This window comes from Rhodococcus sp. 320_ES, from assembly GCF_059691855.1.
The window spans coordinates 519,043-630,617 of sequence record NZ_JCAWAG010000003.1; the positions used below are offsets into that span (position 1 = coordinate 519,043).

At 66.1% G+C, this 111,575-nt stretch carries 116 protein-coding genes, 1 tRNA gene and 1 pseudogene (2 of these 118 only partly in view); 64 read left to right on the plus strand and 54 right to left on the minus strand.

Going from position 1 to position 111,575, the window contains the following annotated elements:
* Both AC59JP_RS13010 and AC59JP_RS13015 read left to right on the plus strand, forming a co-directional pair.
* Positions 1-133: the final stretch of an HTD2 family dehydratase gene (locus AC59JP_RS13010; protein ID WP_497326185.1), read on the plus strand. 704 nt of this gene lie to the left of the window's left edge; 133 of the gene's 837 nt are visible here — the last part of the coding sequence; its start codon lies off the left edge, out of view; its stop codon occupies positions 131-133.
* Positions 130-1,335, plus strand: coding sequence for an NAD(P)/FAD-dependent oxidoreductase (locus AC59JP_RS13015; protein ID WP_497326186.1), 1,206 nt, complete (start codon positions 130-132; stop codon positions 1,333-1,335). Before AC59JP_RS13010 ends, AC59JP_RS13015 begins: the two co-directional genes overlap by 4 nt.
* 5 nt (positions 1,336-1,340) lie before the next feature.
* Here AC59JP_RS13015 and AC59JP_RS13020 read toward each other — a convergent pair whose 3' ends face one another.
* Positions 1,341-2,273, minus strand: a complete 933-nt coding sequence (locus tag AC59JP_RS13020; RefSeq protein WP_497326187.1) for a LysR family transcriptional regulator — start codon at positions 2,271-2,273, stop codon at positions 1,341-1,343.
* Between the two features lie 93 nt (positions 2,274-2,366).
* On the opposite strand from AC59JP_RS13020, the gene AC59JP_RS13025 reads away from it, so the two are divergent.
* The 11 genes from AC59JP_RS13025 (at position 2,367) to AC59JP_RS13075 (ending at position 13,362) form a co-directional block, all read left to right on the plus strand.
* On the plus strand, positions 2,367-3,572 hold the full coding sequence (locus AC59JP_RS13025; protein ID WP_497326188.1) for an FAD-dependent oxidoreductase: 1,206 nt from the start codon (positions 2,367-2,369) through the stop codon (positions 3,570-3,572).
* Positions 3,573-3,611: 39 nt separating this feature from the next.
* The gene (locus AC59JP_RS13030; RefSeq protein WP_497326189.1) at positions 3,612-4,778 is read left to right on the plus strand and encodes a CaiB/BaiF CoA transferase family protein; all 1,167 of its coding nucleotides are present in this window, start codon (positions 3,612-3,614) and stop codon (positions 4,776-4,778) included.
* 1 nt (position 4,779) lies between these two features.
* Positions 4,780-5,616 carry an HpcH/HpaI aldolase/citrate lyase family protein gene (locus tag AC59JP_RS13035; protein ID WP_497326190.1) on the plus strand — a complete coding sequence of 279 codons (837 nt, stop codon included), beginning with the start codon at positions 4,780-4,782 and terminating at the stop codon, positions 5,614-5,616.
* 163 nt (positions 5,617-5,779) lie between these two features.
* Positions 5,780-7,258 carry an aldehyde dehydrogenase gene (locus AC59JP_RS13040; RefSeq protein ID WP_497326191.1) on the plus strand — a complete coding sequence of 493 codons (1,479 nt, stop codon included), beginning with the start codon at positions 5,780-5,782 and terminating at the stop codon, positions 7,256-7,258.
* The gene (locus AC59JP_RS13045; protein ID WP_497326192.1) at positions 7,255-7,647 is read left to right on the plus strand and encodes a nuclear transport factor 2 family protein; all 393 of its coding nucleotides are present in this window, start codon (positions 7,255-7,257) and stop codon (positions 7,645-7,647) included. Before AC59JP_RS13040 ends, AC59JP_RS13045 begins: the two co-directional genes overlap by 4 nt.
* Before the next feature lie 25 nt (positions 7,648-7,672).
* Entirely contained in the window at positions 7,673-8,689 is a 1,017-nt protein-coding gene (locus AC59JP_RS13050; RefSeq protein WP_497326193.1) for a fumarylacetoacetate hydrolase family protein, read from the plus strand.
* 2 nt (positions 8,690-8,691) lie between these two features.
* The gene (locus AC59JP_RS13055; RefSeq protein WP_497326194.1) at positions 8,692-9,897 is read left to right on the plus strand and encodes a VOC family protein; all 1,206 of its coding nucleotides are present in this window, start codon (positions 8,692-8,694) and stop codon (positions 9,895-9,897) included.
* Positions 9,894-10,703, plus strand: coding sequence for an SDR family NAD(P)-dependent oxidoreductase (locus tag AC59JP_RS13060; protein WP_497326195.1), 810 nt, complete (start codon positions 9,894-9,896; stop codon positions 10,701-10,703). The genes AC59JP_RS13055 and AC59JP_RS13060 overlap by 4 nt, the downstream gene beginning before the upstream one ends.
* On the plus strand, positions 10,700-11,407 hold the full coding sequence (locus tag AC59JP_RS13065; RefSeq protein WP_497326196.1) for an alpha/beta fold hydrolase: 708 nt from the start codon (positions 10,700-10,702) through the stop codon (positions 11,405-11,407). The genes AC59JP_RS13060 and AC59JP_RS13065 overlap by 4 nt, the downstream gene beginning before the upstream one ends.
* On the plus strand, positions 11,404-12,474 hold the full coding sequence (locus AC59JP_RS13070) for a maleylacetate reductase (RefSeq protein ID WP_497326197.1): 1,071 nt from the start codon (positions 11,404-11,406) through the stop codon (positions 12,472-12,474). Before AC59JP_RS13065 ends, AC59JP_RS13070 begins: the two co-directional genes overlap by 4 nt.
* Positions 12,475-12,483: 9 nt before the next feature.
* Complete coding sequence (locus AC59JP_RS13075; protein ID WP_497326198.1) at positions 12,484-13,362, plus strand: dioxygenase family protein; 879 nt, start codon at positions 12,484-12,486, stop codon at positions 13,360-13,362.
* A gap of 4 nt (positions 13,363-13,366) precedes the next feature.
* On the opposite strand, the gene AC59JP_RS13080 is transcribed toward AC59JP_RS13075, so the two are convergent.
* From AC59JP_RS13080 to AC59JP_RS13110, 7 genes are all read right to left on the minus strand, one after another.
* Entirely contained in the window at positions 13,367-14,290 is a 924-nt protein-coding gene (locus tag AC59JP_RS13080; RefSeq protein ID WP_497326199.1) for a LysR family transcriptional regulator, read from the minus strand.
* Positions 14,277-14,777: a hypothetical protein gene (locus AC59JP_RS13085; RefSeq protein ID WP_497326200.1), complete on the minus strand. Its 501-nt coding sequence runs from the start codon at positions 14,775-14,777 to the stop codon at positions 14,277-14,279. Before AC59JP_RS13085 ends, AC59JP_RS13080 begins: the two co-directional genes overlap by 14 nt.
* Before the next feature lie 78 nt (positions 14,778-14,855).
* Positions 14,856-15,476 (minus strand): isochorismatase family protein, encoded by a 621-nt coding sequence (locus tag AC59JP_RS13090; RefSeq protein WP_497326201.1) that lies wholly within the window; start codon positions 15,474-15,476, stop codon positions 14,856-14,858.
* On the minus strand, positions 15,473-17,362 hold the full coding sequence (locus AC59JP_RS13095) for a hydantoinase B/oxoprolinase family protein (protein ID WP_497326202.1): 1,890 nt from the start codon (positions 17,360-17,362) through the stop codon (positions 15,473-15,475). The genes AC59JP_RS13090 and AC59JP_RS13095 overlap by 4 nt, the downstream gene beginning before the upstream one ends.
* Positions 17,362-19,440: a hydantoinase/oxoprolinase family protein gene (locus tag AC59JP_RS13100; protein ID WP_497326203.1), complete on the minus strand. Its 2,079-nt coding sequence runs from the start codon at positions 19,438-19,440 to the stop codon at positions 17,362-17,364. The genes AC59JP_RS13095 and AC59JP_RS13100 overlap by 1 nt, the downstream gene beginning before the upstream one ends.
* Before the next feature lie 41 nt (positions 19,441-19,481).
* The gene (locus tag AC59JP_RS13105) at positions 19,482-20,684 is read right to left on the minus strand and encodes a CaiB/BaiF CoA transferase family protein (RefSeq protein WP_497326204.1); all 1,203 of its coding nucleotides are present in this window, start codon (positions 20,682-20,684) and stop codon (positions 19,482-19,484) included.
* Positions 20,681-21,346 carry a GntR family transcriptional regulator gene (locus AC59JP_RS13110; protein ID WP_497326205.1) on the minus strand — a complete coding sequence of 222 codons (666 nt, stop codon included), beginning with the start codon at positions 21,344-21,346 and terminating at the stop codon, positions 20,681-20,683. Before AC59JP_RS13110 ends, AC59JP_RS13105 begins: the two co-directional genes overlap by 4 nt.
* Before the next feature lie 132 nt (positions 21,347-21,478).
* Here AC59JP_RS13110 and AC59JP_RS13115 point away from each other — a divergent pair, with 132 nt between their 5' ends.
* Both AC59JP_RS13115 and AC59JP_RS13120 read left to right on the plus strand, forming a co-directional pair.
* Positions 21,479-22,375 (plus strand): hydroxymethylglutaryl-CoA lyase, encoded by an 897-nt coding sequence (locus AC59JP_RS13115; RefSeq protein ID WP_497326206.1) that lies wholly within the window; start codon positions 21,479-21,481, stop codon positions 22,373-22,375.
* Between the two features lie 60 nt (positions 22,376-22,435).
* Positions 22,436-22,978 carry a mycothiol transferase gene (locus AC59JP_RS13120; RefSeq protein WP_497326207.1) on the plus strand — a complete coding sequence of 181 codons (543 nt, stop codon included), beginning with the start codon at positions 22,436-22,438 and terminating at the stop codon, positions 22,976-22,978.
* A 76-nt stretch (positions 22,979-23,054) separates the two neighbouring features.
* On the opposite strand, the gene AC59JP_RS13125 is transcribed toward AC59JP_RS13120, so the two are convergent.
* Positions 23,055-23,915, minus strand: coding sequence for a hypothetical protein (locus AC59JP_RS13125; RefSeq protein WP_497326208.1), 861 nt, complete (start codon positions 23,913-23,915; stop codon positions 23,055-23,057).
* 205 nt (positions 23,916-24,120) lie between these two features.
* Between AC59JP_RS13125 and AC59JP_RS13130 the strand changes: the two genes are divergently transcribed.
* The 3 genes from AC59JP_RS13130 (at position 24,121) to AC59JP_RS13140 (ending at position 26,396) form a co-directional block, all read left to right on the plus strand.
* A complete protein-coding gene (locus AC59JP_RS13130) occupies positions 24,121-25,065 on the plus strand; it encodes a DUF808 domain-containing protein (protein ID WP_497326209.1) in 945 nt (314 codons plus the stop codon).
* A gap of 10 nt (positions 25,066-25,075) precedes the next feature.
* Positions 25,076-26,260, plus strand: coding sequence for a DNA polymerase III subunit delta' (locus AC59JP_RS13135; RefSeq protein WP_497326210.1), 1,185 nt, complete (start codon positions 25,076-25,078; stop codon positions 26,258-26,260).
* A 60-nt stretch (positions 26,261-26,320) separates the two neighbouring features.
* Positions 26,321-26,396: transfer RNA gene (locus AC59JP_RS13140), tRNA-Thr, on the plus strand.
* 58 nt (positions 26,397-26,454) lie between these two features.
* Here the strand turns inward: AC59JP_RS13140 and AC59JP_RS13145 are convergent.
* Positions 26,455-27,060 (minus strand): TetR/AcrR family transcriptional regulator, encoded by a 606-nt coding sequence (locus AC59JP_RS13145; RefSeq protein WP_497326211.1) that lies wholly within the window; start codon positions 27,058-27,060, stop codon positions 26,455-26,457.
* A gap of 54 nt (positions 27,061-27,114) precedes the next feature.
* Here AC59JP_RS13145 and AC59JP_RS13150 point away from each other — a divergent pair, with 54 nt between their 5' ends.
* Complete coding sequence (locus AC59JP_RS13150; RefSeq protein WP_497326212.1) at positions 27,115-27,756, plus strand: GNAT family N-acetyltransferase; 642 nt, start codon at positions 27,115-27,117, stop codon at positions 27,754-27,756.
* A 10-nt stretch (positions 27,757-27,766) separates the two neighbouring features.
* Positions 27,767-28,087: a hypothetical protein gene (locus tag AC59JP_RS13155; RefSeq protein WP_497326213.1), complete on the plus strand. Its 321-nt coding sequence runs from the start codon at positions 27,767-27,769 to the stop codon at positions 28,085-28,087.
* 43 nt (positions 28,088-28,130) lie between these two features.
* On the opposite strand, the gene AC59JP_RS13160 is transcribed toward AC59JP_RS13155, so the two are convergent.
* Together AC59JP_RS13160 and AC59JP_RS13165 are read right to left on the minus strand one after the other, a co-directional pair.
* A complete protein-coding gene (locus AC59JP_RS13160) occupies positions 28,131-29,489 on the minus strand; it encodes a lipase family protein (RefSeq protein ID WP_497326496.1) in 1,359 nt (452 codons plus the stop codon).
* Positions 29,490-29,704: 215 nt separating this feature from the next.
* Positions 29,705-30,349, minus strand: a complete 645-nt coding sequence (locus AC59JP_RS13165) for a TetR/AcrR family transcriptional regulator (protein WP_497326214.1) — start codon at positions 30,347-30,349, stop codon at positions 29,705-29,707.
* Positions 30,350-30,401: 52 nt separating this feature from the next.
* Here AC59JP_RS13165 and AC59JP_RS13170 point away from each other — a divergent pair, with 52 nt between their 5' ends.
* Positions 30,402-31,205 carry an esterase/lipase family protein gene (locus AC59JP_RS13170; protein WP_497326215.1) on the plus strand — a complete coding sequence of 268 codons (804 nt, stop codon included), beginning with the start codon at positions 30,402-30,404 and terminating at the stop codon, positions 31,203-31,205.
* Here AC59JP_RS13170 and AC59JP_RS13175 read toward each other — a convergent pair.
* The 3 genes from AC59JP_RS13175 to AC59JP_RS13185 are packed head-to-tail and all read right to left on the minus strand — an operon-like array spanning position 31,195 to position 34,018.
* Complete coding sequence (locus AC59JP_RS13175; protein WP_497326216.1) at positions 31,195-32,010, minus strand: ABC transporter permease; 816 nt, start codon at positions 32,008-32,010, stop codon at positions 31,195-31,197. The genes AC59JP_RS13170 and AC59JP_RS13175 overlap by 11 nt on opposite strands.
* Complete coding sequence (locus tag AC59JP_RS13180; protein WP_497326217.1) at positions 32,007-32,933, minus strand: ABC transporter ATP-binding protein; 927 nt, start codon at positions 32,931-32,933, stop codon at positions 32,007-32,009. Before AC59JP_RS13180 ends, AC59JP_RS13175 begins: the two co-directional genes overlap by 4 nt.
* Complete coding sequence (locus AC59JP_RS13185) at positions 32,930-34,018, minus strand: sigma-E factor regulatory protein RseB domain-containing protein (protein ID WP_497326218.1); 1,089 nt, start codon at positions 34,016-34,018, stop codon at positions 32,930-32,932. Before AC59JP_RS13185 ends, AC59JP_RS13180 begins: the two co-directional genes overlap by 4 nt.
* A gap of 89 nt (positions 34,019-34,107) precedes the next feature.
* On the opposite strand from AC59JP_RS13185, the gene AC59JP_RS13190 reads away from it, so the two are divergent.
* On the plus strand, positions 34,108-35,130 hold the full coding sequence (locus AC59JP_RS13190) for a hypothetical protein (RefSeq protein WP_497326219.1): 1,023 nt from the start codon (positions 34,108-34,110) through the stop codon (positions 35,128-35,130).
* Here the strand turns inward: AC59JP_RS13190 and AC59JP_RS13195 are convergent.
* On the minus strand, positions 35,057-35,644 hold the full coding sequence (locus AC59JP_RS13195; RefSeq protein ID WP_497326220.1) for a dihydrofolate reductase family protein: 588 nt from the start codon (positions 35,642-35,644) through the stop codon (positions 35,057-35,059). The two genes, AC59JP_RS13190 and AC59JP_RS13195, sit on opposite strands and share 74 nt — an antisense overlap.
* Before the next feature lie 521 nt (positions 35,645-36,165).
* Between AC59JP_RS13195 and AC59JP_RS13200 the strand changes: the two genes are divergently transcribed.
* From AC59JP_RS13200 to AC59JP_RS13220, 5 genes are read left to right on the plus strand one after another with little or no spacing between them, the layout of a single operon-like run.
* Positions 36,166-37,320 (plus strand): lipase family protein, encoded by a 1,155-nt coding sequence (locus AC59JP_RS13200; protein ID WP_497326221.1) that lies wholly within the window; start codon positions 36,166-36,168, stop codon positions 37,318-37,320.
* Between the two features lie 45 nt (positions 37,321-37,365).
* A complete protein-coding gene (locus AC59JP_RS13205; RefSeq protein ID WP_497326222.1) occupies positions 37,366-39,249 on the plus strand; it encodes a hypothetical protein in 1,884 nt (627 codons plus the stop codon).
* A complete protein-coding gene (locus tag AC59JP_RS13210; RefSeq protein ID WP_497326223.1) occupies positions 39,246-39,434 on the plus strand; it encodes a hypothetical protein in 189 nt (62 codons plus the stop codon). The genes AC59JP_RS13205 and AC59JP_RS13210 overlap by 4 nt, the downstream gene beginning before the upstream one ends.
* Complete coding sequence (locus tag AC59JP_RS13215; RefSeq protein WP_497326224.1) at positions 39,431-39,784, plus strand: hypothetical protein; 354 nt, start codon at positions 39,431-39,433, stop codon at positions 39,782-39,784. Before AC59JP_RS13210 ends, AC59JP_RS13215 begins: the two co-directional genes overlap by 4 nt.
* Positions 39,781-41,097: a hypothetical protein gene (locus tag AC59JP_RS13220; RefSeq protein WP_497326225.1), complete on the plus strand. Its 1,317-nt coding sequence runs from the start codon at positions 39,781-39,783 to the stop codon at positions 41,095-41,097. Before AC59JP_RS13215 ends, AC59JP_RS13220 begins: the two co-directional genes overlap by 4 nt.
* A gap of 22 nt (positions 41,098-41,119) precedes the next feature.
* On the opposite strand, the gene AC59JP_RS13225 is transcribed toward AC59JP_RS13220, so the two are convergent.
* Both AC59JP_RS13225 and AC59JP_RS13230 read right to left on the minus strand, forming a co-directional pair.
* Positions 41,120-42,136, minus strand: coding sequence for a hemolysin family protein (locus AC59JP_RS13225; protein ID WP_497326226.1), 1,017 nt, complete (start codon positions 42,134-42,136; stop codon positions 41,120-41,122).
* Positions 42,133-43,530: a hemolysin family protein gene (locus AC59JP_RS13230; protein ID WP_497326497.1), complete on the minus strand. Its 1,398-nt coding sequence runs from the start codon at positions 43,528-43,530 to the stop codon at positions 42,133-42,135. The genes AC59JP_RS13225 and AC59JP_RS13230 overlap by 4 nt, the downstream gene beginning before the upstream one ends.
* Positions 43,531-43,703: 173 nt before the next feature.
* Here AC59JP_RS13230 and AC59JP_RS13235 point away from each other — a divergent pair, with 173 nt between their 5' ends.
* Positions 43,704-44,813: an alpha/beta hydrolase family protein gene (locus tag AC59JP_RS13235; RefSeq protein WP_497326498.1), complete on the plus strand. Its 1,110-nt coding sequence runs from the start codon at positions 43,704-43,706 to the stop codon at positions 44,811-44,813.
* A pseudogene (locus AC59JP_RS13240) lies at positions 44,810-45,963 on the plus strand (AGE family epimerase/isomerase). Before AC59JP_RS13235 ends, AC59JP_RS13240 begins: the two are co-directional and overlap by 4 nt.
* A 3-nt stretch (positions 45,964-45,966) precedes the next feature.
* Here AC59JP_RS13240 and AC59JP_RS13245 read toward each other — a convergent pair.
* Together AC59JP_RS13245 and AC59JP_RS13250 are read right to left on the minus strand one after the other, a co-directional pair.
* A complete protein-coding gene (locus AC59JP_RS13245) occupies positions 45,967-47,211 on the minus strand; it encodes a PP2C family protein-serine/threonine phosphatase (RefSeq protein ID WP_497326227.1) in 1,245 nt (414 codons plus the stop codon).
* 65 nt (positions 47,212-47,276) lie between these two features.
* Entirely contained in the window at positions 47,277-47,690 is a 414-nt protein-coding gene (locus AC59JP_RS13250; RefSeq protein ID WP_497326228.1) for an ATP-binding protein, read from the minus strand.
* A 101-nt stretch (positions 47,691-47,791) separates the two neighbouring features.
* Between AC59JP_RS13250 and AC59JP_RS13255 the strand changes: the two genes are divergently transcribed.
* Positions 47,792-48,169, plus strand: coding sequence for an STAS domain-containing protein (locus AC59JP_RS13255; RefSeq protein WP_497326229.1), 378 nt, complete (start codon positions 47,792-47,794; stop codon positions 48,167-48,169).
* An 18-nt stretch (positions 48,170-48,187) separates the two neighbouring features.
* Here AC59JP_RS13255 and AC59JP_RS13260 read toward each other — a convergent pair whose 3' ends face one another.
* From AC59JP_RS13260 to AC59JP_RS13270, 3 genes are all read right to left on the minus strand, one after another.
* The gene (locus AC59JP_RS13260; RefSeq protein WP_497326230.1) at positions 48,188-48,547 is read right to left on the minus strand and encodes an STAS domain-containing protein; all 360 of its coding nucleotides are present in this window, start codon (positions 48,545-48,547) and stop codon (positions 48,188-48,190) included.
* A 103-nt stretch (positions 48,548-48,650) separates the two neighbouring features.
* Entirely contained in the window at positions 48,651-49,166 is a 516-nt protein-coding gene (locus tag AC59JP_RS13265; RefSeq protein WP_497326231.1) for a PaaI family thioesterase, read from the minus strand.
* Between the two features lie 38 nt (positions 49,167-49,204).
* Entirely contained in the window at positions 49,205-50,101 is an 897-nt protein-coding gene (locus AC59JP_RS13270) for an SDR family oxidoreductase (RefSeq protein ID WP_497326232.1), read from the minus strand.
* A gap of 115 nt (positions 50,102-50,216) precedes the next feature.
* On the opposite strand from AC59JP_RS13270, the gene AC59JP_RS13275 reads away from it, so the two are divergent.
* Complete coding sequence (locus AC59JP_RS13275) at positions 50,217-51,746, plus strand: HNH endonuclease signature motif containing protein (protein WP_497326233.1); 1,530 nt, start codon at positions 50,217-50,219, stop codon at positions 51,744-51,746.
* Here the strand turns inward: AC59JP_RS13275 and AC59JP_RS13280 are convergent.
* Positions 51,655-51,957: a putative quinol monooxygenase gene (locus AC59JP_RS13280; protein WP_497326234.1), complete on the minus strand. Its 303-nt coding sequence runs from the start codon at positions 51,955-51,957 to the stop codon at positions 51,655-51,657. The two genes, AC59JP_RS13275 and AC59JP_RS13280, sit on opposite strands and share 92 nt — an antisense overlap.
* A 69-nt stretch (positions 51,958-52,026) precedes the next feature.
* Between AC59JP_RS13280 and AC59JP_RS13285 the strand changes: the two genes are divergently transcribed.
* A complete protein-coding gene (locus AC59JP_RS13285; RefSeq protein ID WP_497326235.1) occupies positions 52,027-53,235 on the plus strand; it encodes an MFS transporter in 1,209 nt (402 codons plus the stop codon).
* On the opposite strand, the gene AC59JP_RS13290 is transcribed toward AC59JP_RS13285, so the two are convergent.
* Complete coding sequence (locus AC59JP_RS13290; RefSeq protein WP_497326236.1) at positions 53,201-53,905, minus strand: SDR family NAD(P)-dependent oxidoreductase; 705 nt, start codon at positions 53,903-53,905, stop codon at positions 53,201-53,203. The two genes, AC59JP_RS13285 and AC59JP_RS13290, sit on opposite strands and share 35 nt — an antisense overlap.
* Positions 53,906-53,943: 38 nt before the next feature.
* Here AC59JP_RS13290 and AC59JP_RS13295 point away from each other — a divergent pair, with 38 nt between their 5' ends.
* Positions 53,944-55,167, plus strand: a complete 1,224-nt coding sequence (locus AC59JP_RS13295; protein WP_497326237.1) for a kynureninase — start codon at positions 53,944-53,946, stop codon at positions 55,165-55,167.
* Here the strand turns inward: AC59JP_RS13295 and AC59JP_RS13300 are convergent.
* Positions 55,164-55,715 (minus strand): TetR/AcrR family transcriptional regulator, encoded by a 552-nt coding sequence (locus tag AC59JP_RS13300; protein WP_497326238.1) that lies wholly within the window; start codon positions 55,713-55,715, stop codon positions 55,164-55,166. The two genes, AC59JP_RS13295 and AC59JP_RS13300, sit on opposite strands and share 4 nt — an antisense overlap.
* Positions 55,716-55,796: 81 nt before the next feature.
* Between AC59JP_RS13300 and AC59JP_RS13305 the strand changes: the two genes are divergently transcribed.
* Both AC59JP_RS13305 and AC59JP_RS13310 read left to right on the plus strand, forming a co-directional pair.
* Positions 55,797-56,939, plus strand: a complete 1,143-nt coding sequence (locus AC59JP_RS13305; protein ID WP_497326239.1) for an acyl-CoA dehydrogenase family protein — start codon at positions 55,797-55,799, stop codon at positions 56,937-56,939.
* 65 nt (positions 56,940-57,004) lie between these two features.
* Positions 57,005-57,733: a GAF and ANTAR domain-containing protein gene (locus AC59JP_RS13310; RefSeq protein WP_497326240.1), complete on the plus strand. Its 729-nt coding sequence runs from the start codon at positions 57,005-57,007 to the stop codon at positions 57,731-57,733.
* 8 nt (positions 57,734-57,741) lie between these two features.
* On the opposite strand, the gene AC59JP_RS13315 is transcribed toward AC59JP_RS13310, so the two are convergent.
* Positions 57,742-58,182: a hypothetical protein gene (locus AC59JP_RS13315; RefSeq protein WP_497326241.1), complete on the minus strand. Its 441-nt coding sequence runs from the start codon at positions 58,180-58,182 to the stop codon at positions 57,742-57,744.
* 145 nt (positions 58,183-58,327) lie between these two features.
* Here AC59JP_RS13315 and AC59JP_RS13320 point away from each other — a divergent pair, with 145 nt between their 5' ends.
* Positions 58,328-59,575, plus strand: a complete 1,248-nt coding sequence (locus tag AC59JP_RS13320) for an alpha/beta fold hydrolase (protein ID WP_497326242.1) — start codon at positions 58,328-58,330, stop codon at positions 59,573-59,575.
* Positions 59,576-59,642: 67 nt separating this feature from the next.
* On the opposite strand, the gene AC59JP_RS13325 is transcribed toward AC59JP_RS13320, so the two are convergent.
* Positions 59,643-60,089: a hypothetical protein gene (locus AC59JP_RS13325; RefSeq protein WP_497326243.1), complete on the minus strand. Its 447-nt coding sequence runs from the start codon at positions 60,087-60,089 to the stop codon at positions 59,643-59,645.
* A 474-nt stretch (positions 60,090-60,563) separates the two neighbouring features.
* Here AC59JP_RS13325 and AC59JP_RS13330 point away from each other — a divergent pair, with 474 nt between their 5' ends.
* Entirely contained in the window at positions 60,564-60,827 is a 264-nt protein-coding gene (locus tag AC59JP_RS13330; protein WP_497326244.1) for a hypothetical protein, read from the plus strand.
* Positions 60,828-60,879: 52 nt separating this feature from the next.
* Positions 60,880-62,391, plus strand: a complete 1,512-nt coding sequence (locus AC59JP_RS13335) for an amidase (protein WP_497326245.1) — start codon at positions 60,880-60,882, stop codon at positions 62,389-62,391.
* On the opposite strand, the gene AC59JP_RS13340 is transcribed toward AC59JP_RS13335, so the two are convergent.
* Positions 62,357-63,166 carry an Fpg/Nei family DNA glycosylase gene (locus AC59JP_RS13340; RefSeq protein ID WP_497326246.1) on the minus strand — a complete coding sequence of 270 codons (810 nt, stop codon included), beginning with the start codon at positions 63,164-63,166 and terminating at the stop codon, positions 62,357-62,359. The genes AC59JP_RS13335 and AC59JP_RS13340 overlap by 35 nt on opposite strands.
* A 12-nt stretch (positions 63,167-63,178) precedes the next feature.
* Entirely contained in the window at positions 63,179-64,657 is a 1,479-nt protein-coding gene (locus AC59JP_RS13345) for an MFS transporter (RefSeq protein WP_497326247.1), read from the minus strand.
* Positions 64,658-64,750: 93 nt separating this feature from the next.
* On the opposite strand from AC59JP_RS13345, the gene AC59JP_RS13350 reads away from it, so the two are divergent.
* Both AC59JP_RS13350 and AC59JP_RS13355 read left to right on the plus strand, forming a co-directional pair.
* The gene (locus tag AC59JP_RS13350) at positions 64,751-65,374 is read left to right on the plus strand and encodes a TetR/AcrR family transcriptional regulator (RefSeq protein WP_497326248.1); all 624 of its coding nucleotides are present in this window, start codon (positions 64,751-64,753) and stop codon (positions 65,372-65,374) included.
* Between the two features lie 22 nt (positions 65,375-65,396).
* On the plus strand, positions 65,397-66,494 hold the full coding sequence (locus AC59JP_RS13355; protein WP_497326249.1) for a serine hydrolase domain-containing protein: 1,098 nt from the start codon (positions 65,397-65,399) through the stop codon (positions 66,492-66,494).
* A gap of 45 nt (positions 66,495-66,539) precedes the next feature.
* Here the strand turns inward: AC59JP_RS13355 and AC59JP_RS13360 are convergent, their stop codons facing one another.
* Complete coding sequence (locus tag AC59JP_RS13360; protein ID WP_497326250.1) at positions 66,540-67,451, minus strand: alpha/beta hydrolase; 912 nt, start codon at positions 67,449-67,451, stop codon at positions 66,540-66,542.
* Positions 67,452-67,522: 71 nt separating this feature from the next.
* Here AC59JP_RS13360 and AC59JP_RS13365 point away from each other — a divergent pair, with 71 nt between their 5' ends.
* Positions 67,523-68,059 carry a TetR/AcrR family transcriptional regulator gene (locus AC59JP_RS13365; RefSeq protein ID WP_497326251.1) on the plus strand — a complete coding sequence of 179 codons (537 nt, stop codon included), beginning with the start codon at positions 67,523-67,525 and terminating at the stop codon, positions 68,057-68,059.
* A 21-nt stretch (positions 68,060-68,080) separates the two neighbouring features.
* Here the strand turns inward: AC59JP_RS13365 and AC59JP_RS13370 are convergent, their stop codons facing one another.
* The 3 genes from AC59JP_RS13370 to mihF form a co-directional block, all read right to left on the minus strand.
* On the minus strand, positions 68,081-68,467 hold the full coding sequence (locus AC59JP_RS13370) for a DUF5313 family protein (RefSeq protein WP_497326252.1): 387 nt from the start codon (positions 68,465-68,467) through the stop codon (positions 68,081-68,083).
* A complete protein-coding gene (locus tag AC59JP_RS13375) occupies positions 68,464-68,901 on the minus strand; it encodes a MarR family winged helix-turn-helix transcriptional regulator (RefSeq protein ID WP_497326253.1) in 438 nt (145 codons plus the stop codon). Before AC59JP_RS13375 ends, AC59JP_RS13370 begins: the two co-directional genes overlap by 4 nt.
* Before the next feature lie 113 nt (positions 68,902-69,014).
* Positions 69,015-69,326 carry an integration host factor, actinobacterial type gene (gene mihF, locus AC59JP_RS13380; RefSeq protein ID WP_188546405.1) on the minus strand — a complete coding sequence of 104 codons (312 nt, stop codon included), beginning with the start codon at positions 69,324-69,326 and terminating at the stop codon, positions 69,015-69,017.
* 323 nt (positions 69,327-69,649) lie between these two features.
* Between mihF and AC59JP_RS13385 the strand changes: the two genes are divergently transcribed.
* Positions 69,650-70,699, plus strand: a complete 1,050-nt coding sequence (locus AC59JP_RS13385; RefSeq protein WP_497326254.1) for an NAD(P)H-binding protein — start codon at positions 69,650-69,652, stop codon at positions 70,697-70,699.
* A gap of 69 nt (positions 70,700-70,768) precedes the next feature.
* Here AC59JP_RS13385 and AC59JP_RS13390 read toward each other — a convergent pair whose 3' ends face one another.
* The 5 genes from AC59JP_RS13390 to AC59JP_RS13410 form a co-directional block, all read right to left on the minus strand.
* Positions 70,769-70,972, minus strand: coding sequence for a hypothetical protein (locus tag AC59JP_RS13390; RefSeq protein WP_497326255.1), 204 nt, complete (start codon positions 70,970-70,972; stop codon positions 70,769-70,771).
* Positions 70,972-71,226, minus strand: a complete 255-nt coding sequence (locus AC59JP_RS13395; protein WP_497326256.1) for a lipopolysaccharide assembly protein LapA domain-containing protein — start codon at positions 71,224-71,226, stop codon at positions 70,972-70,974. The genes AC59JP_RS13390 and AC59JP_RS13395 overlap by 1 nt, the downstream gene beginning before the upstream one ends.
* Before the next feature lie 49 nt (positions 71,227-71,275).
* Positions 71,276-72,013 carry an aquaporin gene (locus tag AC59JP_RS13400; RefSeq protein ID WP_497326257.1) on the minus strand — a complete coding sequence of 246 codons (738 nt, stop codon included), beginning with the start codon at positions 72,011-72,013 and terminating at the stop codon, positions 71,276-71,278.
* 342 nt (positions 72,014-72,355) lie between these two features.
* Positions 72,356-72,526 (minus strand): CsbD family protein, encoded by a 171-nt coding sequence (locus AC59JP_RS13405; protein ID WP_188546410.1) that lies wholly within the window; start codon positions 72,524-72,526, stop codon positions 72,356-72,358.
* A gap of 92 nt (positions 72,527-72,618) precedes the next feature.
* The gene (locus tag AC59JP_RS13410; protein ID WP_497326258.1) at positions 72,619-72,942 is read right to left on the minus strand and encodes an Asp23/Gls24 family envelope stress response protein; all 324 of its coding nucleotides are present in this window, start codon (positions 72,940-72,942) and stop codon (positions 72,619-72,621) included.
* Between the two features lie 191 nt (positions 72,943-73,133).
* Here AC59JP_RS13410 and AC59JP_RS13415 point away from each other — a divergent pair, with 191 nt between their 5' ends.
* The 4 genes from AC59JP_RS13415 (at position 73,134) to AC59JP_RS13430 (ending at position 75,099) form a co-directional block, all read left to right on the plus strand.
* Positions 73,134-73,697: an RNA polymerase sigma factor gene (locus AC59JP_RS13415; RefSeq protein ID WP_497326259.1), complete on the plus strand. Its 564-nt coding sequence runs from the start codon at positions 73,134-73,136 to the stop codon at positions 73,695-73,697.
* Positions 73,694-74,164, plus strand: coding sequence for a hypothetical protein (locus tag AC59JP_RS13420; protein ID WP_497326260.1), 471 nt, complete (start codon positions 73,694-73,696; stop codon positions 74,162-74,164). The genes AC59JP_RS13415 and AC59JP_RS13420 overlap by 4 nt, the downstream gene beginning before the upstream one ends.
* Positions 74,165-74,299: 135 nt before the next feature.
* Positions 74,300-74,704: an STAS domain-containing protein gene (locus tag AC59JP_RS13425; RefSeq protein WP_497326261.1), complete on the plus strand. Its 405-nt coding sequence runs from the start codon at positions 74,300-74,302 to the stop codon at positions 74,702-74,704.
* Between the two features lie 71 nt (positions 74,705-74,775).
* Complete coding sequence (locus tag AC59JP_RS13430) at positions 74,776-75,099, plus strand: hypothetical protein (protein WP_497326262.1); 324 nt, start codon at positions 74,776-74,778, stop codon at positions 75,097-75,099.
* 9 nt (positions 75,100-75,108) lie between these two features.
* Here the strand turns inward: AC59JP_RS13430 and AC59JP_RS13435 are convergent, their stop codons facing one another.
* The 4 genes from AC59JP_RS13435 to AC59JP_RS13450 are packed head-to-tail and all read right to left on the minus strand — an operon-like array spanning position 75,109 to position 79,092.
* Complete coding sequence (locus tag AC59JP_RS13435) at positions 75,109-75,912, minus strand: glycosyltransferase family 2 protein (RefSeq protein ID WP_497326263.1); 804 nt, start codon at positions 75,910-75,912, stop codon at positions 75,109-75,111.
* Complete coding sequence (locus tag AC59JP_RS13440; protein ID WP_497326264.1) at positions 75,909-76,901, minus strand: glycosyltransferase; 993 nt, start codon at positions 76,899-76,901, stop codon at positions 75,909-75,911. Before AC59JP_RS13440 ends, AC59JP_RS13435 begins: the two co-directional genes overlap by 4 nt.
* Positions 76,898-78,037: a glycosyltransferase gene (locus AC59JP_RS13445; RefSeq protein WP_497326265.1), complete on the minus strand. Its 1,140-nt coding sequence runs from the start codon at positions 78,035-78,037 to the stop codon at positions 76,898-76,900. Before AC59JP_RS13445 ends, AC59JP_RS13440 begins: the two co-directional genes overlap by 4 nt.
* Positions 78,037-79,092 (minus strand): glycosyltransferase family protein, encoded by a 1,056-nt coding sequence (locus AC59JP_RS13450; protein ID WP_497326266.1) that lies wholly within the window; start codon positions 79,090-79,092, stop codon positions 78,037-78,039. Before AC59JP_RS13450 ends, AC59JP_RS13445 begins: the two co-directional genes overlap by 1 nt.
* A gap of 162 nt (positions 79,093-79,254) precedes the next feature.
* On the opposite strand from AC59JP_RS13450, the gene AC59JP_RS13455 reads away from it, so the two are divergent.
* Genes AC59JP_RS13455 through AC59JP_RS13490 form a run of 8 tightly spaced genes read left to right on the plus strand, consistent with a single transcriptional unit; the run spans position 79,255 to position 85,929 of the window.
* Positions 79,255-80,199, plus strand: a complete 945-nt coding sequence (locus AC59JP_RS13455; protein WP_497326267.1) for a WcbI family polysaccharide biosynthesis putative acetyltransferase — start codon at positions 79,255-79,257, stop codon at positions 80,197-80,199.
* 35 nt (positions 80,200-80,234) lie between these two features.
* A complete protein-coding gene (locus AC59JP_RS13460; protein WP_497326268.1) occupies positions 80,235-81,215 on the plus strand; it encodes a glycosyltransferase family protein in 981 nt (326 codons plus the stop codon).
* Entirely contained in the window at positions 81,212-82,492 is a 1,281-nt protein-coding gene (locus AC59JP_RS13465) for a glycosyltransferase family 2 protein (RefSeq protein WP_497326269.1), read from the plus strand. Before AC59JP_RS13460 ends, AC59JP_RS13465 begins: the two co-directional genes overlap by 4 nt.
* Positions 82,493-82,552: 60 nt before the next feature.
* A complete protein-coding gene (locus tag AC59JP_RS13470; RefSeq protein ID WP_497326270.1) occupies positions 82,553-82,990 on the plus strand; it encodes an SRPBCC family protein in 438 nt (145 codons plus the stop codon).
* A 2-nt stretch (positions 82,991-82,992) separates the two neighbouring features.
* Positions 82,993-83,676 carry a glycosyltransferase family 2 protein gene (locus AC59JP_RS13475; protein ID WP_497326271.1) on the plus strand — a complete coding sequence of 228 codons (684 nt, stop codon included), beginning with the start codon at positions 82,993-82,995 and terminating at the stop codon, positions 83,674-83,676.
* Positions 83,673-84,605 (plus strand): acyl-CoA dehydrogenase family protein, encoded by a 933-nt coding sequence (locus AC59JP_RS13480; RefSeq protein ID WP_497326272.1) that lies wholly within the window; start codon positions 83,673-83,675, stop codon positions 84,603-84,605. The genes AC59JP_RS13475 and AC59JP_RS13480 overlap by 4 nt, the downstream gene beginning before the upstream one ends.
* Positions 84,590-85,366: a PIG-L deacetylase family protein gene (locus tag AC59JP_RS13485; protein ID WP_497326273.1), complete on the plus strand. Its 777-nt coding sequence runs from the start codon at positions 84,590-84,592 to the stop codon at positions 85,364-85,366. Before AC59JP_RS13480 ends, AC59JP_RS13485 begins: the two co-directional genes overlap by 16 nt.
* Positions 85,363-85,929, plus strand: coding sequence for a class I SAM-dependent methyltransferase (locus tag AC59JP_RS13490; RefSeq protein WP_497326274.1), 567 nt, complete (start codon positions 85,363-85,365; stop codon positions 85,927-85,929). The genes AC59JP_RS13485 and AC59JP_RS13490 overlap by 4 nt, the downstream gene beginning before the upstream one ends.
* A 70-nt stretch (positions 85,930-85,999) precedes the next feature.
* Here the strand turns inward: AC59JP_RS13490 and AC59JP_RS13495 are convergent, their stop codons facing one another.
* The 4 genes from AC59JP_RS13495 to AC59JP_RS13510 all read right to left on the minus strand — a co-directional run bounded on the left by AC59JP_RS13495 (position 86,000) and on the right by AC59JP_RS13510 (position 91,029).
* Positions 86,000-87,397: a fatty acid desaturase family protein gene (locus tag AC59JP_RS13495; RefSeq protein WP_497326275.1), complete on the minus strand. Its 1,398-nt coding sequence runs from the start codon at positions 87,395-87,397 to the stop codon at positions 86,000-86,002.
* A 19-nt stretch (positions 87,398-87,416) separates the two neighbouring features.
* The gene (locus AC59JP_RS13500; protein WP_497326276.1) at positions 87,417-88,511 is read right to left on the minus strand and encodes a ferredoxin reductase; all 1,095 of its coding nucleotides are present in this window, start codon (positions 88,509-88,511) and stop codon (positions 87,417-87,419) included.
* Positions 88,512-88,720: 209 nt separating this feature from the next.
* A complete protein-coding gene (msrA, locus tag AC59JP_RS13505) occupies positions 88,721-89,242 on the minus strand; it encodes a peptide-methionine (S)-S-oxide reductase MsrA (protein WP_497326277.1) in 522 nt (173 codons plus the stop codon).
* A gap of 233 nt (positions 89,243-89,475) precedes the next feature.
* Positions 89,476-91,029 carry an acetolactate synthase large subunit gene (locus AC59JP_RS13510; protein WP_497326278.1) on the minus strand — a complete coding sequence of 518 codons (1,554 nt, stop codon included), beginning with the start codon at positions 91,027-91,029 and terminating at the stop codon, positions 89,476-89,478.
* A gap of 37 nt (positions 91,030-91,066) precedes the next feature.
* On the opposite strand from AC59JP_RS13510, the gene AC59JP_RS13515 reads away from it, so the two are divergent.
* Complete coding sequence (locus AC59JP_RS13515) at positions 91,067-92,263, plus strand: DNA cytosine methyltransferase (RefSeq protein ID WP_497326279.1); 1,197 nt, start codon at positions 91,067-91,069, stop codon at positions 92,261-92,263.
* On the opposite strand, the gene AC59JP_RS13520 is transcribed toward AC59JP_RS13515, so the two are convergent.
* Positions 92,219-93,067, minus strand: coding sequence for an ANTAR domain-containing protein (locus tag AC59JP_RS13520; protein ID WP_497326280.1), 849 nt, complete (start codon positions 93,065-93,067; stop codon positions 92,219-92,221). The two genes, AC59JP_RS13515 and AC59JP_RS13520, sit on opposite strands and share 45 nt — an antisense overlap.
* Positions 93,068-93,297: 230 nt before the next feature.
* Here AC59JP_RS13520 and AC59JP_RS13525 point away from each other — a divergent pair, with 230 nt between their 5' ends.
* Positions 93,298-93,918 (plus strand): DedA family protein, encoded by a 621-nt coding sequence (locus AC59JP_RS13525; protein WP_497326281.1) that lies wholly within the window; start codon positions 93,298-93,300, stop codon positions 93,916-93,918.
* Here AC59JP_RS13525 and speB read toward each other — a convergent pair.
* Positions 93,915-94,853, minus strand: a complete 939-nt coding sequence (speB, locus tag AC59JP_RS13530; protein ID WP_497326282.1) for an agmatinase — start codon at positions 94,851-94,853, stop codon at positions 93,915-93,917. The two genes, AC59JP_RS13525 and speB, sit on opposite strands and share 4 nt — an antisense overlap.
* Positions 94,854-94,950: 97 nt before the next feature.
* On the opposite strand from speB, the gene AC59JP_RS13535 reads away from it, so the two are divergent.
* Together AC59JP_RS13535 and AC59JP_RS13540 are read left to right on the plus strand one after the other, a co-directional pair.
* The gene (locus tag AC59JP_RS13535) at positions 94,951-95,736 is read left to right on the plus strand and encodes a carbon-nitrogen hydrolase family protein (protein ID WP_497326499.1); all 786 of its coding nucleotides are present in this window, start codon (positions 94,951-94,953) and stop codon (positions 95,734-95,736) included.
* On the plus strand, positions 95,733-97,424 hold the full coding sequence (locus tag AC59JP_RS13540) for a flavin monoamine oxidase family protein (protein WP_497326283.1): 1,692 nt from the start codon (positions 95,733-95,735) through the stop codon (positions 97,422-97,424). The genes AC59JP_RS13535 and AC59JP_RS13540 overlap by 4 nt, the downstream gene beginning before the upstream one ends.
* Before the next feature lie 175 nt (positions 97,425-97,599).
* Here the strand turns inward: AC59JP_RS13540 and AC59JP_RS13545 are convergent, their stop codons facing one another.
* Complete coding sequence (locus AC59JP_RS13545) at positions 97,600-99,102, minus strand: PucR family transcriptional regulator (RefSeq protein WP_497326284.1); 1,503 nt, start codon at positions 99,100-99,102, stop codon at positions 97,600-97,602.
* 156 nt (positions 99,103-99,258) lie between these two features.
* On the opposite strand from AC59JP_RS13545, the gene gabT reads away from it, so the two are divergent.
* The 3 genes from gabT to AC59JP_RS13560 all read left to right on the plus strand — a co-directional run bounded on the left by gabT (position 99,259) and on the right by AC59JP_RS13560 (position 103,100).
* Complete coding sequence (gene gabT / locus AC59JP_RS13550; RefSeq protein ID WP_497326285.1) at positions 99,259-100,647, plus strand: 4-aminobutyrate--2-oxoglutarate transaminase; 1,389 nt, start codon at positions 99,259-99,261, stop codon at positions 100,645-100,647.
* A complete protein-coding gene (locus AC59JP_RS13555) occupies positions 100,644-102,086 on the plus strand; it encodes an NAD-dependent succinate-semialdehyde dehydrogenase (RefSeq protein WP_497326286.1) in 1,443 nt (480 codons plus the stop codon). Before gabT ends, AC59JP_RS13555 begins: the two co-directional genes overlap by 4 nt.
* 81 nt (positions 102,087-102,167) lie before the next feature.
* A complete protein-coding gene (locus AC59JP_RS13560; protein WP_497326287.1) occupies positions 102,168-103,100 on the plus strand; it encodes an esterase/lipase family protein in 933 nt (310 codons plus the stop codon).
* On the opposite strand, the gene AC59JP_RS13565 is transcribed toward AC59JP_RS13560, so the two are convergent.
* Positions 103,097-103,939, minus strand: coding sequence for a pentapeptide repeat-containing protein (locus AC59JP_RS13565; RefSeq protein ID WP_497326288.1), 843 nt, complete (start codon positions 103,937-103,939; stop codon positions 103,097-103,099). The genes AC59JP_RS13560 and AC59JP_RS13565 overlap by 4 nt on opposite strands.
* A 264-nt stretch (positions 103,940-104,203) precedes the next feature.
* Here AC59JP_RS13565 and AC59JP_RS13570 point away from each other — a divergent pair, with 264 nt between their 5' ends.
* The gene (locus tag AC59JP_RS13570) at positions 104,204-105,970 is read left to right on the plus strand and encodes an acyl-CoA dehydrogenase (protein ID WP_497326289.1); all 1,767 of its coding nucleotides are present in this window, start codon (positions 104,204-104,206) and stop codon (positions 105,968-105,970) included.
* Between the two features lie 74 nt (positions 105,971-106,044).
* Here AC59JP_RS13570 and AC59JP_RS13575 read toward each other — a convergent pair whose 3' ends face one another.
* Together AC59JP_RS13575 and AC59JP_RS13580 are read right to left on the minus strand one after the other, a co-directional pair.
* Positions 106,045-107,106, minus strand: a complete 1,062-nt coding sequence (locus tag AC59JP_RS13575; RefSeq protein ID WP_497326290.1) for an NHL repeat-containing protein — start codon at positions 107,104-107,106, stop codon at positions 106,045-106,047.
* 36 nt (positions 107,107-107,142) lie between these two features.
* Positions 107,143-109,353, minus strand: a complete 2,211-nt coding sequence (locus tag AC59JP_RS13580; RefSeq protein ID WP_497326291.1) for an MMPL family transporter — start codon at positions 109,351-109,353, stop codon at positions 107,143-107,145.
* 106 nt (positions 109,354-109,459) lie between these two features.
* Here AC59JP_RS13580 and AC59JP_RS13585 point away from each other — a divergent pair, with 106 nt between their 5' ends.
* The gene (locus AC59JP_RS13585) at positions 109,460-110,107 is read left to right on the plus strand and encodes a GntR family transcriptional regulator (RefSeq protein WP_497326292.1); all 648 of its coding nucleotides are present in this window, start codon (positions 109,460-109,462) and stop codon (positions 110,105-110,107) included.
* Complete coding sequence (locus tag AC59JP_RS13590; RefSeq protein WP_497326293.1) at positions 110,104-111,309, plus strand: MFS transporter; 1,206 nt, start codon at positions 110,104-110,106, stop codon at positions 111,307-111,309. Before AC59JP_RS13585 ends, AC59JP_RS13590 begins: the two co-directional genes overlap by 4 nt.
* Positions 111,310-111,319: 10 nt before the next feature.
* Here AC59JP_RS13590 and AC59JP_RS13595 read toward each other — a convergent pair whose 3' ends face one another.
* On the minus strand, positions 111,320-111,575 hold the end of the coding sequence (locus AC59JP_RS13595; RefSeq protein ID WP_497326294.1) for an HD domain-containing protein. Its footprint extends 359 nt past the window's final position; 256 of the gene's 615 nt are visible here — the last part of the coding sequence; its start codon lies off the right edge, out of view; the stop codon is at positions 111,320-111,322.

A 111,575-nucleotide genomic window follows, 5' to 3' on the forward strand; every position in this document is an offset into this window, starting at 1 on the left:
ACCGCAGACTGTGACGGTGACCCCGAGCGCCGACGGCCTCGAGGTGGGCGCCGAGGCGCGCAGTGCAGACGGTGTCGTGTGCGCGGTGGGCACTCTGTCCGAGCCGGTCACCACCGACGGACCGCAGCGATGACCGCCGCGACAGACGTCCTGATCGTGGGCGGCTCGGTGGCCGCGGTCCGAGCGGCCGAGGCGATCTCACGGCATGCGCCGCAGGTGCAGGTGACCATGGTCAGCGACGAGCCGCATCTGCCCTACGAGCGTCCGCCGCTGTCGAAGATCGCCCTCGGCGAGAGTCTCGATCTCGACGCTCTGACCTATCCTTCCGTAGCGACCCTGCGCGATCACGGCGTCGAATTTCGTCTGAACACCCGGGTCACCGCGCTCGACGTCGGCGGACGCAAGGTCACCACGACGGACGGAGACATCGCCTACGGCGCAGCCGTTCTGGCGACCGGCTGCGAGCCGATCTTCCCGCCGATGTTTCGGGATCTTCCGGACGTCTTCGTGCTGAGGCGGTTTCAGGACGCCGCCGACCTCCGCAGTGCCGTGGCGGACCGTAGCAAGTCGGTGGCGGTCATCGGGGCAGGATTCATCGGCGGGGAGTTCGCCGCGACACTGGCGAAGGACGGGCGGCCGGTCACCATAGTCGATCTCGATCCCAAACCACTCGGGAGGTTCGGCGATCCGGTCGCGTCGAAATACGCAGCACTGCACCGTGATTGCGGGGTGACCCTTGTGCTCGGCGACGCGGTGACCGGTGTCGAGGATGCCGCGGGCGGGCGGGTGTTGCGCCTGGCAAGCGGCGCCACGATCTCGGCCGACGTCATCCTCCTCGGGATCGGAGTGCGACCGTCCACCGGGTGGATGGAGAACTCGGGTCTGACTCTCGACAACGGAATCGTGTGCGACTCGACGCTGCGCGCAGCGGATCGGACGTACGCCGCCGGCGACGTCGTCACCTGGCCCAACGGTCGGTTCGGCGCGACCATGCGCATCGAGCACTGGACCAATGCGGCCGAACACGGCCGGACAGCGGGAATCAACGCCGCCAACGCCGTCACGGGTCAGGCCCCACTCGACTGTGTCACCGTGCCGTACTTCTGGTCGGATCAACACGGTGTCCGGATCCAGTTCTCCGGATTTGTCACCGGCGCTGAGGAAATAGTGGAATGCCCGGGGCCTGGCGGTTCGCTGTACCTCTACACCCGAGGTGACACGGTGAGTGGTGTGTTGGCGTTCGAGCGACGTGCCGAGTTCGTCAAGCTACGGGCGATGCTGCGACGCGAGACGGCGGTGTCGGCGGCACTCGAGGTTGTCTCCGTGGGGGCCTGACGGCGTCAGGTGGCCGATGTGCGCGCCGAGTCGCTTGCACTGCGAGTGCGCAACATCTCGATGAATCGGGCGGCGACGGGGGTGACCACGCCCCCGCGTCGCGTCACCACGCCGAGCGGTAGGTCGGGCCATCCGCCCTCGACCTCGAGCGTCACCATTCCCGGATGGTGTTGCGCCAGTTCGGCACTGACTACGGATACCCCGACGCCGGCCGCTACCAGGCCGGCTGCGGTCTCCACGGTGGGTACCGACACGATCGAGCTGGGGCTGCCACCGACAGCTGCGAATCTGTCGTCGATCAAGCGGGACAGGCTACGCGCACCCGGGACTCGCGACGGAAGGATCCACCGCTCGTGTCGCAGATCGGCGAGGGAGACGGACCGTCGGGTCGACAGGTGCGATCCCTGCGAGACGACGAGTGTGAGCGGCGAGTGCGCGATGACGGTGGTGTCGAAAGCGACTTCGTTCACCACCGGCAGCGGCTCTTCGACCAGCACAGGTACTACAGCCAGGTCGAGGTACCCGTTGGCCAAATTCTCCAGTAGTACAAGGGGATTGGCATCGGCGAGCTCGAAGGTGATCCGCGGGTACTCCGACAGGAAGTCGGCGACGGCGGAATTGACCAGATGCCACAGACCGATCGGTTCCGCGCCGATGCGTAGTTCGCCGTCGAAGCCCTGCCCCATGGATCTGAGTGCGGACGTGATGCGTTGTTCCTCGGCTACGAGTCGCCGCCCCGCGTTCTGCAGGTATCGACCGGCATCGGTGAGCGTGATGCCGCGGGGGTGCCGGTCGAACAGCCGAACGGCGAGTTCGGACTCGAGCTTGGTCATCGCCGAGCTCAGAGGGGGTTGAGACAGATGCAGGATGCGGGCTGCCTCGGTGATGGAACCGGCCTCGGCGACAGCAAGGAAATAGTTGACGCTCCGGATGTCCATGCGCCGAGTGTATTGCTAGGGCATCGCAATGGTATTGGCCTTTCGGTCACAACTGCAGGATCGTGAAGAACCACGGCAAGTGATGGAGGAAAAGTGTCCGAAGATCAGCAGGTGACAGTGATCGGCGCAGGTCCGACCGGGCTTCTGACGGCGCTCGGTCTGGCGCAACAGGGCGTAAAGGTCACCGTCGTCGAGCGCTCGCCCGGATTGCAGGACACCCCGCGTGCCATCGTCTATCACTGGTCCACCCTCGACGGGTTGGCCCGCCTGGGCTTGCTCGACGAGGCCGGTCGAGTGGGTTTCTTCAAGCAGGACTACGCGTATCGGGTGCGCGACACCGGCGAGATCATCTCCTACGGTTTGGCCGCCCTCGACGGGAAGGTGAGCCGTCCTTTCAATCTGCACCTCGGACAGAACGCATTGGCTGCTGTGGTCCTGGAGGCGCTGGTCGAATTCGACAACGTGCGTGTGTTGTGGAGTCACGAGGTCACCGGGCTGAGCCAGGATGCTACGGGCGTCGACGTGTCGGTTCGCGGCCCGAACGACGAGCGTGTGCTGCGCTCGCAGTGGGTGGTCGGCGCCGACGGTGCGAGCTCGGTTGTGCGGCGTCTGTCCGGGCTGGACTTCGACGGCATGACCTGGCCCGAGCGATTCGTCGCCACGAACATTCGATTTCCCGACGACCGTGAGGGTTGGGCTCAGTCGACGTTCTATCTTCACGACGTCTACGGAGCGATTTTCGCGAAGATCGACGAATCCGGAGACCACGGCCTTTGGCGATACACGTACATGGAAGATGCCGATCTGCCGGCAGATTCGATCGACGAGCGGATGCCCCGGTATCTGCGCGCAGTGTTCGGAGACGACGTTGCCGAGCATATCGAGGTCGTCGCTTCCTCTCCGTACCGCATGCATCAGCGGGCCGCGTCGACGTTCCGGCGCGGTCGGGTGCTCCTGGCCGGCGACGCCGCACACGCCACGAACCCGACCGGCGGCCTCGGTCTGACCATGGGCCTGTTCGACGCGTACTCGTTGATCGAGGGGCTCGGGGCCGTGGCAACCGGCCACGCGAGCGACGACATTCTCACCGAGTACGCCCGACAGCGACGCTCTGCTTTCGTGGACAAGGCAAGTCCGAGGGCATCGTCGAACAAATTGCTGTTGTTCCACTCCTCCGATCCAGTGAAGCGTGACCGCGACCTCGACGTCTTCCGGCGCATGTCTCGGGACCGCGACCTTGCCGCAGAGGTCCTCTACTTCACCAAGACCCTGGAGAGTCCTTCGCTGTTGTCCGTCTGACGGCAGGCGATCATCCACCGAAAACGGAAGTGTCAGAACATGAACCCTCTCGACGGACTTACTGTCGTGTCGCTGGAACAGGCGGTCGCAGCGCCCTTTGCCACGCGTCAGCTCGCAGACCTCGGTGCCCGCGTCATCAAGATCGAACGCCCGGGGGTCGGTGATTTCGCACGGGGATACGACGAGACGGTTCACGGCCTCGCCAGTCACTTCGTGTGGCTGAACCGATCGAAAGAATCCGTGGCGCTCGACCTGAAGTCGGACGAGGGTCGGGCCGCACTGCATGCTCTTGTGGACGAGGCAGATGTCTTCGTGCAGAACCTCGCACCTGGTGCGGCCGAGCGGCTCGGACTCGGCGCGGAGCAGTTGCGCGAACGCAACCCCCGATTGATCCACGTGTCCATCTCCGGCTACGGGGACGGCGGACCGTACTCGACCAAGAAGGCATACGACCTCCTGGTGCAGTGCGAGGCCGGTCTGGTCTCCATAACCGGGACCGAGGACGAGCCGTCGAAGGTGGGAATTTCCATCGCGGACATCGCATCCGGGATGTACGCCTATACCGGCGTCCTGACCGCGGTGATCCGGCGGGAACGTACGGGTGAGGGTGCCACGATCGAAGTGGCCATGCTCGAGGCGCTCGCCGAATGGATGGGCTTTCCGCTCAACTATGCGATGTACGGCGGGACGTCGCCGTCGCGAACCGGTGCGCGACACGCGGCCATCGCGCCGTACGGTCCGTTCACGTGTGGCGACGGGAGCGAGGTCTTCCTCGGAATACAGAACGAGCGGGAGTGGGCGATCTTCTGCGACCGGATCCTCCATACCCCGGATCTGGCGATCGATCCGAGATTCGTTCGAAACTCCGCGCGTGTGGAACACAATGCCGAGTTGCGCAGCGCGATCGAGGCGGTCTTCGCCTCGCACACCGCCGAGGCCGTGGCCGAGCAGTTGGAGAACGCATCGATCGCGAATGCATTGCTTCGAACGATGGATGGCCTTGCAGCACATCCACAACTCGCAGCACGTGATCGATGGAGAACGTACGGATCCCCGGCCGGCGAACTACGAGCGCTCATACCCCCGGTCACGATGTCGGACAACACGGCGGTCATGGGTCCGATCCCTGAGGTCGGTGAACATACCGATGCAGTGCTCGCCGAGTTCGGAATCGCGGCGCCTGTCGCCGTCGCCAGCGGGGCGTGAGGTGAGGTCGATCCCTGCGCCCGTCTCGCACGCGTCCACTTTTCTCTTCGTCCCCGGAGACCGCCCCGACCGGTTCGACAAAGCCGCCCGTGCAGGCGCCGACGTGGTGATCCTCGACCTCGAGGACGCGGTGCCGGACGAGTCCAAGGCATCGGCTCGCGCACACGTCGCGGCGTGGCTCGCACACGGTGGGGTTGGGTGTGTTCGAGTCAATTCGTCTGCGAGCCAACATCACTGGGATGACATCGAGGCACTGTCGGAGGTGTCCGGCCTGTGCGGCGTGATCGTTCCCAAGGCAGACCTCGGCGTGGACTGGGCCGGCATCGCAGGGACGGTCGACAGGCCGGTCGTTGCTCTTGTCGAGACTGCTGCCGGTATCCACGTCTCCAACTCGCTTGCTCGCGATCCGGACGTGGCGCGGTTGGCCTTCGGCCACCTCGACTACGCCGTGGACATCGGCGCCGAGCCGACCAGGACTGCGATGCTGCATGCCCGGTCCCAGCTGGTGCTGGCCTCACGCCTCGGTGAGAAGCCTCCGCCGATCGACGGCGTCACCACCGCCGTCGACGATGTCGAGGCGCTGACCGCCGACATCTCCCACTCCCGAGACCTGGGGATGGGGGGCAAGCTTCTGATTCATCCGTCGCAGGTCGTTCCTGCGCGGGTCGCCTTCACGCCCTCGGACGAGGAGGTCCGGACCGCGTCGCGGATCATGGCCGCCGCACTCACGGGCGCGGCGACGAAAGTGGACGGGTTCATGGTCGATGCACCGGTCATCTCCCGCGCGCGACGCATTTTGCGCGCCGCCGGTGTTCCCGAGCAACCGACCCCGGTCTGACGTTTTTCAGCCTTCTCACCAGCAACGATACGCCGCGGGTATGCCGATGGATAAGTTCCTGGCGTTGCGCTGACCGATCCGAAACACCAAGCTCGAACGTGACCGGAGTCTCAGTCTCCCGGCCGAAGAAGAGTTCGTCCCATCGCACCGAGGAGAAACCCGCATGTCCGTCACCGTCGACAGGCCGAGCAGTCTTGACCGCACCCGCTTCTTCATCGGCGGCGAGTGGGTGGACCCTGTGCGAACCGAACTCCGCGATCAGATCGAAGCAGCGACGGGTGAGCGACTCGGCGTCGCTGCGCTCGCAGGTGAAGCCGACATCGACCGCGCCGTACGAGCCGCTCGCGTCGCGCTCGACGAGGGCCCGTGGGGCCGCACCACGGCCGCCGAACGCGCCGTGATGCTTCGTGCGTTCGCCGATGCGCTCGATGCGCGGGCCTCGGACACCGCCACCTTGGTCAGCCGCGAGAACGGCATGATCCTGGGGTTGTCGCAGGCACTCAACGGAGGTGCGCCCGGCGCGTTGCTGCGCATGTACGCCGACATAGTCGAAGCCCTTCCCCTGGAATCGGTTCGGCCGAGCCAGGCAGGATCGACGATCGTGCGTCGCGTACCGGTCGGCGTGGTCGGAGCCATCGCTCCGTGGAACTTCCCGCAAGCACTCGCGATGTTCAAGATCGCGCCCGCGCTGGCTGCGGGATGCACAGTCGTTCTCAAGCCGTCGCCCGAAACCGCTCTCGACTCCTACGTGTTCGCCGATGCGGCGCTCGAGGCCGGCCTTCCGGCGGGAGTGCTGAACATCGTGCTCGGCGACCGCGATGCCGGCGCCGCTCTCGTGTCCCACCCGTTGGTGGACAAGATCGCCTTCACCGGATCCACCGAGGCGGGCCGCATCATCGGTCAGGAATGTGGACGCCTGCTGCGTCGGTCGACGCTCGAACTCGGCGGCAAGTCCGCTGCCATCGTTCTCGACGACGCCGAAATCGACACGGTCCTGGCCGGTCTCGACAACGCCTCGTTCCTGAACAACAGCCAGACCTGCACCACCCAGTCACGCATCCTGATCGCTCGCTCGCGCTACGACGAGGTGGTCGAGGCGATCGGAAACTTCGCCGCTTCCTATGTGCTCGGCGATCCTCTGGACTCGGCCACGACGATGGGGCCAATGGCGACCAGCGGCCATCGGGACAAGGTGTTGGGCTACATCGATATCGCGAAGAACTCGAACGCGCGCCTGATCACCGGCGGCGGCGCTCCGGCCGATCTCGAACGCGGCTGGTTCGTGCAGCCCACTGTCTTCGCCGATGTCGACAACTCCGATCGGCTTGCACGCGAGGAGGTGTTCGGCCCGGTGATGGCGCTCATCCCGTTCGACGACGACGACGACGCCGTCCGGATCGCCAACGACAGCAACTACGGACTAGGTGGTTCGGTGTGGAGCGCCGACGAGGATCGCGCCTTGGCCGTTGCGCGCCGCGTCCGCACCGGAACCATCGGATTGAACTACTACACACTGGATCTGGGTGCGCCGTTCGGCGGATTCAAGGATTCGGGACTCGGACGCGAACTCGGACCCGAGGGACTCGACGCGTACCTCGAGTATCAGTCGGTGTACGCCTCGACTCGATACCTCGAGGCATGAGCGCACTATCGCCGGCCGACGTCGTCACCGCGTACTTCGCTGGTGTCACGGCTGGTGACGCTGCCGCGGTGACGGCGCTTTTCGCACCGGATGCGGTGCTGCGCAATGCGGCCGGAACGCTGACGGGCTCCGAGGCGATCGGACGGATGTACCACGGCGGGCTCAACGCGGGCACCACGATGCGTCCGTCGCCGCGCCGCCTCCTGGTCGACGGAGACGACGTGGCTGTCGAGATCGATCTCGAGGTCAACGGCAACGTCGTCGTTCTCGGCGACTTCTTCACCGTGCGCGACGGCCTGATCTCGAGCCTGTCCATCTACAGCCTGACGCCGGCCGGTGGCCGACTGCTCGACGACGTCGGTGTCGATCCGGCCTCGCCGAAGAACTGACATCATCACCACCACAGGGAGACTCATGAAGATCGCAGTATTCGGACCGCAGCGGCGTGTCGGCGTCGTCGTCGACGACACGGTCGTCGACGTGAACGGCGCCTACGCCCTTTACCTGACCGAGAAGGACGACGTCGCACGCGCCGCCGCGAGGGCGGCTTACGAGGTCCCCGCAGACCTCAACTCGTTCATCGAACAGGGCGCCGACGCGTTGGCTGCCGCACGCGCGGCGCTCGACCACCTTGCCACGCGCACGACGTCGACGGGTATCGACGGCGAACAACTGGTACACCCCCTCACCGAAGTCACTCTGCACGCGCCGATCGAGGGCAAGTCGCGCATCTTCGCCGCGCTGGCGAACTTTGCCGACCACATGCAGGCCGCCTCGGACAACACCTCGAGCGGCGCCGACAAGGCGCAGCTGGACAAGCTCGTGGCCGGCGGGCCCAAGTACTTCATCAAGGATCCGCGTGTCGTCTCCGCGGACGGAGACGACCTGAACTTCCCCGCCCGGACGAATTTGCTCGACTACGAAGCTGAGGTCGCCGTCGTCCTGGGCCGTCGTGGCAAGGACATCGCAGCCGGGGACTTCGCGCAGTACATCTACGGATACACGCTGGTCAACGACTGGTCGATTCGTGACAACGTCTCGTTCGGCCCGGATTTCCAGTACTCGAAGAACTTCGACGGTGCCGCCACAGTCGGCCCGTGGATCGTCGTCGACGAAGGACTCGACGCACAGGACATTCCCGTCGAGGCTCGGGTCAACGGTGAGGTCCGCCAGAGCGGCAACACGAAGTCCATGATCCACACGTTTGCCTCTCTCGGTGAGTATCTGTCCCGCGACTCCACCCTCTTCCCCGGAGATCTGATCAGCGGCGGCACTCCGAAGGGCACGGCCGTGGACTCGAGCACCCGCGACTCCGAGGGCAAGTTCGCCGACGATTCGGCGTTCCTGAAACCGGGCGATGTGGTCGAGATCAGCTCGAGCGCACTGGGTTCGGTCACCAACACGATCACCGGAACGCGCGGAGGCAAGTAGTCATGGGCGCGAAGAAGTACTCCGTCGGCGGGGTGATGTTCGACCGCCCCTTCAGGATTCGTCGTCTCAACCATTTCGGCATCAGTGTCGCCGACACCGGTGAGTCGGTGGCGTTCTACCGCGACGTCCTCGGATTCGTCGTAGCGGACGCTCTCGACCTGAACAAGTACGATCCCGGCCCCTGGCTGGACGGACTCCCCGACACCCGTATCTACTTCCTCCGGCACAACAGCGATCACCACACGTTCGTGGTCATGCCGCGGGCATGGGTGGACAAGAACGACAGCCCGGCCCGCGGGGACATCACCGTCAACCAGATCACCTGGCAGGTCGGTTCCCTCCGCGAGGTTGTCGAGGCTCGGCTCTGGCTCGAGGAGAAAGGACAGAAGGTCGATCGGTACGGCCGCGACCCGGGTTCGAACTGGCACACCTATTTTCCCGATCCGACCGGTCACACCAACGAACTCGAGTACGGCATCGAGCAGGTGGGATGGGACGGGGTCAGCAAGCCGGAAGTCATGTGGCCCTGGGCGAACGAGCATCCGTCTCTGCCCACGAGGTCGGAGGGCACCGAGCTCGACGACGCGGAGAAGGAGGGAATCGATCTCACCTCCGGTCACCGATGGGTCGACACCCTCCCCAAGACGCACGACGTCGGCGGCGTTCTGTTGTCCCGTCCGTTCAAACCGGTTCGGATCGGTCCGGTGAGCATCTTCGTCGAGGACATCGAGTCGTCCGTGCGCTTCTACACCGAGACACTGGGTCTCGTTGTCTCGGAAGAGACCACGGTGCTCGGTCATCGTGCGGTGTTCCTGCGTGCCAACACCGAACATCACAGCATTGCGCTGTTCCCGTTGCAGGCGCGGGCGGATCTCGGGCTCGGCGACGACAGCACCCTCCTCGCGTTCGGTATTCAGGTGGGTTCATACGATCAGCTTCGCGCGGCGAAGACATTCCTCGAGAACGCCGGCGCCAAGCTGGTGGAGCTACCGCCTGAGGTACACCCCGGAATCGACTACGCTCTGCACGCGGTCGCGCCGGATGGACATGTCATGCAGTTGTACTACTACATGGAACAGGTCGGGTGGGACGGAGCGGTGCGCCCGCAGTCGAGTCGCCGCGTGGTGGAGGCCGGGGTCTGGCCCGAGACCCTCGAGTCGATGTCCGATACGTACGGCGGAGAAACGTTCTGGGGTCCACTCGGATGACGAATGCAGTGTCCGATCAGACCACCGTCACCCGCGTCGCCGCCGTCACGGGTGCCGCCCAGGGACTCGGCGCCGAGATCGCCGAACGGCTTGCGGCAGCAGGTTTTTCGCTTGCCCTACTCGACGTTCAGGACGTCGGACTGAAGGCAACCAAAGCCGGCATCGAGTCGAACCATCCCGGAATCGAGGTGGAGACGCTCGTCGCTGATCTCGCGGACGAAGCTGCTGTGGTGGCGGCGTTCGGCCGGATCGACGAGCGTTTCGGACGGCTCGACGCTCTGGTCAACACGGCCGGCGGTAGTGGCACGGACCCGGTTCGTTCTCTCGCCGACCTCGGCGCCGACGTGTGGCGACGAGTTCTCGACAACAACCTCACCAGCGCCTTCCTGTGCAGTCGCGAGGCGGTGGAGCTGATGCGCCGCAACGATTACGGCCGCATCGTGAACTTCTCGTCGGCAGTGGCCAAGGGTCTGTCCGGACCGTCGGGAACAGTGGGTGCGCGTCTTCCGTATGCGGCGTCCAAGGCGGCCGTCAACGGGTTCACCAAGCAGCTCGCGAAGGATCTCGGAACGACGGGAATCACGGTCAATGCCGTGTCGCCGGGTCTGATCCTTCCCGATGCCGGTCGAGTCAGGGACACCTTCGAGGCACTGCCCCCCGACGCGCAATCTGCGACACGCGCGGCGATCCCGTTGGGACGCACAGGGACCGGGACCGAGATCGCCGAAGCAGTTGCCTACCTGGTGTCCGAGCACGCCGGTTTCACCTCGGGATCCATCCTCGCTGTCGACGGAGCGGCGACGTGAGCGCACTTCCTCTCGTCTTCGTCCCGGCTCTGGGTTCGGACGAGCGATCGTGGCGGCCGGTCGCCGAGGAGCTCGGTGACACGATCGAGACGTTCGTCGTTCGAGGGGTCGGCGACTCGCTCTCGGGGATGGCCGACGACATTCTCGCCAGAAGTCCGGAGCGGTTCGCGCTCGCGGGAAATTCGATGGGCGGCTATGTCGCGCTGGAGATTGCGCTCCGACGATCACAGCGGGTCGAAGGTCTCGCGTTGCTGAACAGCTCCGCTGTCGAGGCCGACCCGCAGCGCCGAGAGAACTCGCGACGCATCATCGCAGCGGTCGGGGAGGGTCGTTTCGAGGAAGCCGTGACGGCCATGTCGAGGGCGGTGGCTCCGCGCCGCGACGACGTGGCCGAACTCGCCGCCGCGATGGCGCGCGACCTCGGCGAGGACGTGCTCGTCGCACAACAGACAGCGGTGATGAACAGGCCGGACCGCCGTGCGGAGTTGCCGATGCTCGACATACCGACTTTGGTGATCGCCGGCTCGGAGGACCTGATCACGCCCGCCGATCTCGCCCGTCAGGTCGAGAACCTCGCGCCCGACGTGGAACTGGTGATCCTTCCCGGCGTAGGGCACCTGTCGACGCTCGAAGCGCCGCGGGACGTGGCGACACATCTGGCTCGGTGGCACGCGTCCCTGTCCGGATCGGTGGTTCGATCGTGACGTCGTTCGATCACACCACGAGTCCGCAGCGTGTGCTGTTCGAGCGCGGATGCGCCGCGGACAACGTCGTCGAAGCGATCACCGATCTGTCGGGCGGGCGTGTGTTGCTCGTGGCGGACGCGTCTGCTGCGGCTGTCTCCGATTCAGTCGCGGCGCGAGTTCCGGTGGTGGCCCGCATCGACGAGATCGTTCAGCACGTACCGGTGGAGAAGGGTGACGCGGCGGTCGAGCTGGCCCGACGCGAGCGCGCGGACATCGTCGTGTCCATCGGCGGGGGGTCGGCAACCGGGCTCGCGAAATACGTCGCGCGCGATACCGGGATCCCGATCGTCGCGGTTCCGACGACCTTCGCGGGTTCCGAGGCAACCGACGTGTGGGGCCAGACCAGTGGTGATCGCAAGACGACCGGCTCACATCCCGGCGTGCTGCCGCGCACGGTCGTCTACGACGCCGACCTTTTCGCGACGCTGCCGGCGTCGCTCGCCGTGGCGTCGGGACTCAACGCCATCGCGCATGCGGTGGACGGGTTCTGGGCGCCGCGAGCGGATCCGATCAACGCAGCCCTCGGCGCCGAGGGGCTTCGCGCTCTGGTTCCCGGGCTCCGCGGAATCTCCGCCGACGGCGACGACGTCGACTCACTCGAACGCAGTCTCTACGGCGCCTACCTCGCAGCCGTCGCGTTCGCATCTGCGGGAAGCGGTCTGCACCACAAGATCTGCCACGTCCTCGGTGGAGCGTTCGCGCTCTCCCACGCAGAGACTCACGCGGTTGTGTTGCCCTACGTAGTGCAGTTCAACGCGCCGGCGGCGCCGGGCGCTGCGCGCCGTGTCTCCGAGGCGCTCGGAGGAAGTGCGGCCGCAGCGGGCCTGTGGTCCCTGCGCGGCGAACTCGGGGTGGTCGATTCCCTCCGTGAGCTCGGTATGCCCGAGGACGGAATCGACCTGGCAGCAAAGAGAGTGGCGGACCTGGTTCCGACGTCCAACCCGCGACCGGCCGATGTGGCCGGTCTGCGAGAGCTGATCGCGTCTGCCTGGGCGGGCGAGCCCATCGGTCAGCCCGAGAACTGAGGAGGATCGATGTCAGAGAATCTCGACGACGTCCAGGCCGAGCGCGAGCAGGCTTTGGTGGACACTGTGGTGCGGTCGTTCGACGGTGCCTCGGACGCCCGGCTGCGAGAGATCATGCAGACCGTCGCTCGGCACGTTCACAGCGCTGCCCGCGAGCTCCGACTGTCCGAGGCCGAGTGGAACACGATGGTCGACTTCCTGACCAGGACGGGTCAGACGTGCACCGACACCCGGCAGGAATTCATTCTGCTGTCGGACGTGCTCGGATTGTCCATGCAGGTGATCGGGATGAACAACCCACCGTACGGCGATGCAACCGAAGCCACGGTCTTCGGTCCGTTCTTCGTCGAAGGGGCGCCCGCCATCGAACTCGGCGGGGACATGTCCTTCGGTGCGACTGGAGAACCGTGCTGGGTGACGGGCACGGTGAGGCGTACGGACGGTACGGCCGTCCCCGGCGCGCGCATCGAGGTGTGGGAAGCGGACGAGGACGGTCGCTACGACGTTCAGTACGGCGACGACCGCATGGCGGCGCGTGCGCACCTGTACTCCGACGAGGACGGCTCGTTCCGGTTCTGGGGGCTCACCCCCACCCCCTATCCGATTCCGCACGACGGGCCCGTGGGCGCCATGCTCGCCGCAGTGGGCCGCTCGCCGATGCGAGCAAGTCACCTCCACTTCATGGTCACCGCGCCAGAATGCCGCCGACTGGTTACGCACATTTTCGTCGACGGTGACGAGATCGGTTGGGATGATGCAGTTTTCGGCGTCAAAGAATCGTTGATCAAGAAGTTCGTGCGCCATGACGGCGATCCGACTCCCGATGGGCGTTCGGTCTCGACGTGGAGTGAAGTGTCCTTCGACATCGTCCTCGCGCCCGCCTCGTAAGAGGTCAGGACGTGGGGAGTGTCGAGAACTCGATCTCGTCGTCGAGGCTCGCCTCGTCGTAGGAGTCGGTCACGAAATCCAGGAACGCGCTCGCTGCGCTGCCGGTCGGTCCGTCGCTGCGTGTGATCACGCCGTAGAACCTGAACGCGTCCGCGTCGCTGATCGGGATGGTCACGGTGGTCGACCTCTGATCGGAACGAGGGCGCGGAACGATGGCGATACCGCTTCCATGTCGCACCAACGCGCGCAGGGTGGACAGCTCGGTGGCCTCGATGCTGATCGACGGGGTGCAGCCGACATCGTCGAACAATTTGTCGACCACGTGTCGCAGACCGTAACTCGGACCCAGGGCGATCATGGGACGGCGGGATATCTCCGCTATGGATATCTCGGTCCGATCGGCGAACTCGTCGTCGGAAGGAACCTCGAGGCACAACAATTCTCGACCCAGTGGGACCCACGCGAGGTCCTCGGCGACAGGTCGGGGAGCGACGAACCCGACGTCGATACGGCCCGACCGCACTGCCTCGACGATGGAGTCCGCGGCCCCACCCTCCAACTCGAAGGATGTGAGGGGTGCTTCCACGTGGTACCGATCCAGTAGCGAGGGGATGAGCCAGCCGCCGAAGGAATGCAGGAAGCCCAGCGAGACAACGCCACGCTGTGGGTCGACGAGAGTTCGAATCCGTTCCTCGCCTTGCGACAGCTCCTTCATCGCACGCTCGGCGTGCACCCGGTAGATCGCACCGTACTTGTTGAGCCGTAACCGATTCTGATTACGGTCGAACAGCTTCACGCCCAGCTGGCGTTCGATTCGTGCCAGCGCCCTCGACAAGGTCGGCTGGCTGACATGGAGTTGCGTCGCCGCGTTGGTTACGTTTTCGGTCCGCGCGAGCACGACGAACCACTCCAGCTCACGAACCTCCATGTGACACGCTCTTTCTCGCAGTGGCGCCGGCCGCAGCGCGTAGGGTCGCCACAGTGTCGGCGTCCACGATACCGTCCAGAAGAAGCCGAGGAAGCGTTGTGGACGACAGCAATTCGGTGGACTTTCCGTCGTCCAGTCCGGTCAGCACCACGCCGTCGGCCACGCCCGCTGCACCGATGTCGGCAATGAGGCCTGCCAGGCCCTGAGGGGTGCCGACGTATTGAACCGTGGTCGCACTGTCTGCATCGAGTCCGCGTCTGCGGTACTCCGCGCGAGCGTCCCGAGCCGACAGCGCGATGAGGAACTCGATGTCCAGTACCGCACGCACCGCATCGGTCGGTTCGCTCATTTGGTCGTGCATCGCCGTTGCACGGCGCAGATCGGTTGCGCGGATACGGTGCACCCCGGGCTCCGCCGCTTGATCGTGGAGCGCGACGTGGAAGCGTCTCGCGGGTCGGGGCGTCGTGGCGAGCGATGAAATGGTCATGCATTCAGTGTTGCAGCGATCACATCGCCTGACCTCGTCGAACTCGAGGCAACGACGATGCGCCGAGCGCATGAGGTATCAGCCGGCGAACCTTCCCCGAACCTCCTCGAGGGTGAGCACGTCCGCGTACTTCGCCTGCAGGTCGAGCAGGTTCTGCCGGTGCATCCCCGGCTCCCGATCGCCGCACGCGTCGGACACCACCATCGGCCGGAAACCGTGCTGCAGAGCGTCGGTGGCGCTCGCACGGATGCAGCCACTGGTGGTCAACCCGCAGATGTACAGGGTGTCGATTCCGCGCGCGGTCAGGGTCGCGGCGAGGGACGTGCCGAAGAACGCGCTCGCGTACTGCTTCGTCACGACGATCTCTCCGGGCTCCGGTCGCGGCGCCGATGGAAAATCGCCCAGCGCGGACCCCTCCTCGAACACCGCGAGCGCCGGAATCTTCGACGTGAACAGTCCGCCGTCCGCGCCGCCCGGTTGGTAGCTGACGCGGGTGAAGACCACCGGTACCCCCGCGTCCCGAGCCGCGGCGACCAGAGTCGCCGCGGCAGCCACGGCGTCCTCGACCGGGGCACGCAACGGCGAGCCGTCGACGAGGTACGCCTGCACCACGTCGACGACCAGCACCGCGGGGCTGCGTCCCGGTCCGAGGTCGCCCGCGAACCCCGAGTCGCGGTAGGAGCTCAGCGTGTCACTCACGCGCGCAGTGCTTTTCGCACGTCCACCGGTGGGCGTGGTGCGGGCAGTCCCGTCTCCTCCTCGCAGCGTTCGAGGATGACCTCGAGCGACGGTCCCTTGTCGAACACCGCGATCTCGCCCCGATGGGCTGCCATGGTCTTGCGCCGTTCGTAGGACGCGTCGGAATCGACCGAGCCGTCCGCGCCGAGAACCACTCCGTATCCGCTCGATGCCGCCTCCGCGCTCACCAGGCCGCGTCGGACTTCGAGGGCGACGAGCTCGGGGTCGCGGGCCAGAGGATCGCCCCAGCCGCCCCCGCCCCAGGTGACGAAGTGCAGAACGTCGCCGCGAGCAACCTCGACGTCGTGAATCTTGCTGGGCAGAATTTCGACGTCGCCGGATGCGCGGACGATCCACTTGCGCCCGCGCGCACCGGGTTTGCCGCCGTTCACACCCCACGGGTAGGTCAACCACCGGTCGTCGTGGATGGCGATGGTGCCGGGTTCTTCGAAGTAGTAGGCCACGTCGACACCGTTCCCGCCGCGGTGCAGGCCGGCGCCCCCGGTGTCGGTGATCGTCTCCCACCGTTCGATTCGCAAGGGGTAGTAGGACTCGAGGTATTCGCACGGGATGTTCACGAACGACGGCCACAGTGAATGGCCGTCCGGACCGTCGCCCATGGGCCGGCCGGGGATGCCGCCGAAACCGATGGAGTACAACTGGAACCATTCGCCGTCGCGCGGTCCGCCGTCGTAGTAGCCCGAATACATGAAGTGCGGCGACGACGAAAAACCTGCGGCATTGAGGATTTCGGGGTTGTTCTTGCCCAGCAGCCCACCGAACAGGTCGAAGACACGGCCGATCCCGTGGTTGCGTCCGTTCAGTGCGGCGGGATATCGCGGTTTCCAGAACGAGTCCTCGGGAATGGTCACGTCGATCAGTGGGTAGAACCCGTCGTTCCACAAGATCTGCGGATCGGCCACGGTGATGACGTAGATGCCGAAGAACATCCGCACGAGATTCTCGTTGATGAAATAGTTGATCGGGCCGACGGCCTGCGGAGCCGCCTTGCTGAAGTCGAGATGCACCTTCTCGCCGTGACGAGTGAGTGTGATCGCGAGTTCGTATGGGCCGTAACCGCATCCGTCGTCGCAGATGAAGTCGTTGAACTCGATCGTCTCGCCGTCCACGAACAACGTGGCGAGCAGGACCTTCATGGCCTGGTAGTTGCGCTCGAGGAGAGCGTCGAGTGCCGACAGGTAGACGTCGACTCCGAAGCGGTCGCACAGTTCGACGATGCGGCGCGACGCCGTGGTACACGCGGCGACGAGCCCGTTCAGGTCCGCGCGATTCCAGTCCGGCTTGCGGACCTGATTGAGGATGATGCCCAGCGCGGTCTCGTTCAGCTCACCCTTGCTGTAGAGCTTGAACGGCGGAATGATCACGCCCTCTTCGAAAATGGTGTGTGCGTCGGTGGGCATGGACGACGGAGTCTTGCCGCCCACGTCCGACATGTGGCCGAACATCGACGACCACCCGACGACGCGGCCCTCGTAGAAGATCGGCAGCACGATGAGCCAGTCGTTGGCGTGGCTGATGGCGGCGCCGCACGCGTACGGGTCCGACGTCAGCAGAATGTCGCCCTCACCGACGGTTCCGTTGAAGTTGTCGAGAAAGTCCGGAACCGAGAGGCCGAACTGGCCGACGACCATCTTCCCGCTGGGGTCGGCGATCAGCGGGAATTCGTCGTGCTGCTCCCGAATTCCGGGGGACAGCGCGGTGCGGAACAGCACCTCGTCCATCTCGTAGCGCGCATTGCGCAGGGCGTTCTCGATGATGTCGAGCGTGATCGGATCGACCGGGACGGTAGTGAAGGGGGTGGTCGACGTCTCGATGATGGTGGCCATCAGTTCTCCTGAGTCGAGGTGTGCCCGAGGGGGGCGATGAGCAGGCTGGCGCTCGGATGGACCGTCGCGGCGTGGCCCGAGAGCACCAGCGTCGTCGAGTCCATCTCCGTGATCACGGCGGGGCCGGTGACGACGTTGCCCGCCAACAACTTCGCGCGGTCGTAGATGCCGGCTTTCGCGTACGCGCCGTCCATCCACACGTCATTGGTCGAGACAAGTGCGGCCGAGGGATCTTCGCTGCCGGTCTCCAACGGCTGGAACGCGACGTCCGGGCGCGGTCCGCTGACCGTGACGCGCAGGTTGATCACCTCGCGCTCGTTCTCGAGCAGGAACGAGAACAGGCGCTGGTGTTCCTCGTCGAACGCTGTGCCGAGTGTTCCGAGCAGATCTCCCGAGTCCAGAGCGGATGCGTCCAGGTCGACGGGAATTTCGAACCCCTGTCCCTGATACCGGAGGTCCACTTGGTACTTCGCCGATTGCTGCTCTGAAGGAACACCTTCCGCCGACAGCCGTTCGGCGGCAGACTCCGCTAGTTCGGTCAGCGCGGTACGGAGCTCACCGCCGTCGGTCGCGGAGAAGGCGCGAATCATGGTGCGCGCGCTTTCGTCTCGGACACACGTGGTGGCGTCGCCGTAGGCGCACAGGACGCCCGGTGAGGGCGGCACGATCACGGGCCACGCACCGGTGAGTCGGCCGAGTGCGTTGGCGTGCAACGGTCCCGCGCCGCCGAACGACACGAGCGCGAAGTCGCGGGGGTCGTACCCCTGCTGCACGCTCACCAGTCGCAGTGCGCCGAACATGTTCTCGTTGACGATGTCGACGATTCCCGACGCCGCTTCCTCCACGCTGCCCAGTTCGATCGCGTCGGAGATCGTGCTGACTGCGGTTCGGCTGGCCTCCACGTCGAGTGCGACCTCACCGCCGGCCAGCGCTGCCGGCAGGTACCCCAGCACCACGTTGGCGTCGGTCACCGTCGGTTCGGAACCGCCCTGTCCGTACGCGGCCGGGCCGGGATCGGCACCGGCGGACTGCGGGCCGACGCGTAGCGCCTTCGTCAGTTCCGGCACGTGTGCGATGGAACCGCCTCCTGCGCCGACAGTCCGGACGTCGACGCTCGTGGCGCGCACGGCGAGGTCGCCGACTTTCGTTTCCCTGCCGATACGCGGCTCTCCGCCCAGGACGAGCGCCACGTCGGTGGAGGTACCGCCCATGTCGAAGGTCAGGAAGTCGGTGTACCCGGCCTGTTCGGCGAACCACACGGCACCGGTGACGCCGCCCGCCGGGCCGGACAGGAGCAGCGAGACAGGTGATTCGGCCGCTTTCGCCGACTGGACGAGTCCGCCGTCGCTGCGCAGGATGGACAGCGGTGCGCTGATTCCCTTGTCCTGCAACGAGCGATCGAGATTGCGAACGTAGCGCGACACCTCGGGCTGGACGTAGCTGTTCGCCACGGTGGTGAGAGTGCGTTCGTATTCACGCATCTCGGGCAGAACGTTGCTCGAGATCGAGATCGGAATCCCGGGCAGCTCGCTTGCCGCCCACTCCGCGATCTGCCTCTCGTGAGCGTCGTTTGCGTAGGCATTGATGAGCGAGACGGTCAGTGCTTCGATACCCGCACCGGCGAGCCGGCGAAGCTGTGACCGCGCCTGCTCCTCGTCCAGTGGGGTGATCTCGCTTCCGTCGGCTGCGAGACGCCCCACCACCTCCACCGTGTTCTCGAGCGCAGCAAGCGGTTCGGGCTTGGGCCAGATGATCCATCCGGCCAGACCGCCGGGGACGAACGACCGGGCGATCTGCAGGACCTGCCTGAACCCGTCCGTGGTCACCAGGCCGACCCGGGCACCTTTGCCCTGCAGAATCGCGTTGGTCGCGACGGTGGTGCCGTGCAACACCTGACCGATCTCCGACGGTTCGATCCCGGCCTCGGTGCAGACCTTCGCAATTCCGTTCAGGACGCCGATCGACTGGTCTGCCGGAGTCGACGGTGTCTTGGCTCTGAAGGTGGTTCCGGTCGTCTCCTCGAGAAGCAGGACGTCGGTGAAAGTCCCGCCGACGTCGACGCCGAGTCGGTAACGCATGGTGTTCTCCCGTGGGGTATGGGTGGGTCGGGCAGAGATGGTCAGATGACGCCGCGTGCCGCGAGGGCTTCCTGGTCGGACTCCGTGACGCCGAGGAGGCGCCCGTAGATCTCGGAGTTGTGTTCTCCCAGATCGGGTCCGGGGTGCCGGACCGATCCGGGACTGTCGCTGAGCTTCGGTGCGACGTTCGCCATGGGAATCTCACCGAAGTCCGGGTGCGCCAACCGCACGATCGCCTCCCGCGCCGCGAAGTGCGGATCGTCGAACATGTCTCGTGCGGTGTAGATCCGGCCCGCGGGAACGCCTGCCTCGTGCAGAACGTCGAGAACCTGGTCCGTCTCGCGGGTGGAGGTCCACTCGGCGACCAGATCGTCGAGTTCGGTCATGTTCTTGCCCCGCGATTCGTGATCCCGGTAGCGGGGATCGGTGATCAGGTCCGCGCGGTCCATCGCGGTGGCGAGCCGACCGAAGACCGAGTCCTGGTTCGCTGCAACCAGAATCATCTCCCCACCCAGGGTGGGATAGACGTTGCTCGGAGCGATGTTGGGTAGAACCGATCCCGTACGTTCTCGCTGATACTTGCCGATGTCCCATTCGGGGAGAAGCGACTCCATCATCGCGAGCACCGCCTCGTAGATCGCGGAGTCGACCAGTTGCCCTCGGCCGGTGTTCTGTCTGTGATGGACGGCGGTGAGCACTCCGATGGTGGCGAAGACGGCCGCGAGCGAATCGCCGAGCGAAATTCCCGCTCGCGACGGTGGAAGGTCGGGATTGCCGGTCACGTATCGGATTCCGCCCATCGCCTCGCCGATGGAGCCGAATCCTGCACGCGGAGAGTACGGTCCGCTCTGCCCGTACCCGGTGACTCTGGCCATGATGAGCCGGGGGTTGGTCTCCCGGAGATCGTCGAAACCGAGCCCCCACCGTTCCAGGGTGCCGGGCCGGAAGTTCTCCACGACGATGTCGGCGTCGGCAATGATTCTGCGCGCCAACGCCTGCCCCTCGTCGCTGCGAAGGTTGCACGTCACCGACTTCTTGTTTCTCGCGACCACGGGCCACCACAGAGACTTCCCGTGCGCCTTCTCCCGGCCCCACTGGCGCATCGGATCACCGACGCCCGGAGGCTCGAGCTTGATCACCTCGGCTCCGAAGTCGGCGAGGAGCTGGCCGCAGAACGGGCCGGCCAGTAGCTGACCCATCTCCACCACCCGGAGGTCGGAGAGTGGGCCGGTGGGTTCCGTCATGAAGACTCCTGTGTCTCGTCGGACGTAAGCGATTGCAATAGAACGTGTTTGGCGGCTCTCACATGGGTACGCATCACAGCGTCGGCCCAGGTCTCGTCCCTGGCGCGCAGGGCAGCGACCAGATCGCGGTGATGGGCGTGACTGCGCGCGAGATCCACCGGCGCGTAGCGGTGAAAGGTGCGCATGACCAGGGGAAGCTGAATGACGGCGCCGAGCATCGACATCAAGCGAGGGCTGGCCGCCGCGGTACGCACGATGGCGTGGAATTCGTCGTTCAACTGAGCCATGAGGTCGAGTCGCTGCTCCGCGCCGTCCGCGGCGGCCTTCTCCATCTCGTCGCACAGCTCGGCCATCCGGTCGGTGTCCTTCTCGGCGATGCGGGTCGCCGCCCGCGACGCGGCCATGGATTCGAGCGTCATCCGCAGGTCGTAGATCTCATCGAGGTCGTCAGCGGTCCACCGATAGACCCGGGCGCCCCGGTGGGGCAGCACCTCGACGAGCCCTTCCATCTCGAGCTGACGCAATGCTTCGCGCACGGGGGTACGGCTCGTCTCGGTCAGTTCTGCGATCTCGACCTCACCGAGTCGCGCGCCCGGCGCATACGTTCCGGCCACGATGGCGTCGCGAATGTGCGAGTACACGCGGTCGACGGCTCTCGGCATGTTCTCCCTGCCCTGTCGATTGATTGTTCACAATCTAGGGCGGAACGCGTCTCTTGTCCTGGGTTCAGTGGTTAATTTTCTGTTTCGCACTCACCTATTGCATACAAAAGACGCAGGGCGGAAGATGTGGGCATGACTGCGGTACAGCTCGTCGAGGTAGGCCCACGTGACGGATTGCAGAACGAGGACGCCGTTCTGACCGTCGACCAGAAGATCGAACTGATCGCACGGAGCGTGGCGTCGGGAGCCCGGCGAATCGAGGCCGTCAGCTTCGTCAATCCGAAGCGGGTGCCACAGATGGCCGGTGCCGAGGAGGTCATGGCCGGCGTCGAGCGCAGCGATTCCGTGTCCTATATCGGGCTGGTCCTGAACCGACGAGGCCTCGAACGCGCGCTGGCGGCCCGGGTCGACGAAGTGAACGTCGTCGTCGTGGCCACCGAGGAGTTCAGCCAGCGCAATCAGGGGTGCTCCGTGGACGAGGCGGTGTCCGCCGCCCACGACATCATTCGTGACGCACGGGCAGCGGGGGTTCCCGGAACCGTCACCGTCGCAGCGTCATTCGGGTGCCCCTTCTCCGGTGAGGTCGATCCCGACACGGTGGGAGCCCTGGTGGCTCGCATCGCCGAGTGCGAGCCGGACGAGATCGCGCTGGCCGACACCATCGGCGTCGGCGTACCGGCGCAGGTGCGAAAACTGGCCGATGTCTTCTCGCGTAACGCGCCGAACATCCCGCAGCGCTGGCACTTCCACAACACCCGGAACACCGGCTATGCGAATGCGCTCACTGCTCTCGACACGGGCGCGAGTGCGCTCGATGCCAGCATCGGCGGTTTCGGTGGGTGCCCGTTCGCTCCCGCCGCGACCGGGAACGTCGCGTCGGAGGATCTGATCTACGCGCTCGATCGCTCGGGTGTCGAGACCGGCGTCAGTATGGACGTACTCGTGGAGGCAGCGACGTGGCTCGGTCCGGCTCTGGGTAAAGCCGTCCCGGCGCAGCTCGGGCGGGCAGGCGGATTCCCCGCGAATTGAGGACCGCGCCTGACCTGATTACCGCCTAACGTCGTCACCACCACGACGAAGGGACATCCGATGGCCGGCACCTACACATCCGTTTCGCTGAGCGTCGACGTGACGGGGGAGAAGCTCGATCTGATCACCATCCTCACCGACCAGGTGCAGATGCTCGAGATCACGGCGAAGGGGCTCACCGACGATCAGGCGCGTGAGCGGACGACGGCGAGCGAGCTCACGCTGGGCTCGTTGATCAAACACGTCGCGACGGTCATCCGCGGGAACATCGCGATGTTGGAGGAGCGTGACGAGAACTCCGCCATCGACATGTCCGGTCTCGACGAGGCCTTCTCGTTCGGGCCCGATCAGTCCATCGAACACTGGGTAGGCGAACTCCACGCTGCGGGAGAGGCTTTGGCGCAGTACGTCGCGACGGTCGAACTGGACGACATGATCCCCCAGCCCACCGCACCCTGGGCGCCGGAACGCGTCTGGATGTCGGCACGGCAGGTGCTGCTGCACCTTCTACGCGAAATCGCCCACCACAGTGGGCATGCCGACATCATTCGCGAGGCGCTGGACGGGCAGACGACGATGGGGGCGCTGTGGTCGCCTGAGTAGTTTCGGCTCGACTGGTCACTTTCCCGCACGACTCACACGTTGCAGCATGTGAACATTGCTGGAAGGTGCGCAGTCGTCACGACCGCCTCGTCGTCCGCGGTGCCGGCAGCGTCTTCGCCAACGCAATCGCCCGGCGCAGCCTGTGGGCCGGCGCATCCGTCGTCAGCTCCGCCCACGTCCAGCGCACGACTTGCCAACCTAGGGAACGCAACCGGTCCTCGCGCAGCTTCTCCGCGATCACGACGTCCGACCCGTCGGGGCCGCGGTACTTCATCAGTCCGTCGAATTCGCCGATGACCCCGTCGACCTCGAAGTCGGTCCGGGCGAGGAAGTGGCCGTGTTCGTCGAACAACTCGGATTGCAGTGCCGGTGCAGGGAAACCCCAGCGCTGCAGCTGAACTCGGCTACGCGATTCGCCGACTGTCTCCGACCGGCCGTTCATGAACGCAACTGCCCGTCGTGCTCGGGCAATGCCTCGCCGACCGGAACTCCTCTCGACAGTGGTCCGCAGATCGAGGTGCGGCATGGACCTCAGCGCCGAGTCGCCCGTACACACGGCCGACTCGAACGACAACGAACACGCGAGGTCCACGATGGTCCGCGCCGCCGACGTGACCAGTAGGCCGTCGACCTCCCCGACATCGTCGGAGTGCAGTACCGACGCATGAACCACGCGCTGCGGTGTCGACCTGCTCCCGGTGGATCGGTCCGCTGTCAGGTGCACGCGTCGGTCGCGATCCGGCCAGACCTCGAAGCCGTGCAGCGCAGCGGCGGACTGGTGGCTGATCACAAATCCGGAGGTGGAGGCGAGGGACGTGGCGCGAACGGTGCACAGATAGTGCTCGCGGTCGTCGGGGATGCTGTCGACGTAGAAGCCGCGCCGGACAGTGTGGATTGCACCGGACCTTTTCGCGGCGCGGATTTCGCCGTCGGTCACGCCGCGGTCGCTCAGTTCACGTCTCAATATAAGTGCCATCAACCCAACCTGGACTGCGAGCGTCCGAGTGCGCTGATCCCTATCCACAGGCCGGACTGCTCACGTTCCAGCAGCCCTCACAGGCCGCAACTGGTGCGGATTGCGGAAACAGGTCCAGTCCTCACCCGAGCGGTATCGTTCCCTTTACCAACACAAGGGAGATCACATGGCTGGCGGACTCGTCGCTCTGCTCGACGACGTCGCGGCGCTCTCGCGTCTGGCGGCGGCATCTTTGGACGACATCGGTGCCGCGACCGGCAAGGCGACGGCAAAGGCGGCGGGTGTCGTGATCGACGATGCAGCTGTGACGCCGCAATACGTGCGCGGGCTTGCCGCAGAGCGGGAGCTGCCGATCGTCAAGAAGATCGCCATCGGCTCGCTGCGCAACAAGATCCTGATCATTCTGCCGATTGCGTTGCTGCTCAGCCAGTTCCTGCCCGGTCTGCTCACTCCTATCCTGATGCTGGGCGGCGCATACCTGTCCTACGAAGCAGCGCACAAGATTTGGGGTGCGCTCACCGGTCACGGTGCACATGCCGCAGCCGACGAGGGACCACGGGACGAGAAGACGGTGGTCGCCGGCGCAGTACGCACCGACCTGATTCTGTCGGCCGAGATCATGGTGATCGCACTCGATACTGTTGCCAGCGAGGGCTTTTGGAACCGGCTCATCATTTTGCTGGTCGTGGCTGTCGTGATAACCGTGGTGGTCTACGGCGCCGTCGGGCTGATCGTGAAGATGGACGACATCGGGCTGCGGCTCGCCGAGAACTCGTCGGGCTTCACCGAGAAGTTCGGCCGCGGTCTGGTCACGGCGATGCCGAAGGTCATGTCCGTGCTGTCGGTCGTCGGTACGGCGGCGATGCTCTGGGTCGGTGGCCACATCCTGCTGGTCGGCATCGACGAGTTGGGGTTCCACCCGATCTACGAACTCGTGCACCATGCCGAGGACGCAGTACACGGTGTCGCCGGCATCGGTGGGGTTCTCGCGTGGATCGTCAATACGATCTGTTCCGCCATTCTGGGTTTCATCGTCGGTTCGCTGATCGTCGCGATCATGTCGGGCGTGGGCAAGCTGCGGGGCAAGAAGGATGTCGCAGCCTCGCACTAGGGTTTCGGGCATGAGTGTGTTCGATCGGCTGGTGGGCCAGCACGACGTGGTCGCCGAGCTCACCGACGCCGCCACCGCGGCACGCGACGGCATCATCGGATCGCGAATGACGCACTCGTGGCTGTTCACGGGCCCGCCGGGATCGGGTCGATCGATTGCAGCGCTGTGCTTCGCAGCGGCCTTGCAGTGCGTCACCCCCGGCGAGGTCGGGTGCGGCCACTGCCATGCCTGCACCACGACGATGGCGGGCACCCACGGCGACGTTCGCCGCATCATCCCGCAGGGCCTCAGCATCTCGGTCAAGGAGATGCGCGGCATCGTGCAGACCGCCGCCCGCAAGCCGACGACGGGCAAGTGGCAGATCGTCGTGATCGAGGACGCCGACCGCCTCGGCGAGCGCGCCTACAACGCGCTGCTCAAGGCCGTGGAGGAGCCGCCCGAGCGCACGATCTTTTTGCTGTGTGCTCCGTCCGTGGATCCCGAGGACATTGCCGTCACCATCAGGTCGCGCTGCCGCCACGTCGCGCTGGTCACGCCGACGGCCGACGCCATCGCTCGAGTGCTGCAGGACACCGACAAGCTCGACGAGCGAACTGCGCACTGGGCAGCGTCGGTCAGCGGTGGGCACGTCGGACGTGCACGTCGACTCGCGACGGACAGCGATGCCCGCGATCGACGTCAACGCGCACTGGGCATCGCCCGCGCTGCGTCTCGGCCCGCAACGCAGTACGCCGTCGTCGAAGAGTTGGTGAAGGCCGCGGAGACCGACGCCGTCGAAATGAACGCCGACCGTGACGAGCGCGAGACCGAGGAACTGCGCACCTCGCTCGGTGCGGGCGGTACCGGTAAAGGTGCCGCGGGGGCGCTGCGCGGTTCCGCCGGTGTCCTGAAGGAGCTCGAGGCGCGGCAGAAGTCGCGTCGGACGCGAACCGGTCGCGACTCGTTGGATCGCGCGCTCATCGACCTCGCGGGCCTGTATCGGGACGCGTTGTCGCGGTCGTACGGGTCGACGGTGACCCTCACGCACCCCGATATGGCCGACGAGGCAGACGGTCTGGCCAAGGCGGCGACCCCGGACAAGCTGCTGCGGTGCATCGAGGCCATCCTGGAATGCCGGGAGGCGCTGTCGCTGAACGTCAAGCCCAAGTTCGCGGTCGACGCCATGATCGCGACGTTGGGTGCGGCGACCCGGTGACCACCCGTTTTCGTGCATCCGCGAGGCTCCGTTAGACTTGTGGAGGTTCTTCGGGACCGCGCCGCCTTAGCTCAGTCGGTAGAGCATTTCACTCGTAATGAAAAGGTCAAGAGTTCGATTCTCTTAGGCGGCTCCAGCACTTCCTCGATCAGCGGTCATGCGCAGCGCATGGCCGCTTTGTGGTTGGCAACGAGCTAACTCTCCAGCAATGCGGTCACCGCACGAGCCGCCAGCTCGATGGATGCGTCGGCCGCGTCGTCGTCACGGTCGGCGAGCCACGAGTTCGCAATTCCGTCGGCGAGGGCGATGAGAAGAGCTGCGACTTCCGAGCTGGGCGCCGACCAGCGAAGTCCCGACGATGCCGTCCACTCGTCCAGGTTGCGGGTCACTTCCCGTCGGTACTCGGACTGTTCCCACCGCGACAGGTGACTCAGTGCGGGGTCGCGGTGCGACATGGCGGTCAATTCCATGAGGCCCAGCGCGCGATCGGGATGGGCCGCAACCAATGCCAGTCGCGCACGCAGGCCCGCGGCGATGCGTTCTACAGGCGACACCGGTTCGGGCGGCGGATCGAATGCGACCACGAGAGACGTGCGCAGTTCCCGCTCGAGGATGGCCGTGAACAGTTCCGCCTTGGAGCCGAAGCAGTAGTGGAACGAGCCGTGGGGGAGTCCGGCGCGAGTGGTCACGGCTCGGGTGGTCACCGCGGCCACCCCTTCTTCGGACATGACCGATGTGGCAGCGTCGACGAGTTGACGTCGACGTTCGTCCTGCGGACGGTGTTCGCGAGGGGGCGCCATCGGCTGATCCTAATGATTTGGCCAAGTGGCCAATTCTTTCGGTACGCTCGCAACATGACCTCTCCACGCTTCACCATCCGCCCAGCTCGACCAGGCGAGCGCGCCGCCGCCGCGCCTCTGGCCGAAGCCTTCGAGCACGATCCGGTTCTGGCGTCGTTCGTCCCTGAAGGCCCTCGTCGACGCCAGCGGCTCGAAATGCTCTTCTGGGCAATGATGTCGAGCGGCCCGCTTCAGGCCGGGACGGTCGACGTCGCGATCGACGCCGACGGATCCATCGCCGGAACCGCGGTGTGGGAATCGGCTCAGCCTCATCGAGAGTCCACGCGGCAATTCCTGGCCCAGATCCCGAACTACGTGCGTGCACTCGGACTGAAAGGCGCGATGGCGGCCGCCCTGCAGCGATCGGTGCTCCAGCGGCCGCGGCCCAAGCTTCCGCACTGGTATCTCGCCGAGATCGGTGTCTCGTCTCGTGCGCGCGGATCGGGTGTAGGCACAGCGCTGCTCGAACACCGCCTCGAGTTGATCGATCGCGCGAACGAGGCGGCATACCTGGAGTCGTCGACGGAGCGCAATCGGGGTCTGTACCTGCGTCACGGGTTCGTCCCCCTCGGGGCCATCACGGGTCTGCCGTCGGGAATGCCGGAGGCGATGTGGCGACCGCGCGCCTCGCTTGCGACCAACCGCTCAGCCGTGTGACGCTCGCACCATGCAGCTGGAAGGCGAGGAACGGAGCGACGCCGGCCGGACGCCGACCGGCTCCGAACGAATCGAGCTCACCGTCAACGGCGAGGTGTTCATCGTGACGGCGCGACCGGACGATCCCGCGACCGCCGACTACGAGTGGGTGACGGGCCCGAATCCCGGCTACGGATTCTCCAGCACGCAGCTCGTCTCCTACGGCAGCGTCGTCGATCGGGCGGGTTCGCCGACCCCGGACTTCGGCTTCGAGTCGGTCGAGCGCCACCGCGAGGCCATCCGAAACTTCCTCGGCCAGATCGATCCGGAAACCGGTTATCTCGCAGACTGATTCAGTCGGCTTCGTCAGACGGGACCTCAGGGCGTGAACACCGTCAGGCGCCTAGAGGCTTGCCGAACAGGCCGGCGACGATCTCTCCCACTGCATCTACCCAGACGGGGTAGGTGCGTGCGTCCAGTGCCATCGACCCGACATCTTTTGTTCGGCAGCCGGTTTCGATCGGGACACCCGCAAACCGGTCACGCATCCACAGCACGGCGCTCGGGAAGGCGATCACCTCGAGCGTCGCATGTTCGCTGAAATGGTCACGGGTGTAGGTCACGTTGGCGCCCGGACGGCTGCAGTAGGAGTCCACCATGGAGTTGACCGGTCCAACAGGAACCAGCCAGTCCGGGTTCGAGTGGTAGACGTAGATCGGCATGTCCGGTGTGGTGCTTCCAAGGTTCAGTGCGCTCAGGGCCTTCTTGACCACGGGCTGTTCGAGTGGATCGCCCTCGGTTCGCAAGAAACCCTTGATGTTGAGGAACGGCAGGAGTGCAGAGTTGTACCCGACGCACAGGTTGTCCTTGGCCGCGAACAGCGCGCGGCCTGCTGGATCGATGTGCTCGTCGATGAATCGTGCCAGGTCCGGATCCTCGCGACTGGCCCCGATGACGCCCGCGGCGACGATGCCGGACCCGAGTGCGTTGTTCGAATTGTTCACCAGCGCTGCGAGTTCCGCGGGAGTACCTCCCTCGGTCGCGCCGACGATGTCGAGCTCCGGTGCATAGCTTCGAGCGAGCTCGGCCGCGTGGCCTGTGGCGATTGCACCGCCCGAATAGCCGCTCATACCGACCTTGGTCGAGGACCCGGACAACTGCATGGGGGCAAAACTCTCCGCCGCCCGGATGCCGTCCAGGGTGATGCGTCCGGCGACCGGACCGGCTGCGAACGCGTTGTTCGGACCTTGATGGTCCGGTACGGACACCGCCCAGCCCTGGGCGAGCGCTGCCTGTACCTCGAGAAACTGCACTCCGGACGTAACGGCGCCGGTCAACGGCCAAGGAATTGCTCCTTGCCTCATGACGTACGACGGTGCGCAGTACGCAGCAAGGGAGTCCTCGGCCATCTGAACCGACAGCAACGGACGCGCCTCCCGCTCGCCACGTGGCTTGATGACAGTGGTGACCGCCGGGATCGGTTCGCCCCGTCCGTTGTTCGATCGATAGGAGAGCTGCCAGGCGTCCACCTGCGTAGGAACGACGTTCAAGGTTGCCAGGTCCACCGGTCGGGCGGCGATGATCTCGCCCGGTGCGGTTGCTGCGACGACATCCGCAGGCGGAAGGTAGAAATCGGTGTCGAATTCGGGGATCGCGGGGAAGGTGAACGGCGGCAACGGCGGCTGCACCGATGTGGTGGACGACGTACCTGCCGGCGGCAGGTCGGCGGGGTCGGCTGACGCCGGTGCGGGCATCACCGTGGACACCACCGCAACGGACAATGCAGCGAGGGTCACGTGTTTGACCCGAGACGTGATCGATGACACCGAGGACTCGATTCCGCGCCGGGAAGAGACGAGGGAGAACGGGGTGCTCCCGGCGACGCGTGCACACCGTACGAAATGTTGGACACTGATGTCCATGATGGTTCACAGGACTGTAGAGCGTTGTGGTCTGGATTACAACGCCTTCAGTCGTCGAGGTACGGGACGAATGCGCCGAGCACGGCGATCATCGCCTCGACGATGCCATCCACCGGGTCCCGCGGTGGCGCGGAGCGTGACCACTCGGAGACGAGTTCGGTCAACGCGCCGAGAAACGCCGACGCCGCGAGTTGATGTCCACCGGGAGGGACGAAATCGTCACCGAGTTCGGCACGTATCGTGGTCTCGATGTAGTTCGCCCATGTCGCGCGGCGTCGACGACGGTGGAGTTCAACCGAATCGCTGACCCCGAGCATCTCCAGGTAGCAGATCCGCGCTCGCCGCGGGTCGTGCCCCAGGGACTCGATGAGAGCGGTCATCGCCGCAGCCACGAGAGAGCGGCGGTCGCGGTCCACAACGTTCTCCAGAGCGGCGACGACTGCGGCTAGGGCCTCGTCCTGAACGAGATCGTAGACCGCGGTCAGAAGAGCCTCGCGGTTCGCGAACTCGCTGTAGAACTGGCTGCGGGCGAGTCCTGCAGCCGCGCAGACATCGGCCACCGACGTCGCCGTGTAGCCCTTCGTTCCCATGACGTCGAGCCCCGCATTCAGGAACTGCCGCCGCCGATCCGCCCGGCGATCGACGATGGGTCGTCCCCCGTAGACACGTCCGGATTCACCGTCGGCAGTCACCGAAGAATCTTATGGGACGTCGCTCTCGAAGGCGACGGGCACACTGGACGAAGTGTTCCCCTCCCTCTCCCCAGCACGCCGCCGCCTCGTCGTCGCAGTGCTCGTCGCCGCCCTGCTGCTTGTCGTCGGCGTGATCGTCGCGCTGACGCGTGGCTCCGACAGCCCGGCCGTGAGCGTGGACCAGGCCGTTCCCGGTCCGGTGCTGCTGGTCCCCGGATACGGCGGTTCCACCGACGCCTTGCAGGTGCTGGCGAGCGAACTGACGGCAAACGGTCGTGACGCCACCATGGTCGCTCTTCCCGGCGACGGCACGGGTGACCTCACCGAGCAGGCCACCACCCTGAAGCAGGCTGCCGACGCGGCGCTGACCAGGACCGGCGCGTCGTCCGTCGACGTCGTCGGGTACTCGGCGGGCGGTGTGGTGGCCCGAATATGGGCCAAGGACATGGGCGGCGCCGATCAGGCTCGACGGATCGTGACCCTCGGCTCGCCCCATCACGGCACTCAGGTGGCGGGGCTCGCGACGCAGTTCCTGCCCGGCCAATGCCCGACCGCGTGCCAGCAACTCGTCCCGAACAACCCCTTGCTTACCGCTCTCAACGCCGACGACGAGACGCCGGCGGGGCCCGAGTGGGTGTCGATCTGGACGCAGGTGGACCAGGTGGTGACCCCGCCGAATTCGGCCGAACTCGATGGCGCGGTGAACCTTTCGGTGCAGAGCGTCTGCGCGGACTCGACGGTCGATCACGGCAATCTGCCTCGCGATCCATTGGTAGGCGCCATGGTGTCCGCAGAAATCGACGGTGATTCCACTGTCCAGCTCGGCGCGGGTGACTGCGCCAGGCTCAGCTCGTGACGTCCTTCGTCGTGAAGTTCGCCCACGCGGCACCCACGAGCACAACGACGTAAACAAGCTGCAATCCGACGCCGCGCAACAGATCTCGCGTCGGCACGGGGTCTCGGAACAGGTCTACGAAGGCCAGCCAGTACCTCGTCGGCAAGTAAGGCGCGATCGCGTCGGCCGCGTCCAGGGTCAACAGGAGCGAACTGGCGATGAGAAACGCGAGCGCACCCAGGGTTGCGGCCAGTGGTGAGTCGGTGAGCGTCGACAGAAACAGCCCCATGGCGGCGACACCGAGCATGGACAGCGTCACGTAGAGAACGGCAATGACGGTGCGCACCGCAATCTGCTTCTCCGTCAACGGTGTTCCGGAAACACCGGCGACGACGCCGCCCAGCGTCGAGGTCTCGAACAGCGCTGTACCGACGAAATAGGCCGTCACCGCGACGACGACTACGGCCAGCAGCACGAACGCGGCGACCGAGATCAGCTTCGCCACCAGCAGTCGCGTACGACCCACCGGGCGCGCGAGGAGGTAGCGCAGCGTGCCGGACTGCGCCTCTCCCGCAACGGAATCGCCCGCGATCACGGCCACGGCCACCGGCAGGAAGAGCGGCAACACGATGGCAAGCGCGGCAAGTGGGAAGAGCTGGCCATTGTTCAGCACCGCCGAAAGAAAGGCGGGTCCCTCCCCCGGACGCGGACCGATATCGGTCAACGCCAGGAGGCCGGCGACGATGGTGGGCAACAGGTCGAGAAGGAAGATCACGACCCACGTTCGGGGGCGGCGCAGCATCGCGCCCAGCTCGACGCCGATCATGCGGTCACCTCGGTCTTTGCCGGAACGCGATCTGCGCTCTCCCCGGTAGCGGCCAGCACCGACTGCTCCAGACTCATCCGCTGCGGGCTCAGCTCGCTGACCCGCACTCCGCCCTCGACCAGCAGCCGGTTCAACGCGGCCGGGTCCGGATGCGCGACGACGAGCTCCTCGCCCTCTCGTTCGACGATGTCGACTCCCGTCAGCAGGGCGACGGCTTCAGCCGGGTCCGGAGTGCGAATCAGCACCCGTCCCGTGGATTGCTGCAGCGCGGACAGCTGATCTTGCAGAACGAGTCGACCCCGATCCAGCACCCCGACCCGGTCGCACAGTTGCTCTACCTCGGCCAACAGATGGCTCGACAGGAATACGGTGGTGCCGCGAGAGTGCAGATCGAGCAGCAGCTGCCGAATCTCCAGGATTCCCTGCGGGTCCAGACCGTTGGTCGGCTCGTCGAGAATCAGCAGTTCCGGGGTGCGCATGAGTGCCGCGGCCAAGCCCAACCGCTGCCGCATTCCGAGCGAGTACTGCTTCACCGGTCTCCGTCCGACTCCGGCCAGTCCGACCTGCTCGAGGGCCTCGTCGACGCGCGCGCGACGGGTACGTCGCGACCCGCCGGGGCCGGCCGCGTCGAGCAGGGTGAGGTTGCGTCGTCCGGAGACGTTCGGGTACGCGGCGGGATTTTCGATCAGAGCGCCGACCCGCGGCAGCACACTCGTGCGTCGGCGCGGCATGTCCTCACCGAGTACCTGCATCTCTCCGGACGTTGCCAACACCAGGCCGAGCAGCATCCGGACCGTCGTCGTCTTGCCGGAACCGTTGGCGCCGACGAAGCCGTAGATGTCGCCGGCGCGCACGTCGAGGTCGATGCCGTCGACGGCCCGCACCGATCCGTAGCGCTTGGTGAGGCCGGTCGTGCGAATCATGTGGCTGCTCCTCCGAGCTGCTGGGCGGCGGTGGCGAGGGTCTGTGCGGTCACGGTGCCGGACAACAGGTATCGGCGCCCGTCGCTCAGAGGGTCGGTGACGAGGGCGTTGAGCGGACCGATCGAAAGGGCCACGCTGTTGCCGGTGACCACAGCGCCGGGGGCGGCGCGCAGCTGGTCGACGAGGGTGCGTCCGGCGCGTCGGGGCAGGGGCGCGGCCACCAGCTCGGTCACGCCGCGGCCGTAGATTCCGACCGAGCCCTGCCCGTCACGGCTCTGCAGGTCCAGGCCGGACAGGGTGGTGGGAAGTCCCGCGGTGTCGATCCGGTCGGCGAACGACGCGATGTCCGTGCCACCTTCCTCGCTCACCTGTGCGCCGGGCGGGGGGACGAAGCGCACGACGTCGGCATCTGGACGGTCCCCCGAGAAGTCGAGAAATGCCGTGCTCACGATCGGGCGCCCGGCGCCGGCGAGCACGTCGACCCGCAGCGGGAGTTCGCTGTCGGGGTCGGCCCACACGTCGACCTCGGTGACGGTACTCTGCGGCTGATTCGGAACGAGCCGCAGGCCGGGGGCATCCCGACCGGCGATCCGGCGGGACGGCAGCCGAGTCACCTCGTCCGCGGTCGCTTCGCTGAGCAGTCGTTGACCGAGCGCCGGGGGCAGCAGATCGGCCTCGCGCGGCAGCCGCAAACTTGGCTCGGGTACCGGCGTGACCACGGCGGTGTTCTGCTCGTAGTCCCACCTCCACAGCTGCGTCGGGCTTCGGAACAGATCACGTTCGCCGCCGAGGCGAACATTGTCGACTCGCCAGCTGTCCGGACCGCGGAACCACGCGCGCAGGTTCGTGGTGTCACCGAGCAGGTCCGGCAATCCGCCGAGCCCGTCGGTCACCGGTATGACGATGCCGCCGACCGACTGGGCGTAGCCGGAGTACGGGGTCTCGGTGGACGACTGGACGCGGGCCAAGAGATCGGTCGCACTGATGTCCGACTCGTCGACGGGCAGTCGCGCGATCACCGACGGGGCGGCCACGAGCACGGCGAGGCCCAGGACCACCGCCAGCCACCGCCACTTGTTACGCACACCTTCAACCGTACGGACGGTGTGGGTGGGTGGACCGTGACCAGGCTTACCGTCCGAATCCGACGCCAGTACACGTAGGGTCCGCATTCATGAACGAGCAGCGGGGATTCGTCCGAACCGTCGTCGGCGACGGTGTCCCGCTCGTGATCGCGACGGCGGCAGTTCTCACTCTTGCCGGCGGTTTCGCAATGTTTCTTGCCCTCACGGGTGAATTCCTGCCGCAGGATCTGGGTTATCTGGGAATGACTGCGGATGAGCTGTGCACCATCGCCGACTGCCGCGTCGTGGGTTTCATGCTGCACGATCGAATGGCGTTCGGCGGAGCCGTCTTCGGGATCGGTGTGCTGTACGCATACCTGGGCTTGTTTCCACTTCGACGCCGGGAGCCGTGGGCCTGGTGGCTCCTCGCATTCTCCGGCGCGCTGGGGTTCTCGAGCTTTCTCGGGTATCTCGGTTTCGGTTACCTCGACACCTGGCATGGGGCGATCACGCTGTTTCTGTTGCCCGTGTTCGTCGGCGGCCTCGTCATCACCTGGCGCACACTCGACGGCTCACGTTCGCTCGCCGGGCTCGTGAAACCGGCGTCTCGCCCCAACCTCCGGACGCGTGCCGGGGCCGGGCGGGTCTGTTTGCTGATCGGCACGGCGGGAACGTTCTTCGCCGGGTTCGAGATCTTCCGCATCGGGCTGATGGAGACCTTCGTGCCTGCCGACCTGACATTCATCGGGGTCTCGGCGCAGCAACTGGAACTGGTCAACGAACGCCTGATACCCCTCGTTGCACACGACCGAGCAGGGTTCGGCGCAGCCGTCGTCATTCAGGCTCTGCTCGCATTCGGGTGTCTCTGGTTCAGCTCGACAGGCGTCGAGGTCTCGAAGGCGCTGTGGCAGGTAATTTTCATCGCCGGTGTCGTGTCGCTCGGTGCGGCCATCGGCACCCACTTCATCGTCGGGTACATCGACCTTCTGCACTTGGCGCCGCCTGCGGCGGCCGCGTTCTCGCTCGCCGTCGGTTTGGCACTGTCGTATCCGCTGAAAGCTAAGAAGCAGCCACCGCGTACCGCAGAACCACTGCCGGCGAATCGGGATGCCGCGTCACGTCCACCAGGGTGAGCCCGGTCGCGGGCACACCGCTGAACGCCGGGACGTCGCCCGCAACCAGTTTGGGTCCGACCATCAGGACGAGCTGGTCGACCAGACCGTCGGCCAGCAATCCACTCCACAGCGTCCTGCTGCCGAAAATGACGGTGTCGCCGTCCGCTTCACGGAGCGCTGCGAACGCGTCGCGCGTGTCCGCCCGGCGAACGATGGTGGTCTGGTCCTTCCACGGACCTGTGTCCTTGGCGGTGAGGGAGTCGGAGACGGCGGTGATCGGCAATCCCTCCGCCATCCGACCGGCGATCTCCTGCTCCGCATCCGACGCGTCAGCGTTGCCGGGTACCTGCGGCCAATACCCGACCATCTGCCGGTAGGTGGTGCCGCCGTACGCGAGTCGAGCGGCGTCCCGCACGAGGGCCGCGTTGTGCACGTTGAAACTTTCGTCGAGCGGCATGACGCTGATGTCGCCTCCGGGACCTTCGGTGAAACCGTCCACACTGAGCGCGACCGACACGATGACTTGTCCCATCAGCCGAAACTAGTTCGTGGGTGTGCCCATTTCAAGCGGTCTCGACGACGGGTTCGAGGCTGCGTACGAATCCGGCCCGCTCCGTTTACCCGCCTTCCACTTCGTGCTGCAAGTTTCGATGCTCGAATTCTTGTATGGCTTGCCCAAATGCGTTGCAATCAGGCACATTTCCGGGCCTGTCTCAATTCGACAGCCCATCGTGAATCGCAGGTAAAGACGTTCCAAATGCGTAATGTCACTCTTCCGGCGCACGGCAAGGGGATGACGACATGTTGCGTTCATGGAAATTCAAATCTCGTTCGCTTGTGGTCGCAGCGTGTTCTTTCCTGTCGATTCTCTGTGCGCCCTGTGGGGCTGCTGCACAACCACTTCCGCCGATACCGTCCGTCGGTGAACTTCTGAATCAGGTCATTCCTCGTCCGAGTCCACCGCCTTTCCAGCAACCTCCGCCCGCAATAGTTCGTAATCCCACCGCGAACAGTGCGGAACCGACGATTTCGGACGAGCTGTACGCCCAATTGTTGCCGTCGCCGGTCGGTGACGCATTCTTCGACGAGTGGCCGGACAACTTGTCGTCGCCTCGTAACGGCGACATCATCGGCTCGCCGGACGACGTGACTGCGGTGAGCGGGTGGTTCTTTCCTGCGCCCGGCGGCGTGCGGGTTCGGCAGCTCAAATTCAAGACCACCGATTCGGCGGGCGCGGACTCGTTCGGCACCGCGACACTGGTCGTTCCCAACAATGCGTGGACCGGCACCGGAACCCGCCCGCTGCTGGTCGACGAAAAACCCATCGACGCTCTCGGGCGGGCGTGCACACCGGGCTACACCCTGAGGAAGGGGCTGAGTTTCGCGACCAGTCAGACCGACTTTCTCCCGCCGGCGTCGCAAGCTGCCGTGCTGCGCAACTACGCCGTTCTGATCCCCGACCACGAGGGGCCGCGGATGAGCTACGCCGAACCGGTGGTGGCCGGGCGCATCACGCTCGATGCGATTCGCGCGACGCAGCAACTCGACCCGACGTTCCGCGACAGCCCGATGGCCGTCAACGGGTACAGCGGCGGCGCCATCGCCACTCGGGGCACGGCGCTGGAGGTCGGAACGTATGCACCAGAGTTGGTGGGCAACATCGAACTTGCGGTGATGGGCGGGAACCCGATCGATTACGAGGTGCTCGGATGGAGCATGGACAGCCCCGTCAATCTTGCCTCCGGGGTGTTCCACGGAGCGACGGTCGGATTCCTGCGGTCACATCGGGAGGGTTTTCTCGAGGCGAACTACTTCGCCCTGCAGATTGCGACGTCGCCGTACAAGGACTTCTGCATCGTCGGCGAAGGCCTTGTCGGCACACTGATTCCCACGTCTGCACTGTCGAACGACGGTCAGCCGATGAACTCCGATTTCGCTCGAAAGGTGTTCGCCGACCTGAAGGAACTGTCGGCGCGTCCGTCCTCGGTTCCGCTGTACGTCTTCAACGGTGCCCAGGAATTCTGGATCCCGTCCGAGCCTGCTCGCCGCTTCGCACGCATTCAGTGCGAGCAGGGTGTGCCCGTCCAGTACAGCGAACCGTTCGGCGAACATATCGTCGGCGCGATCACCGCGATGCCCGATCAGTTCGTCTCGATCGATCGGGCGTTGCAGGGCTCCCCGCCGCAGAGCAATTGCGGCACATTCTGAACGGAAACGTTTGGTGAAATGCGGTGTTTACCGCATACTCAGCTCATGGTAGAAGTAGCTGTTATTTCAAGTAACATCTTGGCTGCTACCCAGGGGGGTGGTGCTGCGCTCGATCAGGTGTTCGGCATGTCGGCGGCTGCCGGTGTCGTGTCCCTGTTCCTGCTGTACCTGGCCGTGATGCACCGATCGCGCCGCATCACGTGGTTGAAGACGTTGGCCGACTGGGTCGGTGAGAAAACGGACCGGCCGGGCTGGGCCGCGTTGCCGCTCATGCTCTTCGTCTCGACAATTCTGACGGCCTTCTTCGGCTTCATCTGGGACGTCAGCCTGCACATCGGCCGCGGCCGAGACGAGGGACCGCTGGCGAACCCCGCCCACTACTTCATTCTGGTCGGCTTGTTCTTCCTGTTCATCGCCGGCGCGCTCGCAATCATTCTGCCGCTGGACGAGAAGCCCGGTCGCGCGGCCGTGAAGATCACGCGTACCTGGTACGCGCCCACCGGCGGACTGATCATCGCCGGCGCGGGGCTGTACGCGCTCATCGGATTTCCCCTCGACGACATCTGGCACCGCATCTTCGGCCAGGACGTCACGCTGTGGGGACCGACGCATCTCATGCTCATCGGCGGCGCAGGCCTGTCCCTGATCGGAGTGGTGCTTCTCGAGCACGAGGGTCGAGTCGCCATGGATTCCCGCGACGTCGACACCCCGGAAGCGGTGGCGTCGCCTCGCCGCCAGATCAGTCCCCAGCGGACGTGGATCCTGCGTTCCATGAGCTTCGGCGGCTTGGTCATCGGACTGTCCGTCTACCAGATCGAATTCGACTTCGGAGTCGAGCAGTTCCGACTCGTGTTCCAGCCCTTGCTCATCGCCGCGGGTGGCGCATTCGCGCTGACGGCTGCACGGTTGATGGTGGGCCGCGGCTCGGCGTTGTTCGCGGTCGTGTTCGCCGCGATCGTCCGCGAGATCACGGCGTTCGTCGTCGGCCCCGTGCTGGGTGAGCCGAACAGTGTGTTCGCGTTGTACCTCGGCATCGCGGTCGTCGTCGAGATCCTGGGTCTGACCCCGTTGGTCAAGCGCCGCTTGCTGTTCGGCGCCGTGGCGGGCCTCGCCGCATCGACGGTGGGCCTGTGGCTGGAATCCTTCTGGGTCGACGGGGTGTTCCAGTACCCGTGGCCCACGAGCATGTGGCCGGAAGCGCTCGCTATGGCAGTGCCGGCGGGCATCGTGACCGGACTGTGCGCGGGCCTGTTCGCTCAGGCGTTGAGCGGCGACGGTGTTCCCGGAGTCGCCGTGCGCCGCGGAGTCGTGGTCGGCATGGTCCTCGTTCTCGGCGGCGCGGTCGCGAACGGGTTGATGATCGACGTGCCGCGCGACGCCACCGCATCGGTCACCCTCGCCGAGGCACCGTCGGTCGACGGAGAACGCATGGTGACGGCGACTGTCCGAGTGGATCCGTCGAACCTGGTGTCGGACAACCCCGAATGGGTCGCGATACTCGCCTGGCAGGGCAGCGGCGAGACCTTGCGTGGTCTGGTCGTGGACCGGCTCGACCGCACCGGCCCCGGCACGTACGTGTCGACCAAGGCGGTACCGGTGTCGGGTACGTGGAAGACCTTCCTGCGCATCCAGGACGGCCGAACCATGACTGCCGCACCGATTTTCATGGCCGCAGACCCGGGCATCGACGCCCCCGAAGTATCGGCCGACGCGCAGTTCACCCGTCCGTTGTCGCAGGAAACCGCACTGCTGCAGCGTGAGCGCAACTTCGATCACCCGACGTGGCTGTTCGGTGTCGCGTCCCTCGGCGTGCTCGTGTGCACCCTGTTGCTCATCTGGGCGCTGTCCTGGGGAACGATCCGGATCAGCCTCGCCACGCAGACACCGACGTCCGACGACACCGACGTCCGACCTCGGGACCGCGTATGACCTCGGCCTCCGACGTCGTCTATCTCGCGGACCACTCGATCGTCCTCGCCATTCCCGCTGTGGCTCCGGCGTTCATCATCGTGGGCGTGGTGTTGTTCATCGTCCTGCGCGATCGCCGGGCCGAGAAGGCGGAGGCGGGGTCCGAGAAGGACACCCCGGATATCGAGAGGATCGACAGGGAATGAGAGCCGCAGTCGTCCTCGGACTGACCTTGGCCTCGGTGCTGGTAGCCGGTTGCAGCTCCACCGACAGCGAGTCGACCACGGCAGGCACGGACATCGCGGTCTCGATTGCGAACGGCACCGTCACCCCGACCAACGAACAGATCGATGCGGTTGTGGGGCAACCGATCACGGTCACCGTCGACAGTGACGCGGCGGACGAACTGCACGTTCACTCGACGCCGGATCAATCGTTCGACATCGAACCCGGCCCGAACCAGGTCTTCGAGTTCACCGTCGAGATCCCCGGACGTGTCGCTCTGGAGCTCCACGATCTGGACAGGACGATCGCGACCCTCGACGTTCGTCCGTGATCCTCGCGCACGGTCTCGGTGGGTCCACCGATCTGCCGATCCCCGTGACCTACGCGCTGATCGGCGGCGCGTGGGCGCTGGCGGCGTCGTTCGTCGTGCTGCTCTTCGCCTGGCGCACACCGCGACTCGACCCGGACTCCTTCTGGTACCGCCTGCCGGTACCGGTCGGCCGGGTCGCGGACCATCCGATCACCAGGAACCTGATCGGACTGGTGTCCGTCCTGTTCACCGTCGTGGTCGCGGTCGCCGCGTTCGCCGGTTCCCCCACGGAGTCGAATCCGACACCGGGCGTGGTGTACGTGCTGCTGTGGGTCGGGCTGGTGCCGCTGTCGTTGATCTTCGGCCCGGTGTGGCGCGTGATGTCACCGATTCGCGCTGTGCAGCGGTGGATCTACGCTGCCGCGCGCCGCGCTCCCGACAACGGTCTGCTGGCGCTCCCGTCCCGACTCGGCGTGCTTCCCGCTGCGTTCGGGTTGTTCGCCTTCGTGTGGCTGGAGTTGGCGTCGCCCGATCCAGGATCCATTGTGGCCGTGCGGACCTGGTGCCTGGTGTACGTGGTGGTGATTCTGTTGGGCTCGTTGATATTCGGGTCCGACTTCGCGGCGCGGTGCGACCCGTTCGAGGTGTACAGCGACGCCGTCTCGCGATTGTCCGTGCTCGCGCGGGAACCCGGCGCCCGCGCACTGGTGCTACGGAGTCCGCTCGACGGCGTCGGGTCGTGGCCCCGTGTGACCGGTGCGGTGGCCGTGCCGGCGGTGCTCCTCGGCTCGACTGCGTACGACTCGTTCTCGCAGATTCCCTTCTGGCGCAACATCGTCGACTCGGCGCCGACGCCCACCCTCACCCGCACGCTCGGCCTGCTCGCGTTCGTGGTGGTCGTGGCCGTCACCTTCTGGTGCGCCGCGCGGGCCACCGGAGGCGTGACGGCCGAGCAGCGCAGACGGCTGCCCGGCGCGCTGGCTCACTCGCTCATCCCGATCGTGGTCGGCTACATCTTCGCGCACTATCTGACCTACCTCGTGGAGAAGGGTCAGCAGACGCTCGTCCTGCTCGCCGATCCGTTGGGCCGCGGCCAGAACATCCTGGGCCTGGGCGACTACGAGGTCTCGTACCTTCTATCGCAACACCCTTCGGTGGTCGCGACCATCAAGGTCCTGTGCGTGCTGATCGGGCACGTCGTGGGCGTCACCGTTGCCCACGACGCGTCGTTGCGCCTGCTGCCCGTCAAACATCGGGCCTCGGGACAGCTCGCGTTGATGGTCACGATGGTGATCTACACCTTCGGCGGCCTCTACCTTCTGTTCGGAGCCTGAGGGTTTCAGGCAGGCATGGGGATCAAGCCGGTAGGGGATCCGCGCTGGGCAGCAACCGCACGAGCACGTCCGACATCGTGACCACACCCAGCACTCGATGACCGTCACGCACCACTGCGAGGTGGTTGCGTGAGGCCCGCATATCGGCCAGCGCCACGTACACCGGTGTGGTGGACTGCAATTCGAATGCGGGACGGATGAACTGATCGATCCGTCGACTCGGGTCCGATTCGAGCGTGTCTCGGACGTGCACGACGCCGACGACGTCGGACCCGTCCTGAACCAGGATGCGAAGGTGACCGCTCCGCAGCGAAGCGTCACGCACGTCCGCCACGGTTGCCGAGACCGGCACGGACGTCGGCGTCGAGTCGGTACGCACCAGATCGGTCACCGTCAGCTTCTGCAGTTCCAACGCGCTGCTGATCTGATCCGAGTAGCCACGATCCAGCGATCCCACACTGACCGAGTGCGCGACGAGTTGCTCGAGGTCGTCCGGATTCTGTCCGGACATCACCTGATCGGCCGGTTCGACTCCCGCCTTGCGGAGCAGCGCGTTGGCCATCCCGTTGAGCGAGATCAGGATCGGGCGGGTGAAGAACATGAACACGCGCATGGGGATCGCCAACATGGTGGCCGACTTCTCGGGGTGCGCGATGGCCCAGGACTTCGGTGCCATCTCTCCCACCACGAGGTGCAGGAACGTCACGATGATCAGAGCCAGCACGAAGCCGAGCACGTCCGACGCCCAGTACGGCAGCCCGATCGTCTCGAACAGCGGCAGCAGCCAGTAGTGCACGGCGGGCTTGGAGAACGCACCGAGCGCCAACGCGCACAACGTGATTCCGAGCTGCGAGCCGGCGAGGAGAACCGTCAGTTCGGTGGAGCTGCGCAGCGCGGCACGGGCCGATCGGCTGGTGGCTGCGGCGTCTTCGAGCCGGTGCCGTTTGGCGGCGAGCAGCGCGAACTCCACGGCCACGAAGAATGCGCTCAGCGCGATCAGTCCGGTGGTGACGACAAGGAAGACCCAGGGGTTGCTCATCGGCTCGGCTCCGTGTTCCGTTGTGCGAGTGCGGAGTCGGCCGAATCACGCTCGCCGATTTCCAGTGTGACGACCGACGGCACGTGATTCTCAATCTCACGAACGATGATGGTGAGGTACCGCTGGACGGGCTCGTCGTGAATGGCGAAGTGACCGTGATCGATCGGCAGATCCACCTCGAGGGCGTCGCCCGGATCGGGAAGTGCGCCGTGCACGCTGATTGCCAGTCCGGCGATGGTTTCGTAGTCACCCGCGGGGAGGTCGTGGCCGATGGCCCGCTCGACCTCGTCGAGGTGCACGTCGCCGGCCACCGTCCAGACACCGTGCTCGTCCTGTGCGGGTTCGGTGACACCGCTCTCGTCGTGCTCGTCCGTGATCTCGCCGACGAGTTCCTCGGCAAGATCCTCGATGGTGACGACGCCGGTGAAGGAGCCGTACTCGTCGATGACACAAGCCAATTGGTTCTTCGAGGTTCGCAACTCGCCCATCGCGTCCGGGAGCATCTGCGATTCGGGGACCACCAGAGCTGCGCGCGACAGAGCGGATACCGGAGCGTCGTCGGGAAGATCGGTCGCCAACACGTCGCGTAGGTGCACGACACCCACGATGGAGTCGTCGGCGTCGAGCACGGGGTAGCGAGAATGCTCCACGCTCATCAGTGCCCGCACGTCGCCGACGCTCGAATCGGCACGCACGGTGGCGACCTTGGACCGCGGAATCATCGCGTGACCCGCTGTGCGAGTGGGGAAGTCCAGGATGCGGTCCAGCAAAGTGGACAGCTCCTCAGGCAGATCACCGGTGTCGCGGCTCTCGGCGACGATGTGTTCGAGGTCGCGCTGGGTGGCGGAGTGCTCAACGTCGTGTACCGGCTCGATCTTCAGGGCCTTCAGTAGCGCGTTCGACGACGCGTCGAAAATGCGGATGAGCCAACCGAAGAGCTTCAGATAGATGGTGGTGGACAGCGACAACCAGCGCGCCACCGGCTCGGGACGGGCGATGGCGAAGTTCTTCGGAAACAGCTCACCGAACAACATCTGGACGAACGTCGACACCACGAGGGCGGTGATCACGCCGACCGCGAGGCCGAGGCCGCTGGGTACGCCGACGCCGCCGAGCAGTGTGCCGAGCGATTCACCGATGAGGGGTTCGGCGAAGTTACCGACGAGCAGGCCCGTCACCGTGATTCCGAGCTGGGCGCCGGACAGCATGAACGACGTGCGACGAGTGACGGAGAGCGTGCGCGTGGCGACGGCGTCACCCGCTTTCGATCGCGCTTCGAGGCGCGACCGGTCCACGCTCATGTAGGCGAATTCCTGAGCTACGAAGTAGCCGGTTCCGACGGTGATGCCGATGACGACGAGAAGGCCGAACAGGAGGGTGAGAAATGCGCTCACCATGTGCCGGTCACCGCCCTCGTTGCAATGGTCGTTGCACGGGGGGCCGTGGCCGGCCCGGGTTTGTCGCTGTCCATTTGTCCTCGAGGTTCGTGGGGTGTTTCGTCCGATTCTAGCGAAGAATTTTCGGGTTAAAGTTTTCCGTGACCATTCTCCGGCGTTTGTGTGTCCTGATGGCAGCGGTGGCGTTGACCCCCGCACTGTTCGCGTCGCCCGCCTCGGCGGTCGGCGGAGAGATCGGCGACGTGGTTTCCGCGCGCGAGTTGCCGCGGAACCTGTGGATTCCGGGCGCTGCTCGTGCTGACCTGCTCACCTACGTCACCACGGACACTTTCGGCGACAAGGCGCTCAGTACGGGCACGGTGTTCGTTCCGCCCGGCACCGCCCCGGATGGTGGGTGGCCGGTGATCTCCTGGGCGCACGGAACCTCCGGACTCGACGATTTCTGCGCGCCCTCGAAGGTCGGCCCCGCCGCCCCGGATCGGGACTTCCCCTACCTCGCGAACTGGCTGAAGCAGGGGTACGCCATCGTCGCGAGCGACTACGCCGGACTCGGAACGCCGGGATTGCAGGCCTACCTGGACGGGCGCTCGACCGCGCACAACGTCGTCGACATGGTCAAGGCCGGACGCAATCACGACCCGTCGCTGTCGCGTTCGTGGGTGACCGTCGGGCAGTCGCAGGGAGCGGGAGCGGCCGTCTACACCGCGCGCTACGCCACGGAGTTCGGCGGTCCCGACCTCGATTATCGCGGCGCCGTCGGCGCCGGAACCCCTGCCTACATCGAGAAACTCGTGTCGGTGGGCGGACCTAACGTGCCGCCGTTCGCCCTCCCTGCAGGCTTGACCGCCTACGTCGGGTACATCGTCGCGGCGCTGCGCTACGCACATCCCGAATTGGGAATCGACAACATTCTGACGCCTACGGGCCGAACGTTTGCCGCCCTCGCCGAGACCAGTTGCGTCTTCGACTTCGAGGAACAGGCGAAGGGAGTGAAGGTCGGCGACTTCTTCAGCGCCCCGGTCACGAGCCTCCCCAACTTCACGAGCGTGCTCGACGACTACATGGCGATGCCCGAGTCGGGATTCGACAAGCCCTTCTTCATGGGCCACGGACTGCTCGACACCGACGTGCCGTTCCCCTCCACCGCCGCGTACGTCGCGCGTCTCACGGCGAACGGGGAGCCGCTCACCTTCAAGGCCTACACCACCGATCACAGCGGGACGTTCGTGCAGTCGCAGGCGGACACCATTCCGTTCGTGAAGGGATTGTTCGGAGCGTGAGCAGCGCGGGCGCGTCCTGGCTGACGTTGCCGTCCCACCACCTGTGGCTCGACAACGAGTCGGCTCGACTGTTGGACTTCGGGTCGTCTCTCGAGCATCCGGCCGGTGGTGCCGCGTGGTTGGACGAACGGGGAGATCCCGATCCGAATCACCCTGCCCTGACCTACATCACGGCACGGATGTCGCACGTGCAGTTCCTCGGCTCGATGCGCGGGCATCCCGGCGCGCGCCGGCGAGCCGATCGAGTTTTCGACGGGCTGCTGACCACCCTGCGCGACAGTCGGCACGGCGGATGGTTCGAATCGAGTGCAGATTCGACCAAATCCGCGTACGCGCACGCCTTCGTGGTGTTGGCGGCGCGTCGGCAACCGTCGCCGGGCATCCCCGTGGACGCGAGATTCTCGACGCCGCGCTCGCGACCGTCGAGGAGCGGTTCTGGGACGACGAGTACGGAATGTGTTCGGACACTTGGAACACGGACTGGACAACCCTGGATCCCTACCGCGGCATCAACGGCAACATGCACATGGTGGAGGCGCTGCTGGCGGCCGTCGACGCCGGTGCGCCCGCGGTGTGGCGCGAGCGCGCGCTACGCATCTGCACCCGCGTGTGCGGGTGGGCGCAGGCCAACGAGTGGCGTATCCCCGAGCACTTCACGGCCGACTGGGTTCCGTTGCTGGAGTACAACTCCGACGATCCCGCCAATCAGTTCAAGCCCTACGGCGCCACGGTCGGGCACGGGTTCGAGTGGGCAAGATTGCTCGTGCAGACCGGCGTCGACGAGTTCCTGGCGGCGGCGACGTCGATCTACGACCGTGCGGCACTCGACGGCTGGCAGCCCGGACCGACACCCGGATTCGTGTACACGACGGACTGGTTCGGCCGGCCGGTGGTGACGGAGCGCTTGCATTGGGTTGTGTGCGAGGCGATTTCGGCTGCCGCTACGTTTGCGCGTCTGACCGGGGACAGCAGGTACGAAAGCGATTACCGGACCGGGTGGGACGTGGCCGCGGACTACTTCGTCGACCGCGAGAACGGTTCCTGGCACCACGAACTCGACGAGCGCAACGAGCCGGCGTCCACGGTCTGGAGCGGAAAGCCCGACATCTATCACGCGATCCAGGCGACGTGGATCAGTCGGCTCGGCTGAAAGTCAGGCATCACCGTCGGTAGTCGGCACACCCAGCGCGAGCAGAGCCACGTCGTCCTGCAGCCCGTCGCCGAACCCGGTGAGCACACCGACCAGGTCGTCGACGACTCGCGACGGCGTGGTCGGGGCGGCGGCGTCGGCGAATTCCAGCAGCGCGCCGGTGTCGTCGTACCGGATGCGCCCCGGCCCTACGTGCGCTTCGGTGAGTCCGTCGGAATACAGCAGGAAGGTGTCGCCGGCGGCGAGTGTCACCTCGGCCGAGCGGAAGTGCGGATCGTCCAACGCTCCGACGAGCTGGCCACCGATGGTGTCGACGTACGCGGCGCTGCCGTCCACCCGAAGATGGAGCGCCGGTGGGTGCCCGCCGCTGGCGAGCCGGATGAAGGCTCCACCGTCCGTCGGGGTGATGGTGCCGTACACCACGGTGCAGAAACGGGGGTCCTGGCCCCGAAACTCGTGGTGCAGAACGGTATTGAGATTGTGAAGAACGCTCACCGGATCGCGGTCGAACACCGCCGCGGCGCGCAGCGTGTAGCGCGTCAGCGACGTCACCGCGGCGGCTCCGGCGCCCTTGCCACTGACGTCGCCGAGGAAGAAACCCCACGTCTGCGGGTCGAGCGGGAAGACGTCGTAGAAGTCTCCGCCCACTTCTTCGTCGGACGCGTGGTGGTAGTACGCGGAGATGTCCATCCCGGCCGGTGCAGTCAGGACCGGCGGCAGCAAGGTGCGCTGCAGCGTTGTTGCCAGTATCTGTACTTGCGTGCGTTCGGCTTCGGCCGCCTTGCGCGCATCCTCTGCCGCCCCGAGCGCGTCACGGGACCTGTCGAGCGCGTTCTCGGCATCCTCGCGGGCGTCGATGAGGTCCTGCTCGCGAATTCGGTGGGCGGTGGCCGCGTGCAGAGTCACGCGAACCACGGGTCCGGCGGTCTCGACGCTTCGGTTGGCCATCAGGAGAACGCTGAGTCCGGACTCCGACCCCGTGAGCAACTCCGCCGTGGCGCCGGTGGGGATCTCGGTGTCCGCGTCCGCCCCTGCGGCGAGCAACGCCGTGATCATGATGCGACTGGACGGCGCGAACAGGTCCTGAACCGTACGTCCGACGATGTCACCCTTCGCTGCACCCACGACCCGGCATACCGTCGCGTTGGCGTACGTCACGACATCGGTCGTCGCGTCGATCAGCAGGTAGCCGGCCGGTGCGGTGTCGAGAAAGCGCGCGGCGTCGAAGCTGTCGTCGCCTGCTGTCACGTCACTGCTTCGCACGAAGTCACAATCGTTTCTACCAAATAGGGTTCCGACACGGGACCGCAGTGCTACCCCGGCAGGTTCCAGGTCAGGGTGACCGAGGTTCCCGCGCTGTCGTCGTGGTGGTCGATGTCCACGCCGTCGCTGATCGCCTTCGCCAATCGGAGGCCGCGCCCTCTGTTCGGATTCGGCGAATGTTCGAGCCACGTGCCGGTGTCCGAGATGTTGACGGTCAGATGCGAGCCGTCGTGCACGGCGGTCAGCGTGATTCGACCGGGCGACGAATGGCCGACGAAAGCATGCTCGACACTGTTGGCCATCGCTTCGTACGCAGCGAGCACGACGTCGACCGAGATATCCGTGAGCTCTCGCGCCGCCAACCAGTCCGACAGGCGGCGGCGAAGTGCTCCCGCGGCGTCGGCCGTGGCTGCGTCTTCGGAGGACCAGCGAGAGTCGCCGGCATGCGCGCGATCAGTGCTCACGCGGGAACCGGGGACGACGCGCGACTGATCATGGTGTTGGTGTACCCACTGCGGGCCGGTCGAACCTCGTCTACTCATGAGATGCGGGTAACGTCGCGGAAATGAGAGATCAGCCCACGACCAAGGGCTTCGACGTCGACGTGTCCGATCTGGACGGTGTTGCCGTGGTCTCGGTGCGCGGTTCACTCGACCTGGCCAGCGCCCCACACCTGTCGGAAGCTGCCTATCCGGCTGCGGAATCGGCGACCGACGGCCTCATCTTCGATCTGCGGGGCGTGCAATTCATGTCGTCCAGCGGCGTCACCGTCCTGGTACGCGCAATGGACCTGCTCCCCGAGGGAGCGTCTGCGGCCATCGTGGCCTCACAGCCGGCGGTGCAGCGTCCGATCACGCTGAGTGGTCTCGACCGTGTGATCACGACGGTTCCCGACGTGGGGGCGGCCGTCGACTTCGTCAGGTCGGCTGCGTCCGGCGCCTGACAGTTCGAGGCGGGCGTCTCAGGCGGGCGACAGCGAGTCGAGCGCTTCTTTGCGAGTGTGGTGAACCGCGAGGACGTCGCTGAGACCGACCAACTCGATGGGGCGACGTGTGACATGGCTGTCCGCAACTACCACGATGTTCACGTCGGAGGTGTCGTTGGCCGTCAGCAGGACGGTGATCGCGCTGGAGCTGAGGAACTCGACCCTGGAGAAGTCGACGACCACGCCCTTCGTCTCGGACGACAACGCGCGGTTCACTTCGTCGGAGAAGGCAGGCGTGGTGCTCATGTCGAGCTCGCCGGACACAGCGACCACCGTGAAGGAGCCCACGACCTCGACGTTTACGTCGAAGTGAGCGGGGCGGTACCTGTCGGTCATGCATCACTCTCCAGGGCGGCCGAATACGAAGGAAAATTCGATCGCGGCACTGGGCTCGACCACGCGTTAGAAGTGTACTAGAGGCCCTTGATGCACTTGGCCGTCACTGTGCAGAGTCGTCGCGCCCGAGAACGACACAACTGCTCGTCGCGGATGCGAGGAGGCGGCCGGAGCCGTCCCGAAGCTCGGCTTGGGCAAGTGCGGTTCGCCGCCCGACGTGGACGACGGTGCCGGTACACGTGACGACGCCCGTGTCCGCGCGAATTCCACGCAGGTACTTCACGGACAGGTCGAGGCTGGTGTAGCCGACGCCTGTAGGCAGCATGGTCTGCACTGCGCACCCGGCCGCGGAGTCGAGCAGTGTGGCGATGATGCCGCCGTGCACCGAGCCGATCGGGTTGTAGTGATACTCCTCGGGCACCAACGTGAAGACCGCTCGACCTTCGCTGGCCTCGGTCAGCTCCGCGCCGGTGAGCGCCATGATCGGCGGGGACGGAATGTCCCCGGACGCCAAGCCCTGAACGAAGTCGAGACCGGTGCGGGCGGAGGCGGCCTGCGCCGTCGTCATCGGGTCGGTCCAGGTGAAGGTGCGGGAGCGCGTATCCCGGTCGGTTGTCATGGCGCTACGGTAACACCCCTGGCTAGCCTTTGAACTAGTCAGCTGAACGGTTTCCCGCCGGTCACGGCGATCGTCTCGCCGGTCGTGTAACTGGATTCGTTGGACGCCAGGAAGACGTAGGCCGGCGCCAGTTCCGCCGGTTGCCCCGGGCGGGCCAGAGGGACCTCGTCCCCGAAGCTCTCGAACTTCTCCTTGGGCATCGTCGCCGGGATGAGCGGAGTCCAGATCGGCCCCGGAGCAACGGCATTGACCCGAATGCCACGCGAAGCTTGATCTGCGGCAAGCCCTTTGGTGAAGGCGACGATGCCTGCCTTCGTGGTCGCGTAATCCAGCAACTCCGGCGACGGGCTCGACGCCTGAATCGACGCGCTGTTGACGATCGCCGATCCGGGTTCCATCACCTCGACGGCCTTCTTCGACAACCAGAACATCGCGTAGAGGTTGGTCTTGACGACCCGATCGAATTGCTCGGTCGTGATGTCCGCGATCCCGCCCATCTGCGCCATCTGGAACGCCGCGTTGTTGACGAGAATGTCCAGTCCGCCGAGATGCTCGACCGTCGTGTCGACGAGGCTTCTGCACCACGCCTCGTCACGGATGTCGCCCGGCAGTGAGAAGCCTTTGCGCCCAGCGCTGTCGATCAGTCTCACCGTGGCGTCGGCGTCGTCCTGCTCGGCTTCGAGATGGCTGACGACCACGTCGGCACCCTCGCGCGCGAACGCCAATGCGACGGCACGCCCGATTCCGGAGTCTCCTCCGGTGATCAGGGCCTTCCGGCCTTCCAGCCGGCCGGACCCGCGGTAGGAATCCTCGCCGTGGTCGGGGGCGGTGACGAGTGCACTCGTGAGCCCGGGGTGGTCGATTTCGCTCTGCGTCGACCGATCCGGCATGGGGAATGCAGTGGTCGGGTCGGACTTCGTGTGTTGGTCCGTCATGTGATTCCTTCGAGTCGATGTACCCCGTCGAGGCGGTGTACCCGAGGCGCGCAATCGCAATCATCGATAGAACGTATGTTCGAATTCTGTCGGTGGTGGGCGCTATGGTTCGGCCATGCTTTCGGGGGGAAGTTCGCACGGCGAGTCCGGTGCGGCAATGCATCAACTCGGCGACGCAACGTTCGCCGAGTTGATCGCCGCCGTCGCTGACGCTGTGGCTGCTCTCACCGCTGCCGACACGTCGTTGCTGTCGGATCAGGACCTCCGAACGGTGTGGGCGCAGTCGGTCCGTGCCGCACGCATTCTCGAAGGTGCATCGAATGTCAGCTTGGCGCAGCTACTGGACTCACACGGCTTCGACGACATCATGGGCCGCAACACCGAAGTCGTCGGAGCCCTCGTCAATTGCGGAGACGGCGAAGCGGCTGCACGGATCAAGGCGGCGCGAACGCTGGCTCCCCGCACCTTGCCGTCCGGCGAACGAGCAGACGCGAAGTACCCGGCCACCGCGGAGGCCGTGCGGGACGGAGTAATCACCTCGGCGCATGTCGCCGTGGTCCACGACTTCGACAAGGAACTGTCCGACGACGTTCCACCCGACGTCCGCGAAGCAGCGGAGCGCCAACTCGGTAACCTCGCCCGCCACACGCGGCCGCGGGAGTTTCGCCGGGCAGCAGAAGCGTTGGCGCAGATGATCGATCAAGACGGCAAGCCCCCGCGGGACGGTGAGGAGCCGAAGCGGCCTACCTACATCACGTTCGACCGCCAGGGCAAGGACGGAATGTCCGATGGCCGGATGCGCGTCGACGCCGAGATGCGGGCACTCATGGAGTCGGTCTGCGCCAAGGGCGGGAAGCCGGGGAACGCTGTGGGTGACGACAGTGACGCCGCACCGTCCGAACGCTGGGACTCCCGATCCGCCGGGGAGCGAAACCACGACGCCGTGAAGGCCGCTCTCACCGGATATCTCGCATCGGGGGCCCTGGGCAAGCATCGCGGCGTCCCCTGTGTCCCGATTGTCACGATGACCCTGGACCAGCTCGAGTCCGCCTCAGGGCTGGCGCTCACCGCGACAGGGACGCGACTCGACGTGCGAGACGCGATCCGGATGGCCTCCGGGCAGCACGCGTTCCTGCTGCTTCTCGACGAACACGAACGGCCACTGTTCATGGGTCGAACGAAACGTCTTGCAACGCAGGATCAACGGCTCGCCCTGTACGCGACCGAGCACGGGTGCAGTTTTTCCGGATGCTCGGCGCCGGGGGTGTGGTGTCAGGTGCACCACACGGAGGAATGGGTGGTCGACGACGGATTCACCGACATCGATTCACTCACCTTGGCGTGCGAGCGTCACCATCGGTTGGTCGGTCCCGGCGACGATCAATGGGCAACCACGATCGCGGGTGACGACCATGCCTACCCGGGCCGCACGCTGTGGCATCCACCGAAGGCCCTCGATCCGAACCGGACCGGCCGGGTGGAACCACTTCTTCCACCCGTACGAGCTGCTGTACCCGCCCGATCACCGCCGGTGAGTCACGAGATCGACGCCGTCAGAACGGCAGTTCGATCCGGCCGGAGAACACTGTCTTCACCGGCCTCGCGGCGACGATCTCGCCGAGCTTGCTGGCGCCCTCCGGAGTGAGTCGCCATGCCGCGTACGCGTCGTGGGCCTCGGTGTTCTCCCAGAGCTCGACCACGATCACGTGCGCGGGATCCGCGTCGTCGACGATGACTTCGAGTCCCTGGTTCCCGGGCCACGCACGGGTCGCCTTCAGCGTTTCGACGATCACCTTCTCCGCCTCGTCGAGACGGGTGGGGTCGAGGTGCATCTCGAGGTGAACTACTGCGGACACGAGTGACTCCGTTCACGAAGGGGCAAAGCGCTTCGACTGTACTGCCGACAGCACGGCAGGATGGACACTGTGCCCGCACCCTCGTGGAACCGAACCCTGGCAGTCCTCGCGATCGCATCGTCGGTGGCCGTCAGCGTGATCTATCTGCCGCAGTCGATGCTCACCGAATTGGCGGTCGACCTCGGTGTGGCACCCGGTGCGGCGAGCGTGATCGCCACTGCCGTGCAGATCGGTTACGCGCTCGGAATTTTTCTCTTCGTCCCTCTCGCCGACAAAGTTCATCCGAAGCGCCAGGTCACCGTTCAATCCGTCGCTTTGACCGCTGCTCTGGTGGTGTCGTCGGTGATGCCCACCGTGATCGCCGTCGCGCTCGGGTTTCTCGTCGTCGGCCTGGTGGCCAACATCGCGCAGGTCCTGATACCGGTGGCGAGTCGTCTGGCGCCGGAGGGGCGTCGCGGCTCGACGACGGGAACCATGGTCGGAGCCTTGCTCGTCGGAATCTTCGGCGGCCGCATCGTGGCGAGCGTCCTCGTCGACGCCATCGGATGGCGTTGGGTCGTCGTGCTTTTCGCCGCGCTGATGCTGACCACCGTTCCGTTCCTTCGTAGCGTGCTCAGCATCGACCTCGAACCGTCGTCGCCGAACGCGAGCTACGGCAGTCTGCTCGTCGGCACGCTTCGTCTGGCCCGGCGCAGCCCGGAACTCGTCGAATCCGCGGTCATGCAGTTCTTCGTGTTCGCGACTTTCAACTCGTTCTGGACCGTCATGGTGCTGCACCTGACGGCCGAGCCCTTCGACTGGACGGTGCTGCAGGCCGGCCTGTTCGGTTTCGTCGGCTTGGCCGCCGGTGTCGTGACGCCGCTGGCCGGCCGGCTCACCGACGCCTACGGCCCTCTGCGGGTCGTCGGCCTCGGCTTGGTTCTTCTTCTGCTCGCCAGCGCATCGGTGCTCGTCGATTCGCACGTCATCGTGGCGTTCGGATTCACCCTGTTCGCTGTGACGTTGGCGAATCAATCCATCCAGTCCGCCAACCAATCTCGGGTCCTCGCTGCGAACCCCGATTCGTCGGCCCAGGCCAACACCCTGTTCATGGTCGGCGTGTTCCTCGGCGGGTCGACCGGCGCGATATTCGGTCCGCTGGCCTACCAGGCCGGGGAGATGGTGGCAGTCGCGTGGTTGGCCGTCGCGTTCGTGGTGGCGAGCGCCGTGGCGTGGGCCGTGGCGACGGCTAGGCAGAGGCGACTCACCACGGCACGCTCTGCCCCTGATAGTCGATGAACTGAAGCCCGCCGTCGCCGCCGTGGTCCTCCAGAACGTCCGCGACTCCGCAGGCACTTTCTTCCACGGTCAGGCGAGCGTCGTGCCCGCCGAGTTCGGTCTGGACCCAGCCCGGATGCACGAGCAGGAGGGTGCGTGAGCTGGCCGACGTCCGGGCTGCGTACGAGCGAACGAGCTGGTTGAGGGCCGATTTGCTGGCTCGGTACACCTCGTGTCCGCCGGCGGTGTTGAACGAGATGCTGCCTTGGCGCGACGACATGACGCCGATCGTCCCCGCGGGCGCCACGAGCGATTCCAATGTCTCGATCACTCGCATCGGAGCGAGTGCGTTGGTGACCATCACCCTCACGAAGTCGTCGGTCGACACGGCACCGACCGGTTCGTCGTCGTTGGTGATGCCGGCGTTGACGAAGAGCAGGTCCAATGACGTACCGTCGAGCCGTTCTTTCAACGCCTCGATCTCGGATGGCTCGGTCATGTCGAGTGTCTCGATCGTCAGTCCGCCGCTGGGGTAGGTCTCGCGCAGCAATTCGAGTCCTTCGGACCCGGTTCGCCGTTCGGTGGCGATCACGTCCCACCCGCGTCCCAGCAGTTCCTCGGTGATGCGCAGACCCAGGCTTCGTGAGGCGCCGACGATCAGGGCGGTCTTTGCTTCGGTGTTGTTCGCCATCGCACCAGGCTACGTACCCGACGTAATACTGTGAGCTCATGACTGTCGACGGCAACACCCGCTGGGCCGAGCTCGACGCGTCGGATCCGTTGCGGCACTATCGGGATCGCTTCCTCGGTGCCGACGATCCCTCGGTAGCGGCGTACCTCGACGGCAACTCCCTCGGTCGCCCCACCAAGGCGGGTGTCGAGCGCGTGACTGCGTTCATGACGCAGTCGTGGGCCGTTCGGTTGATCCGCGGGTGGGACGAACAGTGGTTCGATCTGCCGATCGCCGTCGGAGATGCGCTGGCCGCGGCAGCACTTGGAGCGAAAACAGGACAGACGACCATCGGAGATTCGACGACGGTACTGCTCTACAAGCTGGCGCGCGGCGGGCTCGCCCTCCGCCCGGGACGCACAGAGATCGTGCTGGACCGCGACAACTTCCCGACGGACCGATATCTCCTCGAATCCATTGCGGCCGAATCGAACATGACGTTGCGGTGGATCGAGACCGATCGGCGCGGGGGTGTCACCCCCGATCAACTGTCGGCGGTGGTCGGTGACAACACGGCATTGGTGGTGCTCAGCCACGTCGCGTATCGGTCGGGATTCCTCCTGGACGCGGCGGAGGCGGCCCGGATCACCCATGCCGCCGGTGGGGTGCTGTTGCTGGATCTGTCGCACTCGGTCGGATCGGTTCCGCTGCAACTCGATTCGTGGGGTGTCGACCTGGCGGTGGGCTGCACGTACAAGTACCTGAACGGAGGACCGGGTTCTCCGGCGTTCGCGTACGTCCGCACCGAGCACCTCGACGATTTTGCGCAACCCATCTGGGGATGGATGGGGCGCGCCGATCCCTTTGCGATGGAGCAGGGTTACGTTGCCGCGCAGGGCATTCGGCGGGTCATCAGCGGAACTCCGCCGGTTCTCGGCATGATCGCCATGCAGGACACCATCGACATGCTCGCCGAGGTGGGCATGACAGCCGTGCGCGCGAAGTCCGTCGCGCTCGGAGAGTTCGCGCTCGATCTCATCGGGGAACTCCTGGTGCCGCTCGGAGTGGAGATCGCCTCGCCCGAGGACTCGTCGCGTCGGGGTGGTCACGTGACCATCGATCACCCGGACTTCGAGCGGATCACGGCGCAGTTGTGGCGCAGCGGAGTCATTCCGGACTTCCGTGGCCCCAACGGAATTCGTCTCGGGCTCAGCCCTCTGAGTACGTCTTTCCGTGAAGTGCACACCGGCATTGCGGCCATCCGCGACGAGCTCCTCGCTTAGGCGCGAGTCCCCGTCAACAGTCTCGCCAATTCCAGATAGGCGTCCGCGTCGCCCAGCCCGGTCGTGCGGGCCACATCGCGGGTTTGAATGCGCACCATGGTCGACGCAGCGACGTCGCCGGCGAACATTGCGGCGCGGTGTGGCAGGTCGGAATCCTCGGAAATCAGCTGCTGCACCCGTCGTGCGGCGATCGCGGTGTTCTTCTCGTAGACCGCTCGGGCGGGCGCCAACGAGTCGAGGTCGGCCATGAACTGCTCGGAGGCCGGCCGCAGTGCAGTGCCGACAGCGGTGAGATAAGCGGTGATGCGGTCCTGGCTGACGTCGTCCAGCGCAGCCTCCACGCGGTCGGTGGCATCGCGGAAGAAGTGGACGGTGGCCGCTTCGACCAGGGCGTCCTTGCTGTCGGCGAGGGTGTACAGCGTCGACTTGGAGCAGCGGAGACGGGCGGCGATCGCGTCCAGAGTCAGATGGGCGAATCCTTCGGCCAGGAACAGTGCCACGAGCTGGTCGAAGAGTTCTGCTCGGCGGGCGGTGGCGTGCGCTGACATGAGGCGATAGTACTGAAACTCTTGTTGCAGTACTATCGATAGTACTGACGACTGCGTTGCAGTACTGCCCGAGGAGATCGAATGCCCGTCGACCGTTTGTTGCCCACCGCCGAAGCGCGGGATCTGATCCAGCTCACGCGCGACGTCGCCGACAAGGTGCTCGATCCGATAGTCGACGAGCACGAGCGTCACGAGACGTACCCGGACGGTGTGTTCGCGACACTCGGCGAAGCCGGGTTGCTCAGCCTTCCCTACGCAGAGGAATGGGGCGGCGGAGGTCAGCCGTACGAGGTGTACCTGCAGGTCCTCGAAGAGTTGGCGGCGAGATGGGCTGCGGTAGCGGTGGCGGTGAGTGTGCACGGATTGTCCTGCCACCCGCTGATGTCCTTCGGCACGGAGGAGCAGAAAGCGGCTCACCTTCCGGGCATGCTCGACGGGTCGACGATCGGTGCCTATTCGCTGTCCGAGGCGGAGGCCGGTTCGGATGCGGCCGCACTGCGCTGCAAGGCGACGCCGACCGACGACGGTTACACCATCAGCGGATCCAAGGCGTGGATCACGCACGGCGGCAAAGCGGACTTCTACAACCTGTTCGCCCGCACCGGCGAGGGTTCGAAAGGTGTGTCCTGCTTCCTGATTCCCGACGGCATCGATGGCCTGACGTTCGGCAGGCCCGAGGAGAAGATGGGTCTGCACGCCATCCCCACGACGTCGGCGCAGTACGAGAACGTGCAGGTGTCCGCCGATCGTCGGATCGGGGCGGAGGGGCAGGGGTTGCAGATCGCCTTCAGCGCGCTCGACGCAGGCCGGCTCGGTATCGCCGCCGTTGCGGTCGGTATCGCGCAAGCTGCACTGGACGACGCGGTGGCCTACGCGCAGGAGCGCAGCGCGTTCGGAAAGAAGATCATCGATCACCAAGGTCTGGGGTTCGTTCTCGCGGACATGGCCGCGGCCGTAGATTCCGCTCGCGCAACGTATCTCGATGCCGCACGTCGCCGAGATGCGTCACTTCCGTACTCACGCAACGCATCCGTCGCCAAGTTGGTCGCAACGGACGCGGCGATGAAGGTGACGACCGATGCAGTCCAGGTTTTCGGCGGGTACGGCTACACCCGCGACTTCCGCGTCGAGCGGTACATGCGCGACGCGAAGATCACGCAGATCTTCGAAGGGACGAATCAAATTCAGCGGTTGGTGATTGCGCGTTCGCTCGCAACCGGGTGATCGACGGCGGGCACAGGGTTACGGCTGTACGGTTGGACCCAATACGTGCGAAAGGACTGGTTCTCTTGTCTCAACTTTCCGAGTCGAGCCCGCAATTCGAGTCGCCGGACCATGTCGCGTCGCTGGGCGAGCTCGCTCGGACCCTTCGCACCACTCGACGTTCGACGCCCGACACCCTCGACACGATCTTGCGGTCGTCGTTGTCGCTGGTCGACGGAACGAACAGCGCAGCCATTGCGACGCTCGGCAAGGACGGCTCGCGCACGGTCGTGGCGTCGACGGATTCGCTGGCCGGGGAGATGTGCCGTCAGCAGTTCGAAATGGGACAGGGTCCCATCGTCTCCGAGGTTCGCCATTTCACCGTCGTCGTTTCGGCTGATCTCGACAAGGAAAGTCGGTGGCCCAAGTTCGCGGTGACCGCCGTCGACGCCGGTATTCGGTCACTCGCGGCGTTCCAGCTCTACAGCAACCAGGAGCAGGTCGGCGCGCTGGTTCTCTACAGCACCCGAGTCGACGCGTTCGACGACGACGTCGTGGCGATCGGCGAGGCGCTTGCGGCGCACGCGGCCGTTGCCCTGCTCTACGCGCAGGACACCGAGAACTTTCAGAACGGCTTGGCCACTCGCGACATCATCGGCCAGGCCAAGGGCATGTTGATGGAGCGCTACGACATCGATGCCGTGCAGGCGTTCGAGCTGCTGGCCAAGTTGTCGCAGCAGGAAAACCGCCGGCTGCACCTCGTGTGCCGGCAGTTGGTCGACGCCGATCACCCCACGCGGACCGTCGAGACGTAGTCAGTCGGTCAGTCGAAGCCGGCGAGCCCGCGCCGCACGACGGCGTCGTTCAATGCCGCTGCCGCGGTGACGATGGCGGCCGCGTCGACACTGTCGCAGTCCCCGTCGGCAACCCTGGCCACCGCATCCTGCATTCGGACGCAGAGTTCGGCGATGCCGAATGCGTCCGGATCTGCCTCGTGGGAGATGTCAGGTTCGTCGTCCACAGGATCAACCACCGCAGGCTCGTCGTCGACACCGCCGCGCTCGTCTCGTTCCTCGTCGGTCTCCGGCCGGTAGTTCCGCGCGTTGCCGTTCATGACGGTCTGCGTCCCCGGTGACATCGCCACGAACGTCGCACGGCCGCGGCCGGGGGAGCCGCTCACGCGGTACACCTTCGACGGTCGCGCGACACTGCGCACCACCATTCCGTCCGTGAGGTCGTTGGGGTTCGTGTGTGTCGAGGCCACCGGCAGCAGTGTACGAGCACAGTCCAGACCGCTCCGTCCGATCACTCTGGAAATATGTGTTACTCGTCACGTACGGTCATGACACCTATTTATCGGCTCGACGAACGGATGTGAAGTGCGGCTGTCCAAATCTCTCGCAGCAATCATGGGAATTGCTACGGCGGTGACGCTCGCCGTCGCGCCGTCGGCTTCGGCCGCGCCCGATTTCTACATCCCGCCGACGCCGCTGCCGAGTGGGTCCAACGGCGATCTCATTCGCACCGGGCCGTCCGTTCTGGTGCCGTCCGTGCCCGGCGTGAACGGTCAGTTCCCGGGTACCGCGACGCGCTTGATGTACCGCTCCGAGGACGCGAACGACAAGCCCATCGCCGTGACCGGCACTTACATCGATCCCGCGCTGGACTGGAAGGGCAAGGGACCGCGCCCGGTCGTGGCGGTGGCGCCGGGAACCCAGGGCCAGGGCGATCAATGCGCGCCGTCGAAGATGCTCAATCAGCTCATCACCTACGTGCCGCCGATCGACGTCATGGTCGAGTACGAGTTGCTGACGATCAATGCCCTTCTGCTGCAGGGTATCGCCGTCGTGATCACCGACTACCAGGGTCTCGGTACGCCGGGTGCGCACACCTACGTCAACCGCGCAGCCGAGGCGCACGCCGTTCTCGATTCGGTTCGCGCGGCGCAGAACTTGCCGAACACCAAGATCACGTCCGACGGGCCGGTGGGCATGTGGGGCTACTCGCAGGGCGGCGGAGCCACCGCGGCTGCCGCGGAACTCGCGAGCGAGTACGCACCGGAACTCGACATCAAGGGCACGTACGCCGGTGCGCCGCCCGCCGATCTGGCGGCCACCTTGGCGCAGGTCGACGGAACGAGTTTGACCGGAGTCATCGGGTACACGTTGAACGGGCTTCGGGAGTCGAACCCGGAGTTGAATCAGACCATCGACGACAACATCAATCCGGCGGGTCAGCAGATGCTCGCCACCGTCGCCAACCAGTGTGTGGGGGCGACCGTGCTCACCGTCGGGTTCCATCGCACGAGTGAGTACACCCGTACGGGCCAGTCCCTGTCGGATCTGCTGAAGACAATTCCGGTGGCGGGTGAAGTGTTCGCGGCCAACAAGATCGGCAACCGCACACCGAATGCGCCGGTCTACGTCAGCAGCGGCACGACCGACGACATCGTGCCGCACGGCCAGGCCGTGGAACTTGCTCGCGACTGGTGCGCGAAGGGCGCCAACGTGACGCTGAACAACGTCGAACTGCCGCCCATCCTCCCGGGACTGGGTGCGGGGCACGCACTTCCGTTGCTCATCACGGAGATTCCCGGCATGCAATGGCTGGGCGATCGGCTGAACGACGTGCCCACCGGAGGTAACTGCGGGGCCTGATCGGCAACCACGAAGACCGCACCGACCCAGCCGGGTCGGTGCGGTCTTTTTGCGTTGTGTCCGAAAACTACTTCTTGGGTGCCGGCGGCTGGTTCAGCAGCTGAGTGAACGGGCCGACGTTGGCGGCGGTGGATCCGAGGCCGCCGATGGCGGTACCGGCGAGTGCGCCGGTGGAGCCGAGGAGGATGGCGCCGCCGATGCAACCGGCCACCGGGCCGGCGCCGAACAGGAGTGCGGCGGGAGCCGAGACGACGCCTGCCGCCGCGCCGCCGAGAACGCATCCGGCGACGAGACCCGTTGCGCCACCGATGTATCCACCCAGAGCTGCGGTGGTGGTGATGTTGTCCTTGACGCCCGACACGGCAGCGGGGAGGTCGACGTTTGTCTCGAATGCGGCGGTGGGGGACGGTGCGGGGGCGGGCGCGGCAACGGGCTCGGCGTACGCGGTGCCGGCGGCGGTACCGAGCGACGCGATCGTCAGGGCGGCGACCATGGCGAACTTCTTGATCTTCATGTGTCTTGGTTTTCCTTCACTGGTGGCTCTGCTGGCTGTGGTGGCTCGGGTGGCGCAGCCTGTTCGTTGTCGAGACAGGCAACGGGGGAATCGAACTACGGCGTTCGTGGGTGTGTCAACTCGGACAATTGCGAAATACGTTGTAGCTGAACGTATTTCAATCGCAAGGTGGCCGCAGGGTGAACGGCTGGTGGGTAGCAGGCCGGTTGGTTTGTCGGTCGTTGTGGCTCGCTATCGTCCGGTGCCGACGGAATTGGAATTCGGCACGGTTTCCCCTGTGCGCACCGATTGTTCATGTTGTCTCGGTACATCTTTGGCGGCCGCACTCGGCGGCCCTGACAACGGGAGAGAAAACAATGCCGGATTTCGTATCGACCCTCGCCGCTCTCTCCGATCTCCTGGTTGCCTTCGGTGTGTTCAACGGCCTCAGCTGAACTGTTCTCCGCGATCGGCCCCGTATGTCACGCTTGACCGGTGAACGCGGACGGCAGGAGTGGCGACGACGCCGACGAGGCTCAAGCGCGTCTGCTGATGGCTGCTCTGAACGAGCACCTCGAACGGTGCACCACGGGCATCGAGACTGCCGACCGGCGCGCGAGGGCGCTGCGAGCCGACGGGGCCCGCGGGCCTGCGGAAATACTCGAAGCGGAGTCGCGGTCACTGAGGGCCGAGCTGTACGAGGTGTCGCGTCACATCGACCGGCTCGTGAAGCGATTCCCGGCGGTGCGCCGCCACTGAAGAGGCACCGTTCCAGCCCCGGGTCGAAGCCTCTGCATTAACGTCCGGTCTCATGCACTTCAACGAGTACCGGACATTCGATGCCCTCGGTTTGGCAGAGCTTGTGCGATCGGGGGCCGTCAGCTCCGCAGAGTTGCTCACCGTCGCCCGTGATCGGGCCGCCGCGGTCAATCCTGCGATCAACGCGATTGTGCGGTTCATGGACGCGCAGGCCAGAGTGCTCGTAAAGCGCGATCCGACAGGGCCTTTCGCCGGGGTGCCCTTCCTGCTCAAGGATCTTCACCAGGACTTCGCCGGCGTTCCGACCAGCTGCGGTTCGGCCTCGCTTGCGTCCCTCCCGGCAACCGAGCACGCGACGGTGGTGCAGCGCTGGCTCGACGCAGGGGTCACCGTGTTCGGGCGAACCAACACACCCGAGTTCGGCGCCAAGGGCATCACCGAGCCTGACCTGTTCGGGCCTGCGCGCAACCCGTGGGATCCGAGCCGGACGCCCGGCGGTTCGTCCGGAGGGTCGGCCGCTGCGGTCGCAGCGGGAATCGTCCCCGTGGCGGGAGCCAGTGACGGCGGCGGATCCATCCGAATCCCTGCCGCGTGCTGTGGACTGGTCGGACTCAAGCCCGGTCGCGGATTGATTCCGACGGGTCCGACGTCGGGCGAGGCCATGCACGGCGCCGCGACCCAGGGTGTGGTGTCCCGGAGTGTGCGGGACACCGCCGCCATGCTCGACGTTCTGGCCGGCGGTGAGCCCACCGGTCCGTACTCGCCCGCGATGCCGAGCGAATCGTTCCAGTCTCAGGTGTCGGTCGAACCGGGTCGGCTGCGGATCGGCGTATGCACCTCGTCGAGCATCAACTCCTCGCCCCATCCCGAGTCCGAGGCCGCCGTCGCGTCGGCCGCGAGGGTGCTGGAGGGACTCGGTCATCACGTCGAGATGCTCGACGCCCAACCCTTCGACGACGCTGCACTCGCGCGGGACTTCCTGCTGACCTGGTTCGTGTACCTCGCGTGGGAGATGGACGACGCCAAGCGTCGATCGGGTTGTGGCAACAGTGCTTTCGAGGTCGACACCCAGATCATGGGTGCGCTGGGCCGCGCCTACAGCAGCGTCGAGTACGTCGACGCCGTCGAACGCCGACACGGGCACGTGCGTCGTTTGTCGACGTTCTTCGAGTCCTACGACCTGTTGCTGACTCCGACGTTGGCGGACCTGCCGCCGAAGGTCGGATCACTCGCGACACCCAAGCTCGCGTCCGCCGCGGCGTCAGGACTGCTCAAGACCGGAACTGCAGGCCTGCTTCGGCATTCGGCGCTGGTCGACCAGATGATCGATGCGAACCTCGGGTGGGTGCCGTACACCCAGCTCGCGAATCTCACCGGTCGGCCCGCGATGTCGCTTCCGCTGCACTGGACCCCGGAGGGACTGCCGATGGGAGTGCAGTTCGTCGCCGGGCTCGGCGGGGAATCGACGCTGCTTCGACTGGCCGGTCAACTCGAGCAGGCGCAGCCGTGGGCGCATCGCTACGAGACCCTCAGCGATCCGGTCCGGGTCCCGGCTGGCAACTAGGGCACCACCACGTCCGTCGGCGCTCCGGATCACCCGGAACCTCGTCCACCACACGGATGATCGTTCCGCAGCGCAGACACGGTTTGTGAGCACGGCCCGACACCCAGTGCTGCCGGCCGGGACGCTTGTCGCCAGTGGTCACCTGCATGGCACCAGGCACGGTTGCGGAGTGCCGCATGGTCTTTCGGGTCAATGCGACCAGTGCCGCCGCGTCCACCTCACCCGCAGGCCGCCACGGGGAGAGTCCGCGCAGAAAGCACAGTTCGTTCGCCCAGAGGTTGCCCGGTCCGGCCATGACGCGTTGATCGAGCAACACCGCAATGATGGGCCTGGCCGGGTCGGCGAGAACGTTCTCGGCGGCGCGAGCTGCATCGAAGTCGTCGTGTAACGGGTCCGGACCCAGGTGGTCCGTCCACCGGTGGGCGTCGACGGTTTTCGCCAGCTGTACCACCGGCAGATTCAAGCCGTAGGCGGTCGGGCCGTTCTCCACGCCCAGACGGACACGCACCTCCGGGTCGAGACGGGGCGGTAACCGTCGACCCGCCCGGACGACCGTCCACGACCCGGTCATCTTCAGGTGCGTGTGCAGGGTGACGCCACCGTCGAAGTCGGTGAGCAGGTGCTTACCGATGGTGCGATGGCGCAGAATCGTCTGTCCGGTCAGATCTTCCGTCGCATGTGCCGGCACCTGCAGGCGGCCCGACGCCAGCCGCTGACCGTCGAGGGCCGGTCGCAGCTTGCGGGCGAGCTGAAAAACGGTATCGCCTTCGGGCACCGGTCACCGCCTCTAGTTCGTGTTGGCCTCCACCGATTCTGCCCGTGCAGCGGAGTTTTCAACCCTCGAATTCGTGTCGGCCTGCCGGGTGAACTTCGGAACGAAGCTCGCCAGCACGAACGAGAGCACGGCCGCCCCGGCGGCGACACCCATCGTCACGTGGAATGCGGCCTCGGACGGAACGTCCCTGCCTCCCATGGACACGGTCATCTGGGCCAGGATCACGCCGGCGACCGCGCTCGCGAACGACGTTCCGAGAGAACGCATCAGGGTGTTGAAGCTGTTCGCGGCGCCGGTCTCCGATGCCGGGACCGCGCCCATGATGAGCGCGGGCATCGCCCCGTACGCCAGGCCGATACCGGCGCCGATGACCACCGAGATGACGACCAGCAGCCAGACCGCACCGAGAGTCACGACCCCGATGAGGTAGCCGACGGCAATGACGAGTGCTCCGAGCATCAACGTGGTCTTCGGTCCGCGCGTGGTGGTGATCCTGGCGGACACCGGTGCGACCAGCATCATCACGATCCCGGACGGCGCCATGACCAGACCGGCGGCGAGGATGGACTGTCCGAGTCCGTACCCGGTCGCGGTGGGTAGCTGCAGCACCTGCGGAAACACGAGACTCATTGCGAACAAGGCGAATCCGACGGCGATGGAGGCGAGGTTGGTGAACAGGACCTGACGCCCCGTGGTCACGCGAAGATCGACCAGAGGCAGCGTGGTGCGCAGTTCCCACCACACCCAGAAGGCGAAGGCGGCGACCGACGCGATCGCCATTGCGAGCGTCGATCCGCTGGTCCACCCCCAGGTGGAGCCCTTCGAGATCGCGAGCAGCAATGCCACCAGAGCGGTCGACAGCGATGCGGCACCGGGGAAGTCGAAACGTCCGCCCGCGCGTACCGCCGATTCGGGAACGACTGCGACCACGAGGACGGTGACAAGGACGCCGAGCCCGGCCGACGTCCAGAACAGTAGGTGCCAGTCGGCGTATTCGGCGATGAGAGCGGCAGCCGGAAGGCCGAGCGCCCCACCGACACCCAGCGATGCGCTCATCAAAGCGACCGAGCCCGCGAGCTTTTCGCGGGGGAGGACGTCGCGCATCACGGAAATCCCGAGAGGGATCACGCCGGACGCGAGACCCTGGAGTATGCGTCCGACGATGAGGGGCAGCACGCTCTGACTGAGTGCCCCCACCACGGAACCGAGGACGAGGAGCGCCAACCCGATGAGAAGCAGTCTCCGTTTGCCGAACATGTCGCCGAGTCGGCCCATGACCGGTACGGCCACCGCGCCCGCGAGCAGGGTGGCCGTGACGACCCAGGCAGTGTTGGCAGCCGACGTGTTCAGGAGCGTCGGCAGTTGCGGCACCAGGGGAATGACGAGCGTCTGCATCAATGCGACGACGATGCCCGCGAATGCGAGGACCGCCACGATTGCGTTGGTGCCCTGTGCTTTCGGGGTATCGAGATCGGTCGAGGGTGTCGCCATGAACGTCTCCAAGGGAAGGTAAAGTATTTAAGTCAAGTGACTGAACGACGTTAAGTCACGTGATTGAACGAGTCAAACCGAAGGGGTAAGGCCGTGCACGGCGACGACACGAGGGACATGATCCTGCACGCCGCGGAGGAATTGTTCGCCGAGCGTGGGGTGTTCGCCGTGTCGAACCGGCAGGTGAGCGAAGCGGCCGGGCAGCGAAACAGTTCGGCGGTCGGTTACCACTTCGGCACCAAGGCCGACCTCGTACTCGCGATCGTCGACACGCATGCCCGCGCGATCGAGGAACATCGCGCCCGGTTGCTCGTGGAGATCGAAGGCTCGACCGAGCTGAGGGACTGGATCACCGCTCTCGTGGTGCCGTACGTCGACCATCTGGCGTCCATCGGGCCGACGTCGTACTACGCACGGTTCAGTGCGCAGGCCATGACCGACCCGGCCCTGCGCGCGGTCGTGTACGAAGCGGCGCTCGAGGCACCGTCCATTCGCAAGATCGTGCACGGGCTCCGGCGGTGCGTCGCGTCGCTCCCTCCGTCGGCTCAGCGCATCCGAAGCGACATGGCTCGCCAACTGATCCTGCACATGAGTGCGGAGCGGGAACGGGAGGCCGGAACGGACTCGTCCGGATGGGACGAGTTCGGCGTCGACCTCGTCGATGCGATCGTCGGAATGTGGAGCGCTCCGGTGTCCCATCCGCTGTCCCCGTCGTGACCGTCGTGGCACAGTCTCTTCCGTGAGCGAGAAGCTACGCGACCTCTTGACCCGCTACGTCGACTCGGGGTTGATGGCGGGTGCCGTGGGACTGCTCGGTGGCCCGGATGCAGAACCGGTCGCGGTCGGGTCTGCGTCTGTCGGCGGGCCTGCGATGGGCGTCGACGCCATCGTTCGGATCCAGTCCATGACCAAGATCGTGACCGCCGTCGCCGCTCTCCGGCTCGTCGAATCCGGTCGACTGTCTCTCGACGACGACGTGTCCCGATGGCTGCCCGAATTGAACGAACTCCGCGTTCTCATCCGAACTGACGCGGACCTCGACCAGACTGTTCCCGCCTCTCGGCCCATCACGGTACGACACCTGCTGACCAATACGAGCGGCTACGGAATGCTGATGGCGGACGTCCCCTTGGCCCGCGCGATGCGGGAGAACGGTACGGAGGCAGGGCCGGCCCCGTCTCCGCTGGGTGCCGACGAGTGGCTTGCTGCGCTCGCGTCGCTGCCACTGGCTTTTCAGCCCGGCGATGGATGGCGGTATCACCACGGGTTCGCCGTTCTGGGGATTCTGTTGTCGCGCATCGTCGCTCGGCCATTACACGACCATCTGGTGGAGGCCGTCTTCGAGCCCGCGGGCATGCCCGACACCGGGCTGTGGGTGTCCGAGAATCGACTCGGCAGGTTGACCGCTGCTTACCGACACGATGACGGTTCGCTGGTCGAGACCGAACCTGCAGGAGGGGGACCGTACGCCGGCGCACCCGCCGTCGAAGTTTCTCACGGAGAGCTGGTCTCGACCGTCCACGATTTTCACCGATTCCTCCGCGCACTTCCGCATCTGATATCCGCCGAACACCTGCACATGCTCACGCACGACCGGATTCCCGACTCGATCAAGTGCGACGACAGCTTCTTCCCGTCCTTCTGGACCGATACCGGGTGGGGGTTCGGGGTCGCGGTCGTGACCGGGGGCAGCCACACCGGTCGGTACGGGTGGTCCGGTGGACAGGGAACCGACTTCTTCGTCGACCCGGACGGCACCGTCGGGATCCTGCTGATGCAGACCGAGTTGGGCGAGGCAACGTTCCCGCTACTCGGCGAGTTCCAGGAACTGCACTAGTGCGCGGTCGAATCACCGTCGTTGCCGACGCCGCCCGACTGGTCGTCACCGAGTAGTCGACACCGGAACCGCGGTCGCGAGAAACTCGAGCTGATCGGAGACGACCGCCGGGAACAGCGGCTCGACGTACGGATCGAAGTGCCCGCCCGGATACGTCTTCACCGTCGCGTTCCGGATTTTCGACGCCGCCCGCAACGCCACCTTCGTCGGGGTGATCGAGTCTTCGGTGACGATCTGAACCAGTGCGGGGCACGTCACGGAGGACGCGCGGCGGCCGGGGGAGTACAGGCCGATGCGCAGAAGGATGCGACCGGCGACGCCCATCGGGTACGCGTCGGGCGACAGGCCGGAATCCTCGATGAGCTTCGTGTAGCCCGGTTCGGCGTCGGGGGTCGCCATCACGGCTTTCGATCCGGGTGCGCCGGCCGCGTCGACGTAGAGCGGCGGGCGTCCGGACAGGCTGCGCAGCTGATCGCCGACGGCGTAGGGAGCGAGGCGGAGCGACTGGCGCACTCCGGTCGCGCGGACTGCGGCCGGTCCGCTGATGTGCGGAACCTGGGCGACGATGGCGGCGAGCCGCTCGCCTGTCCCGGCCAGTTCGATGACGTGTCCGCCGGAGAAGGACGTGCCCCACGCGACGACGCGCGCGGGATCGACGCCCTCGATGGTGCGCACGAAGCGCAATGCACTGCGCCAGTCGTCGAGCTGGGAGGGAATGTCGATGATCTGCCGGGGATCGCCGTGGCTCTCACCGAACCCGCGGTAGTCGAACACGACGACGACGTACCCCGCATCGGCGAACTTCTCGGCGTACGCGTAGAGCCGCAACGCGCGCACCCCACTGAAACCGTGCGCCATGACGATGGCCGCCCCGTCGACCGTCTCCGGTCGGAACACGGCGGCGGCGCACCGCACCCCCTTGGAATCGAAACCCTCTTCGGTGCGTGTGAACGTCATGTGGATCCCCCTTGCTCGTGTGCCGAGAAAATTAGCATCCTCTTGAACGACGATCAAGATAGGATGGTCGTATGCCTCGTAATCGTCTTCCGCAGGATCGAGCGGAGAAGAGAACCGAGATCGTGACGGCCGCGACGTCGCTGTTCACCGATCGCGGGTACGAGCAGACTCCGATGTCCCACATCGCACGCGCCGCCGGTGTCACCCCGAACACCATCTACTGGTACTTCCGCGACAAGGACGATGTGCTGATCGCCGTACTCGACGACGTGGTCGGCGTTGCGGCTCGGGAGTACTCCGGGCTGACGGGCACCATGACCGACCGAATTCTCTGGGTGGTGACGCAGCTCGAGCAGTATCGGCGGCTGGTCGACACCGTGCATTCGCGGGCGTCGTCGTCGGAGTCGATCGACAACTGGCACAACGGTTTCCACTCGGGCTACGAGGCGCTGCTGAGCGATGAACTGCGCCGCGAAGGGGTGGCGGACTCGGACCTGGCCGCCACCACGAAGGTGCTCGTGTTCGTGGTGGAAGCCATGCTCACGCACTCGATCACCGACGAAGACAAGTCGTCGATGGTCGAGGTGTTGCTGCGCGGGGTGGGCTAGTTCCTCAACCCGTCTGATGCCTCAACCCAGGCCGAATGGTGAGTGCTTCTTTTCGTACGCTGCGCGCTCGGCGTCGATGCGTTGCTGCTTCTTGGGGTTCTGCAGCGTCGGCGGCAGACCGTGCCGTTCGAGGCGGCGCATCCGGTTCTGCTCCATGTACGCGGCCGTGTAGAACAGCGCGAGCAGAACGCCGAGCAGGATCATCGCTCCCCGCAGCCACAGCTCACCGGGAAAGAGCAGGAACGCGGCGAACACCGGCGAGAACAGCACCATGTTGCGCGCGAGATGCCGCGGGACCGCCATCGGGCCGACGAGGTCGTTGCGCACCCAGTCCTGCATGGACGAGGGGAGGGTGCGGCCGGCGGCATATCCGAGCCACTGAATCGGGTTGGGTCGGGCGGCGCTCATATCGCTCCAGCTGTCTTGGCGGCGGTGTTGATGCGGGTCAGAACCGAATGCAGTTCGACGATCTCGTCCATCTCGACTCCGAGCTTGTCCATGACCGCGCCGGGAATCGCGAGAGCTTCGTTTCTCAATTCGGAGCCGGCGTCCGTAAGAGCGACGAGGAGTGTGCGTTCGTCACCCTCGGCGCGCGTACGGGTGACGAGTCCGGCCGATTCGAGGCGCTTCAGCAACGGCGACAGGGTGGGGGAATCGAGCTGGAGAGCGGCGCCGATCTCCTTCACCGACATCGGCGAGTTACCCCAGAGGGCCAGCATCACGAGGTACTGCGGGTGCGTCAGGCCCATGGGTTCGAGCAACGGGCGATACACCGCCAGCACGGCGCGATTGGTGACGGCCAGCGCGAAGCACACCTGACGGTCGAGGGCGAGTGGGTCCACACCTCGAACTGTACTCCAATAGTTAGTGCACTAACTATTCGTGGACGAACTCAAGTGTGACCAAAAAACGGGGAGCCTCCCGCAGGAGACTCCCCGTTCCGTCGAGCTGTGTGTCAGGCCAGTGCGGCCAGAAGCTGCGTGCGCTGAGCGGTGCCCAGTCCGCCGATGCGGCGGGTCGGGGTGATCCCGATCGTGGTCATGAGCTCGGCGGCCTTGACCTTGCCGACGCCGGGAAGCGATTCGAGGGCGTACGAGACCTTGGTCTTCGCCACGATCGCGTCGTCGGCGGACTTGTCGAGGAGCGACTGGAAGGTCAGCTCGCCGGCCTTGAGCTGCTCACGCAGCTTGGTGCGCGCGGTGCGGGCTGCGGCAGCCTTCGCGAGGGCGTCGGCGCGCTGTTCGGGGGTCAGTGTGGGCAATGCCATTGGGTGTCGGCCTTTCGTGTTGCGGTGTGGTCACAGTAAGCCAGAAGACCGACAGTCTATGGACCCACCTCGTTCGGCGAGTCAGACGCCGTTGGCGAATCGACGAACTCGTCACCCTCGGGGGCCGCCATCACGGCCTCGTCCATATCGCGCTCGGGAGCACGTGGAACCCGAGCGCCTCGATCGACCAGCAGGTCCACGGTACCGGTCCCGGCAGCTCGCGCGACCCGGTGCACCCCGTTTCCCGGCTCCTGTCGTGGGAGTCACGTGTGCCGACGGGCGCGGACGGGTAACCCGAGGGACAACAGAAAGCAGGTTCCGACGTGCGAGTTCTCGTCACGGGTTCAACCGGTTACATCGGGTCGCGGCTGGTCCCGATCCTTCTCGATCGGGGTCACGACGTCGTCGCGGCGATGCGTGATCCGAAGAAGAAGAACAACTTCGCGTGGGGCGACCGCGTGGAGACCACCCACTTCGATCTCGACGACCACGCGTCCTTCGACGACGCGACGGCCGGTGTGGATGCGGTCGTCTACCTTGTCCATTCGATGGACGACGGCGACTTCGTCACCAAGGATCGCCAGGCCGCCGAGCGGCTTGCCCGCGCGGCGGAGAAGAACTCGGTGAGCCGAATCGTCTACCTGTCCGGCACCGTGCCCGACGACGGCACGCCGCTCTCGGATCACATCACCAGCAGGCTCCAGGTCGAGGAAGTGTTCGCCGCCGGAGCCGTCGACTCGACCGCGTTGCGTGCCGCCATCATTCTCGGATCGGGTTCCACGTCGTTCGAGCTGGTGAGGCGCATGAGCGAGCGCCTGCCGATCACGCCCATCCCCACCTGGATGAAGCGCAAGGTACAGCCGATTGCGGTGGCCGACGTCCTGACGGTCATCGCCGAGGCCCTGGGGCCGACGACCAAGCCGGGCTCGTTCGACATCGGCGGCACCGAGGTGCTGACGTATCCCGAATTGCTGACGACGTACGCACAGGTTGCCGGGTTGCGACGACCGCAGGTGTCCATCCCGCTCCTGCCGACCGCCCTCGTCGGACGATCCGTCGCCACCATCACGGCGATGCCGAAGGGCACCGTGGTGTCGTTGGTCGAAAGCCTTCGACACGACATGGTGGTTCGACGCGGAAACGCGGCGATCGACGTCTTCGGAATCGACGAGCCGATCGCACTCACCGACGCCCTCGCTCGGTCCATCACGGTCCGGGAGAAGAACGGAACCGAGTCCGACGTCGACCCCCTCGCTGCGGCCGACACCGATCCCGGATGGGCGGGCGGCGTCGTGACGATCGAGTACGGTCGGCTGAAGCAGCGGCCGTCGGGGCCCGTGTCGAGGTTGATGCTGGGCGCAACGCGCACTTGATACAAAACAGCTGAGGCAACACGAAGGGCGCGAACTCCTCGAGGAGTTCGCGCCCTTCGTCGTGTGCACTTACCGTTTCTTACCCGCGGCCTTGTCCGCCCGGCGCTGTGTGAACGCGCCGATCTTCTTCAGGCCCTTCGACACGGTGGTCGGCTTGCCGGCACGCTCTTCGAGAGTGCCGCCGAGTCCGAACATCAGCCGCGCGATGATCGGGAAGCCGAACGCGACGAGCAGGTAGCGGTAGATGTACTTGCGCGCCAGAAGCGGCAGCATTACTTGACCGCGCGGCGTAGGCGGATGGCTGCGCCGAGAATGATCGCGATGATCGCGCCGACGACGGCTGCGCCGAGAAGCGAGACGCCGATGGACAGGTCGAAGTTCCAGCCGATGAAGTTGATGTTCTGGTGCACGGTGTTCTGCAGAACGAAGATCACCAGCGCGACGACGAGCACCAGCGCGATGAGGAGCGAGAACTTGGACGCGAATCCGCCGGCCTTGCGAGCAGGCTTGTGGTTGGTGGTGGTCATGACGAACCTCTTTCTTTTGGATGAGTCGATGTGGGTGAAGCGAGGTGGTTCAGGCGGTGCGCGTGCGGCCGGCGTCGAGCAGCCGGTAGACACCGGCGGCGAGTGCGCCGCCGATCAACGGGAAGACGACGAACACCCAGAGCTGGCTCAGTGCGAGATCTCCGGCGAGCAACGCCGGGCCGAACGAGCGTGCCGGGTTGACGGACGTCGAGTCGATTCCGATCGCGATGAGGTGAATGACGGTGAGCGTCAGGCCGATCGGGATTCCGACCGCGGCGGATGGTGCGTGAGGTGCGGTGACGGCGAGGACGACTCCGACCAGAAGTGCGGTCAACACGATCTCGGTGATCGCCACCGGCATCAATCCGTACCCACCGGTGGAGGCGGATCCGTAACCGTTGGTGCCGAGTCCGTCGACCGCCTTGTCGTATCCCGGCCGACCGGAGGCGATCGCAAGCACGACCGCTGCGCCGACGAGTGCTCCGACGAGTTGTGCGACAACATATCCCGCGGCGCGCACCGCGGAAATTCGTCCGGCGAGCGCGGCGCCGAGGGTGACTGCAGGGTTGACGTGGCACCCGGAGATCGGGCCGATGGAGAAGGCCAAGGCAAGCAGGGTGAGGCCGAAAGCCAGTGCGATACCGGGTGTTCCGACCGTGTCGCCGGCGAGAACAGCTGTGCCGACGCCGCCGATCACCAGGATCGCGGTGCCGATGGCCTCGGCTGCGTAGACGGTGGGAGCCGAGTACTCGACCGTCATGTCGTGTGCGACTTCCTGCGATGTCATCGTCGGGTGCCTTTCCGATCCCGTCGTTCGTCGATCTTGCGACGAACGACTTTCCATGTGACGCGGCCGAGTCCTTCGTAGATCCGGCTGGCGATACTTCGTTGTCCGCTCATCGGATGTGTCCTGCTTTCTGGCGCGACGTCGGAAGCCGATCGTGTCGATCGGTGTTGGTCGCCTGTGCTGAATGCGCGCGATGCGCGACTGAAAGTGAGGGGCAAGCGGCGTAAAGGTCACGCTTGCAATCAAATTGAGGAGATGTGGTTTCCTGTGGCGGGTCGGGCGTCGTCCAGTCCCTCGGGAGACGCTGCCCGACCGCCGCGGCGGACCGAGCCGTGCACGGTCTTACTTGAAGGTGTCCTTGATGTTCTCGCCGACCTTCTTCACGCCGGCCGAGCCCTGGTCCTTCTTGCCTTCGGCTTCGAGGTCCTTGTTGTCCGTCACGTCGCCGATGACCTCTTTGGCCTTGCCGACGGCGTCTTCGGCTGCGTTCTTTGCCTTGTCGATGAAGCTCATGGTGAATCCTTTCGTTTACGTGTTACTGCTTGTGACAGAGAGATAGTCGGTAGTTGCGAGCGAAACCGAACGTGCGCCTGCAGTGATCTGAGTCACAGCTGCGGATCGAACCTCGTCGCGGCAGGAACGACGTCCTCGATCGTCACCGTGACCGGTGTCGAACCCATGCCGGCGGCGACGGCCTGCTTCACTGCGCGTGCCGTCTGCCGCACGGGTGCGCCCTGAGTGACGGTGACGTGCACTGCGACGCCCGTGCCGTCGATGCGGACTCCGTCCACGCGGCGGCCGGGAAGATAGGTGCCTACTTCGCCGAACATCCCGCCGTGCAGCGCTGCCACGCCGTCCACCGCGAGTGCGGCGGCGGCGATGGCGTCCGCCTGGTCCGCGATCGGCAGCGAGGCCCAGGTGTTGCTCATGGCGGATGCCCCTCAATGTCTGGTGGTCCGAATCTCTGTCGGAGCTCGAGGCGGTAAGCGAACGACCGGCGCATGTGAGATACATCACGTTTTCCCAGCGGTAGTTGAGGAAACAACGAATACACAGCAAGTCGAAGACATCGGCTGCACTTGCCTCTACCCGTGACGGCGTACCGGGAGAGGACTGCGCCGTGACGGACCAAGACACAGACGTCGCATCGTCCGACCGCGTGTTGCTGGACGCATCCGCCATGGGTGATCGGATGGCTTTCGAACAACTCGTGCGTCGTCACGGACCGTCGTTGACCCGCTACGCGCGCCGCATGTTGCGTGACGACGGCGACATCAGCGAGGTCGTCCAGGACACCTTCGTGGTCGCGTGGAGGCAGGCGTCGACGTTTCGAGGAGAGTCGGCCGTACGCACGTGGCTGTTCTCCATCTGCTCGCGCAAGATCGTCGACTCGCGTCGCGTCAAGCGTGCTCAGCCAGTGCCGGACTTCGTCCTGGAATCGGCCCATATGGGACGGGCGCCCGACCCCTACGTGTTCGCGTCGAATCACGAGTTCGTGGGCGCCCTCGAGAAAGCCCTGGCCGAACTTCCTCCCCGCCAGCGAGCATCATGGGTACTACGTGAGATCGAGGGAATGACGTTCCCGCAGATCGGTGTCGCTCTGAATCTGAGCGCCGACGGGGTTCGTGGGCATCATCTCCGGGCGCGCAACGCGCTCGGTCTCAGATTGGCGAGGTGGAAATGACCGACGATCCCGTGGCCGCCTTCTTCGCGCGGGCGGGCAAGATCCTCGAATCCGTTCCCGAGCCCGATTGGGACAGCATCATCGACGCCGTGATCGACGCCGTCCGCCGGGCACCGCGCGGCGGGTGGCCCGTCGACGTCGACATGTCGGACGATCCGCTGGGTTCGGTCGTGGACGGCGCCATCGCAGTGAGTGACCTGGTGTTGCGGGGCGCGTTGGCCCGCGCGCTGGGTGACGAGAAGAGCGTGCCGCGCAACATCGAGCTCAACCTCGACGGGCGACATCTGGAAAGCATTCGCGTCGAACTCGCGGCCCGCTACGGAGCCGAACTGAGCGATGTCGCCGACAAGGTCCGGCGCGTGGTGGCCGGTGTCGTGGAGGACATTCTCGGCCAGTCCCATGCCTCCGTGGACGACGTGGACGTGGTCATCACCGACGTGGTGGAGGGAGACCCACGGCTCGGATAGCGCCGTTACCGTTCTGTTATCTGACGTACATCTCTTCGTGACGGAGCGGCGACCGCAACGTCGTTCACGAAGTACAAAATTCAATCAGGAAGTCGAACTCGGCTCCTGGATCATCCAAGAAGAAGGAGTGTCCCGGTGAAACTCGTCGACGTCACTGCACTGCCCGCCCGTAACGACGCTCCGCTGACCGTGCTCCAGGAAGTCGACGGCCACAGCGCGCGTCTCGTTCTCGCCGGCGAGGTCGACCTTGCCACGTCCACCATCCTGCGCGACGCGCTCCGCGGCATCGCCGCCGCGAACCCCGAGGAACTCATCTTCGACTTCAGCCGCCTCGACTTCCTGAGTGCAGCAGGAGCGGTGTCGATCGTGACGGAGATCCGTCGCCGTCGGCCTTCTCGCACGGTGATCGTCTCCGACGACGCCTCGGTATGCCGTTCGCTGACGTTGCTGGGCGCAGGCGCCGGCATCGAGATCTTCGCAACGTTGTCCGAGGCTCGGGCAGAACTGTCGGAGGCGCGCGGCGAGTTGCGCGTCTGCTGAGTTCGACTCGACCGGTTGAGACTCCGGTCACTGGGTAGTCTGCGACGAACACGTCGCGACAGGAGTCTCCAGTGACCGAAGACAAGACTCGATACGAGCAGGGCTCAGAGGAGTCCGAGGACGACGCGGTAGACGACTCCCGGACGGCGCGCGAGCACGCCGGGGAAGCAATCACCGACACGCGAAACTGGCCCGGATACTTCCTCGTCGCTTTGGGCTTGGCTGCCCTCGGACTCACGTTGACCGCCGCCGGGGGCGGCTTCGAGGGCTGGGCGATGATCGGCACGATCGCCTGCGTGCTGTTCTTTGCCCTGGGTATCGGACTTGTTCTGTTGCAACGTAAGCGAGTCAAGGCCCAGGAGGGCAAGTCGTTGATGGATCCCGGTGGTCACTGAGGTTCGAGGTCACTGAAGCAGAGTGATCAGCGCTCCGGTGCGGTGAATCAGCCCCCGGCGCTCGAACTCGTCCAGCCAGCCCGACATGGGCCACACGCCCCACCTGTCGTGAAACACCTGCGAATTCGTCACGATGTCGTCCAGGTGCTCGACTGGCGGTGACGACACCGGGTGGTTCTGGTGATACGCATGTGCGCCGCCGACCCACATCATGTCCACGCCGGCGCGTCGCGCGGACCAGGCGAAGTCCGTGTCCTCGCCGCCGTAGCCCACGTACTCTTCGCTGAAACCTCCCACCGACTCCCACGTACTCTTCGTGAGCGCGAAGGACAGTGACCAGAACAGGTCGTAATTCGTTGCGTCCAGCAGTGTTTCGTCCGGCGGATTCGGTCGCGCCGGATGAGGGTCGGTCAGTTGTTCCAGGTTTCCGACGTCGATCGCGGCCATCGCCGGCAGGTAGGTGACGGGACCGCACGCGAGCGAGTCCGGCCGAGTGGCCAAGGCGGCGCCGTACCTGCCGATCATCGCACGACCGGGAATGCAGTCGACGTCGAGGAAGATCAGGTTGTCGCATCCGATCTCGAACGCGCGTCGCGCCCCGGTGTTGCGCGCGGCTGCCAGGGGGAGCGCGCCGCCGGACCGTTCGAGGTCGACGACGGTGGCCGCGTCGCCGACCACCTTGCGGATATCCGGATCGCCCATCGAGACGACGATGTGATGGTCGGGCGAGACGGCCGAATTGCGAAGTCCGCGAAGCTGGTTCGCCAGGTGCTCGTGCCGACCGTGCACGACGGTGACGACGGCGGTACTCACGACGGCCGGACCGACGACAGAGCCGCTGCCCCTCGTGCGCCGGCTCCGTCGACACGCAGAGCCGACCACCCCTCGGGGCGTCGTGTCGCCGCCTCGCCCAGGAGTTTCGACCAGTCGCCCGGCACCGGCCATTCGGAAATGCTGACGGCGATGTCGTTGTCGGAGAGCGCCTGCGCGGTTGCCTGCTGTTCGTCGAACGGACGGTCTTGCGCGACGACGACCGCAGCGGTCCTCGCCGCGGCAACGTCGGCGATGGCGTTCTGTCCGGCGTGGGTCACCACCACGTCGGCGTCGCACAGAAGCGGCCACACATCGTCGTACCAGTTGTCCGGCCCGATTCCGGCGCTCACCCACTCGAATTCGGGATTCGCCGTACGGCAATGGTCGATGTGCTGCGGCGTCAAGGCGCTCCCACCGGCTCCGCCCAGGACCAGGACTCGTTGGGCCGTCCCCTCGCTGCGCGGCGGGCGCTCTCGGCCCTCGAAACGGCTGATCGATCCGGTGTAGGTGACCTTGTCATCGAACGGTGCCAACCACGACGGTCGGTACACCCGATCCGACCACGGCGCGATGATCACCGTCGCCGCTCGGTAGGCCAGCGTGTGGGCAGAATCGGTGCGGGTGCCCGGCATGGCGGCCACCACGACCGGCGTACCCAGAAGTCGTACCAGCAGAGCCACTTCCACGGACACGTCGACGACGACGAGTCGTGGTCGCTCGGTGCTCACCCACCGCGAGATGGCGTCCATCCGGTCGCGCAGTCCCTCGCTGCCGAGGGGAGCCCAGTGCAACGTTCCGTTCGCGGTGGGATCCGCCGGACGATCGCTGGTGTCGGTGTCCATGGGCAGCGACACCCAGTCCGCGAACACGTGTGACGCAGGTTCGGCCCGTGAACTCAGCAGGACAACAGGCTCGTCCAGGTGTTGGGCGATGGACGTCGCGCGCGTGAGGTGACCGACACCGCGGTGGTGGGCGTAGTAGCCGATCACACCGCGAGCAGGGTGGCGGGAGTGCAGCCTGCGGAAAGACCCGGTGTCGCGGGAGTGGAGCGTGACGAGGTGCCCAGCATTTCGTCGTACATCCCCAGATACCGGTCCACCATCGTCTCCTCCGAACAGGCGTGCTCGGCTCGCGCTCGGACGTCCGCCCGCGAGAGCTGGGCCGCCTCGAAGATCGCGTCGGCCAGTCCGCCGATGTCGTCGGGGGGAGCGAGCCGTCCCGACGTGGCGTCGACGATCTCGGGGATGCCTCCGCGTGAGTAGGCAGCGACGGGGGTTCCGCACGACAATGCTTCGGCCACAACGAGTCCGTACGGTTCTTCCCACAGCGGGGACACCACGGCCACGGATGCGCCGCCGACGAGGGCGGCGAGATCGTCGCGTCGGAGGTGACCTTCGTAGGTGACGTCTCCGCCGAGCAGGGGCTGCACTTCGTGCCGGAAGTAGTCGGCGTTGCTGGTGGGCCCGGCCAACTTCAGTCGGTAGCCCGCCGCCCTCGCCGCCTCGATGGCGTGCGTGACGCCCTTCTCGGGAACGAGGCGTCCGGACCAGACGGCGTACTCGCCCCGTCCGTCGCCGACCGGCCAGGACTCGAGCGGAATTCCGTTGGGCACGACGGGAATGTCGCCGGTCACGGGATGCCACTGTCGAGCGGTGAAGGCACTCACCGCGGCGAACCGCGTCGACGCTCCCTGCTGAAGCGCCACAGCCGATTCCAACCACGCCAGCGGCGGTGTGTGCAGCGTCGTGATCATCGGGGTGGGCACCATCGGTGACATGGCGATGGGGAGGTAATGGAGGCTGTGATTGTGGATCACGTCGAAGCTGTCGCGCAGCTCCCCGGCCATGTCCATCATCACCGACAGGTAAGCGTGGTGCTCTTCGACGACCCACCGTGGGGTACCGACGTCCGACGCGGCCACGTCGGTCATGTCGAACCGGCGCACAGGGATTCGCGAGAAGGGTGCGTCGACGGAGGAGCCGTCGGCGGCGAACAGGCTGACCTCGTGACCACGCGCGGCCAGCGATCTCGCCAGTTGCCAGACGTGTGCCTCGAGGCCACCGGCAAACGGTTGGCGCACGGGGAATCGGGACGAGGCGAGAAGTGCGATGCGAAGCGATGTCATCAGGCCGACACCGCCATCGCGGCGACAGAGGTGTAGATGGATTCGTGGATCGCGCGCACGGCGTCGAGCTGTGCGGCGCGGTCACGGCGCACGGAATCACCGTCGTACGGCGTGCCGGCCGCGGCGACGGCCGAGAGAACGGCTGCGCGAATCGAGTCGTCGTCTCCGAAGTCGTAGGTGTCGCAGTCGAACTGGTCGCGGTAGTGGCCGAAGGAGGGTGCGACGACGCGGGTACCGACGTCTCGGCATGCCTCCATCCACCCGGAGTGCGTGCCGAATCGGTAGGGCAGCACCGACACGTCGACCTCGGTGAGGTACTCGACGAAGCTGTCGTCGTCGAATCGCGGGTGCACTCGAACGTCGACATTGGGGAACCGGCGGAACGCCAGCAGGCGTTCGGCGGCGTCCGGTGCGTAGGCATGGCTGCGCGGGTCGAACAGATCGTCGTCGATGTCCAAGCGCACGTCGGCGTCGACGGACGCTGCGGCGCCGATGACGGCCGGAAGGATCGATTCCGGATCGAGGTTGGCGCGCAACGTCTTCGCGTGTACGCCCACCACCGTGCGGTCACGTGCCGCGCGAGGTTCGCCGATCCGCTCGAGGGGCACCATGTGCGGATGCGGCACCACGACGGCCGCGACGTTCCAGATCTGCTCGATCTCGGCGGCGGCGCCCTCGGTGAGCGTGATCACGACGTCGGCGGCCGGTATCAGCACGTCGAGGCGGCTGCGATGCTCGGTGTTGTCGGCGATGTGCGGGTTGTGCAGGTCGTGAACGGTGACGACGAGGGCGGTGCCGTTGCGCCGAACCAGGTCGACCACGTCGGCCAGCTGTTCGGGAGAGAAGTGCTCGAACCCGAAGTGGACGTGCAGAACGTCGATCTCGTGAATGCGTGTCGCGAGGTACTCGGGCTCGAGGAACCGCGGCGGCCACCACTGGCCTGCCGGTGCGTCGACGCTCGGTGCGGGGTCGACGAGAACTCGAACCGACGTGCCGGCGGGAATGGTGCCGGCGACGTACGCGTGGGCATGCGGAACGGACGCAACGGTAATCATGTGACGCCTCTCGGTGGTGATCCAGTCTGCGTCGTCCGGGCACGGCTCGGAAGGATTCGCACTGGAGTGAGGGTGAAAAAAGATCGGCCTCAGCTGCTTCGAGGCGGTCGGGTGGTGGGTACCCGGTTTGCCATACCTTAATCGCGGCTACCCCGGACGGCGATGATGACTATGGATGGGCGCACCCGTCACTACGGCGAGTTCTACGGCGTCGACGAGACCGACGACGACCGTCCACTGCTTCTGATCTTGGGAAACTGCCAGGCAGAGGCCCTGCGCGTGGTGCTCGACGCGGTCGCGGACAGGCCGTACCGGACCATGCGGATGCCGCCGGTCCACGAACTCACCGACAGTGATGTATCCCACCTGCGGCGGGCGGCCGCGAATGCGGGGACGCTTCTGACGCAACCCATCAGGTCCGGGTATCGCGACCTTCCCATCGGGACCGACGACGTTGTTGCGCAACTCCCGGCCGGTGCGTCCGTGGTGCGGTGGCCCGTTCTGCGATTCGCGGGACTGTATCCATTCCAGGCCATTGTTCGTCACCCCAGCGATCCGAGTGCGGACCCCGCGGTGGTGCCTTACCACGATCTACGGACCGTCAGCGCGTGGAGCCACGGCCGCAGCGCCGACGAGCCGTGGGACGTCGAGGTCGACGCGGACACCATCCGCAGCATCGGCGACGCCAGCGTTGCGGAGTTGGCGCGGAGGGAGGCACGCGATACAGATGTCGCTGTCTCGGATCGACTGTTGTCCTTCGGCGCCGAGGCGGCGCACACCATCAACCATCCGGGCAATCCCGTTCTCCTGCTTCTGGCGATGAGAATACTTGCTGCGATGGGTGTTTCGGCTACCGAGCCGACCATCGATCGGGTGCTGCTGCGCTCGGTGATCGCTCCGCTCGACGAGCGTGTTCTGGACGCAATCGGCTCGGACGTACCGCCGCGACCGATGTGGCGGGTCGGTGACGAGGACATCTCGGCCGACGAGGTGCATCGGGGCCAAATGGCCTGGTACGACGAGCATCCCGTGTTCGTCGCCGCGGCCGTCGACCGTCATCGGGAGACGATGGACGTGCTGGGGCTGAGTGTCGGGAGTCGGGTGTGACTGCGGGAAGGCCGGAGGCCGGTCGGGATGATGCTGTGAGCACTGGTCAGCTCGTGATCGGGCCGGAGCGGCACGGTGTGGTCCAGTACGCGCTCCGGGTGCAGCGCGAGCTCGAGCGCGCTCGACCGGGTTCGTATCCCCTCCTCGACGCCCCGAACGCTGAGCTCGACGGCGTTCACGTTCACTTCACCGATCGCCTGTTCGGCTCCGATGCCGCGGCTGCGGCCGACCGGTTCTGTTCGTTGGCAACGCAATCGGCGAGCGGGCTCTCCGTCACCCTGCACGATGTTCCCCAGGAATCGGACGGTCGGCACTTCGGCGCCCGCGCCGATGCGTATCGCCGCGTCGCGGTCGCCGCGAAGGGTGTGGTGGTCAGCAGTGAACACGAGCGTGCCCTGTTCGGCGAAATTCCGGACACCCCGGACCCGGCAGTGATTCCGCTGGCCGTGACGGTTCCGTCTCCTCCGATACCGTTCGAGCAGAGCACGATTCACGATGTCGCCATCCTGGGTTACATCTATCCCGGAAAAGGTCACGACGAGGTGCTTCGGGCATTGGCGTCCGTGGACCCCGACGTGGGCTTCCTGGCGGTGGGTGCGCCGTCCGACGGTCACGAGGACCTCGTGACCGAGCTCGATCGGGTTGCAGCGCAGATCGATCGACGTTTTCGAACCACCGGATTCGTCGTCGACGACGAATTGCCGGCTCTGTTGCGGAGCGTCGCGGTCCCCATCGCCCACCACCGACACATGTCCGCGTCCGCGTCCATCACCAGCTGGATCGAAGCCGGCCGGCGGCCGCTGGCGCCGCGCACGCGCTACACGGCCGAGATCGACGCTCGCTCGCCCGGAACGATCCGACTGTTCGAGGACACCCCCGTGGCCCTCGTGGAGGCGATCGAGTCGGCGCTCGCCGATCCCCAGACCACCTGGATCGACGCTGCGGCGCAGGCACATCCGAGCTGGGACGAGGTAGCCGAGGCCTACATCGACGTGTTCGATCGGTGGTTCGGGTGACCGCGGCGGTCTCGGTGCCCGGTAATCGGTGGGATCTGGTGCGGGACGAGCCGCATCGTTTTCCGACGGTCAGCGTCGTGATCCCGTACTATGAGCAACCGCGCCAGCTCGATGCAGTCCTCGCCGCCCTGCGGATGCAGACCTACCCGGCGCACCTCGTCGAGATCGTGGTGGCCGACGACGGGTCCACCCCTGCGTTGGTACGCCCGGACGTGACCGTGGTTCGGCAAAAGGACAACGGTTTTCGGGCGGCGGCAGCCCGCAACCTCGGCGCCGCGGCGTCCACCGGAGAGGTGTTGTGTTTCCTCGACTCCGACACGATTCCCGAACCGGGGTACATCGCCGCACTCACGCGTCTGCCCTCCATCGTGCCCGACGCTCTGACCGTCGGGCGGCGGCTGCACGCCGACCTGTCGGACGCCGCCGATCTCGGCGCATGGTTCGCTGACCCTCACCGAGTGGACGAGCCCGCCTGGCTCGCTGACGCGTACCGCGGCACGGGTGATCTGCTGACCGTCGACCACTCGTCGTATCGGTGGATCATCAGCGCCGTGATGTGTTGCAGTCGAACATTGTTCGATGAGATCGGCGGCTTCGACGAATCGTTCGTCGGATACGGCGGCGAAGACTGGGAACTGGCCAACCGTGCGTTCCACGCGGGCGCGGTGTTCGCTCGCATACCCGAGGCGACGGCATGGCACGACGGACCGGACTGGGCCGGCCGCGTCGCCGACGACGACGAGCGACGACGCGCGAAGAACGGTGAGGCCCTGTCGCTGGCGCGGCTCGTCACCGATCCGGCCGCGCGCCGGCACGGACTGCTCTTCGACGTTCCGGACGTCGTCGCGGTGATCGACACCGAGTCGCACTCCCCGGCGAGCTTGCTGCGGACGGTGTCGTCGGTGCTGTCCTTTCGCGATTGCGGAGTCTGGCTGCGGGGATCCAGTGCCGCGGACCTGCTGGCGTCGTGGGGTACGAACGACTCTCGAATTCACGTCGGTGAACCTCCCACCAATGTGTTGGCCAGGACGCGTTGTCGACTGTCCGTCTCCGGGCGGGTGTCGTTCGGAGACAGCGGCGTCGCTGCGCTGGTCGGCCTGCTGAGCGACGAGGTCGGGACGGTCACGGTGACCGACGCCGGCGTCACGATGCGCAGTTCGCGATCCGTCGGACGGGCCGCGAGATGGGGGACAGACGACCTGTTCGGCGCCGTCGACGTGGATTCGACGGACGTGGGCATCGACGCGTCGACGAACGAGCCCGACCTGTCGTGGTGAGTGTGAACGGTGATTGTGCTGGGTAATCACCGCGTACAAGAGCCCTAGAAGGAGCCTCCCATGGTCGATGTGACCCGAACGTTCACCGTCAAGCAAACCCTGCCCAAGGTGACCGCCTACCTCCGAGATTTCGCCAACGCCGAGGCCTGGGACCCGGGGACGGAAAAGTGCGAGCAGATCACCGCGGGCCCCGTCGCCGTGGGAACGCAGTGGCACAACACCACGAAGATGTACGGGTTGTCGACGGAGCTGACCTACTCGCTCGAGACCGACGAGACGGAACACATCGTGTTCCGCGGCGAGAACAAGACGGCGACCAGCGTCGACGATTTGACGTTCTCCGAAGCCGGCCCGCAGGCAACGCAGATCACGTACCACGCGCACATCGAGTTCAACGGAATCGCGAAGTTGGCCGACCCGATCGCCGGGGTTGCCTTCGAGCGAGTCGGCGACGAGACCGTCGACGCGATCACGGCTGCGGTCGAGAAACTCGCGTAGTCGTGTTCACGCCGCCGGCGCGCATCGTTGCGGTGGTGCCGGCACACAACGAAGTCGAGCTGCTGCCACGGTGTCTCGATGCGTTGACTGTTGCCGCGGCGGCGGTGCCCGTTCCGGTCGCACTGGTCGTCGTACTCGACGCGTGCGACGACGACACCGCGTCGGTGGTACCGCAGGGTGTTCGGGTCGTCGAGATCGGCGCCCGCAACGTCGGCGTGGCCCGTGCAGCCGGGTTCGATTCCGCCGCGGCGGAAAGTGGACCGGATACCTGGTTCGCGACCACGGACGCCGACTCCGTCGTGGAGGCGACCTGGTTCCACAACCATGTGTCTCATGCGGCATCTGCCGACGCCGTGGCGGGCACGGTGCGTGTCGACACCTGGCCGCACCACTCGCCGGCCGTGCAGCGTCTGTTCGAGGAGAACTACGCTGCGCCGCTGGGCAATTCGACGCAGAAGCACGTGCACGGCGCCAGCCTGGGTGTGCGTGCGGACGCCTACCGGTCCGTCGGCGGATTTCGACCGTTGGCCGTCGGCGAGGATCAGGACCTCGTCGACCGCTTGATCGCGGCCGGGCGTTTGGTCGCGTGGGCTGACGATCTGTGCGTGGCCACGTCCGATCGCAGCGACGCGCGTGCCGACGACGGATTCGCGCAGCACTTGCGTTCGCTGACGGTGCCGTCGTGACGGTGTCCGGCCCGCTCGATCTTCCCCTTCCTGGTGGGGGTCGCACCCGTGAGCGGTGGACGGTGCTGCAGCGCACGGCCCGACGCAATGTCGTGGACGGGCGGATGGCGGAAGCGCACGCCGACGCCATTGCGATCCTGGCCGAACTCGGTGGCCCGTCGGTCGGGCACCTCGATTCGTGGGGAGTGTGGGCTGCGGAGCCTCCCGCACCGGTACTCCTGGCGACGCGGCGCGGCGGCGACTGGCGGCTGAGCGGTAGAAAGCCGTGGTGTTCGGGTGCGAGCAGCTGCACGCACGCTCTTGTCACGGCACGCGTCGACGGGACTCCGGCACTGTTCGCGGTCGATCTGCGTGACGACGGCGTCGCCCCCGTTCCCAACACGTGGCACGCGGTCGGAATGGCGGACAGCGATTCCGGCGCAGTCGATTTCGACGACGTGCCGGCGCAACAGGTCGGCGCCCCCGGTGAGTACCTGTCGCGCCCGGGGTTCTGGCACGGCGCCATCGGTGTCGCCGCGTGTTGGTTCGGGGGCGCGCTCGCGGTGGCCGACACGCTGTACGACGCGTGCGAACGCGGAACCGCCTCACCGCATGCGATGGCTCATCTCGGCGGCGTCGACGCCGCGCTCACCGCGGCGTCCTACGCATTGGACTGTGCCGCAACCGAAATCGACGACGATCCGCTGGACCGGCTCGGGGGCGGACGTACGCGAGCGTTGCGTGTTCGCCGCATCGTCGAAGAGTCGGTCACCGACACACTCGACCGCGTCGGTCGCGCCTTGGGCGCCGGGCCGCTCTGCTCGAACGCCGACCACGCGCACAGGGTCGCGGATCTCGGCACGTACATCCGGCAGTCGCACGCCGAGCAGGACCTCGAGGCGTTGGGCCGCAGCATCGTGGAGAAGGAGCCGTCGTGGCGAACACCGTGAGGTTCGAAGCCAGTCCCGTCGCGGACCGGGGAACGCCGGAAGCAGTGTGGCAGCAGTGGACACCGGATTTCGCTCCGCTGGACATGTCGACGTGCCGGCGCCTGATCGTGATCGCCCCGCACCCCGACGACGAAATCCTGGGGATGGGAGGCACGGCCGCCGCGCTCGCCGAGGTGGGAGTCGACGTCTCCGTCGTGTCGGTCACGGACGGCGGAGCCTCGCACCCCGGCTCGCCGACCTACGGACGGGGCGACCTGGAACGGGTGCGCCGCCTCGAATCCATCACGGCGCTCGGTGATCTGGGCTTGGCGCCGCCGCACCGGCTGGGACTACCCGACGGCCGCATTGCCGCGCACGAGGACGAACTGCATGACGAGCTCTCCGACTTCCTGCACGACTGCGGTCCGGGAACATGGTGCGCCGCAACGTACTCGGGTGACGGGCATCCCGACCACGAGGCGACCGGACGTGTCGCCCAGCGGGTGGCGACGGCCGCGGGACTCACCTACGTCGAGTACCCCGTCTGGATGTGGCACTGGGCCGTCCCCGACGACGACAGCGTGCCGTGGAGCCGGGCGCGCACCGTCGCATTGTCGCCCGAGCAACTGACTGCGAAACGCCGGGCGGTGTCCAGATTTCGATCCCAGATCGAGGACCTGTCCCCGGATCCGGCGGATCGCGCCGTGCTGCCCGAGTGGGTGCTCGAGCGATTGCTCCGAGAGACGGAAACCGTGTTCGTGGAGGATGTGCCAGCGCTATGACCGCTTTGCCGGACAAGTACTTCGACGACATGTACGCCGCTAATCCCGATCCGTGGGGCTTCGAGACCCGGTGGTACGAGCGGCGCAAGTACGACCTGACCATGGCCATGTTGCCGGAGGAGCGCTACCGGCGAGCGTTCGAACCCGGGTGCTCCATCGGGGTGCTCACCGAAAGGATTGCGGCGCGGTGCGATTCGGTGCTGTCGACCGATGTCGCGGCGGCCGCTCTCGATCGAGCCCGGTCGCGAAACCTGCCCAACGTGACCTTCGAGCAGAGCTCGCTGCGTGACGGCGGACCGGACGAGCCGGTCGATCTCGTGGTGCTCAGCGAGATGGCGTACTACTTCACCGAGGCCGAATTGCCGTCCATCGCAACGACGGTCAGGGACACACTCGAATTGGGCGGCACCCTGATCGCGGTGCATTGGCGGCACCACGTCGACGACTACCCGACCGACGCCGAGCAGGTGCACCGGGTGCTGCGATCCACCGAGGGGCTACGTGTCGACGCGCAGTACGCCGACGCGGATTTCCTGGCCGATGTCATGCAGCGAGTTCGCTGACACGCGGTATGGACCAAGCAAGCGGCCCCGACACTCGAAAGTGTCGGGGCCGCTTGCTCGATCGATGTTTCTAGCGCGGCGGCGGCTGAACTTCGACGCCACCACCCTTGTGCTCGGGTCCGGAGTTGGAGCCACCGGCCGGCACACGGCTACGCGAGCGTGCTGCCTCGCTCGGCTTGGTGTCGGAGCTGTCGAGCTCGCTCCGGTAGGGGCCGGGCTTAGGGCGAGCCTTGCCGCCGGGCAGTGCCAGGCGCGCGATGGTGCGCATGACCATTCCCCACTGCTGCGAGAACGGGCCGGTGTTGTACGGAAGCTGGTAGCGCTCGCAGATGTCCTTGACCTTGGGCGCGACTTCCTTGTACCGGGTGCTGGGCATGTCCGGGTAGAGGTGGTGCTCGACCTGGAAGCTGAGGTTGCCGCTCATCAGGTGGAACATGTCGCTGCCGTCGATGTTGGCGGCACCCACGAGCTGACGGACGTACCATCCGCCACGAGTCTCGTTCTCGGTCTCGTCCTTGCTGAACGTGTACGCCTGGTCGGGGAAGTGTCCGCAGAAGATGATGGCGTGCGACCACACGTTGCGGATGATGTTGGCCGTGAAGTCGGCTGCAAAGGTGGCGAGGAAGGTGTTCTCGACGCCGCCGGCGCGCTTGTCCAGGAAGGACGCGACCGACTTGCTCCTCTTGCTCGAGCTCGCCTTGCGCAGGCGGGACGCGATGCGCGAGGACTTGGGCTCCGGAATACGTCCACCCGACGCGAGCTGCGCGAGCGCATACGCGCCGGCGCTGATCGTGGGCCAGCCGATGTAGTCCTTCATGATCTGCTTGCGACCCTTGTGCGCGATGCCGCGAAGGTCGCTCAGCACGTCCTTCATCGGCTTCTCGCCCCGGCGGATCGCCTCGATGTCCAGGTCGTGGAGCGCGACGCCCCACTCGAAGAACGCCATCAGCAGCAAGTTGTAGAACGGCTGGGCCAGGTAGGCCGGATGCCACTTCTGCGACGGGTCGATACGCATGATCTCGTAGCCGAGATCCTTGTCCTTGCCGCGAATGTTCGTGTACGTGTGGTGCACGTAGTTGTGCGAGTGCTTCCACGACGCAGCGGTGGAGGCGGTGTCCCAGTCCCACACGGAGGAGTGGATGTCCGGATCGTTCATCCAGTCCCACTGCCCGTGCATGACGTTGTGCCCGATCTCCATGTTCTCGAGAATCTTGGCGACGCCCAGGGCGGCGGTGCCTGCCACCCATGCGGTCTTGCTGCGCGAGCCCAGGAGCAGCACACGTCCGGCGACCACCAGCTGACGCTGCATGGCGATCACGCCGGTGATGTAGTCGCGATCCTTCTGTCCGAGATCGGCGTAGACCTCGTCGTGAATCGCGTCGAACTCCTCGGCGAGCTTCTCGATCGTTTCGGCGCTGAGATGGGCCAGCGGGTTTGCCACCGACGGCCGTTCCGAAATTGTGGTCATAGTTCCTCCGTGTCGACTTCTACAACTCGATTTCGATGTCGCCCTCTGCAGCGTTTACACAAATGCGCACCGATTCCCCCGTAGGTGACGAGACTTCCCCGTTTCGGAGGTCACGCAAACTACCTTTTTTCAACGTACCGATGCACGTATGGCAGATGCCGATACGGCAACCGTGCGCCAATTCGAGGCCGGCTTCTTCGCCGGCCACCAAAATCGTTGTCCCGCCGTCGGCTTCGGTCTCGGTGTCACTCTGCAAGAACTTGATGGTGCCGCCCTTGCCCTCGTGATCCTCACCGCCGATCGTCGGCTGGAAGCTTTCGTAGTGGAACCTGTCGGACAGATCGTGAGTCTTGAAGTACTCGCGCATGTCGGACAACAGGTCGCCCGGGCCCGAGACGAAGGATTCGCGCTCGCGCCAGTCGGGGGCGATCTCGTCGAGATCGGACGGCTTCATGCGGCCGTCGTCGCTGGTGATGCGGCGGATGACCCGCACGCCGTGGTCCTTCTCGAGCTCGTCGAGAGTGGACGCGAACATGATCTGCTTCTCGTCGTGGACGGAGTGCACGATCACGGAGTCGGGCACGGTGCCCTTGTGCATCAGGCTGCGCAGCATCGACACGATGGGGGTGATTCCACTGCCGGCGCTGACGAACAGCAGCTTCTCGGGCAGCGGATCGGGAAGAAGGAACTCGCCCTCGACTTCGCTGAGGCGAACCACGTCGCCGGGCTTGATGTCGCGCACCAGATACGGCGAGACGGTGCCCTCTTCGACGAGCTTGGGGCTGACGCTGACCAGGCCGTCGCGCGGATTCGGATCGGAGGTGAGCGAGTACGCGCGCCAGTGGTAGCGACCGTCGATGATCACGCCGAGGCGTACGTACTGACCGGGCTTGTGCGGCGCCCACTCGTACCCGGGCCTGATGAAGACCGAGACGGCCTCGCTGCCCTCGGGCTCGACCTTCTCGACCTTCCCGCGCAGCTCGCGAGTGGTCCACAGAGGGTTGATCATCTCGAGGTAATCGTCGGGTCGCAGCGGGTTGAACAGCACCCGCAGCGCCTTCAGCGACAGGCGCCGAGCTTTCGAGACATTGGGTCGTGCTCCGCGTTCGGCCACTCCGTCAACCTATCTGTGAATTGCCGTCTCAGTAATGAAACGACCGATCCGGCCGAAACGCTGCCGAGCAGCGCTTCGGGCCGGTCCGGGTGAGTGGTGGGTGTTACCTACCCCACAGTAATACCCCTTGACTCACCCGGCTCACATGAGCCGACCCTTGCTGTGGGTGGTCACGACCGAGGCCGCGACCACGACCACACGTCACAACGTCAGGCGGTTGCCGACTCGGTACGCCGCGGCAGCTTCCAGCCCGGACGCACGAAGTGGCAGGTGTATCCCTGCGGGAACTTCTGCAGGTAGTCCTGGTGTTCGGGCTCTGCCTCCCAGAACGGACCCACCGGTGCGACTTCGGTGACGACCTTGCCCGGCCACAGACCGGACGCGTCGACGTCGGCGATCGTGTCCTCGGCGACCCGCTTCTGCTCCTCGCTGGTGTAGAAGATGGCCGACCGGTAGCTGACACCGACGTCGTTGCCCTGACGGTTCTTGGTGCTCGGGTCGTGAACCTGGAAGAAGAACTCCAGGATGTTCCGGAACGAAGTCTGCTCGGGGTCGAACACGATCTCGACGGATTCCGCGTGGGTTCCGTGCCGACGGTAGGTGGCGTTCTCCACGTCGCCGCCGGAGTAGCCGACGCGGGTGCTGATGACGCCGGGCTGCTTGCGAATCAGGTCCTGCATGCCCCAGAAGCATCCGCCCGCGAGGACGGCGGTTTCGGTTGTGGTGCCCATGTGTGACTCCTTTACGTTGCGGTCTACTTGCTCAACGAACCAAGGGCGCATTTTGGTCCCGACACCTGCAATCAGGGGTGCGCGGTGTTCGGGCACCTCGTTTCGCTGTGTGCACCCGCAACAGGGTGTGTGTGACGCAATTCGGGGTGCACCGGGGCTGGGGCACCTCTTATCGCCGGTGCGTCGGGCTGCGGCACCTACGATTCGGGGTGCGTGGGCCGGGAAACCTGCAATCACACGATCGGCGGCACCATGGCCTCGATCAACGACGGACCGGGGGTGGAATTGGCGCGCTCGATCGCGTCGACGAGCTCGTCGACGGTGCTCACCCGAACCGCCGAGACGCCGAGGCCCGACGCGAGTGCCGTGAAGTCGACGTCCGGCTTCGACAGATCGAGCATCTCGAGCGCGCGAGGTCCGGGGTTGTCGGCCCCGACCCGCATCAGCTCGATCCGCAGGATCGCGTACGAGCTGTTGTTGATCAAGATCGTGGTGACGTCGAGGTTCTCGCGGGCCTGGGTCCACAACGCCTGGATCGTGTACAGCGCGCTGCCGTCCGATTCGACGGTGATCACCCTGCGGTCCGGAGCGGCGATCGCGGCACCGACCGCCACCGGCAAGCCCTGACCGATGGCTCCGCCGGTCAGCGTGAGCAGGCTGTGCCGCGGGGCGCCCGCCGTCGCGGCGGGGAGAGCGAACCCCGAGGTATTCGCCTCGTCGACCACGATCGCGTTGTCGGGCAGCGTGTGAGCGATGGCCGCCGCCAAGGTGAGGACGTTCAGCTCACCCGTCGGGCGCGGAGTGTCGACGGCCTCGGCACACAGCGGCTCGGTGTCCGAGGCGACCAGGTCCGCCACCGCCTCGAGCGTGCCGACGACGTCCTGGTCGAGGCCCGCGAGCGTGTCGACGACGCATCCCTCCGGCACGAGGTCACCCACCTTTCCCGGGTAGGCGAAGAAGGACACCGGGGCTGCCGCGCCGGACAACAGGATTCGAGTCACACCGGTGAACTGTTCCTGTGCCGCCTCCGACAGATAGGCCACGCGGTCGACGGTGGGAACGCCCGCCCCGCGTTCGATGCGGGCCGGAAAGCACTCCGCCAGCAGCCGCACACCGGTTGCCTGTGCGATGCGGCTCGCGGCGCGAAGACCCCGCTCTCCCAGCGCCGGACCGCCGAGCAGAACCACCGTATTGCGCTGCTGTGACAACGAATCGGCGATTTCTCGGACCCGTTCGTGCGCGACGGACGGCGCAGCTGTGACCGGGCGCGGCGTCGCCGGTTCGGCACCGTCGGACCACGACACGTCCGCAGGAAGCACCAGAGTCGCGATGTGACCCGGCGCAGTGGTGGCTGCGGCGACGGCCCGCGCCCCGTCCTCGGCGACGTCGCGGGTGAGCCCCGACGTGTGCACCCACCCCGACACCGTGCGGGCCACCGATTCGATGTCCGACTGCAGGGGCGCGTCGTACTTCTCGTGGAACGTCGCGTGCGCACCGACCACGGTGACCATCGGTGAGTGCGCACGACGGGCGTTGTGCAGGTTCGCAAGCCCGTTCCCCAGGCCCGGACCGAGATGCAGAAGTACAGCCGCCGGCTTCTCGGCGATCCGGGCGTACCCGTCGGCCGCTCCCGTGGCGACACCTTCGAACAGTGTCAACACGCCGCGCATCTCGGGAACCGAATCGAGGCTGTGCACGAAGTGCATTTCGGAGGTGCCGGGGTTCATGAAACACACGTCGACCTGCGCGTCGACGAGAGTTCGGATGAGGGCCTGTGAACCGATCATGTTTTCGACACTAACCGAGCCGTTAGGCTCTCGACCTATGGCCGAGCGTCCGTTCACCGTGGTGGATCTGTTCTCCGGTGGCGGCGGGATGAGTTACGGATTCCACGCCCATCCGTCGTTCGAGATCGTCGGCGCCGTCGACGCGCAACTCGGAAAGCCCAGCAGCCGACGCGGATCGCTCGCGTGCAACTCGACCTACGCGCTGAACATCGGGATGGAACCGCTCGACATCGACTTGGCTGCGGTGGAGCCGGGGGAATTGGCGCGGCAGTTGGGCGTTGATTCGATCGATGTCCTGTCGGCATGTCCGCCGTGTACTGGTTTCAGCCGGACCAACAGCCGTAACCACCTCGTCGACGACATGCGCAACGCCCTCGTGCCTCGCGTGGCGCTGTTCGCCGAGCAGCTGCGCCCGTCGGTCATCGTGATGGAGAACGCCCGAGAGCTGTTGAGCGGCAACTTCCGTGAGCATTTCGACGTCCTGCGAACTGCGCTGACGCGGTTGGGGTACACCGTCGACGCCAGGGTTCGGATGCTCTCGACGTACGGGCTGCCGCAGGTACGCGAACGAGCGCTGATCGTCGCCGCGCGCGACGGTGTGATTCCGCGATCGCTGGACGACCTGTGGGACGGGTACCGAATACCGCCGGACGTGGTGACGGTGAAGAACGCTGTGGGACAGTATCGTTCGCAGTCGGCGGGAGAAACGGATCCGACGGATTCCGCGCACGTATCGCCCCGGTTTCACTCCGAGGCAAGCCGCGAGCGCATCGCTGCCATTCCGCACGACGGTGGTTCGTGGCGCGACCTGATTCGTGCTGCGCCGCAGCACCTCACGCCGGCGATGGCCCGGCTGGTCGAGCGCGAGAAGCTGGGCAGCTTCCCGGACGTGTACGGTCGCATGGCCTGGAACAAGCCGGCGCCGACCATCAAGCGTGAATGCGGGCACGTGGGCAACGGGCGCTACGCCCACCCGGTGGACGATCGGCTGTGCAGTCTTCGAGAAATGGCTGTGCTCAACGGTTTTCCCGGTGACTATCGCTTCGGTGGTGGTGGACTCGCGAACCGGTACCGCCACGTCGGTGATGCGGTCCCGCCGTTGATCAGCTACCAGATCGCGGCTGCGGCGCGGTGGTCGTTGACCGGAGAGCGTCCGGACATGGCGGACGTGGTGCTGCCGAACACGTCGCTACGAGCGTCCGACATTCGGCCTGCTCGAGTCGGAGGCAGTTGAGTCCGATACCTCGGACACGAATTCGCGGGCGATGTCGCGGACTTTGCGGTTCTCCTTCTGCGACTGAGTCGACAGCATGGCGAACGCCGCGTCCGCGTCTATTCCGTGCATGGCCATGAGCATTCCCTTGGCCTGTTCGATGGGTGCGCGGTGGGCCATGGCGTCGCGAAGACCGTTCGACACCTCTTCTTCCGACCGCACCCTCGCGTAGTCGCCCAGTGCGCGGGCGGTGATGGTGGTGAGGGCGTCGAGAACGGCTTCGTCGAGATCGTCGAACGCCCGCGGAGCGGTGCCGTACAGGTTGAACGAACCGAACTCGAGGGTGTCGGTGCGCAGCGGTGCGGCGAGGAACGAGCGAATCCCGTCCGCTCGGGCGAGGCGAGCGAACTCGGGCCAGGCCTGCTCGGCGTCGTCGACGTCCACGCGCACGATGCGGCCGGTGCGCGCGGCTTCCAGGCAGGGGCCGTCGCCCACGTCGTACTGGTGGGTGTCCACGGCGAGGGTGCGCTGGTCGGTGTGGACGGCCGTATAGGTGCTGCCACCCAGCACGACGGTGACTCCGCAGCTCGACGCGCCGGCAATCGCCTGCCGAGCGATCTCGACCGAACGCTCGAGTACCACCACGAGATGGTCGTCGTCCACGACGCTTCCGCCCACGGCGGCGAGCAGGGTGGCGATGCGCGCGGGGGTCAGCGCGGTCTCTGCGGCGTCCGTCACCACGGCGGCAGCCTCACCGACGACCGAGGAATCGGCGTCTGCGAGTACCGAGCCGTCTGTCGAGGCCCCGCATTCGGGGGTGATCACGGCGAGAAGTATGGCACGGGGTCACCGACCGGTCGCTGTTTCGTCAGCCGTACTACGGGTACACGTGAGCAAGGTGAGTGCGATGTCCGGACGTCGTGCGTTGCCAGAGACATCGAGTGCAGAAAACCGCCGATGACTCGGAGTGCCCCGTCGGTCGCGTGAGTGCCCGACGGGGTTCTTCCGGTCCGTGGTGCCAGCTTTTCGGTCGATTCGGTACCTATCATCGATTCATGACCTCGTTGATCGAACGCATTCTCGACATCGCTCCGATATGGATCTATCTCACTGTCGGTTTGCTGGTGTTCGTCGAGGACGCGATATTCGTGGGATTCGTCGTTCCCGGTGAGACAGCGGCGGTTCTGGGCGGCGTCGCGGCCAGTCAGGGCAAGGTCGAGGTGGTCGCGATTGCCGCGGTGGTCGTCGTCGCCGCCATCGTGGGCGACAGCTGCGGATTCGAAATCGGCAAACACTTCGGGCCTCGATTGCTGCAGATGCGCATTCTGGACAAAAGGCGCGAAAAGCTCACGGAAGCTCAGAATTTCTTGGCACGACGCGGTGGGTCGGCGGTATTTCTCGGTCGATTCGTCGCCTTTTTTCGCGCCGTGATGCCCGCACTCGCGGGAATTTCTCGAATGCCCTATCCGAAATTCCTGTCCTGGAATGCACTCGGCGGCCTGGTGTGGGGTGCGGGCTTCGTCACCCTCGGCTTCGTCGCCGGCAACTCGTGGGAGGCCGTCGCGAAGACCGTCGGCCGAGATGCGGCGTTGATCGTGGTGGCGATCGTCGTGATCGCGCTGATCGTATGGCGGGTTCGCAAGCACCGGTCGGCGGCCAAGCCCGCCGCGAGCTAGCGATTCAGCGCGAGCACCGACAACAGTTCGTACGCCACGTGTGCGGCGGCGATGCCGGTGATCTCGGCGTGGTCGTAGGCAGGTGCGACTTCCACGATGTCGGCGCCCACCACGTTCAGCCCGACCAGGCCGCGCAGAGTGTTGAGCAATTCGCGCGACGTCATGCCGCCCGCCTCCGGTGTGCCGGTGCCGGGAGCGTGCGCCGGATCGAGCACGTCGATGTCCACCGACACGTAGACCGGTCCACCGTCGAGTCGGCGACGCATGCGTTCGACGATGCTGCGCACCCCGTCGACCTCGAAGTCGTCGGATCGGATGATCTGGAAGCCCAGAATCTCGTCGTCCTCGAGGTCCTTCTTGCCGTACAGCGGCCCGCGGATTCCGATGTGCTGCGATCGCTCCAGATCGATCAGACCCTCCTCGCTGGCGCGGCGGAACGGCGTGCCGTGCGTGTAGGGAGCGCCGAAGTACGTGTCCCAGGTGTCGAGGTGGGCGTCGAAGTGCAGGACGGCGATCGGCCCGTGATCGCGGTAGAGGGACCGCAGGATCGGGAGCGCGATCGTGTGATCGCCGCCGAGCGTGAGCAGCGACGATCCGTCCTTGCGCACGTCCGTGACGGCCGAGTCGATGGTGGACAGGGCTTCGACGATGTCGAACGGATTGACGCCGATGTCGCCGGCGTCGGCCACCTGCTGCACCGCGAACGGGGAGACGTCGACGGCCTGGTTGTACGGCCGCAGCAGCTTGGATGCCGCGCGGATGTGGCCGGGGCCGAATCGCGCGCCCGGGCGGTAGCTGACCCCGGAGTCGAACGGCACGCCCAGAATGGTGACGTCGGCGCGGGAGACTTCGTCGAGCCTCGGCAGTCGAGCGAACGTGGACGGCTCGGTGTAGCGGGGGAACTTGGTGGCGTCGACGGGTCCGATGTTGCTCATGGTCACGATCCTGCCCCGTGAACCCGTGATTTGCGGGCTACCAGGGACGAAAATAGGGTGCGAACTGTCCCGAGAACACCGAGGAGGTCGGCCAGTGATCACGGTGAGCCTCTTCCAGGGACCGGAGAGCCCCGACGGAATTGTCGACGCGATCGCTGCGGCGGCTCGCGAGGCCGTCGCCCGCGGAGCGCGCATCCTGGTGTGCCCGGAGATGTCGGCGACCGGCTACAACATCGGGCACCTCATCGTCGAGCGAGCCGAACCGGCGGACGGCCCCATCTCCGCCGCGATGAGCGAGATCGCGCGTGAGAATTCCATCGCCGTCGTCTACGGCTATCCCGAAGCGGCCGACGGCCGGGTCTACAACAGCGCTGCAGTGATCGACCGCGACGGTTCCACGGTGCTGAACTACCGCAAGACGCACCTGTTCGGTGACCTCGACCGCGACCACTTCACGCCGGGACACACGTTGGTGTCGCAGTTCGATCTCGACGGCACCCGATGCGGAGTGCTCGTGTGTTACGACGTCGAGTTCCCGGAAGCCGTACGCGCGCATGCTGATTCGGGCACGCAGTGGTTGATCGTTCCCACCGGGCTGATGACGCCGTACGACCTCGTGGCGACGCAGGTGGTGCCGGCGCGCGCCTACGAGAGCCAGATGTTCGTGAGCTACGTCAACCGGTGCGGCGTCGAGAACGGTCTCGAATACGTCGGCCTCACGTGCACCATCGCGCCCGACGGAACCGAACTCGCCCGCGCCGGACGCGGTGAACAGCTGGTGACGTTCGACCTGGACCCTGCCGACGTGGTCCGCTCCCGCGGCGTCAACACTCATCTCGACGACCGTCGCCCCGATCTGTACGAGCAGGAGAACCTCCGATGACCGCCCCCGTCACCCCGGACAGCACGGCCACCGTTCAGGAAGAGCCGCCGCTGACGATGTTCGGGCCGGACTTCCCGTTCCCCTACGACGATTACGTGACGCACCCGGCGGGTCTGGGCGAGGTGCCGCCCGAGCGGTACGGCACTGAGGTTGCCGTCATCGGCGGCGGCCTGTCGGGCATGGTGTCGGCGTACGAGCTGCTCAAACTCGGTCTGAAGCCGGTGGTCTACGAGTCCGGCGAGATCGGCGGACGCATGAAATCGGTTCCCTTCGACGGGTATCCGGACGTCGTGGCCGAAATGGGGGCGATGCGCTTCCCGCCGTCGTCGACGACGCTGTTCCACTACCTGGACTGTCTCGGCCTCGAGACGACCCCGTTTCCGAACCCGCTGGCCGAGGTGACGCCCAGCACGGTGATCGATCTCAAGGGGGAGAGCCACTACGCGCGCCACCTCGACGACCTGCCGAGCGAATTCGCCGAGGTCGCGCAGGCGTGGCAGCGCACGCTGGAGGAGAACTCGCAGCTGATCCCGCTGCAGAAGGCGATCCGCGCCCGCGATGCGGCCGAGGTCAAGCGAGTGTGGAACGAGCTGGTGCACCGGTTCGACGACACCACCTTCTACGGATTCCTCGCCGCGTCACCGCATTTCACGTCGTTCCGCCGACGGGAGCTGTTCGGGCAGGTCGGTTTCGGCACCGGCGGATGGGACACCGACTTCCCCAACTCGATCCTGGAGATCCTGCGCGTGGTCAGCACCGCGGCGGACGACCATCACCGCGGCATCGTCGGCGGTTCGCAGCAACTACCGATGCGGCTGTGGACGCAGGCACCGGAGAACGCGGCGCACTGGCCGGCCGGAACCTCGGTGGCGTCGCTGAACGGTGGGTACACCCGGCCCGCCGTGACCGCGCTCTCCCGAGCGTCCGACGGTTCGGTCTCGGTCACCGACGCCAGCGGTGTCACCACGACCTTCGCGTCGGCAGTGTTCACGGCGCAGAGTTGGATGCTGCTCAACAACATCGACTGCGACGACGACCTGTTCCCGATCGATCACTGGACCGCCATCGAACGCACGCATTACATGGGGTCGACCAAGGTGTTCGTTCTCGTCGACCGTCCCTTCTGGAAGGACGTGGACCCGACGACCGGCCGCGACGTCATGAGCATGACGCTGACCGACCGCCTCAGTCGCGGAACGTATCTGCTCGATCAGGGGGAGGGACGACCCGGCCTGATCTGCCTGTCCTACACCTGGTCCGACGACTCCCTCAAGCTACTTCCGCTGAGCCCCGGTGAGCGGCGGAATCTGATGCTCAAGTCGCTCGACGAGATCTATCCGGGTGTGGACATTCGCAGTCACGTGATCTCGGATCCGGTGACGTTGTCGTGGGAGACCGAGCGGGACTTCATGGGTGCGTTCAAGGCGAACCTGCCCGGCCACTACCGCTATCAGGAGCGGCTGTTCTCCCACTTCCACCAGGCCGACCTGGACCCGCGTCACCGCGGCATCTTCCTTGCCGGCGACGACATCTCGTGGACGGCCGGGTGGGCCGAAGGCGCCATTCAGACCGCGCTCAACGCCGTGTGGGGCGTCCTGAATCACCTTGGTGGAAAGTCCAATCCGGACAATCCGGGTCCGGGTGACGTGTTCGCGGACATTGCGCCGCTGCGGATGTCGGACGAGTAGGTCCGGTCGGACCACAGCCGCGCGTCGCGGCGATTGAGGTGCCCGACCACGAGCAGGACGGTGACGGGCACCGCCAGTACCAGCAGCAACGACAACGAATCGATCATGGATTCAGTGTGCTGGCGCATGCCGTCGGCGTCGACGATCTTGACGCAATCCTGACGTACGGATCTCGTCAATGCCCTGATCCACCGCCGTGCAGCGCGAGCAGGAGTTCCGCGCGCACCAGCGCGTTCGACAGGTCGCAGTCCAGCACCGCCTCCACGCGGCCGATTCGGCTTCTCAGTGTGTGACGGTGCACGTTCAACGATGCTGCGGCACTTTCCCATTGGCCGTTGGCTTCGAGGTAGGCGCGCAGCGAGGGAACCAGGAACGACCCCTCGGCCTTGTCGTGTTCGTCGAGCACCGCGACGGTCGACGCGGCGATGGCACGCAACGCGCGACGGACGGGTTCCGACGAGAGCAGAGTGGTGCCCTCGGCGGCACCGAACTCGGCGATCGGGGCGTGTGCGCTCGCCATGTCGACGGCCGATGTGGCTTGCAGCGCAGCGTCTTCGACGCCGCCGAGCGCGTGGGTGCCACTGAGACCCGCTCGGACGGTGCGGAGTTGATTGACCGGGAGACTGCTCAGCCAGGCCTCGACGTCGGCGCGAGTGTCGGACCCACGCAGCAACAGCGAGGCGACCGAACCGTGCACGCGTGCGACGAGGGGACGGGCGAGGTCGCGCAGGACGGTGTCGAGGTGGCGCCGCACCTTGTCGGCGTGCGGGGTCTCGACGACGAGGACGCGGAGCGATCCGGCGTCGTCCATGGCGTCGTCGAGGTACCCGTCGGCCTGGCTCGGTCGGAGCACCCCGTCGAGCAGCAGCCCGAATGCCAACCCGCCCAGTCGATTCTGACTGTCGCGCAACCGCAGTGGCTTTTCGAGCTCGAGCGTGAGCAGGGACACGGCGTGCCCGAGTAGCACGCGTTCGACGCCTTCCAGTGGGCGCGGCGTGCTGACGGCGAGGACCCCGTGTGCGGTTCCCGCGAGGTTGACCGGTTGCACGGTGAGCGTGCGGCCGGGACTGCTGACGTTCATCGAACCCGGTGTGGCGCCTTGCTGTTCGACCAAGGCGCGCGCTTCCTCGACGAGGGCGGTGTCCGTCGGCGGGTGAACGTCGGCCGACCGGCGCCCGACGAACGCGACGCTGCCTCGCGTCGCCACCGACAGCTCGCGCACGATCGCCGTGGGTCCGCCGCGCAGAGCGGCGCGGGTGATGCGCGTCTGGGTGTCCGCGGCTCGGCGGACCAGCTCGTACTGCTGCTCGGCGAGACGAGCCATGACGGCCTTGGTGACGGCCGCGAACGGTGTCGCGATCGGCACCTCCAGCACCGGGAGTCCGGCCTCCTCGGCGCGGGCCAGCAGTTCGCCCGGGATGTCGGGGTGCGAGAGGCCGGTGCCGAACGCGAGTCCGGAGACCTGCGCGTCGACGAGTCGGTCGACGTAGGTTGCCGTCGACCCGCGCAGGTCCAGGCCGGTCGTGAGGACCAGTTCGCCACCGGACAGCCAGGGCCGGGGGTCGAGCAGTTCGGTCGCCTGCGCGAACTGGACCGGGTTGTCGATCCCCGCGCGTCCGGCACGCAAGCGCAGATCGAGGTGCCGTTGCTGCAGTAACCAGGGCAAACGCACGCTCATACCCGTCAGCGTAGCTCCGTTTCGGCGCGTGGCCATTGCTTCGATGGACAGATTGTCAAGGCTCTCGCGGGGCCGTGCGGCGAGATACTTCTCCTACACCCCGATTTTCTGCACCCCGATTTTCTACACCCGAGTTCGAACCCCGAGAGGCCCGCCATGACCAGCATCGAATACCGGCTCCCGCAGGTGCGGCGGGTCGTCACCGAACTTCCCGGACCCAACTCCGCGGCCCTCACGCAGCGCCGCAAGGCCGTCATCGGAGCCGGCGTCGCGTCGAGCGTGCCGGTGTACGCGGCCGATGCGGACGGCGGCGTCATCGTCGACGTCGACGGCAACTCCCTCATCGACCTCGGATCCGGGATCGCCGTCACGTCGGTCGGCGCGTCCAACCCGGCTGTCGTCGCGGCGGTGCAGGAGCAGGTCGCGCACTTCACTCACACCTGCTTCATGGTGACCCCCTACGAGGGCTACATCGCGGTGGCGGAGAAGCTCGCCGAGCTCACCCCCGGCGACTTCGACAAGCGCACCGTGTTGTTCAACAGCGGCGCGGAGGCAGTCGAGAACGCCGTGAAGATCGCTCGCCACGCAACGGGCCGCGACGCCGTCGTCGTCTTCGATCACGCGTACCACGGCCGCACCAACCTGACGATGGCGCTGACCGCGAAAGCGATGCCCTACAAGACCGGTTTCGGCCCGTTCGCGCCCGAGGTCTACCGCGCGCCGATGTCCTACCCCTTCCGTGAAGGCCTGAACAAGGACGGCTCCGAGATCACCGGTGCGCAGGCCGCGGCCCGCGCGATCTCGATGATCGAGAAGCAGATCGGGGCCGACCAGGTCGCCGCGATCGTCATCGAACCCGTTCAGGGCGAAGGCGGATTCATCGTTCCCGCCGACGGTTTCCTCCCGGCGCTGTCCGAATGGGCCACCGCGAACGGCGTCGTCTTCGTCGCCGACGAGGTTCAGGCCGGTTTCTGCCGCACCGGCGAGTGGTTCGCCGTCGACCACGAAGGCGTCGTTCCCGACCTCATCACGATGGCCAAGGGCATCGCGGGCGGTATGCCGCTGGCCGCCGTCACCGGCCGCGCCGACCTGATCGACGCCGTCCACTCCGGTGGGCTCGGCGGCACCTACGGCGGCAATCCCGTCGCGTGCGCCGCGGCGTTGGCGTCGATGTCGCAGATGGAAGAACTGGACCTGCGCGGTCGAGCCCGGCACATCGAAGAGATCGTCACGACGCGCCTGCGCACGCTGGCCGAGGAGTTCGACATCATCGGCGACGTCCGCGGCCGCGGCGGCATGCTGGCCATCGAGTTCGTCGAGAGCGGCAGCAGTGACACCACGACCGGCCTCCGGCCTTCCCGCGAACCCGATGCGGCTGTCACGAAAGCCGTCTCGTCGGCCATGCTCGCCGAGGGCATCATCATCCTGACCTGTGGCACCTACGGCAACGTCGTCAGATTGCTACCGTCGTTGGTGATATCCGACGAACTGTTGACCGAAGCGCTCGACGTCCTCGAGTCGGTCATCCGAAAGGTTGCAGGATGAGTGTTCTGACCAGCGTCCCCACACAGTTGTGGTTGGGCGGCAAGCAGGTTCCCTCCTCCTCGGGCGCCACGTTCGACGTGACGAACCCCGCCGACGGCAGCCATCTGCTGACCATTTCCGACGCGACCGAAGCCGACGGCATGCACGCACTGGACCTCGCGGTGGGAGCCCAGGCCGACTGGGCGGCGACGCCGACCCGCGAGCGGGCCGAAATCCTGCGCACCGCATTCGATCTCGTGAAGGAACGCGCCGACGACTTCGCCGAGCTGATGACCCTGGAAATGGGAAAGTCGTTGGCGGAGAGCAAAGGTGAGGTCACCTACGGCAACGAGTTCCTGCGGTGGTTCTCCGAGGAGGCCGTGCGCATCGGCGGCCGCTTCACCCAGGCGCCCGCCGGCACCGGTCGCATTCTCGTGACGAAGGTTCCCGTCGGACCGGTCCTGGCCATCACACCGTGGAACTTCCCCTTGGCCATGGGAACTCGCAAGATCGGCCCAGCTCTGGCGGCCGGCAACACCATCATCGTCAAGCCCGCCGAGGACACCCCGCTGACGATGCTTCTGCTCGGACAGGTCTTCGCCGACGCCGGTCTGCCGGAGGGCGTGATGTCGATCCTCCCGACGTCCGACGCTGCCGCCGTCACCGGCCCGCTGATGCAGGACTCGCGGCTGAAGAAGGTCACGTTCACCGGGTCGACGGCCGTCGGGAAGACGCTGGTCCGCAACTCGGCCGACAAGCTGCTGCGCACCTCGATGGAACTGGGCGGCAACGCCCCGCTGATCGTGTTCGACGACGCCGACATCGACAAGGCCGTCGACGGCGCGATGCTGGCGAAGATGCGCAACGGCGGCGAGGCATGCACGGCGGCCAACCGCATCCACGTCGCCAATTCGGTGCTCGAGGAGTTCACGGACAAGCTGTCCGCGCGTATCGAGGCATTGAAGATCGGCTCCGGTCTCGATCCCGACACCAACATCGGCCCGCTCATCAACGAGCGTCAGCGCACCGTCGTCAAGACGCTCGTGGACGACGCGGTCGAGAAGGGTGCGCGGGTGCGCGTCGGCGGACAGGTGGTCGACGGTCCGGGCTTCTTCTTCGCCCCGACGGTGATCGACCAGGTTCCCGCGAACGCGCGTCTTCTGAAGGAAGAGATCTTCGGGCCCGTGGCCGCGGTGATCGGCTTCGAGAGCGAGCAGGACGGCATCGATGCCGCCAACGACACCGAGTACGGCCTCGCGGCGTACTTCTTCACTCAGGACGTCGATCGCGCGCTGCGCGTCGCGTCGAAGTTGAACGCCGGAATCGTCGGTGTGAACCGCGGGGTCGTCTCCGATGCGGCGGCGCCGTTCGGCGGGGTCAAGGAGTCCGGTTTCGGCCGCGAGGGCGGTTCGGAGGGCATCGAGGAGTACCTGGAGACCAAGTACGTGGCACTTCAGTAACTCCTGTCACTTCTGTAACATCGAAAAGCCTGTATCGTTCAGCAGGCAATTACTTCACGGAGCACAGGGAGATTCAGCAGTATGGCGTCACGACTACGCACGGCAGTCGTGGTTGCTGTCTCCGCCCTTCTTCTCGCGGTGGGCGCTCCCGCCGTGGCCGTCGCCGACCCGGTGATTCCGTCTCCGGCTCAGGCGCCCACCGAAGGACTCGAAGGGGCCAACGACTTCTCGTGCCGCCCGCCCGCCGAGCATCCGCGCCCCGTCGTGCTGGTGCACGGCACCTGGGCTGACGCGCAGGCGTCGTGGAAGTCGTTGGTTCCCGTGCTGAAGTCCGAGGGCTACTGCGTCTTCGCTCTCGACTACGGCTACAAGGCGACGCTGTCCTACGGCAACCCGCTCAATCTTTTCGGCGGCGACGACATCGCGCAGTCCGCGCAAGAGCTCGGCAGATTCGTCGACTCGGTCCTCGCGACCACCGGGGCGTCGCAGGTCGACATCGTCGGGCACTCACAGGGCGGAACGCTCGCCCGGCAGTACATGAAGTTCGACGGCGGCGCCGACTACCTGAACCCCGCCGCGAACAAGGTGCACACGCTGGTCACCCTCGGCGCCACCAACCACGGCACGACGTACGACTCCAAGCAGATCGTCGGTGACATCGCTCAGCAGTTCGGCATCCCGGTCACCTTCGTGGCAGCGGCGACGGTCGGTCCGTCCGCGGTCCAGCAGTTCGCCGGGTCGCCGTTCATGCAGCTGTTGAACGCCGGCGGAGACACCATGCCGGGCGTGGACTACACGATCATCGCCACACACCTCGACACGGTCTCCACGCCGCCCGAGGCGACGTTCCTCACCGCGGGTGCCGGCGCGACCGTCGACAACGTGTGGGTGCAGGACGGTTGCCCGAGCAACCCGACCACACACGCGACGCTGCCGACCGATCCGCGTGCGATGTGGATGGTCATGCGCGGCCTCGACCGGAGCTACGCCGATCGGGTCGCCTCTCCCTGCTAGAGCACCTCACCTTGCGATCGTGACGGCAATTCGTACCAGCTGGGAAGCAGTGTCCGCTGGTCGATTCGGGCGCTGCCGAGTTGCGTAGGGTTGAGAAACAGGCAGTTCGTGAGATCTGCACCGCGTAGGTCGGCACCGCGCAGGTCTGCGCCGAGAAGATCGGAGCCTGCCAGGTCCGTTCCGCGCATGTCCGCACCGAGAAGCGATGCCCCTCGGAGATTGGAACCGCGCAACGTCCGCCGCCGAAGATCGTGTCCCGCCAGGTCCGCGTAGGGCACCAGGGTGGGGTCGGGGGCGTCGTCCGTGGCTCGGTACGCGGCCCGTACCTGTTCGCTGGCGTCGTCGAGGATGGCGCGAACGCGCGACCTCGAAGAGTCGATGTCCACGGCTGCGATCGATCCGACCGTCTCCGTCAGGCGGCTGATCCGGTGCGAGAGTTCGTCGGCCTGTCTCGCGAGTTCGTCGTCGTAGGTCCGGGTTCGTGCCTGTGTGAGATGCCAGAGCATTTCGTGGAGCGAGGTCGCGGTGCGGAAGGTGTCGAACATCGACGCCGCGACGCTGGGGTCACTACGCCAGTCGCGGTCTGGAAAGAGTGTGCTGCTCACATGCTGACCGGCGCCGAAGCAGTCGAAGGCCGTGCACCCCCGAAAACCGCGCTCGTCGAGGGTGGCGTGGACGGTGCACGAGAACGACGGGGCCAGATTGGGGCAGGGGTCTCCCGCTCGTTTGTCGATGGGGAAGTCGGACGATCGGGCGAAAGTATAAGCAACGCAGCATAATCCGACGCATCGTCGGCAGTCGGCGCGCAGGTTCGACAGGGGGAGTGTTCGAGTGGTCATGGGATGCTCCAGGTGGAAGGGGTGCGGACCGGAGATGGCGGAAACCCGAGGGGGTTCCGCCGTGTTCGGGGCACACAAAGACCACCGAGCATCGAAGTGATGCGCGGGACGAGCGCGAAGGCGCGGTCACCAAGTCATGAGCTGAGGCACTGGCGGAGACGATAGCGCACCGGCCGTCGTCTTGACCGCCACTCCGAAACCCGGGGTGCGAGCGTTCCTCTGCCTGGCCGCGCTACCGTGGAGTAACCCTTCGAAAGGACTCTCATGAGCGGTCTCGTCCTGTCCCGTCGCGATCTCGACTTTCTGCTCTACGAGTGGCTCGACGTGCTCGCTCTGACCGAGCGCAAGCGCTTCTCCGAGCACTCGAAGGAGACGTTCGACGCCGTCCTGGATCTGAGCGAACAAATCGCGGTCCGGTACTTCGCCAACCACAACAAGAAGGCCGACGCCAACGAGCCGTACGTCGGCGACGACGGCAAGGTCGTCCTCATCCCCGAAGTGGCCGAGGCGCTGAAGGCGTTCGGCGAGGCGGGTCTGATGTCCGGGCAGTTCGACGACTCGTTGGGCGGCATGCAGCTGCCGACCTCGGTGTCCAAGGCGTCGCTCCTGTGGTTCCAGGCCGCCAACACCGGGACCGCGACGTACCCCTTCCTGACGATGGCGAACGCGAACCTGCTGGTCGAGTACGCCACCACCGAACTCGTCGACGCCTACGTCCGCCCGATGCTCGAAGGTCGGTTCCACGGAACCATGTGCCTGTCCGAGCCGCAGGCCGGTTCGTCGCTCGCGGACATCACCACCCGCGCCGAACTGCAGGACGACGGAACCTATCGGGTGAGCGGCACCAAGATGTGGATCTCCGGCGGTGACCACGAACTGGGTGAGAACATCGTCCACCTGGTGCTGGCCAAGATTCCGGGAGGCCCCGCCGGCGTCAAGGGCATTTCGCTGTTCGTGGTGCCCAAGGTGCTCGTCGGCGCGGACGGCTCGCTCGGTGAGCGCAACGACGTCTCGCTCGTCGGTCTCAATCACAAGATGGGCTACCGCGGCACCACCAACACCCTCCTCAACTTCGGCGAAAAGGGCGGCGCCGTCGGCTATCTCGTCGGAGAGCAGCACAAGGGCCTCGCCTACATGTTCAAGATGATGAACGAGGCGCGCATCGGAGTGGGCCTCGGCGCCACGGCGCTCGGCTACACCGGGTACCTGCACTCGGTCGACTACGCCACCCAGCGCACCCAGGGGCGCCCGCTCGGACACAAGGATCCCACCGCTCCGCAGGTCCCTCTCGTCGAGCACGCGGACGTGCGGCGAATGTTGTTGGCGCAGAAGGCGTATGTCGAAGGTGGACTTGCGCTCGGCCTGTACTGCTCGCATCTGGTCGACGAGCAGATCACCGCCGAGGACGAGAGCGTGCGCACGAACGCCGGCGTGCTGCTCGACGTCCTGACGCCCATCGCCAAGTCGTGGCCCTCACAGTGGTGCCTCGAAGCCAACAACCTCGCTATTCAGGTGCACGGCGGGTACGGCTACACACGCGACTACAACGTCGAACAGTTCTACCGCGACAACCGGCTCAACCCCATCCACGAAGGCACACACGGCATTCAGGGTCTGGACCTGTTGGGCCGCAAGGTCGTCGCCGACAACGGCGCCGGTCTCGCGCTTCTGGTGTCGACCATCCAGGACACGATCTCGCGTGCCACCGACGGCGTCGCAGCCGAGTACGCAGAGGCGCTGAGCTTGGCGGTCCAGCGCGTCGTCGGAGTCACCTCGACCCTGTGGAGCACCGGGGATCCGGCTCTGGCGCTGGCCAATTCGTCCGTCTACCTCGAGGCCGTCGGGCACGTGGTGGTCGCGTGGCTGTGGCTCGAGCAGCTGTTGGCCGCCGGTGACAAGGAGGGCGCCTTCTACGACGGAAAGCGTCTGGCGGCGCGGTATTTCTTCAACTACGAATTGCCGAAGACCGACCCGCAGTTCGACCTGCTGGGCAACCTGGACCGGACGACGCTGGATGCGGATATCTGGTAGGCGGCACACCCTGTGCGCGATTTCCGCCCCTATAGGGCACTAAATCGCGCACAGGTGGCGAAGCCGCCTTCCGCTCACCGAGGCAACAGGGCCGGCGTCACGATCTGCAGGCTGCTGCTGCCGTCGGGATCACTGCCGGTGACGACGACGCCACCCGTACGCGGATCCACCGCAACGGAGTTGGGCTGCTGCACGGTTGGAACGTCGCCCACGATCCGAGGCTGCTCCGGGTTGGTCGTGTCGACCACGCGGAGGATGTTCGACGCCGTCAGCGTGATGTACATCAGGTTGCGCTGAGGGTCGAACGCCATCCCGTACGGGTTTCCCGGCGCGTCCACACGGGAGACGTTCGTGATCTGCGGGCCGATGCGTTCGATGAGCACCGCGCCGCCGTCGGTGTCGGCGAACGCGGCGAGCCCGTTGTTCAATGCCAGTGCGTGCGTGAGCTTTTGACCCACCGGAGCCTGCGCGACCTGCTGCATGCTGACGCCGTCGTACACCCAAACTCCGTTGCCCTGCACGTCGGCGACCGCGGCGTACTGCCCGACGGCGGCGAGGCCACCCGGCTGTACCGGTCCGGCGGGCAGCTCACTGGCCACTTTGCCGTCTCGGATGAAGACGACACCGCCGCCCATCTCGTTGGTGACGACGATGGTGCCGTCGGAGGTCTGCACGGCGTCGTGCGGTTGGCGGCCGACCATCGACGCCGTCGACGTCACGGTGCCGTCGGCCAACGACAGCTGCGAGAACTCGTCCGACTGCTCGAGCGGAACGAGGACCGGACCGTCGGGGCCGGCCAGTGACAGGTGCCGCGCCGATCCCTCGGTCGGAATGGTCTGGCGGACAGCACCGGTGGTCGCGTCGAACAGTTCGATGCCGTCGGGGCTGCGGACGGACACTGCGCCGATGCCGGACGTTCCGATGACGATGCCCTCGGGGGCGTTTCCGATGGGCACCACGGTTCCCACCGGCGGCACCGTCGGCGCCTCGGCCTGGCCCGGTTCGGCGGCGGGCGTCCCGGTCGTGGTGCTGGGTGCGGGCGTCGTCGCGGCAGGGTCGTCGTTCGTCGAACTGCAGCCCGTGACGATCAGACAGACGGCAGCGGACGCGGCGAGGGTCGAGCGGGTGAGGCGCATGACTCCAGTGTGCACAAGCCTGCGCGGCGAGTGCGTCTAACGGTCGGCCTTGGCCAATGCCGACGGCCACCAGATCTTCCTGCCGATGTCGTACGACAGCGCCGGAACCAGGATGCTGCGCACGACGATGGTGTCGAGAAGGACTCCGAACGCGACGGCGAAACCCACCTCGGCCAGGAAGACCAGTGGCAGCACACCCAGGACGGCGAACGTTGCCGCCAACACGATGCCGGCCGAGGTGATGACCCCGCCGGTGACCGCGAGGCCGCGGATCACGCCGTCGCGTGTGCCGTGGGTGATGGTTTCCTCGCGCACTCGTGTCATCAGGAAGATGTTGTAGTCGATGCCGAGAGCGACGAGGAACACGAATGCGAACAGCGGGAACGACTGGTCGGCTCCCGCGAATCCGAGCACGTGGGTGAACACGATCCCGGAGACCCCGAGTGCCGCGGCGAAGGAGAGCACCACGGTGACGATCAGGATCAGCGGCGCGAGCAGAGCGCGCAGCAATACCGCGAGCACGATGAAGATGACCACGAGCACGATCGGAATGATGAGTTTGTTGTCGTGCACGGCTGCGTCCTGCACGTCGATCGTCGTCGCGGTCTGACCGCCGACGCGGGCGTTGCCCTCGATCCCGTGCAGCCTCTCGCGGAGGTTCTTGACGGTGTCGATGGCGGCGGGGGAGTCGTACGGATCGGCCAACGTCGCGTTGACGAGAGTGCGCCCGTCGATGGGATCGACCTGCAATTGTGGCGGCGCGCAACCGGTTCCACCGGCCTGTGCGGCTTGGGCGGCCTGCGGTCCGAGGCTCTGGATCAGCGCGGCGACCTTGGCGAAGTCCGGTTGCACGCACACCGAACCGGGCTTGGGGGAGATGCCGGGCTCGGACACCGCGGCGTCGATCGCGCCCTGGACGTTCGACGCGTCGACGGTGATGACGACGGGAGCGCCGGTGCCGGGGTCGAACTTGGCGTCGTACAACTCCTGTCCCGTGACGGCGGCGGGCTTGTTGGTGAAGGTCTCCGTGGTGGTGAGCCCGCCCGTGTCGAGACTCGCCACACCGATGATGCACAGCAGCAGCAGCACGGTGGCGCCGATCCACGCCGGTCGATGATGTGTGCCGATTACCGAGGCGATCCGGCCCCACACACCGTGGGTGGTGAGGTCGGCGGCGTGGTCGACCTTGGGTTTGCGAGGCCAGAACACCCACCGCCCGGCCGATGCGAGCACGACCGGGAGGAACGTCATCATCACCACCAACGTGCAGCCGATACCGATGGCTGCGACCGGGCCGAGGCTCTTGTTGGAGTTCAGCTCGGAGAAGCTCAGGCACAGCAGGCCGATGATGACGGTGACAGCCGAGGCGACGATGGCGGGAGCCGACTCCTTCCACGCCGTGATCATGGCGTCGAATCGGCTCTCGTAGTTGTGCAGCTCCTCGCGATACCGCGAGATGAGGAGCAGCGCGTAATCGGTACCGGCGCCGAGGACGAGGACCGACAGAATTCCTTGACTCTGTCCGGTGAGCGTCAGGAGGTCGGCCTTCGCAAGGAAATAGATGATCAGCGACGAGACCCCGAGGGCCAGCACAGCCGAGAGAATCGGAAAGAACCACAGCACCGGTGACCGGTAGACGACCAGCAGGATCAGAATCACCACGAGCAGTGCGGCGCCCAGCAATGCCCCGTCGAGCCCGGAGAACGCGTCGATGAAGGCGACGAGCAGTCCGCCGGGGCCGGCGGGGAGTACGGTGATGGAGTCACCGACTGCCCCCTCGGCCGCCGCCACGACGTTCTTCTCGGTCTCGGCGAGGACGTCCCCCTGAATTGGTGTGCCGTCGGTCTCGGCCACGAGCGGTACGTAGAGCGAGGCGGTCTTGCCGTCGGTCGAGTACGTGGGCATCGCAAGGTTGTCCGTGTCCACCCCCTCGACGGACCCTATTGCCTTCTGCGCGTTCAGGATCGAGGTCTTGTCGTCGTCGGAGAGCGGATCGGCCTTGTCGAACAGGACGAACCCGGGGATGGTCGGGACCTTCACGAACTCGGCGCTCTCGTTGCTCACCTGCGTCGATTCGGCGGACGAGGGGAGGTACGACGCGTTGTCGTTCTTTTGAACCTCGGACAGTTTGCCCTGGTAACTGCCGCCGGCTCCGCCGACGAGCAGGACGAGAACGGCCACGGCGACGGCGGTGAACACCGGCCAGCCGCGTCGAACGGTGCGGGGTGGGGACATCGTCTCGGTCATCTGGTTCGTCCATCTCGAGGTGTGGGGTGCGGTAAGTAGACCACCTGAATCGGACAAGATCATCAGGGTTGGACCCTGAACTTGGCCATATGCTTAGATACAAGTTGTGCGCAACTTGGAGACATCCGCCGATCGGGCTTATTCGACGGTCAAGGAGCTCATCGTGTCCGGTGAACTGCCCGGCGGTGAGCTGATCAGCGAGGGCGAGATCGCCGAACGTACCGGAACCAGCCGCACACCCGTACGCGAGGCCTTCCTGCGTCTGCAGTCCGAGGGCTGGATGCGGCTCTATCCCAAGCGTGGCGCGCTCGTCGTCCCCATCGCCGACGGCGAGGCCGGCCATCTGCTGGACGCGCGGCAACTGGTCGAGACGGGAAGCCTGCGGGCCTTCGCCGCCGACGACGCCGCCCGCGCACGAGCCCGCGATGAGATGGCATCGAGCTTGGAGCGCCAACGCGCACTGGCCGACGCCGGCGACTTCCTCGGCTTCAGCGCCGAGGACGCCGACTTCCACGCCATCGTCGTCCGTCACGGCCGCAACCCACTGCTCGACGTGTTCTACGCGAGTTTGCGAGACCGGCAGCGGCGGATGACCGCGAAGTCGGTCACACGCGATCCAGGACGGATCGCGTCGATCGTCGCCGACCACGAGCATCTGGCCGTGCTGGTCTCGGACGGTCGGGTGGACGAGTACGACACGGCAGTGCGGTCACACATGTATCGAGTGCACGGAATGGAGGCGGGGAACCGATGAACAGGAACTGGCTGCTCGTCGCAGCAGGAATGTTCGCCGTCGCGTGGGGCGGCAACGAATTCACACCGCTTCTCGTGATGTATCGGTCGGAGGGCGTGTTCTCGCCCGTCGTCGTCGACACCTTCCTGTTCGCATACGTCGTCGGCATCGTCCCGGCGCTGTTGATCGGCGGCCCGCTGTCCGATCGGTTGGGTCGACGCGTGCTCATGGTCCCCGCCCCGTTGATCGCGGCCGCCGGCTCGGTCGTCATCGCGCTGGGTTCGGAGTCGGCCGTCATGCTGTTCGTCGGTCGCGTCTTCAGTGGCGTCGCACTGGGAATCGGTATGGCTGTCGGGGGTAGCTGGCTGAAGGAACTGTCCGAACCGGGCGCCGGTGCGCGCCGCGCGGCGATGAGTCTGACCGGCGGCTTCCTGATCGGCGCGGGGGTCGCGGGCGTGCTCGCGCAGTGGGCACCGTGGCCCACCGGGCTGTCCTACGCGGTGCACGTCGTGATGTGCCTGGCCGTGTTCTCCGTCATCCGCCGGGCACCGGAAACCGTTGCGCGTCAGGCCAACCCCGGACGGCTGCTCGACGATCTGAAGATCCCCTCGGCCGGTCACCGACGGTTCCTGACGGTGGTGCTGCCGGTCGCACCCTGGGTGTTCGGTGCGGCGAGCGTGGCGTACGCGGTGCTGCCGGCACTGATGACCGGTCACAGCGGGTCCGCGCCGATCGCGTTCTCCGCGTTGCTCGGGGTGGTCGCACTCGGGTGCGGGTTCACGATTCAGGCGGTCGGCCGGCGGATCGACACTCCGGGCGGTGCGCGCGCGGTGCTGGTGGCGCTCGGCATCATCGTGGCCGGAATGGCCCTCGCGGCCGTTGCTGCCGACCGGCTGACGGTGCCTCTGGCGCTGCTCGCGGCGGCCGTTCTCGGCGGTGGATACGGCATGGCGCTGGTCTCGGGACTGCAAGAGGTGCAACGGATTGCGGGACCCGAGGACCTGGCCGGGCTGACGGCGGTGTTCTACTCGATCACCTACCTCGGCTTCGCCGTTCCCGCGATCCTGGCGGTGCTGGTGCAGGAATTTCCTGCCCTCGTCTCGTACCCTGTCCTCTTCGGAATCGGGTCCGTGGTGGCGCTGGTGTCGCTCGGGTGGGTGGCGCTGCGGTCGCGGGCGCATCTACCGGCGGATGACGGCGCCGAGGTGGAAGCAGTGGCGTAGGCACGCTGCGCTACGTGGTACTGCGCTCGATGTCGAACGGATGATGTGTCAACTTCTCTGCGACGCCGGAGTGCACGATTCTGTGTGCGGACGTCGTCGGCTTTCGTTTTGCCTGGTCGGTCACGCTCGCGGTGAATTCGTCGGCGATGGTCAGACGGGGGTAGGCCGTCAACACCTCGTCGACGAACTCGGAGGGTAGATCCGCCGAGCGGGCGCCCGAAATGTCCAGGGCAGTAGCGGTTTCGAGCAGGTACCCCTCCACGTCC

What these genes read in the sequence shown, in the direction of transcription:
- AC59JP_RS13050 (WP_497326193.1), top strand. Translation starts at nt 7,673, where the DNA reads ATGAAGATCGCAGTATTCGGACCGCAGCGGCGTGTCGGCGTCGTCGTC.
- AC59JP_RS13195 (WP_497326220.1), bottom strand. Translation starts at nt 35,644, where the DNA reads ATGGGACAAGTCATCGTGTCGGTCGCGCTCAGTGTGGACGGTTTCACC.
- AC59JP_RS13555 (WP_497326286.1), top strand. Translation starts at nt 100,644, where the DNA reads ATGAGTGTTCTGACCAGCGTCCCCACACAGTTGTGGTTGGGCGGCAAG.
- gabT (WP_497326285.1), top strand. Translation starts at nt 99,259, where the DNA reads ATGACCAGCATCGAATACCGGCTCCCGCAGGTGCGGCGGGTCGTCACC.
- AC59JP_RS13085 (WP_497326200.1), bottom strand. Translation starts at nt 14,777, where the DNA reads ATGACCATTTCATCGCTCGCCACGACGCCCCGACCCGCGAGACGCTTC.
- AC59JP_RS13265 (WP_497326231.1), bottom strand. Translation starts at nt 49,166, where the DNA reads ATGACAACCGACCGGGATACGCGCTCCCGCACCTTCACCTGGACCGAC.
- AC59JP_RS13130 (WP_497326209.1), top strand. Translation starts at nt 24,121, where the DNA reads ATGGCTGGCGGACTCGTCGCTCTGCTCGACGACGTCGCGGCGCTCTCG.
- AC59JP_RS13515 (WP_497326279.1), top strand. Translation starts at nt 91,067, where the DNA reads ATGGCCGAGCGTCCGTTCACCGTGGTGGATCTGTTCTCCGGTGGCGGC.
- AC59JP_RS13305 (WP_497326239.1), top strand. Translation starts at nt 55,797, where the DNA reads ATGCCCGTCGACCGTTTGTTGCCCACCGCCGAAGCGCGGGATCTGATC.
- AC59JP_RS13045 (WP_497326192.1), top strand. Translation starts at nt 7,255, where the DNA reads ATGAGCGCACTATCGCCGGCCGACGTCGTCACCGCGTACTTCGCTGGT.
- AC59JP_RS13180 (WP_497326217.1), bottom strand. Translation starts at nt 32,933, where the DNA reads ATGATTCGCACGACCGGCCTCACCAAGCGCTACGGATCGGTGCGGGCC.
- AC59JP_RS13155 (WP_497326213.1), top strand. Translation starts at nt 27,767, where the DNA reads ATGCAGCTGGAAGGCGAGGAACGGAGCGACGCCGGCCGGACGCCGACC.
- AC59JP_RS13400 (WP_497326257.1), bottom strand. Translation starts at nt 72,013, where the DNA reads ATGACATCGCAGGAAGTCGCACACGACATGACGGTCGAGTACTCGGCT.
- AC59JP_RS13105 (WP_497326204.1), bottom strand. Translation starts at nt 20,684, where the DNA reads ATGACGGAACCCACCGGCCCACTCTCCGACCTCCGGGTGGTGGAGATG.
- AC59JP_RS13160 (WP_497326496.1), bottom strand. Translation starts at nt 29,489, where the DNA reads ATGCCCGCACCGGCGTCAGCCGACCCCGCCGACCTGCCGCCGGCAGGT.
- AC59JP_RS13270 (WP_497326232.1), bottom strand. Translation starts at nt 50,101, where the DNA reads ATGACGGACCAACACACGAAGTCCGACCCGACCACTGCATTCCCCATG.
- AC59JP_RS13490 (WP_497326274.1), top strand. Translation starts at nt 85,363, where the DNA reads ATGACCGCTTTGCCGGACAAGTACTTCGACGACATGTACGCCGCTAAT.
- mihF (WP_188546405.1), bottom strand. Translation starts at nt 69,326, where the DNA reads ATGGCATTGCCCACACTGACCCCCGAACAGCGCGCCGACGCCCTCGCG.
- AC59JP_RS13145 (WP_497326211.1), bottom strand. Translation starts at nt 27,060, where the DNA reads ATGGCGCCCCCTCGCGAACACCGTCCGCAGGACGAACGTCGACGTCAA.
- AC59JP_RS13410 (WP_497326258.1), bottom strand. Translation starts at nt 72,942, where the DNA reads ATGAGCAACACCTGGGCCTCGCTGCCGATCGCGGACCAGGCGGACGCC.
- AC59JP_RS13260 (WP_497326230.1), bottom strand. Translation starts at nt 48,547, where the DNA reads ATGACCGACAGGTACCGCCCCGCTCACTTCGACGTAAACGTCGAGGTC.
- AC59JP_RS13445 (WP_497326265.1), bottom strand. Translation starts at nt 78,037, where the DNA reads ATGACATCGCTTCGCATCGCACTTCTCGCCTCGTCCCGATTCCCCGTG.
- AC59JP_RS13110 (WP_497326205.1), bottom strand. Translation starts at nt 21,346, where the DNA reads ATGCCGAGAGCCGTCGACCGCGTGTACTCGCACATTCGCGACGCCATC.
- AC59JP_RS13100 (WP_497326203.1), bottom strand. Translation starts at nt 19,440, where the DNA reads ATGCGTTACCGACTCGGCGTCGACGTCGGCGGGACTTTCACCGACGTC.
- AC59JP_RS13115 (WP_497326206.1), top strand. Translation starts at nt 21,479, where the DNA reads ATGACTGCGGTACAGCTCGTCGAGGTAGGCCCACGTGACGGATTGCAG.
- AC59JP_RS13015 (WP_497326186.1), top strand. Translation starts at nt 130, where the DNA reads ATGACCGCCGCGACAGACGTCCTGATCGTGGGCGGCTCGGTGGCCGCG.
- AC59JP_RS13405 (WP_188546410.1), bottom strand. Translation starts at nt 72,526, where the DNA reads ATGAGCTTCATCGACAAGGCAAAGAACGCAGCCGAAGACGCCGTCGGC.
- AC59JP_RS13455 (WP_497326267.1), top strand. Translation starts at nt 79,255, where the DNA reads ATGATGACTATGGATGGGCGCACCCGTCACTACGGCGAGTTCTACGGC.
- AC59JP_RS13120 (WP_497326207.1), top strand. Translation starts at nt 22,436, where the DNA reads ATGGCCGGCACCTACACATCCGTTTCGCTGAGCGTCGACGTGACGGGG.
- AC59JP_RS13420 (WP_497326260.1), top strand. Translation starts at nt 73,694, where the DNA reads ATGACCGACGATCCCGTGGCCGCCTTCTTCGCGCGGGCGGGCAAGATC.
- AC59JP_RS13560 (WP_497326287.1), top strand. Translation starts at nt 102,168, where the DNA reads ATGGCGTCACGACTACGCACGGCAGTCGTGGTTGCTGTCTCCGCCCTT.
- AC59JP_RS13390 (WP_497326255.1), bottom strand. Translation starts at nt 70,972, where the DNA reads ATGCTGCCGCTTCTGGCGCGCAAGTACATCTACCGCTACCTGCTCGTC.
- msrA (WP_497326277.1), bottom strand. Translation starts at nt 89,242, where the DNA reads ATGGGCACCACAACCGAAACCGCCGTCCTCGCGGGCGGATGCTTCTGG.
- AC59JP_RS13075 (WP_497326198.1), top strand. Translation starts at nt 12,484, where the DNA reads ATGTCAGAGAATCTCGACGACGTCCAGGCCGAGCGCGAGCAGGCTTTG.
- AC59JP_RS13060 (WP_497326195.1), top strand. Translation starts at nt 9,894, where the DNA reads ATGACGAATGCAGTGTCCGATCAGACCACCGTCACCCGCGTCGCCGCC.
- AC59JP_RS13135 (WP_497326210.1), top strand. Translation starts at nt 25,076, where the DNA reads ATGAGTGTGTTCGATCGGCTGGTGGGCCAGCACGACGTGGTCGCCGAG.
- AC59JP_RS13545 (WP_497326284.1), bottom strand. Translation starts at nt 99,102, where the DNA reads ATGAGCGTGCGTTTGCCCTGGTTACTGCAGCAACGGCACCTCGATCTG.
- AC59JP_RS13225 (WP_497326226.1), bottom strand. Translation starts at nt 42,136, where the DNA reads ATGAGCAACCCCTGGGTCTTCCTTGTCGTCACCACCGGACTGATCGCG.
- AC59JP_RS13290 (WP_497326236.1), bottom strand. Translation starts at nt 53,905, where the DNA reads ATGGCGAACAACACCGAAGCAAAGACCGCCCTGATCGTCGGCGCCTCA.
- AC59JP_RS13040 (WP_497326191.1), top strand. Translation starts at nt 5,780, where the DNA reads ATGTCCGTCACCGTCGACAGGCCGAGCAGTCTTGACCGCACCCGCTTC.
- AC59JP_RS13190 (WP_497326219.1), top strand. Translation starts at nt 34,108, where the DNA reads ATGAACGAGCAGCGGGGATTCGTCCGAACCGTCGTCGGCGACGGTGTC.
- AC59JP_RS13575 (WP_497326290.1), bottom strand. Translation starts at nt 107,106, where the DNA reads ATGCGCCTCACCCGCTCGACCCTCGCCGCGTCCGCTGCCGTCTGTCTG.
- AC59JP_RS13175 (WP_497326216.1), bottom strand. Translation starts at nt 32,010, where the DNA reads ATGATCGGCGTCGAGCTGGGCGCGATGCTGCGCCGCCCCCGAACGTGG.
- AC59JP_RS13300 (WP_497326238.1), bottom strand. Translation starts at nt 55,715, where the DNA reads ATGTCAGCGCACGCCACCGCCCGCCGAGCAGAACTCTTCGACCAGCTC.
- AC59JP_RS13590 (WP_497326293.1), top strand. Translation starts at nt 110,104, where the DNA reads ATGAACAGGAACTGGCTGCTCGTCGCAGCAGGAATGTTCGCCGTCGCG.
- AC59JP_RS13150 (WP_497326212.1), top strand. Translation starts at nt 27,115, where the DNA reads ATGACCTCTCCACGCTTCACCATCCGCCCAGCTCGACCAGGCGAGCGC.
- AC59JP_RS13565 (WP_497326288.1), bottom strand. Translation starts at nt 103,939, where the DNA reads ATGACCACTCGAACACTCCCCCTGTCGAACCTGCGCGCCGACTGCCGA.
- AC59JP_RS13255 (WP_497326229.1), top strand. Translation starts at nt 47,792, where the DNA reads ATGAGAGATCAGCCCACGACCAAGGGCTTCGACGTCGACGTGTCCGAT.
- AC59JP_RS13395 (WP_497326256.1), bottom strand. Translation starts at nt 71,226, where the DNA reads ATGACCACCACCAACCACAAGCCTGCTCGCAAGGCCGGCGGATTCGCG.
- AC59JP_RS13055 (WP_497326194.1), top strand. Translation starts at nt 8,692, where the DNA reads ATGGGCGCGAAGAAGTACTCCGTCGGCGGGGTGATGTTCGACCGCCCC.
- AC59JP_RS13020 (WP_497326187.1), bottom strand. Translation starts at nt 2,273, where the DNA reads ATGGACATCCGGAGCGTCAACTATTTCCTTGCTGTCGCCGAGGCCGGT.
- AC59JP_RS13095 (WP_497326202.1), bottom strand. Translation starts at nt 17,362, where the DNA reads ATGGCCACCATCATCGAGACGTCGACCACCCCCTTCACTACCGTCCCG.
- AC59JP_RS13510 (WP_497326278.1), bottom strand. Translation starts at nt 91,029, where the DNA reads ATGATCGGTTCACAGGCCCTCATCCGAACTCTCGTCGACGCGCAGGTC.
- AC59JP_RS13570 (WP_497326289.1), top strand. Translation starts at nt 104,204, where the DNA reads ATGAGCGGTCTCGTCCTGTCCCGTCGCGATCTCGACTTTCTGCTCTAC.
- AC59JP_RS13295 (WP_497326237.1), top strand. Translation starts at nt 53,944, where the DNA reads ATGACTGTCGACGGCAACACCCGCTGGGCCGAGCTCGACGCGTCGGAT.
- AC59JP_RS13235 (WP_497326498.1), top strand. Translation starts at nt 43,704, where the DNA reads ATGGCAGCGGTGGCGTTGACCCCCGCACTGTTCGCGTCGCCCGCCTCG.
- AC59JP_RS13210 (WP_497326223.1), top strand. Translation starts at nt 39,246, where the DNA reads ATGACCTCGGCCTCCGACGTCGTCTATCTCGCGGACCACTCGATCGTC.
- AC59JP_RS13275 (WP_497326233.1), top strand. Translation starts at nt 50,217, where the DNA reads ATGCTTTCGGGGGGAAGTTCGCACGGCGAGTCCGGTGCGGCAATGCAT.
- AC59JP_RS13205 (WP_497326222.1), top strand. Translation starts at nt 37,366, where the DNA reads ATGGTAGAAGTAGCTGTTATTTCAAGTAACATCTTGGCTGCTACCCAG.
- AC59JP_RS13495 (WP_497326275.1), bottom strand. Translation starts at nt 87,397, where the DNA reads ATGACCACAATTTCGGAACGGCCGTCGGTGGCAAACCCGCTGGCCCAT.
- AC59JP_RS13370 (WP_497326252.1), bottom strand. Translation starts at nt 68,467, where the DNA reads ATGAGCGCCGCCCGACCCAACCCGATTCAGTGGCTCGGATATGCCGCC.
- AC59JP_RS13470 (WP_497326270.1), top strand. Translation starts at nt 82,553, where the DNA reads ATGGTCGATGTGACCCGAACGTTCACCGTCAAGCAAACCCTGCCCAAG.
- AC59JP_RS13325 (WP_497326243.1), bottom strand. Translation starts at nt 60,089, where the DNA reads ATGAAGATCAAGAAGTTCGCCATGGTCGCCGCCCTGACGATCGCGTCG.
- AC59JP_RS13580 (WP_497326291.1), bottom strand. Translation starts at nt 109,353, where the DNA reads ATGACCGAGACGATGTCCCCACCCCGCACCGTTCGACGCGGCTGGCCG.
- AC59JP_RS13320 (WP_497326242.1), top strand. Translation starts at nt 58,328, where the DNA reads ATGGGAATTGCTACGGCGGTGACGCTCGCCGTCGCGCCGTCGGCTTCG.
- AC59JP_RS13360 (WP_497326250.1), bottom strand. Translation starts at nt 67,451, where the DNA reads ATGACGTTCACACGCACCGAAGAGGGTTTCGATTCCAAGGGGGTGCGG.
- AC59JP_RS13215 (WP_497326224.1), top strand. Translation starts at nt 39,431, where the DNA reads ATGAGAGCCGCAGTCGTCCTCGGACTGACCTTGGCCTCGGTGCTGGTA.
- speB (WP_497326282.1), bottom strand. Translation starts at nt 94,853, where the DNA reads ATGAGCAACATCGGACCCGTCGACGCCACCAAGTTCCCCCGCTACACC.
- AC59JP_RS13030 (WP_497326189.1), top strand. Translation starts at nt 3,612, where the DNA reads ATGAACCCTCTCGACGGACTTACTGTCGTGTCGCTGGAACAGGCGGTC.
- AC59JP_RS13540 (WP_497326283.1), top strand. Translation starts at nt 95,733, where the DNA reads ATGACCGCCCCCGTCACCCCGGACAGCACGGCCACCGTTCAGGAAGAG.
- AC59JP_RS13335 (WP_497326245.1), top strand. Translation starts at nt 60,880, where the DNA reads ATGCACTTCAACGAGTACCGGACATTCGATGCCCTCGGTTTGGCAGAG.
- AC59JP_RS13450 (WP_497326266.1), bottom strand. Translation starts at nt 79,092, where the DNA reads ATGATTACCGTTGCGTCCGTTCCGCATGCCCACGCGTACGTCGCCGGC.
- AC59JP_RS13365 (WP_497326251.1), top strand. Translation starts at nt 67,523, where the DNA reads ATGCCTCGTAATCGTCTTCCGCAGGATCGAGCGGAGAAGAGAACCGAG.
- AC59JP_RS13345 (WP_497326247.1), bottom strand. Translation starts at nt 64,657, where the DNA reads ATGGCGACACCCTCGACCGATCTCGATACCCCGAAAGCACAGGGCACC.
- AC59JP_RS13525 (WP_497326281.1), top strand. Translation starts at nt 93,298, where the DNA reads ATGACCTCGTTGATCGAACGCATTCTCGACATCGCTCCGATATGGATC.
- AC59JP_RS13080 (WP_497326199.1), bottom strand. Translation starts at nt 14,290, where the DNA reads ATGGAGGTTCGTGAGCTGGAGTGGTTCGTCGTGCTCGCGCGGACCGAA.